Genomic DNA, 113,468 nt, shown 5'->3' on the forward strand with positions numbered 1-113,468 from the left:
GTCGCCTGAAATTGTTTATGCAAGACTCAAGATTTTTGAGTGAAAATTTAACCCTTTAAAATCAATAAGTTATTTTAAGCTTGATAAAGGCCCATCACTTATTCACCAAACCCGATAATCGCCTTGGTTTCCAGATACTCCTCGAACCCCTGCACACCATACTCCCGCCCATTCCCCGAGCGCTTGTAGCCCCCAAACGGCGCCATCGGATTCCACGCCGGATGGTTCAGGTGCACCTGGCCCGCGCGTATACGCGAAGCCACCGCCCGTGCAAGATCAAGGTCCTGCCCTTGAACGTGGGCGCCCAGCCCGTAGACCGTATCGTTGGCGATGGCGACGGCTTCATCCACCGTCTCATAGGCAATGATGCACAGCACCGGCCCAAATATTTCCTCCTGGGCAATGCGCATGGCGTTGTCCACTTCGGAGAAAACCGTCGGCCGCGTATAGAAGCCCTTGTCAAAACCCGCCGCCCGTCCCGGCCCGCCGCACAGCAGTTTGGCGCCCTCGTCGAGGCCGGCCTGGATCATGGCCTGGACGCGATGGAACTGGGCTTCGTTGGCAATGGGGCCCAACTGTGTCTCCTCCGATTGCGGGTCGCCAACGATCAGTGCATTCGCGGTGGCCGCCGCCAGGGCTTCGACTTCGGCCAGGCGGTTTCTCGGCACGATCATGCGGGTCGGCGCGCTGCACGACTGGCCGACGTTGCGAAACGCCGACATCACGCCCAGCGGCACAACCTTGGCGAAGTCGGCGTCGGGCAGCAGCACATTCGGCGACTTGCCCCCCAGCTCCTGGGTGACCCGCTTGACTGTCGGCGCGGCCGCCTGGGCAACCAACGCGCCTGCGCGGTTGGAGCCGGTGATGGAGATCATGTCGATATCCCCATGGGCCGCCATGGCCGCGCCGACTTCCGCACCGCTGCCGTTCACCAGGTTGAACACCCCAGGCGGCAGGCCGGCGTCATGCACCAGTTGGGCAAACAGCAGGGCGCTCAATGGCGACAGTTCGCTCGGTTTCAACACCACGGTGCAGCCGGCAGCGATGGCCGGGGCGACTTTCGCGGTGATTTGATACAGCGGCCAGTTCCACGGCGTGATCAGCCCGCACACGCCGATGGGCTCGCGCTCGATTGCGGTGCCGCCTTCCACCGTCTGGAAGCGATAGCTGGACAGCAGGTCACGGGCGACCCGAACGTGCTCGGCCGCCAGCGGCACTTGCATCGCCCGCGCGAAGCCGATGGCCGCGCCCATTTCCAGGGACAGCGCCTGTGCCAGTTGCTCTTTGCGCTCAAGGATCAGTTCGTGGATTTTCCCCAGCACCTGCGCTCGCGCTTCAGCCGGGGTCGCAGACCAACCGGCAAACGCCCCGCGTGCTGCCGCGACGGCCCGGTCGACATCCTCGGCAGTCCCGCGCGCCACTTGGGCAACCACGGCTTCAGTGGCCGGGTTGACCACCGGCAGCGTTGCCGGGATCGCCGGGGACGTCCAGCGACCGTTGATATAAAACTGGTGAGCCGTTTGCGCATCAACGCTGTAGCTATTTGAAGAGTGGGTGGTCATCCAACTGGCTCCCTGGAGCGGTAATAGGCGCTGCGAACCGCACGGCCCGGTGTCTGGATACGCTAGCAAAAGGCTCCCGCGCAAAGATGCCGTTATTCAGCGCTGCAAGGGATAATCTGCTGAATCTGGCAGGCTGGCGTGGCTCATATCAGTTTTCCCGTGGTGGGGGCGTTTGCCGGCACCGTCGAAGGTTGGGTGAACCGCCGAATATCGAACGGGCTGATCAAGGTGCTGGTACTGCCGGTGCTGATCAGTTCGGCCATCACATCCCCCACGCCAGGGCCGAGCTGGAAGCCGTGGCCGCAGAAGCCGAAGGCATAAAACAGCCCGTCCACGCTGCCGCTGGGGCCCATCACCGGCAGGGAGTCGGGGGTGTAGCTTTCGATGCCGCTCCACACGCGGATGATGTTCAGTTTCTCGGCGCCCGGTAATAGCCGTTTCATCTGGCGCATCTGGTTGAGCAGGCTCTCGGGCTTGAAAAACGCGCGTCGGTTGAGCATGTCCGGCGTGCAGCGGGCGCCGCCGCCGATGATGATGTTGCCGCGCGGGATCTGGCGGAAGTAGATCACCTCTTCCTTGATCTTGGTGAACACGCCGATCACGGTGGGCAAGGCGTAGGGCACCGGTTCCGTGACCGACATCTGTGGGCCGTTGGGCTCCAGCGGCACCGGCTCGCCGAAGCGCTCGGACAGGCGCGAGGCCCAGGCGCCGGCGGTAATCAACAGTTGCTCGGCGACGAACAACTGCCCATCGCGGGTGGTGACGTGGAACAGGCCATTGACCTTTTCCACATCGGCGACTTCGGTTCTTTCCTCGATTCGCGCACCGAGGCGCCGGGCTGCGCGGGCAAAGGCCGGTGCGGCCAGGCGGGGGTTGGCGTGGCCGTCGTGGGGCGCGTAAGAGCCGCCTTTCACCTCGGGGCCGAGGAAACCGAAACGCTGGTGCAACTCGGCGCCGCGATAGATTTTCAGGTCCAGTTGCGCGGCTTCCGGCGCGGCGGCGTAGGCCTCCAGTTCAGCGATTTCATCTTCGCGATAGCACACGCGCATGTGGCCGCTGGGGATAAATTCCAGGTCGTCGTCGATCAACTCCGGCAGGCGTTTCCACAGCGCCCACGAACGATTGGCCAGCTCCAGTTGCCCCAGGTAGCGGCCCTGGCGGCGCACATTGCCGAAGTTCACACCGCTGGCGTACTGACCGATCTGGTCGCGTTCCAGCAGCGTGACCGAGCAACCGCGGCGGCGCAGGAAAAACGCCGACGATGCGCCCATGATGCCGCCGCCGATGATCAGCACAGCGCTTTTTTGCGGGTTCATGCTGGCTGCTCCTGTGTGGCACGGGCTATGGCTTCGATTTCGATCAGGTAGCCATGGTGCAGCACCGGCACGGGCACCACGGCGCGGGCCGGTTTATGTTCACCCAGGTAGCGCGCGTAAATCTGATCAAAGGCGGGCCAGTGTTCTATGCCGACGACGTACACCGTCACTTTGAGCAGGTCACGGGGGCCCAGGCCCGCTTCACCCAGGATCGCCACCAGGTTATCCAGGGCAATCGAGGCTTGCACCGCGAACAGTTGCCCGGCGCTGTGCTCGCCATTGGCGCGTACCGGCAGTTGCCCCGACACATACAGCACGCCGCCGTGTGCCACTGCCTGGGAATAGTGCCCGCCCGGCGGTGCCGCCTGGGTGCTATGAATCGAGTGGATGCGATTACCAGCCATGCAGGCGACTCCAGGTGTGCACGCTGCCGTCGGCATCCACCGCGTGATAATCCGGGAACTGCGCGCCGGTGGCGCAGGCATGGTTGGGCAGGATGCGCAGCCGACTGCCGATGGGGAAACGCGTGACAAGCGCGTCACTGTGGGCAGCGCCCAGGCTGACGATGCCGTGTTCCTGGTTGGCAGCGGTGACCAGCGCGCCGTCGATCCAGTCGCCCGCTTCGCTGCACACTTGGCCATAACCGAAGTCCTGGCGCTGGCGCTGGGTGCCACGGTCACGACTCATGGCCATCCAACCGGCGTCGGTGATGATCCAGCCTTTGTCAGGCTGATGGCCGATCACGGTGGTCAGTACGCTCAGCGCCAACTCATCGGCCTGGCACACGCCGATGTTGCGCATGACCAGGTCGAAGAACACATACACACCTGCGCGTACTTCGGTGACGCCGTCCAGGTTCAGCGCCGAGAGGGCCGTGGGGGTGGAGCCGATGCTGACCTCGGGGCACGCCAGCCCGGCTGCGCGGAGGGTGTCTGCGGCGTGCACGCACAGTGCGCGTTCCTGTTCGGCCAGTGCTTGCAGGGGCTCAAGGCTGTCGAGCTCGTAACTGGAACCGGCGTGAGTCATCACCCCACGCAGGTGCAGGCCGCCGTCGCTGAGGATGCGTGCGACGTCGATCAGTACCGGGTCGTGGGCGGCCAGGCCGGAGCGATGGCCGTCGCAATCGATCTCGATCCACACGTCGAAGCGTGCGTCATGTTGCTGTGCGAAAGCGACGATGGCCTCGGCGCCTTGGACGCTGTCGGTGAGCACGCTGAGGTTGCAGCCTTTGCGCCGCAGGGCCAGGGCCTGAAGCAGCTTGCCCGGGGCGATGGCCACGGCGTAGAACACATCGCGGATGCCGGCGGCGAAACAATGCTCGGCTTCCTTGAGGGTCGAAACCGTGACACCGCTGGCGCCTGCGGCGATCTGGGCGTGGATCACCGGCAGGCACTTGCTGGTTTTGATATGCGGGCGTAAACGCACGCCCAGGCTGCTCATGCGTTGTTGCATACGCTGGATATTGCGCTGCATCTGCGGGATGTCGACGAGCGCGGCAGGCGTGTCGAGGGAAGCAATCGGCGTGGACATGGCGGAGCTCGCGTGGCTGGGTACAGGCTGCACTCTACTCAGCTGTTGTTAACGTGTGGTTCAATCAGCGCTCATCAATCATTAAGTAAAATTGAATGATTTCTATCGAAGACCTGCGGTTGGCCGTGGCCCTGGCCCGCTCCGAATCGCTGAGCGCTGCCGCCCGAACACTGAATGTCTCGCCGCCGGCGCTGTCCATGCGCCTGCGCAAGTTGGAGACGCTGCTGGGGCTGACCCTGGCCAATCGCGATGCGCGGCGCCTTAGCCTGACGGCGGATGGCGAGCGGTTCTCGCGGGAAAGCGCAGTGTTGCTGGAGCAGTTGGAGGCGCTGCCGGAGTCGTTCCGGCAACAGGACGAAACCCTGGTGGGCACCTTGAGGTTGGCGGCGCCGTTTGGCTACGGTCGACAGCGCATCGCACCGCTGCTGGCACGGTTTGCCAAACTGCACCCGCAGCTGCGCCTGCACCTGGATTTGCGCGAGACGCCCTGGCCCGATCGCCATGACAGCGATGCGGTGATTCACATCGGTCATCTCAATGACAGCCTGTGGACCGCGCGGCCACTGACGCCAAACGAGCGCTGGTTGTGCGCCAGCCCGGCCTATCTGCACGCCCACGGCGTGCCGTCTTCGCCGGACGAACTGGCGTCTCATCGCTGCATTTGCATTCGCGAAAATGATGAAGACGTCACCCTCTGGCACCTGCGCAAAGGCCAGGGCCGCAAGACGCTACGTGTGGAACCTGCGTTGTTGAGCAACGATGGCAGCGTTGCCCGGCGTTGGGCCGAGCAAGGCTTGGGGTTGGTGCTGCGCTCGCAGTGGGACGTGGGTGACGCCGTGGCCAGCGGCAGCCTGGTGCGCGTGTTGGCGGACTGGAGCTTTGACAGCGCGCCGATCCTCCTGCTGGTGCCGTCGCGCAAACTGCGTAGCCCGCGCGTACAGGCGTTGGTAACGTTTGTGGAAGAGGCGCTGAAGGCCTGAGTTATTTCACCGCGTAGACCTTGCGCACATACACCGTGCTGGTCCAGGCGCATGGTGCGCCCTTGGCCACGAACACCGTGTCCCCGGTTTTTACCGTGACCTCGCCACCCTCGTTGTCCTGCAGGGTGACGCTGCCTTCGAGCAGGTGCATCAACTCATGCAGTTTGTGCGGGCGGCCGTGGCGGGCGTAGGGCGTCGAGTCCCAGATGCCGACGCGCAGCTCGGTCACGGCATCGTCGAACAGGTTAAGCGCCCGGCACTGCGGGGTGGGGCCGATCAGGATCTGGGGTTCCGGCGCGGCGGAGGGGTTGAGCAGGGTGTGCGGGTCGAGCAGGGTCAGACCGGGGCACACGGGGGCACCGGCCTGGTCGACCGCGCAGAACGCCCACTCGCTGCCTGCGCTCGCCTGTACCGTGAGGCGTGTGCCGAGGCCGATCACGGCGCTGCTGCCGACTCCCAGTTCCAGTGTCTGTTCTGCGCTGCTAAGCACCACATGGCCGGCATGCACCACCAGGGTTTCGCTGTGGGGGAAATCTTCGATCACCGCTTTGCCGCTGAACGGTACAAGTCCTGCAGACACGCCATCGTCGCCCATCCAGGCGACTTGGCGGCTGTCGCCGAACGGGTCCAGCGCGCTCAGAGCGGCCGGGTTGAAGGACGTGGCAACGCGGCTGCCGTCGGCACGCGCCAACAGCAGGATACGGGGAGATGACATGGGGAGTGCTCCGGGAGAAAAGTCAGCCGATCGCCTGGGTGATCAGGGCAAAGGGGTGCACGCCTTGGCTGGCTTGGGGTGGGGTGCCCAGGGCCATCTGCGCGACGGTGTCGATGTTCTTCAGGCCGGCCTGTTCGAGCCAGTCGTTGAGGCCGCAGACGACGGGAATGTCGATACGCACAAAGGTGTCCGGCACCTGGGCCAGCAGGGTGGCGATCAGGTGCTTGGCCTGCTCGATATTTTCCGCCACCACCGGGCCGATGCAGCGTCCACGGCCGAACGGCCGCAGCAGGGCGAAGCCGCGTAACTGGCCATCGCGCTCGACACCCACGGCGTGCTCCACCTGCAGGTCTCGCAGCACCTCACGACGGTCCAGGCCGCTGGCGGCTTTGGCCAGCGCGAGCAGGCTGGTGTGGTCATCGGCGTTAAGCGCACGGCAGGTTTCGCCAGCGGCCAGCGCCGGCAGGGCAGGCACCAACGCCTGGCCCTGATGTTGCTGCACCCGCCCGAATTCGACGAACCCTTGGCTGGCGTACAGCGGCGCGCCGGCGAGGGTGGCATTGAGGACCGGCGTGCGCGTGCCGCAAGCGGCGAGGGCCTTTTCCATCAAGCGCCGGCCGATGCCCTGGCCCTGGTAGTCATTGCTGACGATCACCAGGCCGATGGTGGCGTAATCGCCCTGGGGGCAGGTGAAGGCGCTGCCGATCAGCCGCTCGCCATCCATGACCACGAAGCCGTCGCTGACCCGTTGCAGCATTGCCCAGTCTTCCAGGCGGTGGGGCCATTTGAGTTGCACCGACAAGGCGTGGGCGGCCGGCAGGTCGGCCACGGTCATGGGGCGGTAGATGTAAGCGGGGTGTGGCAGGGCGGACATGGCGAGCCTCCGTAGAACGTTGTTTTTTGTTGCGTCAGGGTGCTTGTATCCCACCTGGGTCAGGGGCTGGCAAGGGGGGCGGGAATATTCGGTAGATTCCTCGTGGAGTGTGGGGCGAGACCACAGTTACTACTTAATTGCGGTTGGGGGGCAGCAGCAAATGCCATGAGGTTGGCGTTGGAGCCAACTGGAGTAGGGCGGGTGTACACGGTTAAAAATGTGGGAGGGGCGGTGCGACGGTTCGACTTGCCGCGATGAAGTAGTGTCAGATGGATGCATCTGTAACTGAGCTGCTGCCATCGGCGCATAAGTATCTGCACAATTTTTTTCAGCGGTCTGTGGCGAGGGCGCTTGGTTCCGTGGCGGCCTTTGGGCCGACCATGTCGTTGGCTTTGACCGAGTACATATCCGTTGCTGCGGTAACGGCTGCCTATGGTTCCGCTCTTACAGCGGGTCACTTTTGGAAGAGCGCCAAAAGTAACCAAAAACGCTTCGCCCCAACACTCGGCACCTCGCTTAGGCTCGGTGTGCCCTCACTCCGGCTTTGGAGCGTGGGCCGCCGCAATGGGCCATCCTTGGCCCAGTGCGGCTAACCCGGCGTCCTGCCGGGTTACCCACGCTCCAAAGCCTGCGTTCGGCCAGCGTGTTTGACGGGGCGATTTGAGATCAAAAGCCAAAGCGAGGCGGCCTTAAAGCCGACCTGATTATTGAAGCGTGCGCGGTGTGGCTTCTACTTCCTTAACCGCTGACGAAGTCAGCAATCTTTTGATCTGCTCTGGCTCTGGCTCTGGCTCTGGCTCTGGCTCTGGCTCTGGCTCTGGCTCTGGCTCTGGCTCTGGCTCTGGCTTTTGATCTTGATCTCAGGCGCCCCGTTAACCACGCTGGCCGAACGCAGGCTTGAATCCGTGGGTAACCCGGCAGGACGCCGGGTTAGCCGTCCTGGGCCAAGGATGGCCCATGACGGCGGCCCACGGATTCAAGCCTTCGTTCGGGCATACCGAGCCTAGGCGAGGTACCGAGTGGTGGGGCAAGAGCCTTTTGGTTACTTTGGGGCTTTTCCAAAGTGACCCGCCGTAAGGGCGGAACCCATAGCCGCCGTGACCGCAGCAACGGATATGTACTCGGTCAAATCCAACGACATGGTCGGCCCAAAGGCCGCCACGGAAACAAGCTCCCTCACCACAAAGAGATTTTTCAGCCTGAAAGTTGTGTAGATACCCATGCCCCGATGGCGTCAGACCAGGCGCCGCTTACTTCGGTCCCATAATCTTCACCAACTTATCCGGCGACGGCGCGCCTTGCTGTTGCTGCAAGCCACCCTTGTCATCCAGGTAGAAGATCGCCGGCGTCGCCGACAGTTCGAGCTCATCCATCAACTTCATGTTGGCATCAAGCTTGGCTTCGATCTCGGCCGGGATCTTGGCCAGTGCCTGCAATTTGCTGCCTTTGCCGGCGGCTTCGTGGTCTTCCAGGGCTTTTTGCGGGTCTTTGGCGGCGAACAGGGCAGCCGACTTGGCGGCGCTGTCTTCGCGGATGATGCCGACCATGATGTGGCGCAACTGCACCTTGCCGGCTTTTACCCATGGCCGTGCCTGTTCCCAGAACATGTTGCAGTACGGGCAGTTAGGGTCGCTGAACAGGTAGACGATGCGCGGCGCGTTTTTGTCGCCGTCCTGGATCCAGCTGCTGTTTTCCATCTTGGCCCAGACTTCCTTGGCCATGGGGGCGTACACCAGTTTTTCCAGGGGCGCGCTGCTCAGGTCATTGCCCTGGGCGTCGTACAGGTTGCCGGCGATCACATTTTTGCCGTCGGCGGTCAGGTACAGCGCCATGCCGCGGTTCTGGTATTGCGCGGCGTAGCCGGTGAGGCCGCTGGGGGCGTCGAACTTGCCGAGGATCCTGGCACCCTTGGCTTCGATCTGTTTGATCGGAGCCGGCCAGTCTTCGGCCTGGGCCAGGGTGGCCGCGAGCGTCAGCGGCAGCAGGGTCAGCAGGTGGCGGAGGCGAGGCATGTGGGTTTCCTTGTGGCGGCAGGGGCGGTGTCGAAGGTTTCCATGGCACGGGCCAGGCTGGCCTGGGACAACTCGCCCAAGTGGCTGTTGATCAGGCGTCCGTCAGCTTGGTAGAACAGTGTGGTTGGCAGGGCCATGGAGCCTACGGCCTGGCCGAGGCGGCCGCTGGCGTCAAACAATACGTTGTCCAGGTTCAGGCCCTGGGTGGCCAGGTAGGTGCTGACGCTCTGCATGCTTTCGGCCTGGTTGACGAACAGGAAGGTCACGTCCGGGCGCATGCGTTGGGCGCTTTCCAGCACCGGCATCTCGCGGCGGCACGGCGGACACCAGGTGGCCCACAGGTTGATCACCAGTGGCCCGCCCTGATAGTCCGCCAGTTGCACCACTTCACCATTGGCGTTGCGCAAAGTGATGTCCGGCAGGCGTGTGCCTTTTTCATACACGCTCAAGGACAGGCTGGTCATGCCCCAGAACACCAGCCCGGTGATGACCCCGGCGCTCAGCGGCTTGCGCAGCGCCGGGCGACGCCAGCCATAGAGCAGTGCACCGAGTATCAGGGCGATGATACCGGGCCAGGCGAGAAAACCGCCGTCGCGCAGGTCGACCATCTGCAGCCAGTCGTGGCTGTAGTAGCTCCAGTACATCAGCACAAAGCTGACGCGCGCCGCCAGCATGCCCAGCAGGAACAGGCTGAACAGCACCGATTCCGGATTTTCACCGCCACGCTTTGCCACGCGCCACCCCACCAGGGTGGCGAGGATCAACGCGCTGATCAGAAGGATGTGATTCAGGGCGATGGCGAAGGTGCCGATGGTCAGGGTCAGCATCAGAGGGCGTCTCGGGTCTGATTCCAGCGTTGCAGGAATGCGTCGGCATTCACTTCGCCGGTGATGCGCTGGGCGCGTCGTTCTTCACCGTCAGGGCCGATCCACACGAAGCTCGGCGGCCCCGGTACCTTGTAGCGGCCCAGCAGCGCGCGACTGGCGGCGTTGTCGGCGGTGACGTCCAGGCGCAGCAGACGGACATCCTTCAGTGCGTCGAGTACTTCGGGCTTGCCGAACACCTGTTTCTCCATGATCTTGCACGACACACACCAGTCGGCGTAGTAGTCCACCAGCACCCATTGGCCCTGGGCCTTGGCGCTGTCGAGCTGGCTTTGCAGCACTGCCGGGTCGCTGATAGTCATGAAGGCCTCGTGGGCGCTTGGTGCGGTGGCGATCCGCGAACCGTTGTAGACCTTCAACGGTTGCCACAGGTCATCGCTGCCTCCCGCTGCACCAACCAGCAGCAGGCCGCCCCACAATCCCACGACCACGGAACCGGCGCCGAACAGCATGGCGACCCGCCCGAAATCCTGGGCCAGGCGCCAGCCGCAGTAGGCCATGGACATGGCCAACGCGCCCCATAGGCCGAGCCACAGGTTTTCGCCGACCACTGGCCGAATCATCAGCACGGCGGTGGCCAGGAACAGGAAGCCGAAGATGCCTTTGAGCACATTCATCCAAGTGCCCGGCTTGGGCAGGAAGCGATTGCCCACGGTGACCAGCAACAGCAGCGGCACACCAATGCCGATGCCCATGGCAAACAGGATCAGCCCGCCGTGCAGCGCATTGCCGCTCTGGGCGATATACAGCAGTGCACCGGCCAGGGGGGCAGTCATACAGGGGCCGACCAGCAGGCCGGAGAGGGCGCCGAGCACCCCGGCGCCGACCAGGCTGCCGCCGCTTTGGTTGCGGCTGACGTTATCCAGGCGGTCACGCAAGGCGACAGGCAGTTGCAGTTCAAAGAAGCCGAACATCGGCAGGGCGAGGATCACGAACAAGGCGGCGAAACTGCCGAGGATCCATGGGGTTTGCAGCAGGGCGGCGAGGTTGCTGCCAAGCAGCGCGGCCAATACACCCAGTGCGGCATACACCAGTGCCATGCACACCACGTAGCTGCCCGCCAGGGCAAAGCCGCGACGTGGGCTGGCGCCACTGCCCACCACCAGGCCGGCGAGAATCGGCAGCATCGGCAACGAGCACGGTGCAAATGCCAACAGCAGGCCAAGACCGAAGAACAACAGCAGGCTCCAACCCAGGCTGCGCTGCTGCAAGCCGCTGGCCAGGCTTTGGTCCTGGGCTTCGGCGGTCGCGGCGACGGCCGGGTTGCCACCCAGGTCCACGGTGATCGACTGCGGCGGATAACACAGCCCCGCATCGGCGCAGCCCTGCCAGCCCAGCTTGACCTGGCCGGTGGCTCCGGCCGGAATCTTCACTTCCAGGCCCTGGCGATACACCTCCTGATCGCCGAAGAACTCATCGCTATGGGCTTCGCCTTGTGGCAGCGCGGGCTTTTCGGCCAGGCCCTCGAACTTCATGCGCTGCTTGTACAGGTAATAACCGTCGGCAATCTGCCAATACAGCTGGGTCTCGCCACTTTCAAGACGCTCGGAGGTAAAGGTGAAAGCCTTGCCCACCGGGAGGAAATCAGGTTTGGTCTCAAACGGATTGCCCGGCGCGGCCTGGGCGAACCCCGCGAATAACACCAGCAGAAAGGTAAACAGATGCCGCATGGTCAAGCCTTAGTTCGATACAAGTGATGCACACAATGTGTGGCGTTGATTAACCGATGATTAAACGGGCGCTATTCTAAAGTGTAGGGATTATCTGAGCTTGCATCTTTTCACGGCATAATCTGCGCTTAATCCGCTGCACTTTTAATCCCCCCCATCTTTCATGAAGGGTTCACCATGCACGTACTGGTCTGTGAAGACGACGAACTGATCGCCAGCGGCATCGTGGCCGGCCTCGGCGCCCAGGGCTTTACAGTCGAGCGCGTGGCCACCGCAGCAGCTGCACGCGCGATGCTCAAGGCAGCAACCTTCGACATCATGGTGCTCGACCTCGGCCTGCCCGACGAAGACGGCCTCAAGCTGCTGCAACAGCTGCGCAGCCAGGGCCTGGAGATTCCGGTGCTGATCCTCACCGCGCGGGATTCGGTGACCAACCGCGTCGACGGCCTGCAAGCCGGTGCCGATGACTACCTGCTCAAACCCTTCGACCTGCGCGAATTGGCCGCGCGCCTGCAAACCCTGCTGCGCCGGATGGCGGGGCGCAGTGTCAACCTGATCGAGCACGGTCGGCTGACCTACGACCCGAGCAGTCGCGAAACCCTGTTGGGAGGCCAGCCGGTGGACCTGTCCCGGCGTGAACAGGCGCTGTTGCAGGCCCTGCTGCACAACAAAGGCCGCGTGCTCTCCAGCGAACAGCTCAAGGACAGCGTCTACGGCTTCAGCGATGAGCTGGAAAGCAACGCCCTCAACGTGCATATCCACCACCTGCGGCGCAAATTGGGCAATGGCATTGTCGAAACCGTGCGCGGCCTGGGCTATCGCCTGGGTCCGGCTGATGGTGGAGAGAACGTTTCGTGAAAAGCCTGCGCCTGCGCCTGACGTTCAAGCTGGGCGCCGCTTTTGTGCTGATCTGGGCCCTGGCAGCGGCCTGGATGCTCAACGATCTGCGCAACCAGATGATGTTCTCCCTCGACCAACGCCTGGTGGCCTCGGCGCGCATGGTGGCGGGCTTGACCGAGCAGATGCCGGGCCTGGCCAGTGTGAGTGGCGGCGCGCATTTCAGTGCCGAGCAACTGCATGTGCCAGGCGGCATGGCTTGCCAGGTCAGCTCCCTGCACGGCGAAATCCTGGCCCGCAGTCATACCACGCCGGATGAGGGCCTGGAGTCGCGCAAGAGCGGCTTTCGTGACCAGGTCATCAATGGTGTGGGCTGGCGCAGTTTTACCCTGTCCCGTGGTGACCTGCTGATCACCACCGCCGATCGCCAGGTAGAGCGCGAGGCGCTGAACCTGTCGATCCTGCTTGCCGCCTCGGTGCCGGTGGGTGTGGCGATGCTCGGTTGCCTGTGCCTGCTGTGGCTGGGCATCGGCCAGAGCCTGTTGCCGCTCAACCGCATGCGTGACGCGCTGATGCGTCGCAGTGCCGACTCCCTTGAACCGTTGCAGATTCACCCGTTGCCCAGCGAGCTAAAGCCGCTGCTCGACACCCAGAACCAACTGCTGCAACGCATCGCCAAGACCATCGAACGCGAGCGCCGCCTCACTGGCGACGCTGCCCACGAGCTGCGCAGCCCGCTGACGGCGATCAAGACCCACCTGCAAGTGGCGCGCATGACCGAGGGCGCGGCCCGCGACCAATCCCTGGCCCATGCCGAGGAGGGCGCCGACCGCTTGCATCGCACCTTGGAGCAATTGCTGTTGTTGGCGCGGGTGGAAGGTAGCCTGTCGTTCGACGATGGCTTGCAGTCCAGCGCCGAGGAAGTGGCGCGGTTGGCGATCCAGGACGCGAATGCCGGCGACAATGCGCGTATCGACCTGAATCTGGCGGCTAACCTCAGCGAAACCCCGGTGGAGATGCCGGTGGGCCTGGCGATCGCGGCCCTGCGCAACCTGCTGGACAACGCCCTGCGTCACACACCCGCAGACACCCGGGTAGAACTCAGTGTGTTCACCGCCGCCGATCAAGTGATCTTCCGCGTGCGCGACCACGGTAAGCAGATTTCCCCCGAAGACCTGCAGTACCTCACCCAACGCTTCTGGCGCAATGGCAACAGCGAGGGCTGCGGGCTGGGCCTGGCGATTGTGCAGGCGATCGTGCAGCGCTGTTCCTGCTCATTGAAGTTCGACAGCCAGGCGGATGGCCTGCGCGTCGACCTGGGCATGCCGTTGCGACGCTGACCGTCTTTTCGAGTGCCAAATAGTTACCGCCCGCTTGAAGTTCAAGCCTTCAGGATGGCGGTAATTTTTTGCGCTTGAACGGGCCGAAAGACTCGGCCTGTATTGAAAAGGACGGTTCTTATGTTGGTCATCGATACCAGTTTCCCAGCCAGGGATTTCAACGAACGTAACGGCGAACCTGTGCGTCAGGTGGTGCTGCATTACACAGCGGCGCCTTTCACATCCTCCTTGCGCACCCTGACGCAAAACGGCGTCAGCGCTCATTACCTGCTGCCTGATCCAGACGAGCCCGGCTACCGCGCCGCCGGGTATGACGAGTTACGCGTGTTTCGTCTGGTCCACGAAAACCAGCGCGCCTGGCATGCCGGAGCGAGTCATTGGGGCGGGCGCGACAACCTCAACAGTCGGGCGATCGGCATCGAGATCGTCAACCTGGCCCGGGACGACGGGGGCACATTCACCTTTCCCGCCTACGGCCAGGAGCAGGTGGCGGCGTTGATTGCGTTGCTGCGCGACATGCTTGGGCGCCACCCACAGATCGGCCCGACCGACATTCTCGGGCACTCGGACGTGGCGTACTGGCGCAAGAGCGATCCGGGACCACGCCTGCCGTGGCGCGGTTTGTTCGAGGCGGGAGTGGGGGCGTGGTTCGACGAGTCGACGCGGGCCATGTACCAGCGCCGGTTCTGTGTCGCGTTGCCGCCTGAAGTGGAGGTGGAGCGGGCATTCCAGCGCTATGGCTATAAGCCGGCGCAGAATCGCCAGGCGTTCGAGCAGAGGACCCGGGCGTTTCAGATGCACTTTCGGGCGCGGGATTATTGTGGCGTGTTGGATGCCGAGACCTGCGCGATCCTGTATGCCCTGAATGAAAAGTACCGTGGACTGTGAAGCTGCGCGCAATTCAAATGTGGAGGGGGCGGTGCGACGATTCGACTTGCCCCCTCGCACAGTTGGGTCTTCATAAATCAGTTACCGACAACAGCCCCTAAATCCGCTTGAAGCTGGTGCGTTTCCAGAACAGGAAATCCGTGCGCATGCCCTTGGGCCAGACGCCAACGGATCGGCAGTTTGGTCACCATCATCCGCGTATTGAGGGGTCGAGAGATGTCAGTCGCTACCAGCCGTATCGAAGATACCCAGGTGCATGAAACGCTTTATCAGTTTGATGAAACCCCATTGCTGGCGCGCCAGCGCCAGCAGGAATCCAACGCCCGCAGTTACCCACGGCGCATCCCCCTGGCGCTCAAGCGTGCCAAGGGGATCTATGTGGAAGACGTGGAAGGCCGCCGTTTCATCGACTGCCTGGCCGGCGCCGGCACCTTGGCGTTGGGGCACAACCACGCGGTCGTGATCGAAGCCATCCAGCAAGTGCTGAGCGACGAACTGCCACTGCACACCCTGGACCTGACCACGCCGGTCAAGGACCAGTTCGTGCAGGACCTGTTCGGCCTGCTGCCGGCGCAACTGGCGCGGGAAGCCAAGATCCAGTTCTGCGGCCCTACGGGTACCGATGCGGTGGAAGCCGCGTTGAAGTTGGTGCGCACCGCTACCGGACGTAGCACGGTGCTGTCGTTCCAGGGCGGTTATCACGGCATGAGCCAGGGCGCGCTGAGCCTGATGGGTAGCCTGGGGCCGAAAAAACCCTTGGGCGCCTTGCTCGGCAATGGCGTGCAATTCCTGCCATTCCCGTATGACTACCGTTGCCCGTTCGGACTGGGCGGCGCAGAAGGCGTGCGGGTCAATCTGCATTACCTGGAAAACCTGCTCAACGATCCCGAAGCCGGGGTGTTGCTGCCGGCGGCGGTGATTGTCGAGGTGGTGCAGGGCGAGGGCGGGGTGATCCCGGCCGATCTCGACTGGCTGCGCGGCCTGCGGCGCATCACCGAGCAGGCGGGGGTGGCGTTGATCGTCGATGAGATCCAGAGCGGCTTTGGCCGGACCGGCAAGATGTTTGCCTTCGAACACGCCGGCATCATCCCGGATGTGGTGGTGATGTCCAAGGCCATCGGCGGCAGCCTGCCGTTGGCGGTGGTGGTGTACCGCGACTGGCTCGACACCTGGCTGCCGGGCGCCCATGCCGGGACGTTCCGTGGCAATCAGATGGCCATGGCGGCGGGGTCGGCGGTGATGCGCTACCTCAAGGAGCACGACCTGGCCGGCCATGCGACGGCCATGGGCGAGCGCCTGGGCGAACACCTGCGCATCCTGCAGCGCGACTACCCGCACCTGGGGGATATTCGCGGGCGCGGGCTGATGCTCGGCGTGGAGTTGGTGGACCCGCACGGCACCCTGGACATCCAGGGCCATCCACCGGTCCATCGCCAGCTGGCACCGCTGGTACAGCGCGAGTGCCTCAAGCGTGGCCTGATCCTGGAACTCGGCGGGCGGCATGGCAGCGTGGTGCGCTTCTTGCCGCCGCTGGTGATCACTGCGGCTGAAGTCGACAGCGTCGCCGAGATCTTCGGACGCGCCCTGGCAGCTGCCGTCGCCAGCCTCTAATTTTTCGGCGCCTTGGTACGTTTCTACAGATATCAGCGCTGCGCGTGGTGCGCAGCCAGCCTTTGAGCGATGGAGAACAGCAATGACCTCAGTATTTGACCGCGACGACATCCTGTTTCAGGTAGTGGTCAACCATGAAGAACAGTATTCCATCTGGCCCGACTACAAGGCCGTGCCGGAAGGCTGGCGCACCGTGGGCAAGAGCGGCCTGAAGAAAGAGTGCCTGGCCTACATCGAAGAAACCTGGACCGATATGCGTCCGTTGAGCCTGCGCCAGAAGATGGACGGTGCAGCGCTGGCCTGACACAAAACCTGCAGTAGACCGGCCTGTTGTGGCAAGCCCGCTCGCCACAACAAGCTCATCACATTCGTCATGACCCTACGCGTTCTTGTCCTTCTCCAACCCACCCGAAGCCCCCGTCACCACCTGCACACTCAAGCGCGGCGTGGCCAGGTCCAGCCCGGCTTCGTCCAGGTGCCGTTTGAGCGACAAGTTGAACGCCCGCGACACTTCCCACTGTTTGATCGGTGCCGTCTTGAACCGCGCGCGCAGGATCGCGCTGCCAGACTCGAAACTTTCCACCCCCTGGATCTCCAGCGGCGACCAGATATTGCGGCGTTGCAGCGGGTCGTTGCGCATTTTCTGGCCGACGTCGCGCATCAGCTTGATCGCATCGTCGATTTCCATGTTGTAGGGAATCGCCACCCGGAAGATCGCGTAGCCGAACTCCCGTGAGTAGTTCTTGATGCTCTTGATCTCGCTGAACGGGATGGTGTGCACGATGCCGTCAATGTCGCGCAGGCGCACGGTGCGGATGGTCAGGCCTTCGACGGTACCGAGGTGGCCGCCGACGTCCACGTAGTCATCAATCGCCAGGGAGTCTTCGATGATGATGAACAGGCCGGTGATCAGGTCGGCCACCAGCGACTGTGCGCCAAAACCGATAGCCAGGCCGATCACACCGGCACCGGCCAGCAGCGGCGTGACGTTCATGCCCATGTTCGCCAGGGCGACGATGGCGGCGATGATGAAGATGGTCACGAACAGCACGTTGCGGATCAGCGGCATCATCGTCTGCGCGCGGGCATTGGCCAGGCCTTTGCGCGAGCGGGTCAGGGCGTGGTGGATCGCGGTGTCGCTGAGGATCCAGATCAGCCAGGCGAACAGCAGCGTGCCGCCCAGGCCGAACAGCTTGACGCTGATTTCATGGCCGTCGCCTTCGGTAAAGCGAATCAGCGACAGGCCCCAGACCCGCAGCCCCAGTTCGATAAACACCAGCCACACCACCAGATGGGCGAGGGTGTAGACGAAGCTCTTCAGGCGCTCGGAATACAGCGCATGACGCTTGTGCCCGCGTTGCGGCTTGAGCGCATGACGACGCACCAGGCCGTTGATCACCATGCACAACACCAGCAACACCGTGCACAACAGCGACTGGCGCAGGGCGGTGCTGGTGTCGCCGGCGGAGACGAAGGTGGCGAACAGCGAAATACCCACCAACAGCAAGGCGGGGATGTACCAGAAGGTACCGATGATCTCGATCGTATCGCTGAGGGCGCGGCGGGTCAGGCGGCGTGACAGCGGCTGGTTGCGGATCAGGTGGGCGATCGGGCGCCGGAAACGCAGGATAAACACACCGGTGGACAGTGCGGCCATCACATTGGCGACCGTGGCCGCCGTGTGGGCCAGGTGCTGGCCAAGCGCGACGACCAGTCGCGGGTCGCTCAAGGCTTCGCCAAAGGCGGCGAAGCTGCCGATCCACCACAGCGGGCGGAAGGCCTGGTGGCGCAGGATGTACAGCGCACGGTGGCGGTGCGGGCCGTCGAGTACCGAGAAGGCAATCACACAGATGGCCGAGAAACAGGTGCCGACCACCAACGCGTAAGCCAGCACCATCGCCAGGGATTTGCCCAGGGACGAGGGCAGGGCGTAGCTCAGGTAAACCGTGATTACCAGCGCGATCAGCCAGGGCCCCAGTTTGCGCAGGGCAAAGCGCAGCATGTCCCAGGTGCGGGGGTGTTGCGGCAGCTCCTCGGGCAGGCCGAAGCGCTCGCGTACCCGGTGGCTCAGCCAGATCAATATGGCAGCCAGCAAGCTCCACACTGCGAGGATCATGGCAAAGCCGAAAATGATCGGCAACCATTCGCTGGCCGGCAGCATCAGTGCGCTGAGTTCATCCTTGGCCAGGTCGATTTCATTCGACCAGCGCCCCAATGGGCTGTCGGCGCCGGAGAACTGCTGCTCCAGGCCCGACAGCGTGCTGCCGATCAGCCCGAGTACACCTTGCTCGGCGGCGGGCTGGGCTTTCTGGGTGGCGGCGCGCAGCTTCTTAAGGTCGCTCAGCAGTTGGGTGCGCTGCTGGTCGTTTTCCAGGGTCTTGATCACCTCGTCCAGCGACTGCCCCAACGGCACGTCGGCCTGGGGTTGGGCCTTGTTGGTGCTGAGCAGCCCGGGCAAGCCCACCGCTTGGGCGGGCGAGAGCGGCAGCAGCGTGAGCAGGGCGATCAGGAAGCAGCAGGGCAGGGCAAACAGACGGGAAAGCACGAGGCGGTCAACCTTGAAAACGACGGGTTGAGCGAGTGTACGAGTGCAAGCGTCATTCGGCCAGTTTGGCGAGGATCTTGTACACCACGGTGCCCAGGATCAGCAGCATGCCGATCCACATGCCGAACACGCCCAGGGGTTTGTCGCGGAAGTTGAAGCCGACGGCGAGCATGATCATGCCGATCAGAATAGGGATAAGCATGGCGTGGAAAGAAGACATGGAAATCATGGGGCGACGGCCTTGTCGAAGTGGGAATACTGACAAGTCTAGGTCGGATTACAGAAGGTGGGGTTGATATGTGTCAGGTTGGATTTCCTGTAGGCGCTGGCAAGCCAGCGCCTACAGGAGGTTTGATCAGGGCAGGTCGTGGCTGGCGTAGAACGCGCCCAACACCTTCACCAAATGCGCCAGGTCATGGCTGCCGCACAGCTCACGGATGGAGTGCATGGCAAACGTCGGCAAACCGATGTCCACCGTACGCACGCCCAGGTGGCTGGCAGTGATCGGGCCGATGGTCGAACCGCAGCCCATGTCGCTGCGCACCACAAAGCTTTGCACCGGCACTTCCTGGGCCATGCACAGGTGGCGGAAGAACCCGGCGGTCTCGCTGTTGGTGGCGTAGCGCTGGTTACTGTTGACCTTGATCACCGGGCCGGCGTTGAGCTTGGGGCCGTGGTTGGCGTCGTGCTTGTCGGCGTAGTTGGGGTGTACGCCGTGGGCGTTGTCAGCGGAAACCAGCAGGGATTTCTGAATGGTGCGTACGAATTCATCACCTTCCGGCAAGAGGCGACGCAGGGTCTGCTCCAGCATCGGGCCATCGGCGCCGCAGGCCGAGCAGGAACCGACTTCTTCGTGGTCGTTGCACACCAGCACGCACGTTTCGTCGGTCTCGCTGGTGAGCAGGGCTTGCAGGCCGGCGTAGCACGACAGCAGGTTATCGAGGCGCGCACCGGCGATAAAGTCGCCATTGAGGCCGATCACGGCGGCGCTCTGGGTGTCGTAGAAGCTCAACTCGTAGTCGAGCACCACGTCGGCGTTGAGCCCATGTTCGCGAGCCAGTTGCTCGGTGAGCACGGCCCGGAAGTCCACGCGTTCATCACCGGCAAATTGCGCGAGGATCGGCGGCAATTCGGTCTGGGCATTGATCGCCCAGCCCTGGTTGGCTTCACGGTTCAGGTGAATAGCCAGGTTGGGGATGATTGCGATGGGCAGCTTGAAGTCGATCAGTTGGCTTTCGACCTTGCCGTCACGACGGAAGGTGACGCGGCCGGCCAGGGACAGGTCGCGGTCGAACCACGGCGCCAGCAGCGCGCCGCCGTAGACTTCCACGCCAAGTTGCCAGAAGCCCTGGCGTTGCAGCTCTGGCTGGGGCTTGACCCGCAGGCACGGGCTGTCGGTATGGGCGCCGACCAGGCGAATCCCGCCTTGCAACGGCGAGTGGCGGCCGAGCTTGAAGGCAATGATCGAGGAATCGTTGCGGGTCACGTAGTAGCGACCGTTGGCTTCGGTGGCCCAGGTTTCGCGCTCATCGAGGCGCTGGAAACCGGCCGCTTCCAGGCGCTGGGCCAGGGCGGCAGTGGCATGAAAAGGAGTAGGGGAGGCCTTGAGGAAGTCGATCAGGCCTTGATTCAACGCTTCGCGCATAAATAGCTCCAGACAGCAATGCGCGGAGTTTACCGTTCGAGGGCGAGAAGTGCACAGAACAAATGTGGGAGGGGGCAAGTCGAATCCCCCTCCCAATTTGCAGCTTTAGAACGGTGCAGGGCACTCAAAGCGCAAGCGCTCACCGCTTTGCGGATGAGTGAAGCTCAGCATGCTGGCGTGCAGGCACAGGCGCGGCCACGCAGCCAGGGCCTGTTCGTGGGCATACAGGCCGTCACCGAGCAACGGATGCCCGATCGACAGCATATGCACACGCAACTGGTGCGAGCGGCCGGTGATTGGCGTCAGCTCGACGCGGCACCAGTCGCCACAACGTTCCAGGACTTTCCAGAAGGTCAGCGCGTGCTTGCCGAACTCGTGATCCACCACATGGCGTGGTTTGGTCGGCGGGTCGTAGCGCAAGGGCAGGTCGATGCTGCCGCTGTCCAGTTCCGGTTGGCCCCAGGCGAGGGCGGTGTAGGCCTTTTCGGTTTCGCGGTCGTGGAACTGGCGGGACAGTTCGCGATGGGTATCGGCGTCCCGGGCCAGCAGGATGATCCCCGAGGTTTCCCAGTCCAGGCGATGGACGATGCGGGCTTCGGGGTAGCCGTTTTCCTGCAGGCGGGTGATCAGGCAATCCTTGTTGTCATCGGCGCGGCCAGGCACCGAGAGCAGCAGGGTCGGCTTGTTCACCACCAGGACAGCGTCGTCCTGATGCAGGATATGAATAGTGGACAGCGGCATTAAACAGCCTCGTAACAAACGCCAACGGCGGCTCGACCACCCGGTGCCCGCAAAGGCATCAAGGTGACCGAGCCGCCGTGGCGGCCGCCTGTTCGATCAACGATCAGGCAGGGTGATATTGAGTTCCAGAATCGAGCAGCTGCCGTCGTTTTCAAGGGCGACATGCACGTCATCGTTGCCGATATTGACGTACTTGCGGATCACCTCGACCAGTTCCTTCTGCAAGGCGGGCAGGTAATCCGGGGTACTGCGTTGGCCGCGTTCGTGCGCCACGATGATCTGTAGACGCTCTTTCGCGACCGACGCGGTGCTTGGCTTTTTGTTGGCGCGAAAGAAGTCGAGAAATTTCATTGTTTAGTTGCCTCCAAAGATACGCTCGAAGAATCCCTTCTTCTTAACATCGAGGAAGCGATGTTCCACGGTCTTGCCCAGCAAGCGATCAACTGCATCGCTGTACGCCTGGCCGGCGTCGCTTTGGTCGTCAAGAATCACCGGGACGCCCTGGTTGGAAGCCTTCAGTACCGCCTGGGATTCCGGGATCACGCCCAGCAGGGTCACTGCGAGGATGTCCTTGACGTCTTCAACACCGAGCATTTCGCCGTTGCTGACGCGCTCAGGGTTGTAGCGGGTGAGCAGCAGGTGTTCCTTGATCGGGTCTTCACCTTTCTCGGCGCGCTGGGACTTGCTGGCCAACAGGCCGAGCATGCGGTCCGAGTCGCGTACCGACGAGACTTCCGGGTTGGTCACGACGATGGCTTCATCGGCGAAGTACATCGCCAGGTGAGCACCGGTTTCGATCCCGGCCGGAGAGTCGCACACCACGAATTCGAAGGTTTCCTTCAGCTCGGCGAGGACTTTGCCTACGCCTTCTTTGGTCAGCGCGTCTTTGTCTCGGGTCTGGCTGGCGGCCAGTACGTACAGGTTTTCAAGGCGCTTGTCCTTGATCAGGGCCTGTTGCAGGTTGGCTTCGCCGTTCACCACGTTGACGAAGTCGTACACCACGCGGCGTTCGCAGCCCATGATCAGGTCGAGGTTACGCAAACCGACGTCGAAGTCGACGATGACTGTCTTGTGGCCGCGCAGAGCGAGGCCGGTACCGATAGCGGCGCTGGTGGTGGTCTTACCCACACCACCCTTGCCGGATGTAACCACGAGAATCTTGGCCAAGGTGTTTCACCCCTAAGGAAAAAGGACCTTTATAGTCCCTGAAAAACATCTCTTGGAACTCGCCGCAGGCGGACAGCCCTTGTAGGAAAAAGATGGGGTCTCCCTAAGGAAAACGCTAACTTCCAACTTTTCCTACGCAAGTCTTGCCAGTTTCGCTTTGCTATCAGAGTCTAGAGATGCTTGGAAAATGCGGCAGTATCCGTTAAAGACGGATGATGTTCAACACATCGCCCGACAGGCTGACCTGCACCCCGGCTCCCCACAGCGGATCCCGGCGCAAATCTTCTGAAACCTTGTACTGGCCTGCGATGGACACTAGTTCAGCGGTCAACTGCTGGCAAAAAATACGCGCCTTGGTATCACCCTTGATGCCGGCGAGGGCGCGTCCGCGCATCGGGCCGTATACATGGATATTGCCATCAGCAAGAAGTTCCGCGCCGGGACTGACCGAGGAGATCACCACAAGGTCGCCGCCCTGGGCGTAAATCTGCTGTCCGCCGCGTACGGGCGTGGTGATGATCTTTGTAGGCTTGATCGTCGGTTCCGCGGGTTTTTCCGGTTTTTTCTTCACTTCGCCGACCAAAGGTTCCAATGGGCGCTCACGCGCGCCGGACGGCGGCAGTACTGGCAGTTCAATGGCGATGGCGGCGGCGATGTCTTCGATACGGCTGGCACGAATCGCCAGGGTACGCAGTCCGTGGGAGCGGCATACGCGCATCAGCCCGGGCAGGTCGATGCTGCCCTGGCCGGCCGGCAGTTTGTCCAGGGCCAGCACCAGCGGGGCGTTGTTGAAGAAGTTCGGCGCCAGGGCGACCTTGGCAGCGAGCTGGCGATCCAGGGCGTCGAGGTCGTTGCGGGCCAGTTCCAGCACGGTAATGGCGAGCATGCTGCCTTTCAGCTGGAACACGGGATCTTGGTCTAGCGGTTCGGTTTGGCTCATGGTCGGCAAAAAGCGGCTTGTCACGAAAAGTGTCGAGACTTATAACGAGAACACTCACTGGCCGCAAGCCGAGTCGAACCGTTGTAGAATGCGCGGCCCTGTCTTTCCCGGAATCTGTAATGGATCGCCCGCGTTTTCGAGCTGTATTTTTTCACCCGCGCTTTTGGCTGTTATGGCTGGGACTCGGCCTGCTGTGGCTGGTCACCCAACTGCCGTACCGCGCGCTGCTGACCATTGGTCGGCTGCTGGGCGCCGGCATGTACCGTGTGGCCGGCGAACGTCGCCGCATCGCCGCACGCAACCTGGAACTGTGCTTCCCGGAAAAATCCGCCAAAGAGCGCAAACAGCTGCTCAAGGAGAACTTCGCGTCCACTGGCATCGCCTTCTTTGAAATGGCCATGAGCTGGTGGTGGTCGCGCCAGCGCCTGGCGCGCCTGGCCCATGTCGAAGGCCTGCAGCACCTCAAACAGGCCCAGTTGGATGGCAAGGGCGTGATCCTCATGGCCCTGCACTTCACCACCCTGGAAATCGGCGCGGCGCTGCTGGGCCAGAAGCACACCATTGATGGCATGTACCGCGAGCACGGCAACCCGCTGTTTGATTTTATCCAGCGCCGTGGCCGCGAGCGGCACAACCTCGATTCCCTGGCGGTCGAGCGCGAGGACGTGCGCGGCATGCTCAAGCTGCTGCGTGCCGGCCGCGCGATCTGGTACGCGCCGGACCAGGACTACGGCGCCAAGCAAAGCATCTTCGTGCCGCTGTTCGGCATCCAGGCCGCCACCGTGCCCGCCACCAGCAAGTTCGCCAAGCTGGGCAAGGCGCTGGTGGTGCCGTTCACCCAGGAGCGCCTGGCGGACGGCAGCGGTTACCGCCTGGTGATCCACCCGCCGTTGACCGACTTCCCCGGCGAAAGCGATGAGGTGGACTGCCTGCGCATCAACCAATGGGTCGAAGCCTCGGTGCGTGAGTGCCCCGAGCAATACCTATGGACCCACCGCCGCTTCAAGAGCCGGCCACCGGGTGAGCCCAAACTGTACGAAAAACGCCGTCGCTAAAACCGACTTTTCCCCACACGGAGTGATGCAATGCGCCCAGCTGAACCGGTTACAGGCTTGATTCTTTCCGGCGGCGGGGCGCGAGCGGCGTATCAGGTGGGCGTATTGGCGGCGATTGCCGAGCTGTTGCCGCCGGGGGCGCCGAATCCTTTTCCGGTGATCGTCGGCACCTCGGCCGGCGCGATCAATGCCGTGAGCCTGGCCAGTGGTGCGATGGATTTCACGGCGGCCATCCAGCGCCTGACCGCATTCTGGCAGGGCTTTCGCAGTCACCTGGTATTGCGCAGCGATTGGCCGGGGGTGGTGCGCCAGGCGAGTCGCTTCTTCACCCATAGCTTGTTGGGCCTGGGCAGGCAGTTGCCGGTGGCGCTGCTCAACAGTTCGCCGCTGCGTGAGTTGTTGCAGGACAAGCTGCATTTAGCGGGGATCGACGACGCCATCCGCCAAAAGCATCTGCATGCGGTGGCCGTCACGGCCTTCGGCTATGAGTCCGGGCAAGCGGTGACCTTCTATCAAGGTGGCGGCACCATCGATGCATGGTTGCGCCATCGGCGTATCGGCGTGCCGACGCAACTGACGGTTGAGCACCTGTTGGCCAGTTCGGCGATCCCCTTGCTGTTCGCCCCGGTGAAGCTCGACCAGGAATATTTCGGCGACGGCGCGGTGCGCCAATCCGCTCCCATCAGCCCGGCGCTGCACCTGGGGGCGACCCGCGTGCTGGTGGTCGGCGTCAGCGGCAACCCACGGGGCAATGAGCCGTCGGCGCAACGCACCTACACCGGCCAGGAACCGACGCTGGCACAGATCGGTGGGCATATGCTCAACAGCACGTTCATTGACAGCCTGGAAAGTGATATCGAGCTGTTGGAGCGCTTGAATCAGTTCAGTCATGTCGCGCCTGGGCTGGCGTCGGTGGACGTGCTGGTGATTGCGCCCAGCCAGCCGATCGACGAAATCGCGGCGCGCCATCGGCAGGAATTACCGGCGGCGTTGCGCTTGTTCTTGCGTGGGCCGGGGGCGACCAAGACGAGCGGGGCGGGGGTGCTGAGTTACTTGCTGTTCGAGGCGGGGTATTGCAGCGAGTTGATTGAGTTGGGCCGCAAGGATGCGCTGGCCAAGCGTGAAGAGATCATGCGGTTCCTGTGCCTGCCGCCTATCTGAATGTGGGAGGGGGCTTGCTCCCGATAGCAGTGTGTCAGTCAACAAATAGAGTGACTGACACTTCGCTATCGGGAGCAAGCCCCCTCCCACATTTGTCTTGCAGTGGCTTTTAGAAGTGATACTTGACCAGGAAGCTCGCCGTGTCCTGGGTCGTCTTGAACGCGCCGGAGTCTTCGATCCCGTACTTGTTCTTCCAGTAGTCGTATTCAAAACCCACATACAGCTGCTTGTCGCCCCAATGCAGCGCCTTGCCCAAGTCGTATTTGACCTGCGGGTTGAAGTGCAGGTTGGCGTGGTAAGTGCCACGGGCGTTCTTGTCGTTGTCCACTACCCAATCCATAAAGCCGTCGATCAGGATGTCGGAGTTGCCCACGGGAAGGGTGTACGCCCACACCGGAGTGATCTGCCAGACGCCATCACCCGGGCGATTGCCTTCGGTCTGGCGCTGGTAGAAGTTCAGCTGGAAGTAGTCAAAGCCAGGGACGTTCAGGTCAAAGCCCGGGCCCAGCAGGTACGACTCGTTATCGCCTTCGCCAAACTCATACGTGAAGGCCAGCAATACGTCCTTGATCGGGCCGAAGGACAGGTCCTGGTCGAAAATCTTACCGAACGACAGTCGCGGGCTGATCTCACCGTAATACGTGTTTGGGCCGACGTTGCCGTCTTCCTTGCCGTTGTAAAAGATGCGGTCGACGAAGACGAAGTTGTCGCCGTACTTCCAGGCATCGGCATGTTCGAACGTGACGGTTTGCTGGATCTGTGGGTTGACGGTAAAGCTCTTGCCCCACAGATACGTCAGGCTGTTGTTCTGCCACTGCAACAAGTCACCCGCCACGGCCTGGCCGCCAGCCAGCAGGGATCCCGCCAGCATCAGGCCTTTGAACATAGGTTTCATTCGGTTGCTCCCGAGTTAAAGTTTTATGGTTTTTCTAAGTAGGCGCTCTGGTATGGCGCCTTTGGGTTATTGCAAAAGTGGTCTAAATGGTCAGCTTTATTGCTACAGCAAGAGCCGCGCCAAGGCGGTAAAGAACCGTCGATTCAAGCGGGCGCGGAGAATACTGGCTCCCACGTCAGGGCTCAAGTGCGCCGTTACAGCGCGCACAGGGCGACAATGGGGCATGCGTCAGGTGTGGGCGGGGTCGACTGCGGGGCGTTCAGCGCCGCCAAGAATGTTGAACAGGATATTCAGCGACAGCGCACTGAGGGTGGCCATGGCGATGCCGCTGTGGGTGATCGGGCTCATCCACAGTGGCAACTGTGCGAAGAACTCCGGGCGCACCACGGGAATCAGGCCCATGCCGATGCTCACCGCCACCAGCAACTGGTTGCGACGATCAGCGATGTCGGCCTCCTGGAGGATCTTGATGCCGGTGGCCGCCACCATGCCGAACATGGCAATCGCCGCTCCGCCGAGCACCGCCGGGGGAATCGACGCCACCAGATACGCGGCCTTGGGCAACAGGCTGAGCACAATCAGAAAGGCGCCCGCCATGATCGTCACCGAGCGGCAACGCACGCCGGTCATTTGCACCAGGCCGATATTCTGCGCGAAGGAAGAGTGGGTGAAGGTGTTGAAGAAGCCGGCGAAGAACGACGCGCCGGCATCACACAGCAGGCCACGGCGCAGCATCTTCGGCGTGACCTCCTGATCAGTGATCTTGCCCAGCGCAAGGAACATCCCGGTGGATTCGACAAAGATGATCACCACCACCAGGCACATCGACAGGATCGGCGCCAACTCGAATTTGGGCATGCCGAAATGCAGTGGCGTCACCACTTGCACCCACGGCGCCTGCGCCAGGCCGCTGAGGTCGACCATGCCGAGGATGCCGCACAAGGCGTAACCCAGGCCCATGCCGATCAGCACCGAGATATTCACCCAGAAACCGCGCATGAAGCGGTTGATCAGCAGGATGGTGGCCAGTACCAGGGCGGCAATTGCCAGGTAAATCGGTGAGCCGAAGGTGGCCGCCGCGCTGCCGCCACCGGCCCAATTCACGGCCACCGGAAACAGCGACAGGCCAATCGCGGTGATCACCGTGCCGGTTACCAGCGGCGGAAAGAAACGCACGACCTTGGACATGAACGGCGCGATCAGCATGCCGAAGAACCCCGCGGCAATGGTGGCGCCGAAGATCCCCTGCAGGCCGATACCGGGCATGCCGGCCATGGCGACCATGCTGCCGACGGCGGCGAAACTGGCGCCCATCATCACCGGCATACGGATGCCCACCGGGCCGATGCCGAACGACTGCACCAGGGTGGCGATGCCGGCTACCAGCAGGTCGGCGTTGATCAGAAAGGCGATTTCTTCACGGCTCAGGCCGGCGGCCTGGCCAATGATCAGAGGTACGGCGACGGCGCCGCCGTACATCAGCAAGACGTGTTGCAGGCCTACCAGAATCAGTTGCAAGAGGGGCAGCCGCACCATGGCGGGCGCGGCAGGAATCTGCGGTTCGACTAACTCGGTCATGCAACACCTCGGATCTTTTTTATTGTTGTGTTGTGTGGAACGCAATCTCTAAATCACTGCAGTCCCCTGTGGGAGGGGGGCTTGCCCTCCCACATTGGAACTATGTGAATCTGTTAGTTGGTACGCGCCCCCTGGTTGATCCAAGTGCCAATCAAATCCCGCTCCTGCTGGGTCATCTGGGTGATGTTGCCCAGCGGCATGATCTGGCTCGCCACCGCCTGCGCCTGGATACGCGCCGCCTGTTGCTGGATCTGCGCCGGGGTATCGAACATCACCCCGGCCGGCGCGGTGCTGAACAACGGGCTGGTGGGCTTGGCCGAATGGCACACGGCGCAGCGTTCCTGGATCACCCCGTGGACCTTGTCGAAATCAATCGTCGCCTGGGCGGGCGCAGGTGCGGCAGCAGGTTCGGTCGCCGCAGGCGCGGCAGGTTTCAAGCCACCGCCCAATGCGGTTTCCGGCAACGGTTGGTACTCGATGGCCGCAGGTGCCTTGGCAATCGGTTCGGCCGGCTTGGGCCCGGTCACATACGCCAGGCAAATCATGGCCAACGCACCCACCGGCAAGGTCCACGCATACTTCTGGCTGTTATGCCGAGTGTTGAAGTAGTGCCGTACCAACACCGCCGCCACCGCGATCCCGGCCAGGATCAGCCAGTTGTATTGGCTGCCGTAGGTGCTCGGGAAGTGGTTGCTGATCATGATGAACAGCACGGGCAGGGTGAAGTAGTTGTTGTGCCGTGAACGCAGCAGCCCCTTGGCCGGCAGTGCCGGGTCAGGCGTGCGGTTCTCTGCGATCGCCGCCACCAGCGCGCGCTGCGCCGGCATGATGATGCGGAACACGTTACCGACCATGATGGTGCCAATCACTGCGCCTACATGCAGGTACGCACCCCGGCCGCTGAACACTTTGCTGAAGCCGTACGCGGCGGCAATCAACAGCACGAACAGGATCAAGCCGAGCAGGGCAGGGCGTTTGCCCAGGGCCGAGTCGCAGAGGAAGGAGTAGATGAACCAACCGGCGAACAGTGAGCCGATGCCCAGCAATACGCCTTCGCTGCCGCTGAGGCTGCTGCCAGGGGCGAGCAGGTACAGCGTCGGGTTGAGGTAGAACACCACGCACAGCAGCGCGACGCCCGACATCCAGGTGAAGTAGGCTTCCCATTTGAACCAGTGCAGGTTGTCCGGCATGGTCGGCGGGGCCAGTTTGTATTTTTCCAGGTGGTAGATACCGCCACCGTGGATCGCCCACAAGTCACCGGACAGGCCGTCCTTGGGGTTGACGCGGTTGAGGTTGTTTTCCAGCCAGACGAAGTAGAACGAAGCGCCGATCCAGGCGACGCCAGTGATCATGTGAACCCAGCGCACGCTGAGGTTCAGCCATTCCAACAGATGTGCTTCCACAGTCTTTACCTCTCGCCTGTCACCCTTGTTGTCGGGTGATCCGGCCTTCTCTTATTGGTGGGGGGCGAGGATCAACCGCTCATCCTCTTTGAAAAAATGCTCATCGCAGTTATTGCCTGTGCCACTGCGATCAACCACCAGGAAGTCATCCCGCTTTTCGATCGTCAGCACCGGGTGGTGCCAGACGCCGCGATGGTAATTAATGCCCTGCCTGCCGTTGGTGACGAAGGCGCGGACCAAGCCTGATACAGGTGCATCGCCAAGTGGCGCGACCACGATCAGAAAGGGGTTGCCGAGCAGCGGAATGAAGGCCTGGCTGCCCAGCGGGTGTCTCTCCAGCATGCACACGGTCAGCGGCATATCCAGCGCGTCGGCGCGGAAGATGCTGATGATCGCGTTGTCTTCAGGCTGTGCGGTTTCTACCGTTGCCAGCTTGTGAAAGCGCATGGTCGACCCGTTGTTGATCATGAAGTGATCGCTGCCATCGGTTTCGATAACGTCTCCGAAAGGGGCGAAGGCTTCTTTGGTCAGGGGTTCGATCATCAGTGTGCGCATGGCTGTCTCTTATCCGAATTCTGTGTTGTGTCATTCAGTTCCTGTGGCGAGCGGGGCAAGCCCACTCGCCACAGGGGTTCACTGCTTACTTCGAAACTTTACCCAGTACGCGCAGGCGGCTCACACCGCCATCCGGGAACACGTTCAGGCGGATGTGGGTGATCGGGCCCAGTGCCTTGATCTGCTCGGCGAAGGTGTGTTCGGCGTGCATTTCCAGTTTCTGCGCCGGCAGCAGCTCGCGCCAGAACAGCGACTGGGTTTCGATCTGGCTGTCGGTGCCGCCCTTCACGAAGGCGCCCTGGATCGAGCAGGTGTCCGGGTAGTTGCCCTTGAAGTGCAGGGTGTCGACGATGATTTTCTCGATTTCGCCGGGGTGGCCCAGGGCGACGATCACCCAGTCATTGCCTGGCGTGCGACGGCGGGCGGTTTCCCAGCCATCGCCCATGTTGACGCCACGGCCTGGGTTGAGAATGTTGCTCATGCGGCCGAAGTGCTCGTCGGAACACGCCAGTGCGCGACCGCCGTTCAAGGCTGCGGCGAGGTCGATCTGTTCGTTGTCGCCCACCGAAGACCAATCGCGGAACGGCACGCCGTACACACGCAGACGCGCCACGCCGCCATCCGGGTAGATGTTGAAACGCAGGTGGCTGAACGCCTGGTCGTTGCTGATCTCGTGGTAGTGGTGGCTGTTGCCTTGCAACTCGACGGCCGACAGGACTTCTACCCACTGGGTGTTGTCGTCAGGCTCGCCCGAGGCCAGGAAGCAGGCTTCCAGGGACGCCGACGGCGGGTAGTTGCCGGTGAAGAATGAGGTGTCGATGTCCACGCCCTTGATCGAACCCGGTACGCCCAGGCGGATCACGGCGCTGTCGTAGCCTTCGAAGCGCTTGCGGCGTGACTCCCAGCCGTCCATCCACTTGCCGTTGTCATCGAAAACGCCCTCCTTCCACACGGCCGGGGTCGGCTGGAACAGGCGGTTGGCGTCTGCGAACCAGTCATCCGTCACGGAGATGATCTTGGTGCCCAGGCGAGCGTCGGCCAGGTTGACGAACTTCTCGAAAGGTACGGCGTAAGCTTTCATTCTTCTTGTCTGCCTTAAATAGAGTGGCTGGGGATGGTCGTTTAGAGGGTCAGTAAACGGAACAACGCGATCTTGTTGATCTCGGCCAGTGCGCATTTGAACTCAGCGTCTACCGAGTTGTGAATGCGCGTTTCGAACGCGGCCAGGATCTGATGCCGGTTGCTGCCTTTTACCGCCATGATGAAGGGAAACTTGAACTTGGCCTTGTAGGCATCGTTCAGCTCGGTGAAGCGTGAGAACTCTTCGGCCGTGCATTGGTGAATCCCCGCGCCAGCTTGCTCATCGGTGCTGGCTTGGGTGAGTTGGCCCTGGACGGCCGCTTTGCCGGCCAGGTCCGGGTGAGCGTTGATCAGGGCCAGTTGGCTTTGATGATCAGCACTCAACAGGATGTCGCTCATGCGCTGGTGCAGGGTTTCGATCTGGTCGATCGAGGCGTCCTGGCCCAGGTCGAAGGCCTTTTCGGCCACCCATGGCGAGTGTTCGTAGATGTCGGCGAAGGCGTGGACGAAAGCGTCACGGCTCAAGGTCGAGGGTTTCAGCGTCTGGAAGGTGCTCATTTGGCCGCTCCCGGGAACGGGTGGGTGGCGTGCCAGTGGCGGGCAATGTCGACGCGGCGGGTGAACCAGACCTGTTCGTGACCCTTGGCGTATTCGATAAAGCGCTTCAGCGCGGCCAGGCGCGCCGGACGGCCGATCAGGCGGCAGTGCAGGCCGATGGACAACATCTTCGGAGCCTCGGCGCCTTCGGCATACAGCACGTCGAACGCGTCCTTGAGGTACTCGAAAAAGTCATCGCCCTTGTTGAAGCCCTGCACCTGGGTGAAGCGCATGTCGTTGGTGTCCAGGGTGTAGGGGATCACCAGGTGCGGCTTGCCGTTGGGGGTGTTGGGTTCCCAGTAGGGCAGGTCGTCGTCGTAGGTGTCGCAGTCGTAGAGGAAGCCGCCTTCCTCCATCACCAGCCGCCGCGTGTTCGGGCCGGTGCGCCCGGTGTACCAGCCCAACGGGCGTTCGCCGGTCAGTTCGGTGAGGATGCGGATAGCTTCGAGCATGTGCTCGCGCTCCTGAGCCTCTTCCATGTATTGGTAGTCGATCCAGCGGTAGCCGTGGCTGCAGATCTCGTGGCCGGCTTCGACCATGGCGCGGATCACATCCGGGTGGCGCTGGGCTGCCATGGCCACGGCGAAGATGGTCAGCGGAATGTCGAATTGCTTGAACAGCTTGAGGATGCGCCACACGCCGGCACGGCTGCCGTATTCGTACAGCGACTCCATGCTCATGTTGCGCTCGCCTTGCAGTGGCTGGGCCGAGACCATTTCCGAGAGGAAGGCCTCGGACTCTTTGTCGCCGTGCAAAATGTTGCGCTCGCCGCCTTCTTCGTAGTTGAGTACGAACGACAGCGCGATGCGCGCCTTGCCCGGCCAATGGGGGTGAGGAGGGTTACTGCCGTAACCGATCAGGTCGCGTGGGTAGTCAGCGCTCACTGCAGTCTTCCTTCTTGTTCGTGGTAGCAAGTGTGTGGCGGCCAGCGGAAAGACTGGGTGGCGTCACAGCGATGGGCTGATTGTATACAACTTGATGGTCGCTTTGTAAGCCTGTATTTCCGCATTTTTTCTACGCGGATGCCGTTGCTTAGCATTGCAAGAAACTTGCCCAGTTGGTCAGTAAACGGACAAAAGGTCTTTTAAAAGCAAGGCTTGCTGAGAAATCGCGCTGAGGATCGAGGTACGCTAGGGTGTGCAAAACTTTGTGATTTTTATTGTGTACAATTTTTATTAAAAGTGTCTTAATCGTTGCGTCCACGGCTTTTTCGCGCCCCGTAAAGGTGCAGCCTATTTCACTTCATGCAAGGGAGCCCCGCCCCATGGGACGACTGACCACACACGTACTGGACGCCGCCCACGGCTGCCCCGGCAGCGCCATCCAGGTTGAGCTGTACCGCGTCGAAGGCGCACAGCTTGAGCTTGTGAGCACCGCCGTGACCAACAGCGACGGCCGCTGTGACGCTCCGCTGTTGCAAGGCGATGACTACCGCAGCGGCGTGTACCAGTTGCAATTCAGCGCCGGCGACTACTACCGCGCCCGTGGCGTGCAATTGCCGGAGCCGGCCTTCCTCGACGTCGTGGTGCTGCGCTTTGGCATCAGTGCCGAACAGGATCACTACCACGTGCCTCTGCTGATTTCGCCTTACAGCTACTCCACTTATCGCGGTAGCTGAGTCGTCACCTCGCTTCACACCCCCAAAGCTCTTCGTTGGTTTTTTGCCCGCCCACACTGCGGGCTTTTTTTTGCCCGGGGCGCGTTCAATTATCTAGCGCCTTGTGAGGGCATGTGCTGCATAGGCTAGGTGTTTTCCTCGACGCAGATACCGCCGTGACCTTACCTGACGATTCCGATGTGCCTGACGACGATGTATGGCAGGCGATGCGCACTGAACTGACGCGGCGGATCAACGCCAGCCCCTATCCCAGTCTGTTGATCAACCGGCTCGCGGCCGCTGATGTGCGCAGTGCAGAGTCTGCCAAATTACGCTCGCGCCTGATCCTGGGAGCGCCCAGGGTCTTGCGGGTAATCCGCGCCGAGTTGCGCAAGGCCTTTGATCTGGACCCGGACAACCTGCTGCTCACCGAACCCAAACCGCCTGCGGCCGCGCAAAAAGTCGAAAGCCTGACCGACCGCACACTGCGCCTGTTGGTGCTGCCTTCGGTGCCGATCAATCTCAACCACTACACCACCCTCAGCCTCAAGGACGATCCCGCGCGCGTTTTACCTTTTACGCCGCTGGAGGCGTGTCAGCGTGTGATTGCGCTGAACCTGTTTGGTCGGCTTGCCCAGGCGTACAGCGACTATTGGCAGGCGCTGGTGCCGGGATCGTGGCTGACGCGCCAGGAGCGCTGGGGCGAGTTGCACCAGCAGGCGTTCGCCGACCAGGCTTTTGTGGCATGGCAACTGGACGAGTTATCGGCTGCCGGGAGGGCCATGGTCCAGGCGCTGGTGGATGCGCCGACGGCGCAGGCGCGGCAACGCGCGGGCGAGCCGTGGGCCAGCCTCCAGGTAAGGCAGTTGATGTGGCCCGGTGTGGGCCCGCGGCTGATGCCAATCCCCGGTGCGTTACATATCTATCGCGCGGATGACCCTGCACAGTCACCGCACGTGATGTACCTGCCAGGTTTGACGCGCAACTATTACGAGTACCCGTCACTCAGCCAACTGCAGTGCGGCCTGGTGGCGCTGGTCAATAGTGCGTTGTTGGATGACCTGTGGCAGTGCCTGCCTTTGCGGCGACGGCATGAGGTGTGTCCGGCGCAAATGACCGCCGCAGCGCAGTGGCAAGGTTCAGCGTTGAGGGGTGATGTGTTTGTGCTCAGCGCCCAAGCGGTGCTGGAGAGCCAATGGGAAAACGAGTTGGCCTGTGCGGTATCGATCAACCTGGCGCAGGTTTTTTCCGCTGCGCGACAGCCTTTAGGGACGGACGCCGGCCGTTTTCTCGCCTACATCGAGCGTGGCCGAAAACACTGGGTGGGCAGACCACGGCTGGGGAGTATTTGCCAGCCATTGCAGGCCTGGGATCAGCATCGGCGGCGCCACGAGATCATTTTCGCCAGTACGGCGCCGTGGCTGGCGATGGACACTGCGCTGTATCAGGTCAAACGCTATGAAAAAGGTCTGATGAGGCTGCTGAACCCGCAGGATCCTTTGGACGATACCCAAGCCATGCGTGATTTCGTGACGCTGGAAGCGCAACTCAAGGCCACGGCGGACACCCTGTACGCGCTGTTACAGGGTGCGCAACTGCAGCTGTTCGACGTCGCGTTCTGGAAGGCCAAACCCAGCGGTGAACGCCATCGCCTGGCCTCTGTCATCCAGCTCTGGACCGACTGGTTGCGTGGCGAAATCGAGTTGCAACACCGACTCAAGTTGGTCCGTACGGCCCACCGCGACCTGCTGCTCGAAGTGCTGGGTACGCCGCTGGGCAGCAAGCGGGTGGGCAGCGAGGCCTGTGTGCTGTCAGTGCTGGTGGGGGCCGAAGCCGATGCCGATTATCCGTTGCATAGCCTGTTTGCGGTGACCCGCAACGCGGCGCTCAGCGATCCCGAGCGACGAGAGCCGGTGGTTTTGTGTGCTTTCGGGCGAGAGGGCGGTGTGACGGTATTTGACAGCCTTGGCGCGTTATCCGTGGGGATCAAAACCAGCCTTGGCAGCCGAGATGAATCGATACTGCGACGCTATGTCGAGCGACAAAAACGCCAGGGCGTGCGTGAGCACACCGCCAACCAAACCCTGGCGGTGCGTTACCAAACCATTGAGGGCAACCCTGTGCTGCTGGCGTTCAAGCGGCTGCTCAAGAGTTACGGCAGCCTGTACAAGGGCCTTGATGGCGGCGCCCGTGTATTCAGTGAAACCGAGGATGTTCCATTGAGCCGCCTGCTGCTGGCGGTCGAACTGGAGCAGCATCTGAATGCACCGGTCAGCGATGCCTTGATCCAGGCACGGGTGAATTTGGATCTGGTGCGCAAAGCCGCGAGCGCGAAGAAAAAACTGCCAACCTGGCTGACCGAGTCCAGCGTGGCCCAGCGCAAACGCTTCAAGCACCTGCTGCGTCACTCCCTGGGCAGCGTGCTGGCGTTTGAGGAACACCTTAAACAGCGGTTACCGGCTCTGCACACCTATGCCCGTGAGTTGTTGATTGCGCGGTTACGCGAGGACGATCTGTACCCGCAACTGGACATCGACACACCGTTTATCGAAATGCCCGACCACGTCGACAGCCAGGTTTGTGGTTGGGAAAGCAGCTGTACGGTGGGTGATCGCAAGGAAGTCCTGACGCCAAGCGCTGAGCGTTCGCGGTTCAGCCTGCTGCAATTGGCGCTGCATAACCTCGACCCGCAGATGATGCCCACGTGGTGGCGTTTCCGGTATGCCCAGTACCTGAAACCGGCGTGGAAGCAGCAACTCAGCGCGGACTACTTGATTAATATGGTGTTCTCGCTGGATATCGGCGGGCGTTATGCGGCATTGATCGACCGTGTGTTTTATTCCCCAGGTACCGACACGCGTGTGCCTCAACTTTTGAGGCGCGTCTTGCTGGCAGGTGCCGACGCCGATCTGTATTCGGCGGTTCGACGCGGATTTACGCTGGATGCGCAGCGCTTTTTCAATACCGCCATGAAGGCACGCGTTCCTCAGGACTTGCTGGCGCACGGCGATCAATTGCAACTGTGCATCGTGCATCTGGTGGGCCATACCCTGCAGCATGACCGTTACTTCGCCGGCATCCTGGTGATTCATGACCGGCTTTCCGAACGCTGCGTGGTTTACTGGCCCGCCGCGCCGGATGCCATGAGCCTCAGTGAGCATGCCAATCTGCAAGCGGCCCAGGAACACCTGAACCGTCACTGGGCATCGCCCGATAACGTCACCGCACTGGCGCGGCACATCGCACCCGGCTGGGCGTTTGAAGCCATCAACCCACATCCGGGGCAAACACACGGGGCGTTGTTCGATCCGGCCGATTTGCGCCCTGATCGCGCCCTGTTGAAGGGGCTCTGGCACAGTGCCGAGTTTGTTCGATCGTTCTCTGTCAAACACCTGGTGCCCACTGCGCTTGTCGAGGACATTGAAAAACAGATCCTCGAGCAGATAGCCAGTGACCCGCTGCATTGGTTGGTGTTGGTACCTACCTCACACAGTGATGCCAGGGCGTTGTTATACCGGGCACGGGCGACTGATCTGCACCGTCAGGCACAGGCCGGCAGTCGGTCGAGCAAGAGTCTGGAGAAGTACCGCGAGCAGCGCCTGGAGGCCGAGGCGGATAGCCGGGCGCGAGCCTTGCTGTCGATTGTCTCGCCGTTTTTTGGCTTGGGTAACCAACTGTATGAGCTGCTGCTGACCGCGCGGCACTATCACCGCACGCGTGATCCTCTGGTCGCGGTGGACGTGGCATTTGGCACGGTGCTTTTGGCGATAGACCTGTTGCTGTTTTTTTTGCCGGGCCCAAAGGCGAAGCCGGGGGCTATGGTCCGCCCTAAGGTGCCGTCGATAGGTGCAGGCCTGGGTCGCATCCATCGCTCAACCCTCGCGCAGTTTGGTTGGCCTCTCAACGTGCCCCAGTCGTCTTCTGCGGTCACGCGGCTCAAGCCCCTGGAACGGTTTCGTACCCCGGGCAGGCCGCAAAACGCTGTTGGGTTGCAGGGGCCTGGAGAAAAAGGCCTGTACGTTCGGCGCGGCGAGCACTTCTTAGGGGACGAAACGCATCATTACCCGATTTACCGCCGTGAGGGCGAAGACTTTTTCCGCCTGAAAAACCACGACGCGCCGGGAGCGGATGAGCTGATCCTGACGATTTACTCGCCCAAGGAATGGCTGCTGGGGGCGGATGCGCCCGTGGCCGGTCCGAGTTCCGGGGTACTCAGCCCGTGGCGAGCACCGGACCAGTCGCCGAGCTGGCGGCCTCCCAGTGTGCGCATCGCCACGCACAACCGGATTCGCCAGTCATCCGCACCGGCCAATCACTGGTTCAGCTGGCGTACACCGGCTCCCGACGCGCAGTCGTTGAACGCTTCGGCTTCAGGCGTATTCCATGTGCCGGTGGAACCTCCAGGATTTGCCTATGACGTCATTTACGTGGGCCGCCGGTATGACACGCCCACGCAATCGGGGGCGGGTTATTACAGGGTGCTCCACCAGGGTGAGCACGCGCCGCTGAGCGAAATCGTGTTTATCGGCAAGCATGAGCCACTGGTTTCAAAGGTCAGCGTGGATATTGAACGATGGACAACCACGGCACTGGGTGAACAACCGCTTCCGGCGACGCGTACCGCGACGGGTGAGTGGCAACTTCATTCCCCTTTGTTCACGGGGCCGCCGGAGTCCGAGGTCGGCAGGGCGTTTCCAGGGCTGACGAGTAAAAGCCGCAAGTTTGCAGTGGCCCGGGTGCTTGAGCTGTCGGACTCCTCGCGCTCTGCAACGGCCAGCCATTTGCTCAACCTGCGTGCGACGCTGGACGATTGGTTGACGCTAAATCCCCTGAGGCCAGGTCAGACGGATGATTTGCTGAGGATGCTACGGCCGTTGCAAAGGAAGCCGACGTCAGTGTTCATTGGTTACGAAGGCAAGACCCCAGGTTTCACGCGTGTCGACTTCAGGCCCTCCGTAGCGTTGGATGCGCGGCTCCGGTCCGGTGGTATGTCGTTGGCAGTTGAGCGAAAAACCGCGCAACGCGCGGCCGTCAGGTCAGTGCTTGAGCAGCAGGGGTTCAGTCTTCACGAGTGGCAGATAAGGCGAGGCCATGTTCAGATGCATGAACTGGTGGCGACTCATCCACGTTCAAACCAGGTGTATTACATGACCTATCAGTGGCTTGAGCGAGGTAGCGTTCAATTGAATATGAGGCTGACTGATTCCTGGCTGAATACGGCTATCAACGCCTACCGGGACTCAGTCTTGGCCGCCACGGTCCGAAGCGCCATGGTCGAACAGCGCCTCGTTCCGATCGTCACAGGCATTCAATGGCCTAGCTTGGGGAATCTGCCTCCAACGGTTTATTTCGTCAGAGTGACGCCACTCTAGCCTTGACCAGCGAGGCCACACCGGCGCTGCCGAACAGGGCAGCGCTGACGCGGTTGAACCAGCTTTGACCGCTGCCACTGCGCAGGTACCGCGCAGCGCCATGGGCGCCCAGGCCGTAGGCCAGCTTGCAGAGCAGGTCGAGCAGGGTCCAGGTGGCGATCATGATCAGCAATTGCGGCAGGAAGGGTTGCTGGCTGCTCAGAAACTGCGGCAAAAAGGCGGCGAAAAACAGGATGTCCTTGGGGTTGCTGGCCCCCAGCACAAAAGCGCGCCCGAACAGCGCGCGAAAGCGCGGCACCGGCGCAGCCTGCGGCACTGTCGCCCCCTGGGATGGCTGGCGTGACTGCTGCCAGCTCTGCCAGGCGAGGTAGAACAGGTACAGCGCGCCGACAATCTTCAGGGCGCTGAAGAGTTTTTCCGACGCGAGCAGCAATGCGCCCAGGCCCAGGGCCGACGCGCTCAACAGGCAGATCGAGGCAATCACCCCACCGAGAAATGCCGGGTACGAGCGGCGCAGGCCGTAGTTCAGGCTGTTGCTGATCATCAGCAACGACAGCGGCCCCGGGATCAGGATCACCACCAGCGCAGCGCCGCTGAACAGCAGCCAGGTTTCCAGACTCATTGCATGCTCCTTTTTTACAGAAAGACGAACTTAGCGATAAAAATTGCGCACAGCACCCACAGGCTTACGGAAATCTCGCGGTACTTGCCGGTGCCCGCCTTGAGCGCCACATACGTGATAAAGCCCAGGGCGATGCCGTCGGCGACCGAGAAGGTCAGGGGCATCATGATTGCGGTCACGATGGCCGGAATGCTGTCGGTGGCCTCATCCCAATTGATATGGGCCATGCTTGCCATCATCAGCATCGCCACATAGATCAGCGCGCCTGCGGTGGCATAGGCCGGGATCATGCCCGCCAGCGGCGCGAAAAACATGGCTGCCACAAACAACACGCCGACCGTTACCGCCGTCAACCCGGTACGGCCACCTGCGGCAACACCGGCCGCGCTTTCCACGTAGCTGGTCACCGGCGGCACGCCGACCATGGCACCGAACACACTCGACGCGCTGTCGGCCTTCAGGGCGCGGGACAGGTTATCGATCTTGCCGTCGGCATTCACGAGCCCGGCGCGCTGCGCAACGCCCATCAGTGTACCGGCGGTATCGAACATGTGCACAAAAAGAAAGGCAAATACCACGCTGATCATGCTGACATTGAATACACCTTTTATGTCCATGGCCATCCAGGTCGGTGCCAGGCTCGGAGGTGTGGAGAGAATACCGTTGTAGTGCACCAGGTCGAGGGACCAGCCGGCCAGCGTCACGGCGATGATGCTGATGAGGATCGCGCCGAACACCCGGTGGTAGCTGAGGATCGCGATCAGCAGGAAACACACTGCCGCCAGCAGCGGCGCCGGCTCGTGCAGCGAGCCGAGCTTGATCAGCGTGGCGGGGCTGTCGACGATGATGCCGGCGGTCTTCAGGCCGATCACCCCGAGGAACAACCCGACGCCGGCGCCCATGGCGTGGCGCAGGCTTACCGGAATGCTGTTGAGCAGCCATTCGCGCACCCGGGAGAGTGTCAGGCCCATGAACAGCACGCCGGAAATAAACACCGCACCCAGCGCGGTTTCCCAGTGGTAGCCCATGGTGCCGACCACGGTGTAGGTGAAAAACGCATTCAGGCCCATGCCCGGTGCGAGGCCCACCGGCCAGTTGGCGTACAGGCCCATCAACAGGCACCCCAGCGCAGCGGCGATGCAGGTGGCGACGAACGCCGCACCGTGATCGATGCCGGCGTCCGCCATGATGTTGGGGTTGACGAAGATGATGTAGGCCATGGTGATGAAGGTGGTGAGCCCGGCGATCAGCTCGGTCTTCACTGTGGTGCCATGCAAGCGCAGTTTGAACAGGCGTTCGAGCCAGCCGTTCTGTGAGGGGGCAAGGTCCAGCGTCGGGGCTTCGGATTTGCGGCTATCCACAGCGAGTACTCCTCAAGCATTTTATTGTTATGTCCAGCGCGGTGCGCTGTGAGGTACCGGCGGGGTTTGTTGACCAATAGGTCAGAAACTCGCACGAAGCGAATTATGCTTTTGTATACAAAGAAAGCAAATAATGTTTTCTATTTTCTGTGTGAAAAGGATGAAAGGCAGCGCTCACTCGCCACCGGGGGATCAAGGCTGGCCGGCAAGTGCCTGATTCACCGCGAGCCAGCCCGTCACCGCTTCTTCCCCTGCTTCGGCGAAGGCGCGCTGCAACAACTTCACCTGTTCACGGCGCAGCGACTGCTCGAAACGCAGGCCTTCCTCGGTCAACTCCAGCAGGCGTTTGCGCTTGTCGGTCTCCGACGCAACGCTGTCCACCAGGTGCATTTCCTGTAATTGGCGCAGCGGCATGTTCAGCGCCTGCTTGCTCACACCGAGCAATTCCAGCAGTTCCTTGACGCTCAACGCCGGGTAGCGCGCGATAAAAAACACGATGCGCTGGTGCACCCGGCTCAGGCCACGGCGTTCAAGCATTTCATCGGCTTTGGCAGTGAACGCCTGGTAGCCGAAGAAGAACGCTTCCATGGCTTGTTGCTGGCTGCTTTGGTTTTTAAGGTCAAGCATGTTGACGTATCCGCTCAAGCTGTCGTAATTTCGGTCAACCAGTTTGACGTATTTCCCACAGGCTTCGCTAGCGGTGACCTTATGGCCTTCTCTGAACGTGTTACGCGCCTCAAAAGCTCCTTGATCCGTGAAATCCTCGCCGCAGCCCAGCGCCCGGAAGTGATGTCGTTCGCCGGTGGCCTGCCGGCCGAGGCCATGCTGCCCGCGCTGGACTGGGATGACATGCCGCTCAACATCGGCCAATACGGCATGAGCGAAGGCGAGCCGCAGTTGCGCGAACTGCTGGCCGCCGAAGCGCGTGCGTTGGGTGTGCCGTGCCAGGCCAGCCAGGTGCTGGTGGTCAGCGGTTCCCAGCAAACCCTGGACCTGGCGGCCAAGCTGTATATCGACAAGGGCACCAAGATCCTGCTGGAAGGCCCGACCTACCTGGCCGCGCTGCAGATCTTCCAGTTGTTCGGCGCCGATTGCCTCACGGTGCAATTGGAGGCAGACGGCCCCAATCTCGCCAGCCTGCGCGCCAATCTCGAGCGCCATCGCCCGGCATTCATCTACCTGATCCCGACGTTCCAGAACCCTTCGGCCGTGCGCTACAGCGAGGCCAAGCGCGAGGCTGTCGCGGCGTTGCTCGATGAGTTCGGCGTGACCCTGATCGAAGACGAACCCTACCGTGAGCTGACCTTCGACGGCGGCAGTGCGCAGCCCATCGTCGGCCGCTTGAAAAAAGCCAGCTGGATCTACACCGGCACGGTCTCCAAGACCCTGCTGCCCGGCCTGCGCGTGGGTTACCTGATTGCCAGCCCCGACCTGTTCCCGCACTTGCTCAAGCTCAAGCAATCGGCGGACCTGCACACCAATCGCGTCGGCCAGTGGCAGGCCATGCAGTGGATCGGCACGCAGAAATACCAGCAGCACCTGGTGGAACTGCGCAGTTTCTACCGCGAGCGCCGTGACGCGTTCCAGGCTGCATTACAACGCCACTTCAGCGAACTGGCCGACTGGCAAGTGCCCCAGGGCGGATTATTCTTCTGGCTGACCTTGAAACAGCCGCTCGATACCCGCACCTTGTTGGCTCCTGCGCTCGATCAGGACGTCGCGTTCATGCCCGGTGAACCGTTCTTTTCCGAGCCGGACCAGCACTTAGGCTCACTGCGGCTCAATTTCAGCCATATCGACCCGGCCCGCCTGGACGAAGGGCTCAAACGCCTGGCCGCGGTGGTCCGTCAAGCACAGCACGCGCAAGCGGCATAAGGGGAGCCCCATGTACAAGGTTTATGGCGATTACAAGTCGGGCAACTGCTACAAGGTCAAATTGATGCTCAACCTGCTGGGCATCCCGTATCAATGGGTGGATATCGACATCCTCAACGGCGATACCGAGACCCCTGAATTCCTGGCCAAGAACCCCAACGGCAAGATCCCGGTGCTGGAGCTGGAAGACGGCACCTGCCTGTGGGAGTCCAACGCGATCCTCAACTTCCTTGCCGATGGCAGCGAGTTTCTGCCCACCGAGCCGCGCCTGCGCACCCAAGTGCTGCAGTGGCAGTTCTTCGAACAGTACAGCCATGAGCCGTATATTGCGGTGGCGCGGTTTATCCAGTTTTACCTGGGGCTGCCGCAAGAGCGCCTGGAGGAATACAAGAAGCTGCACAAGGGCGGTTACAAGGCATTGAAGGTCATGGAACGCCAACTGCAGCTGACGCCGTACCTGGTGGGCGACCAGTTCTCCATCGCGGATGTGGCGCTGTATGCCTACACCCATGTGGCCGGCGAAGGCGGTTTTGACCTGGATGCCTATCCGGGGGTGCAGGCGTGGTTGGCACGGGTGGCCAGCCATCCCAAGCATGTCGCCATGCTGGACTGATCTGCGGGCGCCTGGGGACCGATGATTGCGCTACCCAGGCTGCGGTCGTCGGCACGTTCGTGAGTTATTTAAAATTCCATTTGTGGGACCTGCAAATGGGAAATTAATGCCTTTTCAGCAATTGGAGGCAAAAAGCACACTCCGTTTCTGGGACGATGTGGGTAATTTCTATATGCACTAAAAATTACTCCATGTGGGAACGTATGCTGCCAATTAATTATTTATGTTGGTTGCCGGATCGTATTTCATTAGTCCACTTGAACAGGCTTGAACAGTCCCATGATTTAAAGCCGGGGGCTTGTAAGGTACTTCAACGGTATTACTCTTTATGCTCAGTCGGAATGTCTACCAGAACCCATGCGCACATGCTGCTGGAAACACTCGGCGCGCTACTGGTGGCGAACCCTGATATAAAAAAAGTCAAAGGCTGCCTGGTGTATGCCAAGACACAAACGCATAACACGTTCTTTGATAATCATTGGCTGGAAGAGATTGCACAGGCCTGTGGAATAGGTCATTGGGAAGTATTGAGCGTCAGCTTGAACCATTGTGCGTCTGCCTTATCGGCGATTCATTTATTAAAGAACCGCTTGGTCAAACGCGCTGAGCCCATGCTCCTTCTTACCGGAGAAAAGGCTTTTCACAGTGCTATCAGCCGACTCGACAATGGTGTCATGGCCGAAGTGCCTGCGGCGATGCTGCTCAATGCAGGGCCCGCCCCGTGGGCGGTGACGCATACGGCCGTCCGGCACTTGGCGTCCTTTTATGATAATTACCGGCAGGAACCTGCGGTGCGCCGGCGCGAGTTATATGCGTCGTTGGAGCAGCACTATCAGGATTTTTATCTCCATGCGCTGGATACCTTCAATGTCTCGGCAGACAGTATCGACGCCATCGTTCCAGGCAACCTGGATCTGCCCATGCTGCAACGGGTGGCGGCCAAGCTGAACTTCAAGGGTGTTTTATTCACTCAGCATATTGGCAACTATGGGCATGCTTATTGTTCGGATGTCTTATTTAATTTGTCGGTCTTGTTGGAAACGTTCGCGGGTAAAAGAATTCTCTGCCTTACCATGGGCATGGGCGTCACGCTCTCCTGTGCTTTAATCGAAAAAACACCACACTAACGAGGTTTTACATGTCACATCTTCTCTTGGCGGTTAATGAAGCGCTCAACGATGTTATGGCTGCGGCCGTGTCGGTCAATAGCGACACGGACTTTAACGAAGATCTGGATTTGGATTCGGTATTGTTTGTACAGTTCTTGTTGACGCTCGAAGAAAAAGTCCCAGGCCTGATGTTTGAACCCGATCAAATCAATCAGGATGCCTTTACCACCGTGGGTAAGTTGATCAGTTGGATTGAGCAGCACCTGCAAGTGGAGAGCTCATATGCCTGATGGCCCGTTCAACTCTATCTATCAGCTGTTTGCGGGCCATGAGCCCGCAGAAGCGGTGCGGCTGTTACGCCTTGAACTGACCCCTCAGGCCCGCCGCGCATTCAGCCAGGGCTATCAACTTGTGCCTGGCGACCGAACGCCAGCGCATGTCCAGTCACCGCAGGCGGACAGAGTACTTGCCTCCCTCGGCCTGGATCTTCAGTTCCTGGGCGGGGAGCCGGCGGTCGTCGACGAGGGTACCCGCTTGACGGTCTCTATCGCTGCCCGTCTGGGGTTGCTCACGCGCATGCTGGGCATGAGCTGGACGCATTTGTCCGAGCGGCGCAGCTTTGGTACGAAAACCACTCGCCATCAGTTGATCAAGGCTGAATTCGCGGACCTGAGCAACCAGTGCAGCCTGCTGGTACTGCAGTGGGAAATGCGCATCGCCGCCCAGGACTTCCAGGATGCCGAAGAAGACCATTGGCAGATCACCCAGATGACCAATCGCGCGGAAAAACTCATGGGCGGACATGGCTATCTGCTTGGTGCGACGCACACATTGTCTTACCTCTCGATGATGTTCTACAGCCTGTATGGCAAAACGAATGGCCGTGACGGCCTGCCACGGCGCGAGAGCCTGGGGGAGGCCGTGTGACGACATCACCGGGTATTGCCCTGTCGCAAAGCCAGGGGATGGGACGGGATATCGCGGATCTGCTCAAGCTGGCCTGGCCCATGATTATCGTGGCCGTCGCGGTGTCGTTTTCGCAGAATATCCAGACCGCCATTTTGGGGCACGGCGCCGAGACCACCTCGATTTACTGGCTGTCAATGATCCAGCCGTTCAGCTTCTTGTTCCTGGCGATCCTCGAATGCCTGGCGATCAGTAACCAGGTATTCAGCGCCCGGTCCTTGAACCTCTGGTCAAAACAGAAAGTCTTGACGGCAACGTCGATTCTGGCCGTGCTGGGCATCGTGATTGTCGCCTTGCTCAGCGGCACGATTGCGCTCTCAGCGCCTTGGCTGGAGACGCTGCTGCCCGTGTCCGGCGGCGGCTTTTACCGCGAGGCGCTGCCCCTCTACTTCCTGTCGATGTTGCCGTTCATTCAGTTGGAAATGTGCAACAGCGCGCTGCGAGGGCAGGGCAAGAGTGCCGTGAGCATGCTGCTGGTGATTGCCTATATCGTCCTCAATGCCGGTATTTGCTACACCGGCTACCATGTCTACGGCTTGGGGTTCTATTCCATTATCGTGGCCAATGCCTTGGCGTCCGGCCTGTTGATCCCGGTGGCGATATGGCTGGTATGGCGGGTCGGTCACCAGCAACAGGATGACCGACCGCAGGCGTTCGTACCGCGATTGAAGGGTTTGCTTCAACAGGTTGGCTTGCCGATTTTCGCGTCTTTTATCGTGGTGTTCTTCAGCTCCCTTCTGGTGTTTCCACTGATAGGCACCTTGGGTGAGCAGTATGTCGCCGCGTTCCTGATCATTACCAAGATCAGGATGTTCATTGTTATTCCCGCCGTGGCCTGCGGTTCGGCGCTGGCGATATTGATCAACCAGCGGTTGACCATCAGCAGCGGTGAGGGACTCAAGCGGTTGTTGCACCGCGGGCTGATGTTTATCGGCGGCCTCTATCTTGTGCTCACGGTTGGCGTCTATTTCAGTGAAAAGACACTGATAGGCGTTCTTTCCGGGGATGGGCCGATCCGGGAAGCCAGCAGCCAGATGATGCTGATCTTACTGCCGACATTTTTTCTCACGGCATTCGTGGCGTCTCTGCAGGCATTGCTCGAACAACTGGACCAGGCGCGTCGTGTGCTGATCTTAACGGTGATCATAGAGTTGCTCATGGTGATCGTGCTGTTGGTGGGTTGGGACCGTTTCACAAACCTGAATGCGATCTTGAGCATCATCATCGGGTTCAGTACCCTTTACTTCCTGGCCTTTGCCAATGAGTACTGGCGGCTCGCGAATAAAATCGGGAGCGAGCATGTTCTTTAGTGTTATCTATCCGCTGCTGTTGGTCGTTTCGTTGATCCACCAGAATTACCTTCGCGTGCTGGTGGTGATGCGGCTTCGGCCGACATTGCTGATGAAGGCCAGGGTCCGGCCCACCACGCACTATGTACGCGTCTGCCGTTACATCAGGCTGTTCGACCTGTATTCGTTGGACATGATGTCTTCCTACCTGTCAGCGCTGTATGCCCTGCATCTGTTTGAAAAGACCCGACCGTTGCCCTACAAACCCGCGGAAATGATGTTGCTCAGCCAGTGTCGGCAGGAGAACTTCAGCTGGCGGCATACGTTCGTGAAAATGTTCATTTACCCGCAACCCGAGCAGCACGCCGAGAAAGTCTTACTGCTGCATGGCTGGGACGGGCGAAGCATCATGCTCCGACACCTTGCCCAGCGTTTGCAGGCCAAAGGGTACACCGTCTTCGCGCCAGACCTGCCGGCGCATGGGGTGTCTCCCGGCAAGGGCGTGTCTTTCTACGATCTGTCCAAGGCGGTGCTCGATATCGAGCGGCAATACGGTCCTTTTTCAGTGGTCGTCGGTCATTCGTCCGGCGGCTTGGTGGGCTGCATGGCTGCCTTGCAAGGGCTGCCCCTCAAGCGAATGATCCTGATCAGCAGTCCATGCAGCTTCGGCGAGATGCTCGACAGTTTTGTGCTCAACAACAAAATGCCCAAGCATATTGCGACATCGATGAAACAACTCTACCGACTGCGTTACGGCGTCAACCCCGATAAGATCGGGCCGGAGTTAATCGCAAAGATAAAACAGCCTGTGCTGATAGTGCATGACAAGGGTGACGTGAGTATCGATCTGGCGGATGCCATGGTCCTTAGCCATGTACTGGGCAAAAGCAAACTGATCGTCACCGAAGGCAAAGGGCACAACGGTGCATTGCGCGATGCTGCAGTGTTCGGCCGCATTGCAGCGTTTCTGGACGCGACAGCACAGGAGGATTATGCCGCGATACCTGATCCCGTATTACGCCTGCGCGCCACGTTAAACCTGGGAGCCCAGGCTTCGAAGGGTTAGTGGGTATGCGCCACTCGGCGATACCCACTGTCACATCCTGGCTGTTTCCACCTCCCCTCAAGTACTGATTCCGCGCCTGGCTGATTGATGGGTTATATCGAATTGATATTATTGATCAGCATATTGCGCGAGAAACCAATCCGTTGCATGCCAAAGATAAAGTCATATTCGGACGATTCTTTCTTGGCTTCCTGCCTGACCGACTTCATGACGTACTGTTTGAACTTCAACGGCGTTTCGTTATAGGTCTTACTGAAGCTCCGGGAAAAGTGCGGCAATGAGGAAAAACCACAAGCATAGCTAATGTCGGTCAATGACCAGTCCGGGGCCAGGTGAATAAACTCCTTCGCCAGGGCAAGTCGGACTTTCCACATCCACTTTATGGCCGTTACGTTGTAAAACAGATTGAACATTCGACAAATATCGAATCGGGTTTTGCCACAGATTTTTTCCAGGTCTTCCAACGTGATCTCCTCGGAAATATTTTCCAGGATGTAGTTGATCGCGTTGACCATGCACAGCGCTTTTTCAGTGTGTGCGTGTTTGCCGTAGATCTCAAAATGACGTTTATACAAGTCGTCCATTATTTTTTGAGTGAAGCCGTTTTTTTCAGCATTCGAGATTTTAATTTCCCACATACAGACTCCGTTCTGCAGCGCTCAATGGCGAAGGTTTTTATTATTGGGATCACGTGTTGACTCCTTCATGAATAGGCAATTGCTATGCCAGATTTTCGGCGCTTTCAAGTAGCTGTTTGCTAAGTATTTTTTTTGCCTTTTTCGATTTCGGGAATAGGCAATCCCATTTTCGCAAAGGTTTTATTGTTGTGCTTATTTTGCGTCCCACTATTGGGACAGGCGCGTACGTGGGGTTTCGCTATTGAAATCAGCTAATAAAAGGTATCGGTGTGACTGGCGTTCCGAAAATGAGACGGCCCGCAGCTGAAAGCGGGTAGAGCATTTCATGGATTGGATTTTATTTGTTTTATATCAGTGACTTATGTGATTTTGTTGTTCTGGCATGGAAAGTGCTTTGGCGTATTCAAGTGTTTAATATTGGTAGAGCCATGGATATCTCGATCCCGCAGCCGGGAAATAAACGCATATTGAAGAAGCACAGTAAGGCCATCGCCGGCGGGGTCTTTTTGCTGGTGCTGTTGCTGGTGATCTACAACTACCAGTTCTCCCCTTATCAGGTGGCGCGTAGCAGCGTGACGATTGCCGAAGTCAAGTATGGTGACTTCGCCGTCGAAGTACGTGGCAATGGTGTGCTGTTACCCTTGGATATCAACTGGGTGGCGGCAAACGTCGACGCCAGGGTGGAGCAGGTGGTTTATAAAGCCGGGACGAAAGTCAGCAAGGGAGAGTTGCTGGTTGTCATGAGCAACCCGACGCTTGAACAGCGACTTCAGGAGAACCAATTGGAACTGAATGCGCGCCGCGCGGAAACCGAGGCAAAAAATGCTGAACTGCAAAATAAAGTACTGAATCAAGAGGCGTTGATGTTGGAGGCGAAGAGTCGGCTGCTCAGCTCTACCTTGCGCCTGGCCGCCCAGAAAAAATATATAGCGGCCGTGCCCCGGCTCGAATATGAAACCACGCGCATCCTGACGCAACAGTACACTCAGCAGGTCGGTTTTGAAGAGCGGCGATTAAAGACACTTAAGCTCAGTGTCGAGGCGGATAAAAAGGCCAACTTCATGCGCCTGAATAAAATGGAGTCGCAAGTTGCATTGAGCCAGCAGGAGGTGGATTCACTCAAGGTTAAATCACCGATAGATGGCATCTTGCAGGATGTAAAAGTCCAGGCTGGTCAGCGGGTAACAGTCGGCAGTGATATTGCCCGCCTGGCCAAAGAGAAAGAATTGTATGCCGAACTCAAGGTGCCTGAGTTGCAATCGCGCGATCTCGCGGTCGGGCAGGCCGTCACCATCAACACGGGCCGCAGCCGTTTCGCCGGTGTGCTTTCCAGGGTGGATCCAGCGGTAACCAACGGTACGGTCAAGGTGGATGTAACGTTCAATGAGCCGTTGCCACAGGAGGCGCGGCCCGACCTGAGTGTCGATGGGTTGATCGCCGTGACCAAAATCAATAATTCGCTTTATGTCGAGCGCCCACCGTTCGCGCAGAGTAACTTGCCCTCTATGCTCTACCTGTTGGATGAAAAGAGCCGTTCAGCGACCAAAATGAAAGTCGTGTTCGGGCAAGGTTCTGCGGACTACATCCAGATCACCAGTGGGCTCAAGGCTGGCGACAAAATAATTCTCAGTGATAGCACTGCGTGGCAGGGGGCCGATCAGATTGCAATCGCCAAATGATGCAGCGCGCGCCTGCCAACGGAACAATGCCCAGGAGACAACGATGATGGAACCTTTGGTTGAACTGACGGATGTCAATAAAGTTTTCCTTACTGACGAAATCGAAACCCATGCGCTCAGCAAGATCACGCTCACCATTGCAAAGGGCGAGTACGTGGCGATATCCGGGCCTTCGGGGTGTGGGAAGTCGACCCTGCTCTCTGTCCTGGGGTTGCTGGACACGGCTTCCAGCGGCACCTATCAACTGGCGGGTCACAACGTCGAAAACATTTCCAAGAAACAGCGTGCACAGGTACGCAACCGCGACATCGGGTTTATCTTCCAGTCGTTCAATCTCATCAGTGACCTGACGATCGAAGAAAATGTCGCACTGCCACTGACCTACCGCAGTGATATTTCCAAGACAGAGCGCCAGGCACGCGTGTCCGAGGCGCTGGCCAAGGTCAACATGTCCCACCGCAGCCGTCACTATCCTTCACAACTCTCTGGCGGGCAGCAGCAGCGTGTCGCAGTGGCCCGGGCCATTGTGGGCAATCCCACCATCCTGCTGGCGGACGAACCCACCGGTAACCTGGATTCGCATAACGCAGAAGCGGTACTGGACATCCTCGACAAACTGCATCAGGAGGGTGCCACGATCTGCATCGTGACCCACGATCCTCGTTCGGCGGAGCGGGCCCAGCGCAGTATTGTCCTGTCTGACGGCAAGGTGGTCGGCGATGGAGAACTGGCGCGGCAACTGACCCTGGTGAAGGAAGCATAAGATGCTTTTTGACATTCGTTATGCCCTGCGGTTACTGCTCAAAAGCCCCGGCTTCACTTTTGTCACCGTGCTGATCATGTCCTGCGGGCTGGCACTGACCCTCTATATGTTTTCGGTGATCAACACCATCATGTTCACCGCGCTGCCCTATCCCGACGGCAAGAGCATGGTGTTGGTCAATCCGACCGTGAACAGCGTCAGCCTGAGTGATTCCGGGCTGAACTACCTGGATTACAGCGACATCAAGGCGCGCACCACCCAGCTCGACGATGTGGGGTATTTCTACGCGGAGCGTGCGGATATCAGCGATGGCAGCAAGGCCGTTTCCTATATGGCCATCAGAAATACGCCTGAGATGTTCTCCTACGCCGGGGTCCAGCCGTTCATGGGCCGGGTGCTGAATAACGAAGACGTGCAGTCCGGAGCCGCGCCCGTGGCGGTCATCAGCTACACGATGTGGCAGAACTATTTTGCTTCCGATGCGCAACTCATTGGCCGCGATATCACCATCAACGGCGTTCACACGCGCATCGTCGGCATCATGCCGCAGAATTTTGCCTTTCCCTTTTTCCATGACCTCTGGCTGCCGTCACAGCTTGAGCCTTCGCAATACCTGGTGCGTAAAGGCGCGCCGGAAGTGTCTGTCTATGCGCGCTTGAAGGAGGGCGTGACCCTTGGGGACGCCAATCGCGACCTCAATCGCGTGATGCAGTCACTGGCGCAGGAGCATCCGGAAAGCAATAAGGGGCTTTCAGCGCAGGTGCTGACGTTCCAGGAAAACTTCATGGGGGAGGAGACCACACCGATCTTCATCGTCATGCTGATCGCCGTCAGTTTTGTGCTGCTGCTGGCGTGCTGCAATGTCGGCAACCTCTTGCTGGCACGAACGACTGAGCGTTCCAAGGAAATAGCGATCCGAGTGGCGTTGGGCTCGCCTGCTGGCCGCCTGGTGCTGCAAATGATGTGGGAAAGCCTGTTTATCTGTTTCTTGTCCGGCGTGGTGGCGGTGTTGCTGGCGGCATGGGGCCTGGAGATCACCAATCAGATACTGCCGGGTTTCGTTCCCAACAAAATTCCGTTCTGGTGGCAGCTGTCACTCGATCACCTGTTGGTGGTCAACGCACTTGTCCTGGTGATCCTCACGGCGGTGCTCACCAGCGCACTGCCTGCATGGAAAATTGTCCGTGGCAATTTCAACGATGTGTTGCGCGATGGCACCCGTGGCGCGCAGAGCCGTGGCGCTGGCCGGGTCTCGCGGATTCTGGTGATTTTTGAAGTGGGCTTGTCCTGCTCCATCTTGTGCATCAGTGCGCTGTTTGCGCTGCTGGTCTATCAGGCGACCCGGGCTGACTACGGTGTAGACACCCGCAACTACCTGACCGGGCAGATCCACCTCAACGTCAACAGCTACCCGGATGATGCAAGCCGTATCCTGTTTTATCAGCGCTTGCGGGACGCAGCAGCGGCGATTCCGGGCGTTGAAAGTGCGGCACTGACGACCAGTGCTGTAGGACAGTTCACTGTTCCGCGTCAGGTAGATGTCGACTCGTCGAACAACAACACTAACGAGCGCTGGTCGTACCCGATGGTCAATGATGTGCAGGTCATGCCCGGCAGCTTATCGGCAATGGGGATCACGCCCATTGCGGGCAGGGAACTGGCCCACAATGACACCCAGGATTCACAGCCGGTGGTGGTGGTCAGCCAGTCTTTTGCCGAGCAGTCCTGGCCTGGCGAACGCGATGTCATCGGCAAGCGCCTGCGGTTCCGCGAGGGTGATGATCAACGCTGGTATAACGTCGTGGGCGTAGTGCCCAACGTGATTCATGGGCGTCCGTTCAGCGCCTTCCGGCATCGCACTACGGTCTACCGCTCCCTGGAGCAGCAATCGGCGTCCTCGTTGATGCTGGTACTGCGCGCTCAACACCCGGAAACGCTTGGGCCAGCATTGATCAGTGCGGTCCACCAACTGGACAGCAATCTGTCCGTCAATCAGATCCAGACCTTGAGTCAACGCCTGGCACGTAATACCGCCGGCTTGCATTTTATTGCCAATCTTTTCATGTTGTTTGGCTTCGTGGCGATGATACTGGCGGCAACAGGCATTTACGCGGTGATGTGCAACCTGATCAACCAGCGCACGCAGGAAATTGGCGTACGCATGGCCATGGGGGCCACGGAGAATAATTTGTTACGTATGCTGATGCTCCAGGGCGGCAAGCAATTATTGACCGGTCTTATCATCGGCTTGCCGCTGGCCTTCTTCGTGGCACCTAAACTGACGCACGTCCTGGGTAATGGAAACACGCCCTTTGCGCTTCTGTTCTGCATGGTGGCACTGATGATTTCGCTGGTCGTGGCGCTGGCGGTCTGGCTGCCGTCCCGACGGGCCACCAATATGTCGCCCGCTGACGCGATTCGTTATGAATAAACGATCGCCGTGCTCACAGGCACGGCGGTGCAAGTTGGAAGCTTGGAATGAACGATAAAAAACACATCCTGGTTATAGATGATGACGCCGGAATCCTGACCAGCCTCGATATCCTCTTGCGTATGCAGGGATATGACGTGACGGTGGAAACCCAGGCCGATCGCCTGCTTGCCCATTTATCGGCCAAGCCTTTCGATCTTGTACTGATGGACATGAACTTCCAGAAGGACACCACCTCGGGCATGGAAGGCCTGCAGTTGCTCGCCGAAATGAAGAAGTTCGACGATTACCTGCCGGCGGTGGCGATGACGGGATGGGGCAGCGTCGACATTATCGTCAACGCCATGCGCGCGGGGGCGGCCGATTTTATTCAGAAGCCTTGGGACAACGAGCGTTTGCTGAGCATCGTTCAGCAGCAGATAACCCTGAGCCAGGCGCGTCGTTCCGGCGAGTGCCTGCGCGAAGAAAACAAGCTGCTCAAATTGGCGCTCGAAGACGATATGGACGGTGAGTGGGTGGTTCGCTCGCCGGCGATGAAACGCCTGGTCAGCCTGGTGGAACAGGTTGCAGTGACCGATACCAGCGTGTTGATCCTGGGCGAAAATGGCACCGGTAAAAGCCTGCTCGCGCGCTACATCCACCAGATTTCCGCGCGTGCCGAGCACAGCATTGTCGAAGTGAACATGGGCTGCATCAACGAGCAGCTGTTTGAAAGCGAGATGTTCGGCCATGTCAAAGGTGCCTTTACCGATGCGCGCGAGAACCGTATCGGCCGATTTGAACTGGCGGACAAGGGCACCCTGTTCCTGGATGAAATCGGCAATCTGCCATTGACCCAGCAGGTCAAGTTGCTGCGAGTGTTGGAGGAACGGCAGTTTGAGCGTGTCGGTTCCTCGCGAACCCAGACCACTCAATGCCGGATCATCGCCGCGACCAACTCGGACCTGGAAAAAGCCGTGGCAGAAGGGCGGTTCCGCCAGGACCTGCTGTACCGGATGAACCTGATCCAGATCCAACTGCCGCCCCTGCGCGAGCGTCTGGAAGATATCGAGCCGCTGACCGAACGCTTCCTCAAGCGTTTTGCGCGCAAGTACAACAAACCCCGGCCGATCTTATTGCCCCAGGCCCGCCAGGGGTTGCTTGATTACTCATGGCCCGGAAACATCCGCGAGTTGAGCCACCTGTTGGAGCGCGCCGTGTTGCTGTGCCGCGCCAATGTGATCGACCTGGAAGACCTCTGCCTGCCGTTTTCGGGCGCCTCCCCGAATACCCAGGGCGCGGCCAGTATCCTGCCGGCAGACTTGACAGACGCCTGCACCCTGGCCGAAGCCGAGGAAACCCTGCTGTTACAGCGCCTGCGTCAATACGATGGCAATGCGGTCAAGGCGGCCGAATCGCTGGGGCTCAGCCGCAGCGCTTTTTACCGCCGGCTTGAGAAATTAAAAATTTGCCATGAGTAAATTTTACGACTCGTTTGAAGTACGCCATCTGCTGCTGTGCAGCCTGGCGCCGGTAGGTGGAATTATTGCTTACCTGCTGCTGTGGCTTTTCCCGCACCAGTCCATTTACCTCAAGTGCTTCACCCTGTTTATTTTGTGCGTGACGCTGGTGTATTTCTCGTATCACTTTTTCCAGCAGTTGCTCTACAAGATAAACGTCATCTCCAATTTGCTCGAAGCGGTCGAACAGGAAGACTTCAGCCTGCGCGGGGTGACTAACCGGGCAGGGGCCTTCGAGGGGGTCATCGAGCAGATCAATGATATTTCCAGCCAGTTGTCGCGCCACCGCCAGCAGCAACGAGAGATGGATTTCCTGCTGCAAAAAGTCATTTCCAATATCACCGTTGCCATCTTTGCCCTGGACGCCGGCCATCGGTTGATCTGGTGCAACAGCGCCGCGTCGCGGATGTTGGGCACATCCCTGGAAAAGCTGATCGGCAGTACTGCCAGCACCTGGCAGTTGGATAGCCTTTTGCACAACGCCAACACTGAGCATCCGGTCGTTTCCGATCACGAAGGACGGCCGGGTCGCTACAAAGTCAGCAGTGACACCTACATGGTCGACGGCCTGCAGAACGTGCTGCTGTTTGTCAGTGACGTTGACGACATGCTGCGCCAGGAAGAGCAAAAAGCCTGGCAAGACTTGTTGCGCGTCATCAGCCATGAAATCAACAATTCCCTCAGCCCCATCGCGTCGATCAGTCAAATGCTGCAGCAACACTACCGGCATCATTCCGACAACTTGCCACCCGGCTTTACCGAGGGCATCGACCTGATCAACCGGCGCGCGCGCGAACTGATCGCGTTTATCAGTAGCTATCGGCAACTGAGCAAACTGCCGCCGCCCTTGAGGGAACAGGTGGATCTGGCGGTCCTGGTTGCCGAGTTGCCGCTGCTGTTTTCCCACCGGGTGATTACCCTGAGCGGACCGCGTCCGTTGATGGCCAGCCTCGACCGGGTGCAGATCCATCAGCTGTTGATCAACCTGATCAAAAACGCCGATGAGTCCATGGGCAGCAGCACCGACAGTATCGATATCGAGTGGGCCGAGGAGAAAGGCCGCCTGCTGATCATCATCCTGGACCGCGGCCTAGGACTGACCAATCCAAAGAATCTTTTCGTTCCCTTCTATACCACCAAGCCCAACGGCACCGGCATTGGCCTGATCCTGTGTCGGCAAATTGCTGAAAGTCACGGCGGTTATTTGTCCTTGGAAAATCGCCATGACCAGACCGGGTGCAAAGTCATCATCAATTTACCCCTGCAATCCCCTGCCTGAACTGCACGCCGGCCGGGGGGTGTGCCTGCTTCGGCATTTTGACCAGGCGGGGCCGGACATGACGGTTCGCCAGCAGGCGCAACGCTGGTTGCACCAAGTGCTGGCGGCCTGCCTGGCGATCCCGGTCGATCACTTGCGTATTGCCAGGACCCCGGCCGGTAAGCCTTGGTTGCCTGACCACCCGTGGTTGCGTTTTAACTTGAGCCACAGCGGTCATTCGGCCGCGATCGCGCTGTGTCGGGAACTGGAAGTCGGGGTTGACCTGGAGCAGGTCAGCGGCAAAGTCGCAGTAAAAAGAGCCGTCGCCCAGCGTTTCTTCCACCCGGATGAGCAACGTTGGCTGGCGCTTGACGAAGACGACTACCTGGTGCGCTTTACCCGGCTCTGGAGCCTCAAGGAAACGTGGCTGAAGGCCCGTGGGACAGGGCTGAGCCAGTCGCTGGCAAGCTTTTGTATCATTCCCCCGGCGGGCGCGAGCGGGTTGGCGCCGGTCGTGGTGGAGCCTGCCGTCGACGTGGGGCAGATTCATTATTGCGAGGTCCGAGGTCAAGAGCGGTTTTGCCTCGCGTACACGGCGATCGGTGCGCCGCAGCACTCGCCCGTTCAATGGCAACTTGCCGGCCATTGAACGAGCGAGGCTGTTTACACCCCTCGCTTACGTGCAGTCAGAGGTGGAAATTTCGCTGGCAAAAGAGCCCGTGGCGCCGGTATCGACTTGAGCGGATGGGCTGACAGACAGGCGTGCGCCGGCAGACAGGCTGCCGTTGATCCGTGGAATGTGGCACAGGGAGGATTGCGCGCCCATGCTCATGCGCACAGTCGCCACATCGGCGGTGAAGGGCAGCGGTTTCTTGTTGAAGGTACCGCCCATTGCCAGATCAAGCACCAGTTCTGCGGTCTTGCCTTCGATCTGGATGTCGGCGCCCATGCTGCCGGCGACCGTCAGTTTGCTCGAGTCGACGGCGCACGCAGGCGCCACGATGTTTACCCCGGCCTTGCCTACCAACCCGGTCAACGGCTTGCTGGTGTACAGGGTGATATCCAGCGTGTGGGAGACAAAACGATCATTCTCACCCGCCTCATTGACCAGTAACAACGCCTTGTCTTTGCTGCTGACCTTGAGCTTTTCCAGGGCGGCGGTTGAGCCTGAAACCACCATTGAAGGCGCGGCAGCGCACTTGATCGACAGGTTGATGCCCTGGCGGACTTCAACGCTGTCGAAGGCGTCCAGAGGCAAAGTTTTTTCGGCGGCCAGTGCTGCATTGCCGGCCGTGCCCGCCAGCAATGCCAGCATCAGTTTCAGCGTTCTCAGATTGTTCATATGACCTCTTATCAAACTTAAAATAACTTAATGATTTCAAAGGGTTAAAATTTCACCCTGGAGTCTTGGGTGGTGCATAAACAATTTCAGGCGACTGCATTCCTGTGGCGAGCCGCTCACCACACGGGTCCCAGTTTGTTGCGCGACAACGCTACGTCGAAGAGGTAGTGGGACCTCCCTCTTTCACAGTAATGTCGCCAATGTGCGCAGTGTTGTTTCAACACTGTCCTGGGGCATGCCAAAGTCCACCAGTCCAGCCACTTCGTCGATGCCTTCGCGCTTGAGCTGCGTGAGCTGCTCCAGGCACTCGGCGGCAGAGCCAAACAAACCGTAATGGTTGAGGTACTTCTCCACGCCCCACTTGAGCTCGTAGGCCTGCTTTTTATCGGTCTTTTCCTGATCAAGCATAGAAGGGGCATTGAGGTTTTCCGACAGCTGCATAAACGCACGCAGATAGCCCGTCAGGGCCGGGCGCAGGCGTGGCAACAGCGATGCCCGGTCTTCTCCGGCCTGGGTATGCATCATCAACGTGACCGTGCCGCCTGCCGGGTCCAAGCCGGCTTCCTGGCGCGCCAGGCGATAGCTGGCGCAGTTTTCCTGCAACTGTTCACGGCTTTGTGCAACCAGGTGCGTCAGCACATTCAAGCCACGTTTTCCTGCCTCGCTGAACAACAGGGGATTGCTTCCCGTGGTGACCCACGCCCCGATGGTGCGCTGAAAGGGTGGCGGCCAGGTTTGCAACGCGACCGGTTCCGGCCGCGCCGGCAGGGACAGTTCATGGCGCGTCACGGACTCACCGCGCCACAGCGCCTGGACTTGCTCCAGAGACGAGAACAGCACCGCATGGCGCTCACGGTAGTTCTGCGCATTGAGGACGAAATCATTACGTTGCCAACCCGCGGAAAACGCTACGCCGACCCGGCCGCGCGAGAGGTTATCCACCAGCGCCCACTCTTCAGCGACGCGCAGCGGATCATGCAAGGGCAGCACCACGCTGCCGGCGCGGATTGCGATACGTTGTGTACAGACCGACAACGCGGCGCTGATGACAGACGGATTGGGAAACATCCCACCGAAGGTGTGGAAGTGCCGTTCAGGCGTCCAGATAGCATGAAAGTTCAGCGCATCCGCCAGCCTGGCGGTGCTCAGCAATTGCTCATACTTCTCTGCAAAACTGTCCCGGGCGACATCGGAAAAGCAAAACACGCTGAGCTTCGGGATTGCAGCTCCCGCCGGGCTAGGCGATGCATTCATGCGCGGTGGCCTTGTCTACGGATTCGATGGTGAAACAGATAGCGCCCCTGGGCATCACATTGAGCGCATACGTCGGCGTCAGGGCCGCAGGGGCAGTCGAGGGCGCGAGCGAAAGGCGTACATGGCAGCACAGCGTTTCAATCGCCGAGGTGAGTTGGTCGAGTGCCAGCGCCATGCCTACACAGTTGCGCTTGCCCACGCTGAAAGGGATGAAGTGCTCCCGCGCGATCTTCCGGCCCTCAAGAAAACGCTCTGGCCGAAAGCTCAGGGGCTCGGGCCAGTAAGAGGCGTTGCGATGCACCAGCCAGGGTGAAAACAGCACTTTGGTGCCCGGCGCAATCACCGCACCGTCGATCACGAGTGGGCCTTGGGTGCAGCGTTCGACAAAAGCTGTGACGGGCGTAATGCGCAGTGTTTCCTTGACGATGGCACTGGCCATGTCGCGCTTGCCGCGCTGATGTTCTTCACGGATCCGGTCCTGGTAGTGGGGGTGCCGTGACACGTGGGCCAGGCACCACAGCAATGCGATCCCGGTGTTGTCCACGCTGGCCGCCAGGTTACCCAGCAACAGGCTGACCGCCCGCTCCCGTTCCTGGGGCTGGGCATTGACATCCAGGGACTGGCAGAAGCGTTGCAACATGGCGACGTTCTGGGTGGCGTCAGCCTGGGCAGCTATCAATGGCCCGACCATGGACTCCAGTGCCTCACGGAACGTGGCCAGGGCGGGGTGTTGGCACAACTGGGCATGATCCACGCTCGACTCGGCGACGATCAGTTCAAGGTAGATCCGGCGAAAGTGGACCATCAGGATGTCAAGCTGCGCGGTGCTGGCCGTGGTGCCGACGAAGCCCTGCGCAACGCACCTCAAGGCCCACTGCAGGCAGATTTCCTGCATGGAGTCTGTCTGCGGTTCATGGAACCGGTCCACCAGCCATTGGGCGGCATCGTGGGTGCCCTTTTTCAGCAACGCCAATTTGGGATTGACCGTCGCCAAGGTCAACTTTCGCGCCAGGCTCCACTCTTCACCCTCCCTTGCAGTGATCAGCGATTGGCCCAGCAGTATCCGCCTGGCTGACGTGCTGTTTGCCAGCTCCTTGGGAAAGCTGCTTTCGTTATCGAGGAAAAACCGGATATGTCGAGCGCCCGCGAGCAACAGTGCTTGATCATCGTCGTCGGCGATCCACACCTTATCTCCATGCTGGCGACAGGCACTTTCAGCAATTTTCAGGAAGCCCAGTTGTGCATACTGAGCTGCGGACGGCCTGAAAGTCGGGATTTCATTCGGGTTACTGGGCATGAACGGGCTCCGGTGAGGCGTCTGAGGTCACAGCGGCGCAACCGACCCAGCCACCCAGGCCGACCGACAGCAGCAGGGCAGGGCGGCCGGTGTCCTGGGGCGCATAGCGCTCAAGCAGCAACAGCGGGTCCGCGCTGAAGCAGTGCCCGCAATCGCTGATCAGGTCCGTGGCGACAGCCTGGTGATGGTTGTCAGGGTGGCGCAGCCAGGTTTGCCAGCTGAGGCGGTTGATGTTGTGCGGCAGCAGCCAGGCACGCTTGCGCAGGTCTTGCGGGTAGGTGGCCAACGCGTGTGCGACCAGGTCGTTGTGGGACTGATAAAAACGCTTGATGTCTTCGCGGCTGCCATCCAGGCCCTGCCAGAACCCGGGATGATAAAAACACTGGATGCCCGAAACCTGCCGCTGGCCGCCACCGGGCTTGAGCAGGGCGGCTGCGAACGCGTCGCCGATCATTGTGCAGCCGGGTACATAGCGTTCGGCCAGGTCGAAGTCGGCCAAGGTGTCGCCCACCAGCAGCGCGATACAGCGATGCTTGCCGCCCGCCAGCAAGCGTTCGGCCAGGCGCAACCCCCAGAACACGGTGGCGCAGTTCTGTTGGTTGAGGTACAGCAATGGCGCATCGGCGGCGATAACGTTCGACTGCTGCCGCAGGGCGGCGAGGTTGACGCTTTGGCGCCAGGAGCCGGCCGGCAGGCCCTGGATCAAAATGACCGCGTCGATCTGCTCCCCGTCATCCAGGCTCGCTGCCAGTTGTTGCAGCAGGGCCTGGAAACACCCTTCGGCGCTTTCTTCATTGGCCAGGGTAGAGGCCTGTCGCAGGCCGAACAATTGGCCAAAGGTCCGGGCTTCCGCAGGGTTGCCGCCGCGATGAGCAATGACCTGATCGATCGACACCCTGGCGGGTGGAATATACGTGGCCAGCGCAGCGATATTCATCGTGGGCCTTCTGCGGCGGCGAGCCCGCAGACGCTGATGCCATTGTCGTTTTCGCTGATCAGCAGGTAGTCACGCTGCGGTTCCCAAAGCGTGCGCAAGGCAACGAAAGGCGCCGCGCACACCAGGTGCGGGTTGATCGCAAACGCGTGAGCATCGGCGGGCGCGACCTCCAGCAGCCGGGTAGGACCGATCAGGGTCACGCGGCCCTTGGCCAGGCCCAGTTGCTCGATCGCCTGCGACAGCCATCCAGCGGACCATTGTGCAAGGGACGCACGCTTGAATCCCCGGTAGCGCAACCCGCGTTGCTGTTTGTTCACCAGGCACACACAGGCATTATTTTGCGGTTGCAGGGCCTCCATCAGAGGCGAGGCATACATCAGGGTCTTCTGCTCGGCAATCAGTAGCAGACCGTCCTCGTCTTTGCCGGCCAGGCAGTCATTGAGACCGTCCAGGGCAAACAGGGCAGCGTCCGGTCCGCGGTCGCTGATCGCCATCGCCAGGCAAGCGGAAAGCCCCATTTGATGGATGGCGGCATTCACCACTGACGTGCCCATGTGCAGGTCCGGCGTCCAGTGCGCCATCAGCACGGTTTTGACCCGTGCAGGCTCGATGACCTCGGCCAAACGCGGCAGCAGCACGGCGATCATATCGCAGAAGGCCGCGCGCTCCGGGCTGTTGATCCAGGCGGGCACCCGCTCGTCCTGCGGGCTGAGCGCCTGGCCGTTGGCCGCGAAGAAGTGCTGTACATAGGAGCGCCAATGCGGGATCTCGGTTTCCCATTCCGGCTGCGGCGTTTCGGTGTGATGAAACGACTGGAACACGATATCGGCAGGATCGAGGCAGAGCGTCACAGGCTTACCCCCTGGGCGACGGGCGGGCGGAAGCTATTGAGCCGGTGGATATTGCTGGTGCCCTCCATGTATTCGAACGAAAAGCTGTCGCGATAGCGCTTGCGCAGCAACCGGTCTTCCAGCCAGTCGTCAGGGTTCAGCCAATGGGGCAGGCGGCACGCCGTTTGCTCAACCAGGCGGCTGGCATTGAGCTTGAGCTGGCTGGTGAGGGCATGCTGGTGCTGGCCGTTGCTGTAGCCCTCGGCCAGGGTGAGCATCTGCTGATAGACGGCATGATAGTTGCGCCATTGCCCGGCGACCCAGCGTCGCACCGTGGCCGGCCGGGGGCGGCTGTCCAACGCGCTGAGCAGGCCGAACGTGGTGCCCAGGGCCATGGCCGCCACCATGGGGCGATGACGTTCGAACACCAGGCTCAGGGAGTTGAGCCCCTGCAGCAGTTCGCGGCGCTCGTGCCCGAGGATATTTTCCTGTTTTACCGCGTAATCCTTGAAGGTCAGGCGCGTTAATCCGGCACCGGCCAAACCGACGGTACCCAGCGGCTCACGCAGCAGGGTGGGCAGGGTGTCATCGGGAAACACCATCACCAGTCGCTGGCTCTGCTGATAACGCGCAAACACCAGCCCAGCGCTCGCCAGCAGGGCGCCGCCGATCAGCATCTTGGTGCCATTGAGGCGCCAGCCCTGTTCACCGTGGGTCAGCTCAGTGCCGATGGCGCCGGCATCCGAGCCGATCTGGGGCTCCGTAACAGCAAAAAAGGTCCACGCCGGGCGTTCGGCAAAGCAGGCAAAAAACCGCGCCTGTTGCTGTTCATCACCCAGGGTCAGGATCGCGCGGGTACTGAGAGACGCTCCCGGCAACAGCATCATGGCACTGGCATCGGTGCGGCTCAGGTACTCGATGATCTGCAGGTGCCGGGCGTAGCTGACATTGGAAAATGCCGCGGTTTCCCAGGGATTGAAGCGCGAAGGTATGCCGATGCAGGCAACGCTCCTGAGCTCCGGGTGATCCAGATAGGCAATCGCTTGCTGGAGGTCACTTTCCGCGAGCTGGCCTGCGGCAAGCAGTCGCTCTGACAGCGCGTGAAGTTGTGGATAGCAGCGGGTGATATCGCTCATAGGTGGCTACGTTCGAGTTGAGGAAGAACTAAGCGTTAACTTAATTCGGCCTCACATCCGGGTATTGCTTGAGGTTGCAAAAGACCGGGATTTCGTTGCCGGCGGGCACCTCAACCAACAGCGAGGAAAACGTCGCCCCCATGCCGACGCTGACCAGCATCACGCGGTCGCCGGGAGACAGCTGCCGGCCACGGATGAGCGCGGCCAGGTTCAGGTAAGGATCCGCACCGAAGCAATGGCCGTAGCGGGGAATATTCTGGAGAAAAATCCGGCTGCGCGGGATCGCGAGTTCGTCGGCCACTTTCTGCCAGGAAGACAGGTTGACGTTGTGCGGAGCGATCCAGTCCATTGCATCGAGGGCGCAATCGAAATGCTGTGCGGCGCTGCGCATGCCCGCGCTGATAAACGCAAAATAGGCCTCGGCGAATCCTGGGTCATTGCTGGGTTCATTGCCCTCGTGTCGGTTGAACTCACCGGCCTGCGCGCTATAGCGGGCAGTCACCCTGGCGCGGTCGCCCGACCGACTGAGCAGCACGGCACAGGTGGCCTCGCCCATGATCGTGGTGTCGTCGATCAGTTCAACCCTGGGATGAAAGGCTTTCTCGCCAATCAGCAGCAGGGCATATTCCCCTTCGGCGAGACGGCTGCAGGCATATTCCACCGCCGGTAACGAGGTCGCGCAGTGGCCCATCGTCAGGCTGCAATACTCGGTGTCGGCGCTGAACCCGCACGTATCGAGCAAGGCCCTGCCCGACTGGTCAAAAGGGCGCAGGGCCGGCACGGTATGGGCATGCACCACATGCCGGATACGCGGGATAAGGTCAGCATGAGCGGCGACGAATTGCTCCAGGAGCGCGCGCATCAGGTCATCCACTGAGCCGGGCTGGCGCGGGAAGCTCTCTAGCCCATAGAAGCGTGCGAACATCCTGACATCCAGCGCTGACAGTCCAAGGGCGCTGGCGCACTCGGCCAGTGACTTACGCTGTTCGGGAACGTAGACGGTAATGGATTCAATATGCCCCAACATGGAGGTTCCCTTTTTCATGGTCGGCGTTTTTCGCACAGAGAAACCTGGTCAGCGCCTGTCGGGTACGCTGATGCGAGAGAATGCCCAGGTGGCCTGTATCTTCAATCATATGCAGTTGGCTATCCGCTGACTGCGCGTGGATGTGCCCGGCATCGGTGTGGCTGATCCTGCGGTCCTGCTTGCCGTGCATGATCAGCACGCGCGGGCCGCTGAACGTGTAGGGCTGTGCCGCGCGCACGTCGGCGGGCAGGCCATAGCGGCTTTGGAAATAGCCGCTCAACGGCGCCAGGTAATGCCCCGGCGCCCGGTGCTGTCGCAGGGAATGCAGCAGCAGGCTGGGCACTGAGGCCGGGGCTGCCAGCAAGGCCACGCGGTTGAAGCTGAACCCCAGCCAGTGCGCCATTGCGGTGATCAGCCCGCCGGCCGAATGGGCCACCACGCTGTCGAACGGGCCGTATCGTGCCTGCATCGCCAGCAGCAGTGCGCTTTGGCCGGGCAGGTCACAGCTGGCCGGAGTGCGTGGGTCATGACCCAGCAGGAAGGGCGCGTAGACCCGATAGCCCTGGGCTTGCAGCAACGTTTGTGCCTCGGCCAGCATCAGCGGATGGCCCCCCCAGCCGTGCAGCAACAGTGCGTTTTTGGCCCGTGGGTCATGGTTTTCCCGGATAAGCACCCTGCTGCGGTAGGGGCCGCAGTCGATCACTTCGGTGGGCATGGCCGCCAGCTGTCGCGACTCGGTCGGCCGCATCGGCAACACCGTAGGGTTTGCCAGGCGTTCAATCAGTGACGCGAGCTGGGAATCCATGGCGCCCCCGAGGGTTGTGCGGAAAAAAGCAGATAGTGCAGCGTCGTCTGTTGAGGCGCGGGGGTGTTATTCAGACGCTGCAGCGGGTCATGCAGATAGAGCAGGCGTTGCCCGGGTTGAAGCAGCGTGCCCGCCAGCGCAGCCGCGTAGTGCGGATCGAAGTGTCTGCTGCTGACGCCCCAGGTTTCGATGAACCCTGGGCATTGCGATAGCAGGCTTTGCAACAGGGGCGTGGCCCCGCGCGCGGCCGGGTGAAGGCTGTCGTAGACCAACTGTGTCGGGTAAGGCTCGCTGGCCACGCTGCGGCACAGTTCCACCACGGCCCTGGCGTGCAAGCGCTCGCCACAGTCGGGGTGGGGCCAGTGCTCATACCAGAGCGCCTGGGGCGGCTGGCGCCAGTTGACAATAAAGTGTCGGCTGTCGGGCGTAATGGCCTCGCAGGTACTGACAATATCCAGTTGACCCTGCAGCAAGGGAGCGATGGTCATTGGCACTCCTGGCGAATGGGGTGAGGGGAAAAACTCTGGCTCAACCGGTGGATCTGTCGCGTGCCCTCGGTGTATTCAAAGGCTTTCACATCGCAAAATGACTGCCATAACGCCTTCGGAAGTGGCCATCGGTCTGCCGGGAATGCGTGGATCAGTTGGTTGACAATGTCTTCGGCAAGCACCACGCAGGTGGTTTTCACCATGCCGGGGCTTTTTCTCGGTGCCTGTCGCGCGTCAAAGGCTTCACAGACCGCCAGTGCCTCACGGTACGCGGCGTGCCAGCGCCGTTTCAGGCGTGACAGCTGTTGCGATTGCGCCGGGGTGGGCGTGACGCACGCTTGCCACTCATGCATCGCACGCCGCGCCACGCCCAGCGCCAGCGCGCCCACACAGGGGCGCAGCGCATCGAAGGTGCTGATCGCCGATTGTGCGAAACGTTGGGTCGGCTTGAGGTGCTGCCCGAGCACATTCGCACTCGGGATAAACAGGTCATGGAACTGCATCTGCGCCAGGGTTACGCCATCCAGCCCGCTCAGTGCCAGTGGGCGCAGGGTGATGGCGGGGTGCTGCGGGGTAAACACAAAGGCGTTGATCCCCAGGGGGCCGGGCGCGGCACGCGCGAACAACACCCCAGTGTCGGCGATCGTCGCATTGCCGATGAACATCTTCTGCCCGCGGATCAGGAACCCACCGTCCACCGCTGTCGCCGTGGTCTGCATGGCACTTGCATCACTGCCCTGGGTGGGTTCGGTCATCGCAAAGCATGACCAGCAGAGTGCCTGTTGAAACTGGCCAAAAAAGGCGTCCTGTTGCTGTTCGTTGCCCAACCCGGCAACCACGTAGGCGGCCATGCTCGGTCCAGGCGCACAGAACATCAGTACCGGCGAGACGAACCCCATCTTTTCATACAGTTCGTAGCGCGCCGCCAGGTTGGGCACCTGCGTACCTGACGATGGCTGGTATCGCGCCGGCAACCCGAGGTGGTTGAACGTCTGGGCGAGCGGCCATCGGCTCATGACCTGGCGTATGTCGTCGAAGTTGCGCAGTTGGTCGGCAAACTGCTGGGCGTCCGCGCCCAGCGGGCAGGACTGCCCGGCGAAGAGGTCATCGTACAGTTGACTCATAGCGGGCCCGACATGATTTCGATAACCCCTGCATCGGGGTGATAGAGGTGGCTGGCGCGGTGATTGCTGTCAAAGGCGCTGAAGGGGCGCGTCAATACGATCCAGCCTGCCATCTTCATGATTTTGAATTGCTCGTCGAAGTCGTTCACTTCGAAGCAGATATGGTAAGGCAGCGACGATTTGCCCGATTTAACCAATAACTCACGCAGGGGCAGATTGTTTTCCAGCGGTTCGACCAGCTCGATCTGGCTGTTCCCGTCGGTGGTGGCCAGCAGGGTGATGAAGACTTTTTGCGCGGCAACGTATTCCTTGTAGCGAACGATCACCGGGAAAAACGGTTTAACCGCAACAGTGGTTGCATCGCTGTCGTACACCACATAACCGATATGATTAAAACGCATCGCGCTGGCCTTTATCGTTGAAAGAACCTGTTATGCCCGCCATCCGTCCGGCGCTGCTGCACAGAATGGCGGGCATTTTCGCAGCCGCGACGGCGGGTTTTTTATATGTGCTTGCAGATGGCGCTCAGGCGATTTCAGGCTGGGCCGTATGCCGTTTCACCAGGAGCTGGCGATCGATCTTGCCGTGCAGCGTGATAGGGAACTCCTGACAAAAGAACATGGATTTCGGGATCATGTAGCCGGGTAATTGTTCGGCCAGGAAGCGACGCAATGCGTCACGGTGGTGGGCGCTGTCATCGCTCAACTGGATGAAGAGTTGCAGGTCGACGGCCTTGCCTTCTTCCATGACCGGTATCACGCAACACTGGGTGACCTCGATGTAGCGGCAGACCGTGCTTTCGATTTCAGCCAGTTCGATCCGGTTACCGTGCAGCTTGAGTTGGCCATCGTCGCGACCGCAGATGAACAGGGCCTGATCGTCGTCCAGGAACCCCCGGTCGCCGGTGGCGTAATAGCGGCCGAACTCGTCCAGGTTGAAGGCGTCGTTACGCGGGTGGTCTTCGGGCAGGTAACCCAGGGCGACTTGCGGACCGTACAAGCGCACCTGGCCCATCTCTCCGGCGGGCAGTCCGCGGCCGTCGGCATCCACCACCCTGACCCCATTGGTGCCACAGACTTTGCCGAGGGACAGCAGGCCATCGCTCTGTTCGGGCGGGCAGCCCAACTTGAACACGTGGGTCATGCAGGTGGCCTCGGTGGGGCCGTAGCCGTGCATGACCTCCAGCCCGGGAAAGCGTGTCTGCAGTTGGGTCACCAGGCCCAGCGAAATACGCTCGCCAGCCATGAAGAACCGCTTCAACTGCCCAAGCTGTTGTTGGCAGAACAACGGGTCTTTCAACATCAGGTCGACAAAGCTGGGGGTCGAAAACCAACTGGTGACCGGGTGTTGTGCCTGGCTCGACATCAGATGGATATTTTGCCGTGGCAGCATATTGTGGCGATGGTCCAGCATCAGCAGGGCGCGGCCCTGGCACAGCACCGGGAAGAGATCGAGAATGCCCATGTCGAAAGAGAAGCAGGCGTGGTTCACATGGCAGCCGTGGGCTATATCGTCGATGACCAGCGGGCTGTACCACGCCGAAAACGCGGCGAAGTTTTCGTAGCTGACGACGACACCCTTCGGCTCGCCGGTGCTGCCTGAAGTGGGGAGGATATAAAACAGCGGCTGGATCAGTTCCGGTTCGAGCGGCAGTGACGCCGGGTCGCCGTTTTCCAGGCTGGGCAAGACCCATTGCGGCCAGCGCTCCAGCCCTTCCAGCGGCTGTGATGTCGCCGTGAGGATCAGTTCGGCAGCGGTCAGGCTGGCAATCTTTTCAATCCGCGAAACCGGGTTGGCCTGGTCGACGAACGTGAAGCAGCATCCCTGGCTGACACACGCCAGCATGGCCGCCACCGCATCCACTTGCTTATGGCCGTGGATCAACACGTTGCGGCCGGCCCATGGTGCGAGCACCTGGGCAATCGCTGCGGTGCGCCGGCCCAGTTCGGCAAAGCTGCAGGTGCCTTGCTGGGTGATCAGCGCGGTAGTCGTGTGCTGGTTCTTGAGCCGCTCAAACAGCGGTTTGATTTGCGATAAAAACATATTTATCTCCGTTGTCCAAAGCCAGTTGGCGGGCTGCTGAACGATCCAGCTTGCCGTTGTGATTGAGTACGGTGTGTGGGGTGCTGTACCAGTAACGTGGGATAGCCCACGGGGGGAAATGGGCTTGCATGGCGCTGCCAAGCTGTGACAACTCACAGGCGCCGTTGAGAATCACACAGGCCTGGATCGCCTCGGCGTTGCCCTTGCGCCAGTACGGCTCGACCACCACATCGGCGACCAGGCTGTGGTCGCGCAGGAAGCGTTCGATTTCATGCAGGTCAATACGGTGGCCCTGGATCTTGACCTCGCCGTCTTCCCGCCCGAGGAAGTAGTACCAGGAGCCATCGAACAGGCCGATATCGCCGGTGGCATAAGTGGCCCGGCCTGCGCGCTGGCTGAAATTGGCCTGGCGCGCGGGTGCGGCGTTGAGGTAGCCAGGGCCGACACATTCGCCACTGATCAACAGTTGGCCGCGGCCCGAGGCGTCCAGGGGCGGCGCCAGGTGCAGCATCGCGCCCGGCCTGGCCCGACCAATCGGCAGGGGCAGTGACGAGGCCACCATGTCTGCGGTGATCAGTACCTGGGAAACGGCCACGGTGCATTCGGTCGGGCCGTAGGTATTGATCACCTCGCTGCCGGGGAAGCGTGCCCATAGCTGGGTGACGATTTCCTTGGGCAGCGTTTCCCCGCAGAAAATAAAGCGGCGCAATTGCGTAAGTGCCTGGGCGTTGAACGTCGGGTCGAGCAGGTAGAGACGCATCATCGACGGCGTGGACACCCAGCAGGTCAGCGCCATTTGCGCATGCTGGGCAATCATCTTGCGGGTGTTGATCAGCTCGCGATGATCGAGCACCGACAGCGGTTGCAGAAACTGCCAGGCAAGCCAGATCTCAAACAGGCAGACATCGAAGCAGTAGCGCACATTCCCGCTGATCGCGCCGTGCAGCGCAAAGTCGCGACCGATCCACGCCACGAAGTCCACCAGGTTGCCCAGGCTGATTTGAATGCCCTTGGGCTCCCCGGTGGTGCCCGAGGAAAACATGATGTAAGCCAGTGCGGTGTCGGTGCCGTTGTCGAACCGCTGGCGGGTACCGTCCAGTAAATGCCGGAGCGCCGTCTCATCATGGTGTTGCCAGGGCACGTCGGTGAGAGCGACCACCTGGGCGTCTGTGGCGCACAGCGGGAGGGCGTCGGTGTTGAGAATCAGGCGTGCTCCGACCGTGTGGGCGATCCGCTCCAGACGCTCGGGTGTGTTGTCTGACTCCACCGGCACGATCGGGCAGCCGCAGAGCAGGCAGGCCTACCAGGCGGCGAGAAAGTCGAAGGACTTGTGGCCATACACCAGGACCGGCGCAAGCGGCGTGTGACTGTTCGGCTGCCGGCTCACGATTTCAACGGCGATGTCCTGCGCACGCTGACTGAGCGCCTCATAACTGTAGGTCAGTGAATGGAGGCGCCAGGCGGTATGCGATTGGCCTCCAAAGCGCATGAACACCGCAATGAGTTCAGACCAGGCGTCCATTTACGCCGCCCGGCTGGAGAGCTGGAGCTCAATGAAGTTCGACAGGCTGCCCACCGTTTCGAAGTGCTGGAACTCCAGGGTGGCAGGGTCGAGCACCAAGTCCTCGATGCGCTCTTCGAGGTACATGATCAGTTCGATATACAGGCCACTCTCAAATCCCAGATCGCGTTCCAGGTGGGTCTTGGCACTCAGTTCCGAGAGGTCGGAACTCTCCAGGACCAGCCCGATGGCTTCAATGATGGTTGGCGTATGCATGGTGACTCCCTGTGGTTTGTGTGCACCCGACGTTGAGGTTTTTCTGCTGGCGCGGCAGGAGGACGGCCAGTTGGCCTCGATCGACTTTTCCGTTGTGGTTTTTCGGCAAGGCTTCGCTGAAGTAATAGCGATGTGGCCGTTTATAGGCTTCAAGATGGACCTGGCAAAAGGCTTTGAGCGTCGCGATGTCCAAGGGCTCGACGCATTCGATACAGGCCACGATTTCATCACCGTGGATCGGGTGGGCGACGCCGATCACTGCGACCTGCAGCACACCCGGTACGCGCCTGAGTACGGCCTCGACTTCCCGAGGGGCGACTTTTTCGCCATTGGTTTTCAGGATGTCGTCCTTGCGCGAGAGGAAATACAGCAGGCCCTGCTCATCCAGCCGGCACAGGTCACCGGTGTACAGGACCGACTCGCCGGGCAATGGACCTGGGCGCAGTTTCTTTGCCGTCTGCTCCGGGTTGCGCCAGTAGCCGCGCATCACGGTCGCGCCACGGATCACCAGTTCGCCGCTGGCATTGTTGCGGTGGGCAACGCCGGCATCATCCACCACCCACAGTTCGGTGTTCGGGATGGCATAGCCGACGCTGTCTTTGTGCTCGGACAACAAGGCAGGAGGCAGCCAGGTACAGCGATGGCATTCGGTCAGCCCATACATGGAGAAAATCCGGGCTTGCGGGAACAGCGAGAGCAACAGGTCGATATCGCTGGGATGCAAGGCCGCTGCGGTGTTGGTGATGGTGCGCAGGGAGGAGAAGTCATAGCGTTTGGCCAACGGGGCAATGATCGCCAGCAGCGTGGGCACGATCGGCAGCACGGTCGCTTTGTGCTTGACCAGCTGTTTGAGGGCAAACAGCGGACGGCTGAAATCCTTTTCGATAATCAGCGTCGCGCCCATCCTGGCGGTCATGATCGCTTGATACAGGCCGTAGTCGAAGCTCATGGGGATGGTGCAGAAAATCCGGTCGCTGGCCTCCAATTGCAGATAGCTGGCGACAGAGTCCGCGGCGCTGAGCATGTTGCGCTGGGTCAACATGACGCCCTTCGGGTCGCCCGTGGAACCCGAGGTGTAGATCAGGCAGGCCAGATCGATATCCAGTGCACCCTGGACCGCCAGCGGCGGCGGCGGTGCCAGTGCCGCAATCTGCGCCAGGGACAACAGCGGCGAACCGCTTGGCTGCGTGTCCGGCAGTTGATCAAACAGCATGCGCAACGCCGGGGTTGCGGGTGCCGCTGCCAGCGCGGTGGCTTGGCCGGCCTGGGCAATCAACAGGCGTGACTCAGCGTTATCGAGCAGCCAGCCGACCCGTGCCAGCGGTGTGTCCGGGTTTACCGGGACAAACACCGCCTGCAGAAACTGCACAGCCCAGAAGCAGACGACGAAATCCACCCCATTGGGGAGCCACACCAAGACCCTGTCACCGCGTTCAACCTGCTGCTTGCGCAAGTAGGCAGCGGTATTGATCACGCGTTGATGCAGTGCGGCCCAGGTGACTTCATTCTCGCCTTCCACCAGCGCCGTTTTATCCGGGAACTGCTGTGCGGCCTGCACCAGCCACTGGCTCAAATGGTTTGTGCTCATGTCTCATCCTCACTATTGAATTCAAGAACGACGGCGGCAAAAGTGCCCGCGATACCGGAAGCCAGGGCCAGGATGGGGTTTACGGCGCCCGCGTTCTCGCCGTGTGCCCGCAGGCTTTTCAGGTTGATGAATGCATCGCTGCAAAAGCAGTGGCCCAGGCGGTGCAGATGGCGCCGGTAAATGATGTCCCGGGCAAAGCCGGCGCGGTCGGCGATCCGGTCGAAGGTGGGCGGGCTGATGTGGTATGGGATCAGCGTACGCAGCTCTTCAGGACGCCGTCCGGCGTGCTGCAGTGCGCCCTGTACGGTCTCGACCATGGTGGGGATAAAGGCGTGGTCGTAGGCGTTTTCGCTGTCGCGATCCGTCGCGCGCAGACGTGTGCCATAGGCGGCCAGTTGGCGGATATGCACGGCACTCACGCGCAAGGCGCCGGGCGAGGGTTCCGGGCTGAGCAGGGTCGCGCACAGGGCTTCGCCGAAGTAGCCATTCTGATCGACGTATTGCACGGTGTCGTGGAAGCACTTTTCCCCGGTGATCAGTAAGCCGCAGAGCTTGTCTTGCCTGGCATGTGCCGCCGTCAGTTTGGCGTCGAGAAACTTCAGCCCGACCAGCGCCGATGCACACGATGCCTGGGTGATAGAAAAAAACTCAGCCTGCGGGCGACCCAACAAACTGCGCAGGTCGTTGGCCAGGCCGGGGACAACGTCAAAAGGGCTGGGGCAATTGAGGGAGTGGGCCCAGGCGACATAGCCAATGTTCCCGAACAATACCGGGTCGCACTCGGCCTGGAACTGCCGCAGCAATTGCATGATCAGGTCCGGCAACGCCTCGTGTTCGAACAGGCTGGCCGATTCCATTCGATGGAAGCGGCTGAATATTTTCGTGTTGCGTTCTCCCCAGGCATATTTTTGCGCCAGGGCTGGCAGCGGGGTGAGGTTCGCCGCGACCAGGCTGGTGATGGTGTGGATGTACATCTCAGTCCCCCACCACAAGGCCTGCACAGCTCAGCGCGTTATCCTGGGGCTGCATCATCAGGATACGGTGGCTGTTCGGTGCCAATTGTTGTAAACGCGCCCACGGGGCGCTGCAGAGCAGTGCGTCGTCCCAGCTCTCGATGCGGTGGCTCGTCCACTGTGCGTGCGTGCGCAGCTGTGCGGCGAAACACGCTGTGGTCAGGATCAACAGGGGCAGGTGTTCTTCCATCGACGTGAACATATCCAGCCTGTTGAGCAGCGTCTCCAGTGCGTGTTGCGTCGCCGGGAAAGGCACGGTTCGATACTGTTTGAACACGATGCCGGTCGCTCGGCCGTCGGCGGGTTCGTCTGCGCGCTTTTGCAGCATCACGACGCAGGCGCTGGCCACCGGATTGAAACGTTCCAGGCTCGGGCTGGGGTACATGATGGCGTCCTGGTCGGCGATCAGCAGCAGGGCTTTTTTCCCAGGGCGGCCAGCGTTGGTGTCGTCGAGGTAGTCCTCGATGGCTTGCAGCGCCAGGAACGGGCTGCTCAGGCCGTGATCGCTGATGGCGATGCCAAAGGCGTCATGGGCGCCGGTCTGGTGAATGATGGCGTTGGTCACCGAGCAGCCGACCTCCACGTCTGGTGTCCAGTGAGCCAGCACCACCAGTTCCACGTCATTGAGCGGGATCTGGGTGGCCAGTTCACCGACCAATTGCGTCAGCATTGCCCTGAACGTGAGGTGCTGGGCGGCGTACCAGCGCGAGGCATGCCGGTCCTGGGCTTGAGCGGTATGGCCATGGGCGTGGAAAAAGGCCTCGACGAAGTCCTTGACCTGTTTGAGCTGGGCGTCGTCTACGGCAGGCGCAGCGCTGTGCCTTTCGAACTGGCGCCACAGGATGTGAGTAGCCGCAAACTGCAGAGACATAACGATTCCTTCAGGCGCTGGCCAAAGACAGGTGTTGGTACACCTGGGGGGCGAGCAGGGCGTCTATGCCATCGGCCGTGCGGATCAGAAAGGCTTGATCGTTTTCCACGAGAACTTCCGCCGGATGACCGAAACTCAAGAAACCCACCGGCGATGCGCTGGCGCCATAGGCACCGGAGTGCCCGATGCCGATCAGGTCCCCTGAGCGCAGTTCGGCGAGCATGATGTTTTCACCCAGCAAGTCGGTCGGCGTGCACAGCGGGCCGGTTACTTGATAGCGATGCAGCTCGCCCGGCGTGGCGGGGCCGAGGCGTGCCATCGGGAAGTTTCGACGGATCAGGGAGTTGATGCCGGCGGCACTGCCGTGGCAGTTGGCCCCGCCATCGCACACGGCAAACCACTCGTCCCGGGACGGCTTGAGGTAGTTGACCCGCGTGACGAAAATGCCGGCCCGCGCAATCAGGAACCGGCCCAGTTCGATCACGATTTTGCAGCGTGGGAATGCCCCGCGGTAATCGTTCACGATGGGCTGCAGGGCTTGTCCCAAGGCGGCCAGGTCGAGTGCTTTCTCTTTGTCGAAATAGCGCACCCCGAAGCCTCCGCCCACATCGACGAAATCCAGCGCTGTTTCATAGGTCTGTTGCAGCGTGGCGGCCAGTGCCAGGATGTTTTGCGTGTTGTTGGCAAGGGCCTGCCAGTCGAGAATGCGAGTGCCGAGGTAAATATGCAGGCCTGCCAGGCGCAGGTGCGAGAGCTGATCGAGCGTGGCAAATGCCTGTGGCAGCAGTTGTTCATCGATACCGAACTGCCGGGGCTTGCCGCTCATGACCAACTTGGCTTTTTCCCCGGTAAAGTCGGGGTTGATACGCAGCGCGATGGCCTGGGTCACCCCCAGGCTGGACGCGATGTCGTTGAGTAAATGCATTTCCTCGATGGATTCGACCACCACGGCTTTAATACCCGCGAGGCAACACTGGGTCAGCTCATTAATATGTTTGCCGGGACCGACAAAAATGATCTCGGCCGGCGCTACACCTTGGCGTAGTGCAATTTTCAATTCAACCAGCGAACAGACTTCGCAGCCGGCGCCGGCTTTATGTAATAGGGCGACCAGGGATTTATTCGGGTTAGCCTTGAGCGAATAAAAATAATCGATGCCCTCGGGCAATGCGCATTTAAGTTCGGCAAAGTCAGTTTTTATTTGCGTGGCACTGTAGGCATAAAAGGGCGTGGGCACTTTATCGGCCAGGAGTTTATAAGGGATGTCTTCGATTTTATCGGCGTTTATATAATGACTATCAGGAGGAAAAGCTGACATGACTGAATTTTCCATTTAATAACGACTCAATCCAATTGATATCCTTGAAGTTTTCGAACAGATCCTCATCCAGGATATCGAAGAAACTCTTAGTGTTACCGGCGCGGCTGTCGACCCATTCGCCAATCTCCGAGATCAGCCCGACTATATGGATGGAGTCCAATAACCCCTCGGGTCCGTAGATCTGCGCACCGTCATCGATGGCCTGCAACTTATCTGGGGTAACGCCTATGTTTTGCAGCGCTGAAAGAATGAAGGCCCGTGTCGTTTTTGGTGAAGCGCTCATGAATTTGACACCCTTTAAACGTCATGTGAGCGTGATCATATCCATGGCGAATAGTGAGATTTGCTTGAAATTGCAACGGCGCTTTCCCGGCTCTTTATATTGATTAATTCGATCTTCTAGAGGGTGAACTTCGGGCGCATGCAGTCATGCGCTCCGGTCGGCTGGCTATCTCAGCGGGGTGCGCGGCCGTCAGCGCAGTTCGTCTTTCAACAACTCAAAGCAGCGTTGCGCTGCCGGGCTTAAATTCATGGCGCTGCGGGTGATCAAGCCGATCTCGCGGTTGACCCCCGGATGATCAATGCTGATGCGCCGCAGTCCCTCCAGGCTGTCCGCCGCTGACTCGGGCAGCACGCTGATCCCCAGCCCCTGGCGCACCAACGCCAGGACTGTCGACATGTAGTTGGCCTCCATGCCGGCGTTCATCGTCAGCCGCGTCGCATCGAACAGCGCATCGACTTGCTCGCGCACGCTGCTGTCGCGGCCGGTGAGGATGATCGGGTGTTGCGCCAGTTGTTCCAGTGTCAACTGCTTATGCCGCGTCAGCGGATGATCCAGCGGTACGAACGCACAGAGTCGATCATTCAGCACCGGGACAAATGCCAGCCCATGGCTCAATCGCGCCCGCACACCGATACCGAAATCCACCTCGCCTGCGCGCACCTGGGCATGAATGCGGTGGGCCACCAGGTCCTGCAGGCGGACTTCTATTCCGCCAAAACGCTCGCGAAACAGACGGAGCACCGGCGGCAGGCTGCCGGCGCAGACCGAGGGCAGGGCGGCGATGGTCACCACGCCCCGGCGCAAGGCGGCGAGGTCGCGGGAGCCGGTGACGATGTTGTCCAGGTCCAGCAGCAGTTTTTCCATCGGGCCGCGCGCTTCCTGGCCGGCGGCGGTGATGCTCACATGCCGGGGGCTGCGGTCGAGCAGGACGACGCCGAGCCAGTCTTCCAGTTGTTGTACCTGCACGGTCAGCGCCGAAGGGGACAGATGCAGCTCGTTGGCAGCCTTGGTAAAGCTGCCGGTGCGCGCCACTGCAAGGAACGCTTGTATGTGTTGGATGCTGTTTTTCATAAGCATGGCTTCATTTTGTTTTTCCGAACACTGATGGGTGAATATTCCAATTTACAAAGACTAGCGCGCTTCCAATACTCCAGGGAAAACAATAACCGGCCACCAAGGCCGCTCTGGAGTAACCCATGCTCGCTACCCTGGGTGTCATTACCATCCTGTGCCTGCTCGCTGCCGTCATGAGCAAACGCCTTTCGCCACTGGTGGCCCTGATCGCCTTGCCGATCATCGCCGCGCTGCTCGGCGGGTTTGGCCTGCAAACCAGTGCCTTCATCATTAGCGGCATCAAGAACGTCGCCCCCGTAGTGGGCATGTTTGTGTTCGCGATCCTGTTTTTCGGGATCATGACCGACGCCGGCATGCTCGACCCCATCATTGATCGCATCCTGCGCACGGTCGGGACACGTCCTACACGCATTGTGGTCGGCACCGCGACCCTGGCCCTGCTGGTGCACCTGGACGGTTCCGGGGCGGTCACTTTTCTGGTGACGGTGCCGGCGATGTTGCCCTTGTATACGCGGCTGGGTATCGATAAACGCATCCTCGCCTGTGTCTGTGCGATGGCGGCCGGGGTCAACTTCCTGCCGTGGACCGGCCCGGTGCTGCGCTCCTCAGCGGCCTTGCATGTACCGGTGGCGGACCTGTTCCAGCCGCTGATCCCGGTGCAGATCGTCGGCCTGATCTTCGTCTTTGCCTGCGCATGGTGGCTCGGCCGGCGTGAAGAAAAACGCCTCGGCCTGGGGGCCGGCTCCACGGTGGATGCCGTGCCGCAACGGGTGCTCAGCGACGACGACATCAAGCTGCGCCGCCCACGCCTGTTCTGGGTCAACCTGGTCCTGACCGTGCTGGTCATGGTGGTGATGATCGCCGGCTGGGTCGACCCGGTGGTGATGTTCATGCTCGGCACGGTGGTGGCGCTGTGCATCAACTACCCGAACGTCGACGCCCAGCGCGCCCGCATCGATGCCCATGCTAAAACCGCCCTGACCATGGCCAGTATCCTGCTCGCCGCCGGGGTGTTCACCGGCATCATGCAAGGCACGGGCATGCTCAAGGCCATCGCTGAAGTGGCGGTGGCGCAGATTCCCGCTGGCCACGGCAAGCTGATCCCGGCGGTGGTGGGCTTTATTTCCATGCCGCTGAGCATGCTGTTCGACCCCGACTCCTACTATTTCGGCGTGATGCCGGTGATTGCCGAAGTCGGCAAAGCCTTGGGCGTCGACCCACTGCAAGTGGCCCAGGCGTCGTTGCTGGGCGTGCACACCACCGGTTTTCCGGTCAGCCCGCTGACCCCGGCGACCTTTCTGTTGGTGGGCCTGTGCAAGATCGAATTGGCCGATCACCAGCGCTTCACCATCCCTTTTCTGTTTGCCGCGTCGGTGTTGATGACCCTGACCGCGTTGCTCCTGGGAGTGATTTGAGATGAAAACCTTGCGCATCGGTTCCGGTGCCGGCTATTCCGGCGACCGCATCGAACCTGCCGTGGAACTGGCCGAACTGGGCGATCTGGATTACCTGGTGTTCGAGTGTCTGGCCGAACGCACCATCGCCCTGGCGCAACAGGCACGCATCAGCGACCCGCAGGGTGGTTATGACCCGCTGCTCAGTGAGCGCATGCAGCGTGTGTTGCCTTACGTCGGCCGCCATGAAGGGCGGCGCCGCCTGCGGGTGATCACCAATATGGGCGCGGCCAACCCGGTGTCGGCGGCGGTCGAAGTGCGGCGGATTGCCGATGCGCTGGGCTTGAGCCTCAAGGTCGTGGCCGTGGTGGGCGATGACGTGCTGGACGTCTTGCGCCCCGAGCAGGTACTGGATAACGGCCAGACCGTGGGCTCACTGGGCGCGCGGGTGATTTCCGCGAATGCTTACCTGGGCGTCGACGGCATTCTTGATGCCTTGCGCGCCGACGCCGATGTGGTGATCACCGGGCGTGTGGCCGACCCGTCGCTGTTCCTTGCCCCGCAGGTATTTGAATTCGGCTGGGCGGTGGACGACTGGCAGCGCCTGGGGCGCGGCACGTTGGTCGGGCATTTGCTGGAGTGTGCCGGGCAGGTCAGCGGTGGTTATTTTGCCGATCCTGGCTTTAAGGATGTGGACGACCTTGCGCGCCTGGGTTTCCCGTTGGCCGAGATCGATGCCGACGGTGAGGCCGTGATTACCAAGGTTGCAGGTTCCGGTGGGCGGGTCAGCCGTGCCACCTGCACAGAACAACTGATCTACGAAGTGCATGACCCTGCGGCGTATTTGACGCCTGACGTGACGGCCGACTTCTCCCACGTGGGGTTTGTCGAAGAGGCCGTGAATCGCGTTCGCGCCCAAGGGGCGGGTGGTCGCGCACGGCCCGAGCAGTTGAAGGTGAGCGTTGGCTACCTGGATGGCTGGATTGGCGAAGGGCAGATGTCCTACGGCGGCCCCGGCGCGGTCGCACGGGCGCAGCTGGCGCGGGATGTCGTACTCAAGCGTTTGGAACTGATGGGCGTGAAGATGCAGGATGTACGCGCCGAACTGATCGGCATGGACTCGCTGCACGGTCCACGCAGCAGCGTGGAGCCCTGGGAAGTACGCCTGCGAGTGGCTGCCCGCTGTGAAGAACGCAGCGAAGCGGTGCGGGTCGGCAATGAAGTGGAAACCCTCTACACCAACGGCCCGTCCGGCGGCGGTGGTGCAAGCAAGAGCGTGCGGCAGGTAGTGGCGGTGGCGTCGTTACTGCTGCCCCGTGACGCGGTCAACCCGAGGATCGAAGCATGAAACTGCACACGCTGGCCCATTCCCGTACCGGCGACAAGGGCGATACCTCGAACATTTCGATCATCGCCTATCGCGCCGAGGATTATCCGTTGCTGCGTGAGCAGCTCACGGCCGAACGCGTGGCCGAGTTTTTTGCGGGCTTGCTGGAACCTGGCGCTGCGCCGGTACGGCGTTATGAGTTGCCCAACGTGCAAGCGCTGAACTTCGTACTGCCGGGGATATTGCGCGGCGGCGTGACCCGCTCGCTGGCGCTGGATGCCCATGGCAAGTGCCTCGGGTCAGCGCTGCTGGAACTGGACCTGGATTTGCCAACATCCAACTGAATGTGGGAAGGGCCAAGCTCCCTCCCACATTGGATCTCAGCAGGTCTGTCAGATCGCCGCGAAACGCTTGTCCAGGTAATCGATGATCACTTTGGAGTCATACATCCAGGTGGTCTGGCCATTCTCTTCGATGCGCAGGCACGGCACCTTGATCTTGCCGCCTTGCTCCAGCAGGGTCTGGCGGTCCTGCTCGTTGTTCTTCGCGTCCTTCAATGCCACCGGCACATTCAGGCGGTGCAGGGTGCGGCGGGTCTTCACGCAGAACGGGCAGGCGTGGAATTGATACAGGGTCAGGTCCTTGGCCGCGGCGTTCACCTGGGCCTGTTGTTCGGCAGGGCGCTGCTTTTTACGCGGGCGGGTAAGGAAGTCGCCGGCGATGATGACGTGGCCGAGGCCCACTCGAAGTGCTTTGACGAACATGGCTGAAACCTCTTGCCCATGAAGAAGGGGCCGCAGCTTACCTTAATTCTGCGGGCGAAAAAAAACCGGCGATGAACGCCGGTCTTTTCCTACGCAGCCTGTTACTTGATCAGGCTGAGGAATTCGCTGCGGGTGGCCGCGTTTTCGCGGAACTCACCCAGCATCACCGAAGTGATCATCGACGAATTCTGTTTCTCCACACCGCGCATCATCATGCACATGTGCTTGGCTTCGATCACCACGGCCACGCCCAGGGCGCCGGTCACTTGCATTACGGCATCGGCGATCTGGCGGCTGAGGTTTTCCTGGATCTGCAGGCGGCGCGCATACATGTCGACAATCCGCGCGACCTTCGACAGGCCCAGCACTTTGCCGCTCGGGATATACGCCACATGCGCCTTGCCGATAAACGGCAGCAGGTGGTGTTCGCACAACGAGTACAACTCGATGTCCTTGACCAGCACCATTTCGCTGTTGTCGGAACTGAACAAGGCACCGTTGGTGACTTCTTCGAGTGTCTGTTCATAGCCGCGGCAAAGGTACTGCATCGCCTTGGCGGCACGCTTAGGCGTGTCGAGCAGGCCCTCGCGGGAGACGTCCTCGCCGAGTTGGCCGAGGATCGCGGTGTAATTCTGTTCCAGGGACATGAAACTACCTGTGGGATTTTCGCAAAGCGCAAGGTTACGGTGGCCGACACATCGCTGCAAGCCTGACGATGGCACTTGTTACTCGTCGCGCCCTTCCATCATCGTGCGCTTGAGCATCACATACACCGCACCCGCCCCACCGTGGCGTGCCTGGCACGAGGTAAAGCCGAGCACCTGGGCATGCTGGCGCAGCCAGGTGTTGACGTGGCTCTTGATCATGGGCTTCTTGCCGTCCAACCGCACAGCCTTGCCGTGGGTGACGCGCACGCAGCGGATTTCGAACTTGGTGGCTTCGGCAAGGAAGGCCCACAGGGTTTCCCGGGCTTTTTCCACGTTCATGCCATGCAGGTCCAGGCTGCCTTCGAACGGGATCTGGCCGACCTTGAGCTTGCGCATCTGGCTTTCCTGCACGCCGTCGCGGGCCCACATCAGCTCGTCTTCGGGGCCTACGTCGATGACGAACTGGTCCGACAGGCCATCCACGGTGGTGGCGTCGGTGCGCACGGTCGCGGCTTGGCGCAGTTTGGCAATCTGCGCACGGTCGGCCTTGGGTTTGCCGGTGTCAGCGCGATCATGCTTGATCGGCTTGACGCCGCGCAGCTCGTTTTTGAACAGGGAAAAATCGTCGTCTTGCATGTCAGCCTCCGCGAAGGGCGGGCAGTTTACCTAAATCGCGGCGGCCAGGGCGCTGGAAACGCTATCTATGCGCCATCAGTCGTGCTTTTTCATCAGGTGCGAGGCGATGTTCAGCGACAACGGCTGACGCATCTTCCGGCGGCTGCGACGCCACAGCCACACGCCCAGCCACAGCACCAGCAAGCCAATGCCCAGCAGGAGGGCAGAGCCACCGGGGCTGGCATTCAGTTCGCCAAGGGCCGGTGAGTGACCAAACAAACCGGCGCCACCGGCACCTGCCAGCAGCACACCTACAATCGCCAGCAGCGCGGCAATGCCGGCCACCAGGCGCAGACGCCAGTTGCTCGGGCCCTTGGGGCGCAAGCGACGAGCGTCAAAACCATCGGATATCTTCATTCCGACCTTTCCTCCAGGGTATCGGCCCTTCGACCGGAAGATACACAGGTTGTTCCTGTACCAGAGGCAATTGCAGCAAATGACAGGCATTTGCGGATGAGCGGAGCCATAAACACGTCGCGCCGCTCATCAGAAGGACGATCAGATCAGATCTTTGGTCAGCGCGAGGGTCGCGAAGTTGTCAGCCATGATGGCCATTTCGGTCTGCTGTACGTGCTCGGCACTCAGGACGCCGCCTTTGCAAGGCAGGTCGCGGGTGGCGCAGGCGTCTTCCACCAGGGTGCAGCGAAAGCCCAGGTTCTTGGCGGCGCGCACGGTGGTGCTGACGCTGGAGTGGCTCATGAAACCGCAGACGATCAGGTCCAGGGAGCCTAGGTCCTGCAGGTGTTTTTCCAGGCCGGTGCCGTGGAAGGCGCTGGGCAGCAGCTTGTCAACGATGGTTTCGTCACCTGCGGGTTCCAGGCCGTGGATGAATTCGCCGCGCTCGCCCTGGGGGTCAAACAGGCCGCCCACGGTGCCAAGGTGGCGCACATGCACGATCGGACGCCCGGCATTGCGTGCTGCGGCGACCAGTTGCTTGATGTTGCCGACCGCCGCGTCCATGCCTGAGAGCGCGAGCGGGCCACTGAGGTATTCCTTTTGGGCATCGATGATCACGAGGGTCGCATGGCCAAGGTTGGCTGCTGCGTAACCACGACCGCTGAGTTGAAACATCGTCTTTGGAACGGACATTCTGGGGCTCCTGTGAGGGGGGCTTTTGCGCCATTGTCCACTGGCTGAGCGGTTCTGTGAATCGCTACTATCGTAAGGTACGCCGTTGCTGGCGTGCAGCCATGTCAAGGGGGGCAGATGTTTAACGGAATGATGGCGATTTGGATGAAATCCGACGTACGGCGGCAGGTTTTCGTACATCGTCGGTACAGGCGAAGGCTGTTAGAATTGCCAGTCGTTTTTTCCAGGAGTCTGCCCCCGTGATCACTTCCCGCCTGCGCACCTTGCGCGACCACATCCGTTGGGCTGTCAGCCGTTTCCATGGGGAAGACCTGTTTTTTGGCCATGGCACCGACAATGCCTGGGACGAAGCCCGGCAATTGGTGCTCGGCGCCTTGCACCTGCCATGGGAAATTGCCGACAGCTATCTCGATTGCAACCTGGAAGAAGAGGAAATCTCTCACGTACAGCGTTTGCTGCATCGCCGTATTCATGAACGGGTGCCCACTGCCTACCTGCTTAAAGAGGCGTGGTTCTGCGGCATGTCGTTTATCGTTGACGAGCGCGTTCTGATTCCGCGTTCCCCCATCGGTGAGCTGATCGAAAACCGCTTCGAGCCTTGGCTGGCCCAGCCGCCGGCGCGCATCCTCGACTTGTGCACCGGCTCCGGCTGCATCGGCATTGCCTGCGCCTACGAGTTCCAGGACGCTGAAGTGGTGCTCGGCGACTTGTCCTTTGAAGCCCTGGAAGTGGCCAACCAGAATATCGAGCGCCACGGTGTCGACGAGCGCGTGTACACCGTGCAGGGCGATGGCTTCGACGGCCTGCCGGGCCAGCGCTTCGACCTGATTGTGTCCAACCCGCCGTATGTGGATGCCGAAGACTTCGCCGACATGCCGGACGAATACCAGCACGAGCCGGAGTTGGGCCTGGCCTGTGGCGACGATGGCTTGAACCTGGTGCGGCGCATGCTGGCCGAGGCGGCGGACCACCTGAACGAGAAGGGTTTGCTGATTGTCGAGGTGGGCAACAGCCAGGTGCATGTCGAGGCGTTGTACCCGGAAGTGGACTTCGCCTGGCTGGAATTCCAGCGGGGTGGGCATGGGGTGTTCATGCTCACGGCCGAACAGTGCCGTGAACATCAGGCAATCTTCGCCGCTCGGGTTTAACCAGCCTTACAGAACAAACAATGTGGGAGGTGGCTTGCCCCCTCCCACATTTTGATTGCATTCCAGCCGGCTACCGGTGCGTGGCAATCCAGATCAACAACCCTGCCTGAAACACGGTAAACGCCACCAGGCAGGTGATGGTAAACCGCAACCCGCTGTCCTCACGCTTGAACTTGGTGACCTTTTCTTCTTCCTTGCGCAGCTTCACTTCCTGCTCCAACAGGTTGTGCTCGGCCTGTTGCAGCATCTGCGCAGCTTCAAGGATCTCCACAAACTGCACCTTCTCGGTGTTCCAGCTGTCCAGCACATCGCTGACCTTGCCGGGCTGTACGTTGCCCTTGAGGTGTTGCACATCGGCGTAGGCCACATCGAAACCCTGGACGCGCAGGAAGTGATCGCGGCGCAGGCGTGTGGCTTCGTTGAGTGCGTCCTTGTTGGCCAGGTCGACGCCGTCGACGCGGTAGTGTGACCAGTTCTTCTTCGCCCATGCCGCGGCTTGGGCCACCAGGAAGCGACCGATGCCACGGTTGGCCGGTTCGATTTCCAGGCTGTTGCCCGGGCCGAAATGCACGCGATGTTTATCGTGATCCACCCAGATATCCAGGTGGTTCTGCTCGCGGCGAACCCGCTGCCCCGGCAACTGGATGACCATGCGCAACAGGCTGTGGTGTTTGTCATTGCGCTCGGCATAGCCGAACTGCACGAACCGCAACGGTCGCACACCGGTGGCGCGGTCGGTAGCCAGTGGGGCCAGGCGCAGCATCTTGAAATGCTCGGCCTGAACCTCCGCCCACGGCAGGGGAGCCGCGTCGACGGCCTCGGTTTTTTCAGCCGGGGTGTCGGCGGTCGGTTCCGGTGTTGCTTCAGTGGTTGTCATGCGGTGTGATCCTGTCCAAGCCCTGCCAGTCGACAGTCTTTTTGCTGTCGACCCTGGGCTTATCGGCCGCTTTCTGCAGGACTGGAGGCAAATTGTCGCTTAACGGGGTTGAAGTCCGTCGATAAAGCGCACCAACCGGCTGCCCAACTCAGCGGCGAGAGGCAATTGTGGGTCATTGTAGGAGGCCAATTGTTGCTTTACATCGTTGGGCACGATGCGCATGACGTGGTTCATGCCTTCGATCACGGTCAGTTCGGCATCGGGCTTGGCCCTTTTCAGTTGCTGAGCGTCGCCGACACCTACCTGAATATCGTTGGTGCCTTGGATGATCAATGCGGGCATGCGCAGTTTCGCAAAGGCTGCTGAAGGGTCGGCGCGAAACAGGCTGATCAGATAAGGCTGCACGCTGGGTCGGAAAATGCCCTCCAGCGGGCCTGGCACATCAGCATCCACCTGGCCGGCCTTGAGGTGATCGAGGATTTCATTGCTGCGCAGCAGCAGGGCAGGTGGCAGGTGATCGGCCAGTTGCTGGCGGATCACCTGATCCACCGGGCGGGCGCTGCCGGACAGGGAAATGACTCCAGCCGGGTCGAGTTGGGGGGCGGCGAGGGCGGCAACCAGCGCGCCTTCGCTGTGGCCCAGCACAATCAGCGGGCCCATGCGTTTATCGGCCTTGAGCAATTTGCCCCAGGCCACCGCGTCGGCCACGTAGGCGTCGAGGGTCAGGTTGCGTTCGTCGGGTGTGGCGGCCAGGCTGGCGGCTACACCGCGCTTGTCGTAGCGCACGCTGGCGATGTTGTGCCGGGCCAGCACCCAGGCAAGACGCTTGAGACTGTCATTGCGTGCGCCGTCGGCGCTGTTGCCGTTGCGGTCGGTGGGGCCGGAGCCGGCGATGATCAACACCACCGGCACCGGCTTGTCGGACTGCGGCAACAACAGCGAGCCAAACAGCTCACCGCTACCGGTGTCCAGGCTGATCGGGCGTTGCAGTACGACGGGGGAGGCGGCGTGAGCCACGGCGGTAAACAGGGTGAGGGTAAACAGTAAAACTCGTAGCATCATCGCGCCATTATTCGGGAGGTGCCGGTTGGACCCATGTCGACCGGTAAGGTTTCGAGGATGAACTAGTCGATTAGCCTGCGTATACTGGCCGCCTTAAGTTATTACGGTTGACTTGATTCAACTGATTTCACGGAGCGCTCTGCATGTCCGGCAATACCTTCGGCAAGCTGTTCACTGTCACCACCGCGGGCGAAAGCCATGGTCCGGCGTTGGTCGCCATTGTCGACGGCTGCCCGCCCGGCCTTGAGCTGTCCCTGGAAGACCTGCAGCGTGACCTCGACCGTCGCAAGCCCGGCACCAGCCGCCACACCACCCAACGCCAGGAGCCCGACGAAGTCGAGATCCTCTCCGGCGTGTTCGAAGGCCGCACCACCGGTTGCGCCATTGGCCTGTTGATTCGCAACACCGACCAGAAGTCCAAGGACTACTCGGCGATCAAGGATCTGTTCCGCCCGGCCCACGCCGACTACACCTACCACCACAAATACGGCGAGCGTGACTACCGTGGCGGTGGCCGCAGCTCGGCCCGTGAAACCGCGATGCGCGTGGCCGCCGGTGCCATCGCCAAGAAATACCTGGCGACCCAGGGCATCGTCATCCGTGGCTACATGAGCCAGCTGGGCCCGATTGAAATCCCGTTCAAGACCTGGGACAGCGTGCAAGACAACGCCTTTTTCTGCCCCGACCCGGACAAAGTGCCGGAGCTGGAAGCCTATATGGACCAGTTGCGCCGCGATCAGGATTCGGTCGGCGCCAAAATCACCGTGGTCGCCGAAGGCGTCAAGCCAGGCCTGGGCGAGCCGATCTTCGACCGCCTTGACGCCGAATTGGCCCACGCGCTGATGAGCATCAATGCGGTGAAAGGCGTGGAAATCGGCGCCGGTTTCGCCTGCGTCTCCCAGCGCGGCACTGAGCATCGCGATGAGCTGACCCCGCAAGGTTTCCTCAGCAACAACGCGGGTGGCATCCTCGGCGGCATTTCCTCCGGCCAGCCGATTGTTGCGCACCTGGCACTCAAGGCCACGTCGAGCATCACCACCCCAGGTCGTTCGATCGATGTGCACGGCAACCCGGTGGACGTGATCACCAAGGGCCGCCACGACCCGTGCGTGGGCATCCGTGCCACGCCGATTGCCGAGGCGATGATGGCCATCGTGCTGATGGACCACCTGCTGCGCAATCGCGGGCAAAACGCCGATGTGCGCGTGAGTACTCCGGTGCTGGGCCAGCTGTGACGGCGCGGCGGTGACAGCCCTCCCATACTGGCGCCTTTCCAGCTTCTACCTGTTCTACTTCGCCCTGCTTGGGGCGACGGCGCCGTTCCTGGCGCTGTACTTCGATCACCTGGGGTTCTCCAGCGCGCGTATCGGCGAGCTGGTGGCCATCCCCATGCTGATGCGCTGCGTGGCCCCCAACCTGTGGGGCTGGCTGGGGGATTACACCGGCCGGCGCCTGGCCATCGTGCGCTTCGGTGCGGTGTGCACCTTGCTGAGTTTTTCGCTGATCTTCATCAGCCATACCTACGCCTGGCTGGCCCTGGTGATGGCCCTGCATGCGTTCTTCTGGCACGCGGTGCTGCCACAGTTCGAAGTGATCACCCTGGCCCACCTGCACAAACAGACCTCACGCTATAGCCAGGTGCGCCTGTGGGGCTCCATCGGTTTTATCCTCACCGTGGTGATCATGGGGCGCCTGTTCGACTGGCTGAGCCTGGATATCTACCCGGTGGTGGTCGTGGTGATCATGGCCGGCATCATCGGTGCCAGCCTGTGGGTGCCGAATGCGCAGCCTGTGACCCAGGGCAATCGCCTGGGGGCAGACGGTTTTCTCAAGCAACTGCGCAGCCCTGGGGTACTGGCGTTTTACGCATGCGTGGCGCTGATGCAAATGAGCCATGGTCCGTACTACACCTTTCTGACCCTGCACCTGGAACACCTGGGCTATAGCCGTGGCGTGATCGGCATGCTGTGGGCGCTGGGCGTGGTGGCGGAAGTGCTGATGTTCCTGGGCATGAGCCGCATCCTCACGCGGTTTTCGGTACGCCGGGTGCTGCTGGCGAGCTTTCTGCTGGCGGCGCTGCGCTGGTTGCTGCTGGGTTCTTTTGCCGAACTCCTGTGGGTGCTGTTGCTGGCGCAGGTGATGCACGCCGCCACGTTCGGCAGCTTCCACGCGGCGGCGATTGCCTTTGTGCAACGCAGCTTTGGCGCCAAACAACAAGGCCAGGGGCAGGCGCTGTACGCCGCCTTGGCCGGCACCGGTGGTGCGCTGGGGGCGTTGTATTCCGGCTACAGCTGGAACCTGCTGGGACCGACCTTCACCTTTAGTATTGCCAGCGTCGCAGCCCTGGCCGCTGCCGTTATCATCGGTTTTCGATTGCAAGAGCAGAACCAAGGAATCCTTCAATGAGCTATGTCGCCGTCTACCCCGTTGCTTCACCGGATACCCCGAACAAGGTCCTGACCCATGTCGACGACATCGTCGCCACCCTGGCCGAGCACGGTGTGCGGTTTGACCGCTGGCAACCTGGCCTGATCGAAAGGGGTGCCAGCGATGCTGACATGATTGCCGCCTATCAGCCGCAGATCGACGCGCTCGGCTACGCTGCGGTGGCAGTGTCCCGTGTCACGAGCGACCACCCGCAAAAAGCCGAATTGCGCGCCGAGTTCCTGGATGAGCGCCGCTACGGCGAAGACGAAGTGCGTTTTTTCATCGCCGGCCAGGGTTTGTTCAACCTGCATGTTGGCGACTACGTATATGCCGTGCGGTGTGAGAAAAACGACCTGCTGGTGGTGCCGGCCGGTATGGCGCACTGGTTTGATATGGGTGAGAACCCGCACTGTATAACGCTGCGATTTTTCAATAAGGCGCAAAGCCCAGTGCCGACGTTGACGGGCGACGCTATCGCCCGACGCTTTCCTGGGCTGGATGACTAAGAGCGACGTATCAAAAACTTCAACCCCCGCATGGTGGAAGTTGTTGTGGGAATAAACTCAAATTCCTGTAAGGCCTGGCTGTTTATCGCGGGCCCTACGCCTTAGTTCCATTGGTTATGTAACTCTTTGCGGCCTCAACGTTTATATCACCTGTCAATAGGAGAAATCCGAAGGGTGATAGGCCGATAGCCAATAAAAGGGAGCGAAACTAATGAGAGGCCCAAAGGAATCATTTCCAACACACTATTCCGTACCCAACGCCGTTAGAAGGCGTTTGAGTTTGGCTGGAAAAGCATTGACCCCTGCGGAACTGGAAATCTTGCGTTGGGCCTCCGCAGGCAAGACCGTCTGGGAAATCAGCCAGATTCGCGCCACCTCCGAAGCCACGGTGAAATTCCATCTGCGCAATATCTACGGCAAATTCGGCGTGAACAACCGGGTGCAGGCGATGAATGAGGCGGTACGCCAAGGTTTATGCTGACCCCAGCGAGCCTTGGTGAGGGGCTTTCGGCCATCGAAGCCATCGGTTTGAAGCGTCATAGTCCAGCCATAACGAAACCGTGCCTACGTGGATACCCTTTTCAAGCAGCACAATCGCGGCGCGCTGTACGAATGGGCGTAGTGGGTGGTTTCTCAAGCGCAAACAGCGGCAGAAGTTTCCCGCGTACCGCTGTGTGCGCAGTCTGGATTGGACTGGTTCGTCCCTAAGTGCTGGGGCCGGCGTTCAGTACCTGATTAACTCAGCCCGGGCGATGTGGCATTCGCGTAATTCTTGAGCTGCGCGCTTAGCCATTCAGCAGGCGGCCGCCGTCAAGGACGATTTCGGAGCCGACCGTCCAGCGCGACTCGTCGGATGCCAGATACAGCACTGCCTTGGCCACCTCGTCGGAGGTACCGAAGCGCCCAAGCGGAATGGTTGCCGCGATCTCTTTGTTAAGCTGCTCGCGATAAGCTTGTGGAATACCCAGCTTGTCGTAAAGCGGCGTCTCGACGGGGCCAGGGCTCACTGCATTGACACGGATGCCACGGCCCAGCAATTCGGTCGAGAGCGTCTTCGACATGTTCAGTAATGCGGCCTTCGTTGCGGCATACACGGACGAGCGATCTGCGCCTGCATGGGCGCTTACGGAAGTCGTCAACACGACCGAAGCAGGATTGGCGAAGACCGGCAACAGCGCCTGCATCAGGAAGTACGGCCCTTTGACGTTGATGTCGAAAGAGCGGTCGAACATATCTTCCGTCCATTCTTCGATGGGCTGCCAGACGGATACGCCGGCATTGAGGAAGGCAACGTCGAGTTGGCCGTAGTGTTCCTTGATGACGTGTGCCAGCTCCTTTTGTGCCGCAACGCTGGCCGAGTCGGCGCGCAGTACCGGCACTTCCGGGCCCAATTCGGCCTGGGCCTTTGCAATCGAATCGGGGTTGACACCCGTTACGATCACGCGAGCACCCTCCGCCAGGAACTGCTTTGCCGTTTCCAGCCCGATGCCACTGGTGCCGCCAGTGATGAGCGTACGTTTACCTTGCAAGCGCGACATTTGAATTCTCCGGTGAATGACGACCACCGCGGTCGACAGGGAGAAATATGCGCTCATGCTCCATAGTATATAAGACTGCTTATTCGCATATAATTCATGCAAATTGAGCATGAATTGAGGTGGAGAAGTGGACCGATTTCTTTTGATGACATGCTTCGCGCGTGCTGTAGAAACCGGGAGCTTTTCGGCGGCAGGGCGGGATCTAGGGCTGGGGCAACCCAATGTAAGCCGCTATGTAGCGGCTCTGGAGGATCATTTGCAGACGCGTTTGCTCCACCGGTCTACGCGCAAGCTGTCGTTGACACCGGAGGGCGAACGCTACTATGCGGACATCCGGCGCATCCTGGATGCGGTGGATGAATCCGAATCGTCCTTCAGAAACAACGTCGATCCATCGGGACTCTTGCGCGTAGCCTGTCCGACAGCTCTCGCACACGCGTTTGTGCTGCCGCATGTGCCGGCCTTTCTGGAGCGCTACCCTCAATTGATCTTGGATCTCCAACTCAACGATCGATACGTAGACCTGGTCAATGAAGGCACCGAACTCGCCATTCGCATAGGACAGCTGGAGGACAGCACCTTGCGTGCCCGGCCTCTTGGATGGTACGACCGGGTCTTCGTCGCCAGCACGGACTACTTGGCTAAACGCGGCGTTCCGCAGACCCCGGAGGATCTACGCGACCACGATTGCATCATCTACACCTTACTGTCGTCCGGGGCGACCTGGCGATTCCGGGGCGCGGAGATTCCGATTACCGGCAGGCTCAGGGTCAACTCGCCCGACGCTGTGAGTGCGGCGGTCGTGGCGGGCCTGGGTGTGGCGCATGGACCTGCGTGGCTGTTTGAGGGCGGGCTGAACAGCGGGAAATTACAGTTCATTCTCACCAACCATGGGGCTCCCCCTGTCCCCGTGCAGATGGTTTATGTCGCCAACAGACTGCTCCCCACGCGGGCTATCGTGTTCATGGATTTTATGGCAGAGGTGTTTTCAAAGATTCCAGCCTTGAACGGCGGCACCCCTGTGCCGACTCTATAGATAGGACGAGACGGCCCCGGCATCTGTTGAACTCGCCTGAGTGTTTGATAAACCCGCTGTATCGGGCTTGGGTACAGTCCAGCGAAGTGCCGGGCTGGAGTCATCGTCAAACAAAAAAGGCCGCGACGCTCAAGAGCGTCGCGGCCTTGTTATGACTGCGGTATTTACGCCGAGTGGTAGGTCGGCAGGGCAAAGCGGTTCTGGCTCTGCAACATCGAGATTTGCGGCAGTTCACTGGCTTGTTCGGCCAGGTCGCGACGAATCGCGCTGATCACCCAGGTCAATTGATCGGCGGTGTGCAGCTGCTGGTAAGAGATCGAACGCTTGACCTGCTTGCCGTCACTGTTGCGCAGGGTCAACAGAATGCCGCCGTCGGGACGTGGCTGGGTGGTGACGTCGTAGTTGGAGAATACTGAAGCGAATTTATCTTGGATCAGGCTCATGTCTATCAGCTCCGTTGGCTCAAGTTGGCAAGCATGGAGTGATAGGTGCAGTGATTGTGCCAGCTCATGATTTATTAAAATATCGTTATAAATCAATCACTTAAAAAAATTGCCAATTTTCAGTTTCGTGCAAATTGCATGAATGGCCATCATGCATCCTGCATTTTGCGTTACTCAACGGGGTGGGATGGACGCGCCGGTACTGATAAAGACTGCCTGCGGGCAGCTAAATTCCTTTTTTGTGGGGGCATCGCTCGGGATACAAAACTTTTCAAATCCCGCGTGTACAGCTGAAGAAGGGCTGACGTATTTTCCTGCAATGCATTGGACCTTCCGCCTACGGAGGGATCTGTGCTTCTGGATCATACGAAGAATAAGAAAAAGGACGTTCCTCCATGAGCCACCCGCACAACGACATGATCACCTGGGGCAAGCTGCTGCGTAAGGTGCCGGCCATTGTCCGCGCCCTGCCGCGCGTAGTGCGTGGCATGCGTGCCGCGAATGTCACCGACCCCGCGCAGCCGTGCGGGTTGGGCTGGCACTTTGAGCAAGCGACCCTGCGCAACCCCGACGGCAACGCTCTGCTGTACGGCGACCGTGTGCTCAGCTACACCGACGCCAACCAATGCGCCAACCGTATCGCCCATCACCTGCAAGCCCAGGGCATCGGCAAGGGTGACGTGGTGGCGCTGTTTATCGAAAACCGCCCCGAACTGCTCTTGAACGTGTTGGCCGTGGCCAAGCTGGGCGGCATCTGCGCGATGCTCAACACCGCGCAAACCCAGGCGGCGCTGGTGCACAGCCTGAACCTGGTGAGTCCGGTCGCCATTATTGTCGGCGCGGAGTTGGTGGCTGCCCATGACGCGGTGCGCGATCAGGTGGGCATCGCATCTGATCGAACCTGGTTCGTCGCCGATCAGCCATCCAGCGCAGTGCCGCAGGGTTATATCGACCTGTTGGCTGCGAGCGCCGAGTGCCCGGTGGACAACCCGGCCAGCACCGCGCAGATCTTCTTCAACGACCCGTGCTTCTATATCTACACCTCCGGCACCACCGGCCTGCCCAAGGCCGGCATCATGAAACATGGTCGCTGGACCAAAACCGCTGTCAGCTTCGGCAGCATCGCGCTGGACATGGGGCCGGACGACGTCTTGTATTGCACCTTGCCGCTGTACCACGCCACCGGGCTGTGTGTGTGCTGGGGCTCGGCGATTGTCGGGGCGTCGGGCTTCGCCATTCGCCGCAAGTTCAGCGCCAGTCAGTTCTGGGACGATGCGCGCAGATTCAACGCAACCACCCTCGGCTATGTCGGTGAATTGTGTCGTTACCTGCTCGACCAGCCACCCGGCGAACACGACCTTGATAACCGCGTGACCAAGATGGTCGGCAATGGCTTGCGCCCCGGCGTGTGGGCGCAGTTCAAGGCACGTTATGGTGTGGAGCATATCTGCGAGCTGTACGCGGCCAGTGACGGCAATATCGGTTTTACCAACGTGTTGAATTTCGATAACACCATCGGTTTTTGCCTGCAGCATTGGGCACTGGTGGACTACGCCCATGACAGCGGCGAGCCACTGCGCGGCAGTGATGGCTTTATGCGCAAGGTGCCAACGGGCGGGCAGGGCTTGCTGCTGGCCCGGATCGATGAAAAATCGCCCTTTGATGGCTACACCGACCCGGAAAAGAATCGCAAGGTGATCCTCACCGACGTATTCGAAAAGGGCGACCGTTACTTCAATACCGGCGATCTGTTGCGCAGCATCGGCTTCGGCCATGCGCAATTTGTGGATCGCCTGGGGGATACCTATCGCTGGAAAGGTGAAAACGTGTCCACCACCGAGGTCGAGAACGTGCTGCTGCAACACCCGCAGATCGCCGAAGTAGTGGCCTATGGCGTCGAGATCGAAAACACCAATGGCCGCGCAGGCATGGTTGCCATCACTCCGAGTGAATCCCTGGCCTCGCTGGACATGCGCGAGTTGCTGCAATTTGCCCACGGACAATTGCCGCCCTATGCAGTGCCGCTCTTCCTGCGCATCAAGGTCAAGATGGAAACCACCGGTACCTTTAAGTACCAGAAGGTCAGGCTCAAGGAAGAGGCCTTTGATCCGGACAAGGCCGGCAATGACCCGGTGTATGCCTGGTTGCCGGGGTCGGACTGCTATGTACCGGTCACCGGGCAACTGTTGGCGCAGATCCAGGGTGGTCAGTTCCGCTATTGATTGTGCCTATGGGGGCTTTTGACAAAAAAGCCATGACAGTGGGGAACTCCATCGCGACACTGGCGCCTATTCAGTACCAGACAAGGAGCCCCCCACATGTCAGATCAAGCCAAACAAATGACCGAAGACGAAGCCGCCGAATTTGCCGAGCAGGTCTTCGACGTGGCGCGCAAAGGTGACGCCGCCATGCTCGCCGCGCTGCTGGCCAAAGGCTTGCCGGCCAACTTCCGTAACCACAACGGCGACACCTTGCTGATGCTGTCTGCCTACCACGGCCATGCCGAAGCGGTAAAAGTGCTGCTGGAGTTCAAGGCCGACCCGTTGATCGCCAATGACAAGAACCAACTGCCCATCGCCGGCGCGGCGTTCAAGGGGCACTTGCCGGTGGTCAAGGCGCTGATTGAAGGGGGCACGCCAATCGAGGCCGCCTCGTCCGACGGTCGTACCGCGCTGATGATGGCCGCCATGTTCAACCGCGTCGAGATGGTCGATTACCTGCTCAGCCAAGGCGCCAATCCCAAGGCCACCGATGCCCAGGGCGCGACGGCGCTGGCGGCGGCGCAGACCATGGGCGCGAAGGACACGGCGGCGCAGCTGGAGAAACTGGTGTAGGCTGTGCGCCCTCAAAAACCAGCCCGTTACAGGATCGCCCCATGAAAACCGCCCTCGTCGAACTTATCAGCAAAATCAGCGCCGGGGTCATGGGCGAGGACGAGGTCACGCGCATCGCCGAGGAGGCCGCCCAGGCCTACGCCGACCCGGCGGCCTTCCTGGCGGCCAACCCGGATATCAACTACGACGACAGCTTCCCGATTCCGCTGGGGGAGTGGGTGGTGGTCGGTAGCCTGCCGGACACCGTGCTGTTCCAGGCCGATACCTATGGCGACTTGTTTGCGCAGATCGTCGCGTCGTTTGGTCCGGGCGTGGCGTTCAACCTCAAGCCCAAGCAACTGGCCAAGACTGAAGACCTCACTGCGTTGAACCGTATCCAGATCCAGATGAGCGCCCTGAGCCCGGAAGATGGCGGTTATGTGCTGCTCAACTTCAGCCAATTGCTGGACGACGAAATCCAGGCGGTGCTGGTGTTCGGCAACGACCTGCCGCGTGTACTGGCGCTGTGTGCCGAAGTCGGCATCAAGGCCGAGCCGTCCCTGGAAGCGCTGAAGGTTGCCGTACACGTCTGAAATAAAACGGAACCCCTGCCAGGGCTGACTATCCTACAAGGGCATGCCCTCACTTAGGAGCGACACCATGGGTTCCACTTTTAATGGCTTGATCGGGCTGATCATCCTGGCGCTGGATATCTGGGCGATCATCAACGTGTTCAAAAGCGGCGCGAGTACCGGCGCCAAGGTCTTGTGGATCCTGTTGATCCTGCTCTTGCCGGTACTGGGCCTGATCATCTGGGCCATTGCAGGACCGCGCGGTAACGTGCGGATCTGACCCCCGCACTCGATTTGAAGCGAGCACAGTAAATGTGGGAGGGGCGTCGCACCGCCCCTCCCACATTGGTCTTCAGCGCACTCCAGAGATTTGTGTGTCGAAATATTCGCTGCACACAATTTTCACATCTTATCCAAGACAATCCGCCGGCTTTATCGACCCTGCCAATGCCCTGCTTCAGGTGCTTTTAAAGGCGGGGGCAGTCGTGCTCGTTCAGTAATTAATAGCCTTGATGGCATTGATCGGGCACCATTCGCGCCACTGCACTACTTCGTCACTTAAACTTCCAATGGGTCCTGAAACGACATGGCAAACCCGGACGCCCTGAGTCAGCAGCGAGCTTCTAATCGCCTGCTGCAACCGACCGTCAAATCCCATCTGGCGTACACGCTGCTCTGCGCACTGGTCATGATGGTGATGTTCTCCCTGCTGCGCCTGGCGCTGCTGGCTTACAACCGCGAGATGATCCTCGACACGCCGGCCTCGACCTTCCTTGAAGCATTCGCCAACGGCCTGCGTTTTGACCTACGCCTGGTGGTATACCTGCTGATCCCGCTGCTGCTGGCACTGTTCAGCGTACGGGCCATGGCCGCGCGTGGGTTCTTCCGCTTCTGGCTGACCATTGCGTCCAGCATCGCCCTGTTCCTGGGCTTGATGGAGATGGACTTCTACCGTGAGTTCCACCAGCGCCTCAACGGCCTGGTCTTCCAGTATGTGAAGGAAGACCCGAAAACCGTGATGAGCATGCTCTGGTACGGTTTCCCGGTGGTGCGCTACCTGCTGGCGTGGGCCGTGGGCACGTTGATCCTGAGCATGGCATTCAAGGGTGCCGACCGCGCCACGCGCCCTCGTGGCCCGTTCAGCGGTGGCAGCATCGGTACCCGCCAAGTCGCGCCGTGGTACAGCCGCATCGCGGTGTTCGTGGTGTGCCTGCTGATCGCCGTGGTCGCCGCCCGTGGCACCCTGCGCCAGGGCCCGCCGCTGCGTTGGGGCGATGTGTACACCACCGATTCGAACTTCGCCAACCAGTTGGGCCTCAATGGCACCTTGTCGCTGATCGCGGCGGCCAAGGCGCGGTTCGGTGAAGACCGCTCCAACATCTGGAAGGCGACCCTGGACCAGCCGCTGGCCACCCAGACCGTGCGTGACATGCTGGTGCTGCCACAAGAGAAACTGGTCGATACCGACATCGCCGCGGTGCGCCGTGACTACACGCCACCGGCCGAGAAGACCCTGCCGATCAAGAACGTCGTCGTGATCCTGATGGAAAGCTTCGCCGGTCATTCGGTAGGCGCCTTGGGGCGTCCCGGCAACATCACGCCATCCTTCGACAAACTGTCCAAGGAAGGCCTGCTGTTTGATCGCTTCTTCTCCAACGGCACCCACACCCACCAGGGCATGTTCGCCACCATGGCCTGCTTCCCGAACCTGCCAGGTTTTGAATACCTGATGCAGACCCCGGAAGGCAGCCACAAGCTGTCGGGCCTGCCGCAGTTGCTCAGCGCGCGCAAGTTTGACGACGTGTATGTCTACAACGGCGACTTCGCCTGGGACAACCAGTCGGGCTTCTTCAGCAACCAGGGCATGACCAACTTCATCGGCCGCAACGACTTCGTCGACCCGGTGTTCTCCGACCCGACGTGGGGCGTGTCCGACCAGGACATGTTCAACCGTGGCCTGGAAGAATTGAAGGCCCGTGAGGGCGGCAAGCCGTTCTACGCACTGCTGCAAACCCTGTCCAACCACACGCCGTACGCGTTGCCGACGCCATTGCCGGTGGAGAAAGTCACCGACCGTGGCAGCCTCAACGAGCATTTGACGGCCATGCGTTACTCCGACTGGGCCCTGGGCCAGTTCTTTGAAAAGGCCCGCAAGGAGCCGTACTTCAAGGAAACCCTGTTCGTGATCGTGGGCGACCACGGCTTCGGCAACGAACAGCAGATCACCGAGATGGACCTGGGCCGCTTCAACGTGCCGATGCTGATGATTGCACCGGGCATGCAGGAGAAGTTCGGCGAGCGTGACCACACCGTGGGCACCCAGATCGACATCGTGCCGACCATCATGGGCCGCCTGGGTGGCGACACCCTGCACCAATGCTGGGGCCGCGACCTGCTGAACCTGCCGGAAGGCGACAAGGGCTTTGGCGTGATCAAGCCATCCGGCAGCGACCAGACCGTGGCGTTGGTGACTGCAGACCGCATTCTGGTACTGCCCAAGGAAATGCCACCGAAGCTGTGGCAATACGAACTGGGTGCCAACCCGACCGGTAAAGTGATTGCTGAATCGCCGGACGAGGCTGCACTCAAGCAGAAACTCGAATCGTTCCTGCAAACCGCGACCAAGAGTTTGTTGGATAACACCGCAGGCGTTGTAAACGGTAAGCCGGACTGATTAACCGGCAATAAAAAAGAGGCCTTTTTCAAGGCCTCTTTTTTTTGCTTGGTTATTACCGCGTAGCGGTTATATGCGGCCCAGCAACAACAGGACCAGCAGCACAACCAGCACTACACCGAGGATACCCGACGGGCCATAACCCCAGTTACGCGAGTGAGGGAACACTGGCAGACCACCAACCAGCAAGAGGATCAGGATGATGATTAGAATGAGGCTCATGTTTTGTTTTCCTTATAGGCCTTGTGCAAGACCGGTTATTTAACGAGAGGCCCGTGTGTTTTATTTCGGACGCCTTAACAACTCCGACTGTGCGGCTTCACAGAAAATTCCGTGTTTTTTTAAAGCATTTCGCAAACACCCTTATTTCGTTTAATCCGTTCACAACCCTGCTGGGTTAATTGAAAAAGATTGAACTTAGGCTATAGGCGGGCATCCGACCCGGCCTGTGGTTTGCCTGGGGCATTCATCAATCTGATGGTGCGTGGGTGTAGGAAAAACCTTCGCTACACTGCCGATCACTTCCTCTGTGAACCACAAGGCTACTTCCTATGCAAAACCGCATGATGATCACTGGCGCCGGGTCCGGCCTGGGTCGTGAAATCGCTCTGCGCTGGGCCCGTGAGGGTTGGCAGTTAGCCTTGTCGGACGTCAGCGAGCCAGGCCTGCAGGAAACCCTGAAGCTGGTGCGCGAAGCCGGTGGCGATGGGTTTGTCCAGCGCTGCGACGTGCGCGACTACAGCCAGCTCACCGCGTTTGCCCAGGCCTGCGAAGTGAAGCTGGGGGGCATCGATGTGATCGTCAACAATGCCGGCGTGGCCTCGGGCGGTTTCTTTGCCGAACTGTCCCTGGAGGACTGGGATTGGCAGATCGCAATCAACCTGATGGGCGTGGTCAAGGGCTGCAAGGCGTTCCTGCCACTGCTGGAAAAGAGCAAGGGTCGCATTATCAACATCGCCTCGATGGCGGCACTGATGCAGGGGCCGGCCATGAGCAACTACAACGTGGCCAAGGCCGGAGTAGTGGCGCTGTCGGAGAGTTTGCTGGTGGAGCTCAAGCAGCAGGAAGTCGGGGTGCACGTGGTGTGCCCGTCGTTCTTCCAGACCAATTTGTTGGACTCGTTCCGTGGTCCTACTCCGGCGATGAAAGCTCAGGTGGGCAAGTTGTTGGAGAGTTCGCCGATCTCGGCGGCGGACATTGCCGACTACATCTATCAACGCGTGGCGCAGGGCGAGTTCATGATCCTGCCCCATGAGCAAGGGCGGATGGCGTGGGCTTTGAAGCAGAAGAACCCGCAGTTGCTCTACGACGAAATGACCACCATGGCCGACAAGATGCGCGCCAAGGCCCAGGCTGTTAAGGGCTGATTGGGAGTTAGTCTGTCAGGCAATTTACCTTCATTTGTAGGTGTTGCCTGATTTTGCCGCGAGGCATTGCTGCACCCACACCCAGCGCGCATGGTCGGGGTCCTGTTATTCAATAAGGACAACCGCCATGCTGGTCTTAAGCCGTGCCGTAGGCGAAATCATCTCCATCGGCGATGACATCACCGTGCACATCCTCGAGTTGAACGGTAACCAGGTGAAATTCGGGATTGCTGCGCCGGTCGGGGTGCATGTCCACCGCGCCGAGGTCTACCAGAAGATCCTTGAGCGTCAAGCCACGCAACCCCAGCCCTCCATCAACCCCTGAGTCAGTCGAACAGATGCTTGGGCACATCGTGCTTGAGCATCAACTGGCACTGCTCGCTGTCCGGGTCGAACACGATCAGCGCCTGGCCCTTGGTCAGCGCCTGGCGCACCCGCAGCACGCGGGTTTCCAGGGGCGTGTCGTCGCCATTGTCGGTGCCGTCACGGGTCACGAAGTCTTCGATAAGGCGGGTCAGGGTGTCGACTTCAAGTGCGTCGTAGGGAATCAGCATACAAGCCTCGGGTGATGGGTCCCGGCGATGCTACTGCGCCGGGACCGCAGTTGCCAGCGTCAGGACTTCTGACCGACCAGGCTGTCCACCGACGGCACGCGGGTGTCGCTCTCCATCTGCGTTTCGTGCTCGATCTGATGGCTGAACCGATCCAATGAACCCTGGGCCGGTTGCGCATCACTGGCGAACACCGGCGGGCTGAGGATATACGCGCCCAACAGCCGACTCAGTGCAGCCAGGCTGTCGATATGGGTGCGCTCATAGCCATGGGTCGCGTCGCAACCGAACGCGAGCAGGGCGGTGCGGATATCGTGACCGGCAGTCACCGCCGAGTGGGCGTCGCTGAAGTAATAGCGGAACAGGTCGCGACGCACGGGCAAGTCGTTATCTGCTGCCAGGCGCAGCAAATGGCGGGACAGGTGATAGTCATACGGCCCGCCGGAATCCTGCATCGCCACACTGACCGCATGCTCGCTGGAGTGCTGGCCGGGGGCGACCGGGGCAATGTCGATGCCGACAAACTCACTCACATCCCAGGGCAGGGCCGCCGCTGCGCCACTGCCGGTTTCTTCGGTGATGGTGAACAGCGGGTGGCAGTCGATCAGCAGTGGTTCGCCGCTGTCGACAATAGCCTTGAGCGCGGCGAGCAGGGCGGCGACACCGGCTTTGTCATCCAGGTGGCGTGCACTGATATGCCCGCTTTCGGTGAACTCGGGCAACGGGTCGAACGCCACGTAGTCACCGATGCCGATCCCCAGGGAATCGCAATCGGCGCGGGTGGCGCAATAGGCGTCCAGGCGCAATTCCACGTGGTCCCAGCTCACCGGCATTTCATCCACGGCGGTATTGAACGCGTGCCCGGAGGCCATCAACGGCAACACGCTGCCACGGATCACGCCGTTATCGGTAAACAGGCTGACGCGGCTGCCTTCGGCAAAGCGGCTTGACCAGCAGCCCACCGGGGCGAGGGTCAGCCGGCCATTGTCCTTGATCGCGCGCACGGCGGCGCCAATGGTGTCCAGGTGCGCAGACACCGCGCGGTCGGGGCTGTTTTTCTGGCCCTTGAGGGTGGCGCGAATCGTGCCGCGCCGGGTCATTTCAAACGGGATACCGAGTTCTTCCAGGCGCTCGGCGACGTAGCGCACGATGGTGTCGGTAAACCCGGTGGGGCTGGGAATGGCGAGCATTTCCAGCAAGACTTTTTGCAGGTAGTTGAGATCCGGTTCGGGAATGGTTCGGGTCATAAAGACTCCTGATGAAATAAGGCAAATGCTCTGGCCAGTGGGGCTGTTGTGGCTAAGGGGCTTGTTGTGGCAAGCCCGCTCGCCACAGGGTTATTGAGCCGTCGGCTGGCTATGGGGGAATAACAGGTCCACAAACTTCTCCGCTGTCGGTTGCGGGTCATGATTGGCCAGGCCGGCACGTTCGTTGGCTTCGATAAATACGTACTCGGGCTGATCGGCAGCGGGCACCATCAGGTCCAGGCCCACCATTGGGATGTCCAGGGCGCGGGCAGCACGCACGGCGGCGTCGACCAGCGTGGGGTGGAGGATCGCGGTGACGTCTTCCAGGCAACCTCCCGTGTGCAGGTTGGCGGTGCGGCGCACGGCCAGGGTCTGGCCACGGGGCAGGATGCTGCTGTAGTCGTAGCCGGCGGCGTGCAGAGTGCGTTCGGTTTCTGCATCCACGGGGATTTTGCTTTCGCCATCGGTGGCCGCCTGACGGCGTCGGCTCTGGGCTTCGATCAGCGCGCCGATGGAATGCTGGCCGTCACCGGTCACTTCGGCGGGGCGGCGGATCGCGGCGGCGACTACCTCAAAGCCAATCACCAAAATGCGCAGGTCCAGGCCTTCGTGGAAGCTTTCGAGCAACACCCGGCTGTCGAACTGCCGCGCCGCTTCGATCGCCTGCTGCACCTCTTCGATGCTCTGCAGATCCACCGCCACGCCCTGGCCTTGTTCGCCATCGAGCGGCTTGACCACGATGCGCTGGTGTTCGTCGAGGAACTCCAGGTTGTCGTCGGCACTGCCCGCCAGTTGCTGCGAAGGCAGTTTCAAACCCGCCGCTTTCAACACCTTGTGGGTGAGGCTCTTGTCCTGGCAGAGGGTCATGCTGATCGCGCTGGTCAGGTCGCTCAGCGACTCGCGGCAGCGCACGCGGCGCCCGCCATGGCTGAGGGTGAACAAGCCGGCGTCGGCGTCATCCACCTGCACATCAATACCGCGGCGATGGGCCTCTTCGACGATGATCCGCGCATACGGGTTGAACCCCGCCTGCGGGCCGGGGCCGAGGAACAGCGGCTGGTTGATACCGTTCTTGCGCTTGATCGCAAAGGTGGTCAGCGCACGGAAACCCAGCTTGGCGTAGAGGCTCTTGGCCTGGCGGTTATCGTGCAGCACCGACAGGTCCAGATAGCTCAGGCCACGGCTCATAAAGTGTTCCACCAGGTGGCGCACCAGCACTTCACCGACACCGGGGCGTGTGCATTGCGGGTCAACCGCCAGGCACCACAAGCTGCAACCGTTTTCCGGGTCGTGGAAGGCTTTTTGATGGTTCAGCCCCATCACGCTGCCGATTATCGTGCCACTGTCTTCGTCTTCCGCCAGCCAATACACCGGGCCACCTTCATGGCGCGGTGTGAGGCGTGCGGCGTCGACCGGCAACATGCCGCGCCCCTGGTACAGCTGGTTCACCGCCAGCCAATCGGCTTCGGTCTGCACCCGGCGAATCCGAAAGCCGCGAAACACACGGGTGGCCGGGCGGTAGTCGCTGAACCACAGACGCAGGGTGTCCGAAGGATCGAGGAACAGCTGCTGCGGATCGATTCCGAGGATCTGCTGGGGGGCCGCTACGTAGAGTGCGATGTCGCGCTCGCCGGGCTGTTCGTTGAGCAGCTCCTGGGCCAGGCTGGCCGGGTCCGGGAAGGTATGGCCGATCAACAACCGGCCCCAGCCGCAATGCACGGCGATCGGCTCGGCGGCCAATGGGCTGCCATCTTCGGCCAGACGCGCTTGCAGGCGCTCGTACGTCGGCGCCTGGCCCTTCAACAAGCGTTGGCTGTAAGCCGCTGCATGGGGTTTCATCAATCAGATTCCTTGTTCGCTGAGCCACAGGTTCAGCGCCGCCAGTTGCCACAATTTCGAGCCGCGCAGCGGGGTCAATTGGCCCTGCGGGTCGGTGAGCAGGCGGTCGAGCATGGCCGGGTTGAACAGGCCGCGATCCTGGCTCGGGTCCAGCAGCAATTCGCGCACCCAGTTCAGGGTGTCGCCTTGCAAATGCTTGAGGCCCGGTACCGGGAAGTAGCCTTTCTTGCGGTCGATGACTTCGCTCGGGATGACCCGGCGTGCGGCTTCTTTCAACACTTGCTTGCCACCGTCGGGCAATTTGAATTTGCCCGGCACGCGTGCCGACAACTCCACCAGACGGTAGTCGAGGAACGGTGTGCGGGCTTCCAGGCCCCAGGCCATGGTCATGTTGTCGACACGTTTGACCGGGTCATCCACCAGCATCACCGTGCTGTCCAGGCGCAGCGCCTTGTCCACGGCGGCGTCCGCGCCGGGCATCGCAAAATGCTCGCGAACGAAGTCGCCTGCGGCGTCGTTGGCGGTCAGCCATTTCGGCGCGACAGTGGCGGCGTAGTCGTCGTAGCTGCGGTCAAAGAACGCTTCGCGATAAGCCGCATACGGGTCGCTCGCGCCATCCACCTGCGGGTACCAGTGGTAACCGGCGAACAACTCGTCTGCGCCCTGGCCGCTCTGCACCACCTTGCAATGCTTGGCGACTTCCCGCGACAGCAGGTAGAAGGCGATGCAGTCATGGCTGACCATCGGCTCGCTCATGGCGCGGAACGCCGCCGGCAGTTGTTCGATGATCTCGCGTTCGGCAATGCGCAGTTGGTGGTGACGGGTGCCGTAGTGCTTGGCGATCAGGTCCGAATACTGGAACTCGTCGCCACGCTCGCCACCGGCGTCTTCAAAACCGATGGAGAAGGTCGACAGGTCCTGCACGCCGACTTCACGCAGCAGGCCGACGAGCATGCTCGAGTCGACGCCGCCGGAGAGCAGCACACCGACATCCACGGCAGCCCGTTGACGGATGGCCACGGCTTCGCGGGTGCTGTCGAGCACGCGGTCGGTCCAGTCTTCGAGGGTGAGATTGCGCTCGTCCTCATGGGGGCCGTAGGGCAGGGTCCACCAGGTTTTCTGCTCGGTGTTGCCCTGCGCATCAATGCGCATCCAACTGGCCGGCGGCAGTTTTTCAATACCCGCCAGCAGGGTGCGTGGTGCAGGCACTACGGCGTGGAAATTCAAGTAGTGATTGAGCGCCACCGGATCGAGGATCGGGTTGATATCACCGCCCTTGAGCAACGCTGGCAGCGCCGAGGCAAAGCGCAGGCGCTGGCCGGTGCGCGACAGGTACAGCGGCTTGACGCCAAGACGGTCACGGGCGATGAACAGGCGCTGGGCATCGCGCTCCCAGATGGCAAAGGCAAACATGCCGTTGAGCTTGGGCAGCAGCGCTTCGCCCCAGGCGTGATAGCCCTTGAGCAACACTTCGGTGTCGCCACCGGAATAGAACGCATAGCCGAGGGCTTCAAGCTCCTGGCGCAATTCCGGGAAGTTATAGATCGCACCGTTGAACGCCAGGGACAGGCCCAGTTGGGCGTCGACCATCGGTTGGGCGGAGCCGTCCGACAGGTCCATGATTTTCAGGCGTCGATGGCCCAGGGCAATCGGCCCTTGGGCGTGGAAGCCCCACGCGTCAGGGCCGCGTGGTGCCAAGTGATGGGTGATTCGCTCCACCGCTGCGAGGTCCGCAGGTTGAAGATCGAAACGTAACTCGCCAGCTAATCCGCACATAGGTTCCTTACCGGTTTTTCCGTTGGGGAGGGATAGAAAGACCCGCGCCAAAAAGGCGGGTACCTAGGGACTGACCCGAGGCTATACGCGGAGTTTTAGAACAATAAGTTATATGGCAAAAAGCCGTACCCCTCGGCCAGTGGCCCTGCGGCCCGTATGGCGTGGGTCGAAGTGGGGGTAATTAGGTCGCGTTCAGATGCAAATAGTCGTGGGGTGCGCAGGGCAAATGCGCAGTTATTTGAACCCTTTTGCGGCAAAGGTGCGCCTATCGTCTGGCGTCATTGTTCAACGCAATGAAGGAACGTTGTTAATGACGCAAACAGGTAATTTGAGTGAGGTGGTCGTGCCGGTGACTCGGGACGAACTGATGAGCGCATTGCTGGATGTCACCGGTGACTTGGATACCGCGCAGGTCTTGTACGAGCGGTTGCCGGCCTGGTGGGTCAAGGCCGATTCCCAAGTGCTCCAGGCCATTGAGCAGCTACACGCCGACAGTGAACGGCCACGGGAAAAACTGCACCGGCTGCTGGGCCGCCTCAAGCCCCTCGATCAGTTTTGCCGCGAACGCCTCACGGCCTTGCTGGCGACCAAAGGGCTGGCTGGGCTGGACATCGACCATGACACCCTGGATCTGCCCAGACGCTCATTCAGTGGCGTGGGTGCGGACCTTGGCGGCAGGCTGATCGAGACCATCAACCTGGAGAGGCACAGCCTGCTGCAGGCGGCGATGCAGAACTTTTCCGACGCCGCTGCCGAGGTCGGGGGCATACCGTTCAACGCGGTCGTGCGTGTCGGGCCGGGGCGCGCCATTGCGCAGAATCTAACCGCGCATACCTTTGTCGGTTACTGCCGGGAGCTGAACCTGGGCGAGGCGTATCAGGCCCATATCCGCGAGGTGTTCAACCTGCCCGTCCCAGCCGAGGGCAGCGTGGACACCGGGCGCGGGCATAACCCGGCGGTGCGGGAGGTTGGTCACCCCCGTTGCCTGGATATGCAGATCGACCTGCAGGTGGCCTATGGCAAGGGGGATATCGACGCACCCACCCGTGCGCTGTTGCTCGGCGTGGTCAGGGTCGACCTGCCGGCCAGCGACATTTCAAACGTGTGGTTCAACGGCCAGCCGCTGACCTGGCAGGGCCTGAATATCAACGGGACTTGCCTGTGGGGTGTGCTGGTGTTTTCCAGCAGTGCTGCCGAGGGTTTCTCCAGTGGCCCGATTGTGGTGTACATGCCCAATGAGCCGGTGCGGCCGTGGTATCGCTACGAGTCCCTGGAGCAGTTCAAGGTCTACCTGGCGCTCAAGCTCCAGGTCAGCGCTTATCGAGGTTTTTTCACCTGCTATCTGGATGAGTCCGAGCGCTTCGATTTTTTTCAACGCTTTGACCAGAACAAAACCCTGGTGCGGGTGGAGCCGCTGGCGGTAACGAGCAACCTGTCGACGTTTTTTTTCAACGCCTGTGTCGGCAAACTCCGGCTCGATGCCTTGGTATTGGCAGTGCCCAACGCCCAGGCCGATGACGATGCGCGTCGCCTGCGCATTCAGAACTACCTGGACATTGGCCTGACGGTGCTGAATGTCGCGGGGCTGATGGTGCCGGTCATCGGCCAGTTGATGATGGGCGTGGCAGTGGGGCAAATTCTGGGGGAGGTCTTCGAAGGGGTGGATGATTGGGTCCACCAAGACAAGCACGAAGCACTCCGGCACCTGACCAACGTTGCTGAAAACCTTGCCGCCATGGCGTTGTTCGCGGCGGGTACGAAAGTGGTGGGCCGGTTGTGGCGATCCACACCCTCCACATCGAGGCTGTATGACAAGGTCGAAGGCGTGCGGATGCCGGATCAGACCACGCGACTATGGCGGACCCGTACCGAGCCTTACCGCCGGTCCATCTCGCTGCAAGGACGCGTGGCCGGCCCTCGCGGGGTGTATCAGGTCGATGGCCAGTCGTACGTCAATATCGACGGCGGGGTGTATTCGATCACCTTCGATGCCCGCAGCGGTCGCTGGAGAGCCGTGCATCCGCGGCGTGCATCGGCGTACCAGCCGCCCGTGAGCCACAACTTTCAGGGCGGCTGGCAGTTCTCGTTCGAACGCCCTTATGAGTGGGAAAATGTCGAATACATTCTGGGGCGCCTGGACCCGACCCTGAAATCCTTTACTCCCGAGCAATTGCGCGACATCGCTGCGATCACCGACATGAACCTGTCGCGCCTGAAGCAACTGGCCAGGGACAACCTGCCGCTGCCGGAGCGGCTGCGCGACTGTGCGCAGCGCTTCAGGCAGAACCAGGGTGTTCGCGACCTGGTCTGGCAAATGGAAAATGAAGCCCCCCTCGATGCCACCACCTCTCATGTGCAGATGCAGGCTCTGCCGCTGATGGACGGCTGGCCCCAAGGGCGTTTTTTCGAACTGCTGGACGATGAGGGGTATGTGCTTGAGCGTCACCCTGACACCGCGCCATTTGACTACGAAGACTTGAGCATCCACCTCACTGCGCAGCAACTGAAAAGCGGGCAGATCATTCCCACGTTGCTGGCCGCCCTGGACGATGAGGAGAAGCTGAAACTGCTGGAAGGCACCTTTCAGCCTGGGGAGGAGCCAGCCATATTGACGCAACGCCTGACGGCATCGATCAAGCAGAATCATCGAGCGCTGTATGAACGCCTGCGGGCGCATGCCGACGTCGGCGACCGCACGGACCATGGGTTGCTCAAGGATCGTCATCCACGGTTGCCCATTCGGCTCGCCTGGGAGGTCATGAGCAAAGCCTCCAGCGCCGAGCGCTTGCGCTTGCGTCATACCCGGCACGTGCCGTTGCGCCTCAGTCAATGGGCGCGGGAGACCCAGGAGGTGCAGGAAGAAGACGAGGCCCTGACGGGCCTGTATGTACCGGAATTGGCCAACGATGCTACTCGCCGCATCGCTACCGGCTTGCTGCGGCGGCTACCCGGCTGGCCCGAGGATATGTCGCTGAACGTGCGCCGTGAGCGCGTGGGGGGCGAGGTCCTGGCCCAGGTCGGCGATTCAGACGTCGCTGTGACGCGCGTGGTGGTTCAGTCGGCCAAGGGGTTTCGTGCCCACGATGGGCAAGGGGCGCCGTTGGGGGCGCTGGCCGGCGGCTCGGAAGGTTTCTACACGGCGCTGCTCGATTGTTTGACCAGCGAGCAACTCGACGCAATGCACCTTACCGGAAACGGCAGGGCCAGCCACTTGCGGCACGCCATCATCAGCAAATCCCAGGATGAGCGAAGCCGGATTGCCCGTTACCTGTGGCCGGAACGTGCGCTACCGCAGGAGCGTGCACCCGTGTGTATCCAGGCGATTCCGGCGCAGCCGCAGCGATTCCCGCGAGGATTGGAATATAAGGTCAGGAAACTCTACCCCTGGTTCGACAGCGTGCGCGTTTCGAGCTTCTTGCAGGGCCTGGGCAGCGATGACCTGGCCCGTGCCAATGCCGTGCGCGCGCGTGAGGAGCAGTACGAGAAGCTGCAACGAACCCTGAAACTGTGGGCCAAGGAAAAGGTGGTGCAAGCGCGCTCGGACCAGGCCCTGCGGGACGTCCGCCAGGCGCGGCACCAAGCCGCAGAGGCGATCAAGAACAGCTGGCGATATGCGTTGGTGGCGTCCGATGCAGAAGGCCGGAAAGTCCCGAGCCTGTCCCTTGACGGCATGACCCTGGCAGGCTTGCCGACCCTGCCGCCGGACGTCCAATTCGATCATGTGCAACAACTGTCGCTCAAGCGGATGGGGCTTAACGATGATGTGTCGTACTTTATCCGGCACTTCAAGGGGGTGCGCGCTCTGGAGCTGACGGACAACCAGCTCACGCGATTACCTGAAGTGCTTCAGCAGATGAAGCAGCTCAGTTATTTGTACCTGGACCATAACCGGCTGCAACTGACGGAGTACACCCGCACCAAACTCGCGGACCTCAGGGCGTTGAAGGTGCTGAACCTGAGCAACAACCCGCTGCTGGATCCGCCCATCGTCCACAAGATGCTTGATTTGCAGACGTTGGCGTTGCGCAATTGCCGTCTTACAAGCCTGCCGGCGGGCATCAGGAACATTCCGGGCCTCAAACGCCTGGACCTGCGGGGCAATGATATTGCCAGCCTGCCGGCCTGGTTGTTCGATTCGACACTCAACAGACCCGAGAACATCCATCTGGATCAAAATCCACTGGATGACACCAGCCGTCAGTTACTGAGCACCCACAAGGCAGCGACGGGCGAGGGCATGGGCTTTCTCGAGGATCACATTGGCCGGCTCAACGAGCAGCGGGCCAAGGCGTTGTGGCTGGGGGATGAGCGCTTGCCGGCCTATGCCGAAAAGGCGGCGACGTGGAAAGGGCTTTGGGATGAGCCGGTTTCCGATGGGCTGTTCAATCTGCTGGCCGGCCTGGAAGGTACGGCAGACAGCATGTATGTGCGTGAGGACATGGAGACGCGGGTCTGGGAAGTGCTGGACGCGATAGCGGCCGATGATGAATTGCGCACGACAGTCTTCGACCTGGCGGCCACGCCATTGAACTGTGATGATTCCGCAGCGGTGACGTTCAGTGACGTGCAGACCATGGTCCTGGTCCGTGAGGCGGTGCGAAAGGTCGAGAGTGGTGAGGCCACGGCCAAACCGTTGCTGAGCCTGGGCAAGGGCTTGTTTCGCCTGGATCAGTTGGCGTCCATCGCCCGCCGGTACAGCTCCGAGCATCCGGCCCTCGATCCGCTGGAGGTGCACCTGGCCTTTCGCACGGGCTTGGTCGAGCGCCTGCATTTGCCCGGGCAACCTCGCCATATGCGTTACGCCAGCCTGGCCGGGGTAACCCAGCATATGCTCAGGCGCGCTGAGGCACAGGTGAAAGAGGCTGAGCTGTCGCCGCAGCTGTTGAAGTATCTGGCCAAGCAGCCGTGGTGGGTCAAGTATCTGAAAATCACTGACCCCGACGCGTTCGAAGCCTTGAGCCAGCCCTTTCGTGCGCGCTCCGAAGAGCTGTTCGATAAGCGGGAAACCCTGGATGACGCCACCTATAAAACTGAAATCGACAGGATCGGCGGCGAGCAGGACCGGGCAGAGTCCGCCGAGCTCGAACGCCAGACTGAGGCGGCGTTGAGAGCCGATGACCTGGACGCCTGCGCCTTGCCGCCGTCGCGTTGAGCCTGCACTTACCGAGGGGTTTTTACCGTGTTGCTGCGAATCAACGCGCGTACCGCGAACCGGTTCGGATGGCAGGCTTCGGCCACACTGCGCGGTAGCGGCAGCGGTTCGTTGTCCAGCCATGCTGCCAGCAACTCGCCGGACAGTGGCGCGGTGATCAGGCCCCGTGAGCCGTGACCGCTGTTGATGTACAGGCCGTCCAGCCAGGGGCAGGCGGCCTGCGGCGTGTGGCGCGCGTCTTTGCGTAGCGAGGCGTAGGCTTGGTCGAACGCCAGGGTGTCGGCCAGTGGCCCGACTATCGGCAAGTAGTCCGGGCTGGTGCAGCGAAACGCGGCGCGGCCTTCCAGGGTGTGCGCGGCAAGGTCGGCGGCGTGCAGGCGCTCGGCCAGGTCCGGAGAGATCTCTTGCAGCAGCTCAAGGTTACCGGCGTGCTCGGCAGCGGTAGGGGTGAGGTCGTCGCTGTTGAAATCAAAGCTGGCGCCCAGGGTGTGTTCGCCCTGGCGGGCCGGCGCCACATAGCCTTCGGCACACACCACCGTGGCCAGGGCCCGGCTGGCGGCAGTCTGCGGCAGTCGGGTGATTTGCCCGCGGATACGCTTGAGGGGCAGCTCGGCGCTGGCGGCAAAACGTTTGACTTCAGCGGCCCCGGCCAACACCACCACGGGGGCGCTGGCGAGCAGCTGATCGGCGTCCCAGGCTTGCCAGTGGTCGTCGACTTTGCGCAACTCCAGCACATCATGATGGGCCAGCACTTCGATGCCTGGCTGGCGGGCCTGCCATTGGCACAGCGCGGGCGGATGCACCCAGCCGCCCTCGGGGAAAAACAACCCGCCATGCTCCAGGCCCACACCGGCTCGGGCCTGGGCTTGAGCCTTATCCAGCAGATGCAGCAGCTGCGGGGCGAATGCCTGGGCCAACTGCGCCTGGCGTTCGGCCTCCTTGGCATTGAAGGCCAGTTGCAGTACGCCGCAACCGTCCCAATCCACCCCCCGTTGCAGGTGCTCCAGCAGGCGCCGGGTATGCCCGAAACCGCTGACAATCATCTGCGACAACGCCGTGCCATGTGCCGACAGCTTCAGATACAGCACCCCTTGTGGATTGCCGGATGCCTCCTGAGCGAGGCCGTCATGCCGTTCCAGCAGGCTGACCTGCCAACCCCGTGCCGCCAGGCTGGCGGCGCTGGCGCAACCGGCCAGGCCGCCGCCGATCACCAGGGCGCGGCGCTCGCCGTTGGGCATGGGAGGGCGCGCGAACCAGGGTTTGGGGCTGGCAGGTTGCGGCGTGTCGGTCGGCCAGCCGAGAAACTCACCGCGCAGAATCTCCCACTTGTGGCCGATGCCTGGGGTGCGTTTCATCTTGAAGCCGGCGGCATTGATCAGCCGCCGCACCCAGCCGGTACTGGTGAAGGTGCTGATGGTCGAGCCCGGCGCGGCCAGGCGTGCCAGTTCGGCGAACAGTTCGGCGCTCCACATCTCGGGATTTTTCGCCGGGGCGAAACCGTCGAGAAACCACGCGTCGATCTGCGCGTCCAGTTGCGGCAGTTGCTCCAGGGCATCGCCGATCAGCAGCGTGAGGGTGACGCGACCGTTATCCAGCACCAGGCGCTGGAAGCCTTGGTGGATGGCGATGTAGTGCGCTAGCAGTTGTTCGGCGAACGGCGCCAGCTCCGGCCAGAGGGCGAGGGCGCGTTGCAGGTCGGCGTGACTCAGCGGGTACTTCTCCACGCTGACAAAGTGCAGGCGCGCACCGGCCACCGCGTGTTGTTCGAACAACTGCCAGGCGCAGAGAAAATTCAGCCCGGTGCCGAAGCCGGTCTCGCCAATCACCAACCGCCCGTCCGCCGGCAGTGCGGCGAAACGCTCCTGCAAACGGTTCTGTTGGAGGAACACATAGCGGGTTTCATCCAGGCCCGACTGGTCGGAGAAATACACGTCATCGAACACTCGCGAGTGCGGGCGACCTTGGTCATCCCAGTCGAGCTGGGCGTGGGTGATCGGATTCATGGGCGGCTCGGTAAAGGCAAGGCGGCCATTCTAGCCGATCAACAGGCGCGTCATTGATCCATGGCAAGCGGCGGTGGAATTTCCTGGCACGCCGCGTTGCCCAATCCGCTAGTCTTGCTGAATTCTGGAACGGAGCCGCCCATGTTCGAATCTGCCGAAATCGGTCACGCCATCGACAAAGACACCTTTGAGGCCGAAGTCCCGGCCCTGCGCGAAGCCTTGCTGGAGGTGCAGTACGAGCTGCAACAGCAAAAGCGCTTCCCGGTGATCATCCTGATCAACGGCATTGAAGGCGCCGGCAAAGGTGAGACGGTCAAACTGCTGAATGAATGGATGGACCCGCGCCTGATCGAGGTGCGCACCTTCGACCAGCAGACCGACGAAGAACTGGCCCGTCCACCGGCCTGGCGTTATTGGCGCCAACTGCCTGCCAAAGGCCGCATGGGCATCTTTTTCGGCAACTGGTACAGCCAGATGCTGCAAAGCCGGGTGCACGGCGAGATCAAGGATGCGCGGCTCGATCAGGGGATTGCCGGTGCCGAGCGCCTGGAGAAAATGCTCTGCGATGAAGGCGCAGTGATCTTCAAGTTCTGGTTCCACCTGTCCAAGAAGCAAATGAAGGCGCGGCTCAAGGCCCTGGCCGATGACCCGTTGCACAGCTGGCGCATCAGCCCGCTGGACTGGCAGCAGTCCAAGACCTACGACAAGTTCGTGCATTTCGGCGAGCGCATCCTGCGCCGTACCAGCCGCGACTATGCGCCCTGGCATGTGATCGAAGGCGTCGATGCCCATTACCGCAGCCTCACCGTGGGCAAGATCCTGCTCGAAGGCCTGCAGAACGCCCTCAAGCAACCCAAGGGCAAGGCCAGCGGCATGAACCCGGCGCCGTTGCCGTCGGCCGTGGACCAGATGAGCCTGCTCAACAGCCTCGACATGACCCTGAGCCTGGACAAGGACGATTACGAAGAACAACTGATTACCGAGCAGGCGCGCTTCTCCGGCCTGATGCGCGACAAACGCATGCGCAAGCACGCACTGGTGACGGTCTTTGAAGGCAACGACGCGGCGGGCAAGGGCGGGGCGATCCGTCGGGTGGCGGCCGCGCTCGACCCGCGCCAGTACCACATCGTGCCGATTGCCGCGCCCACCGAGGATGAGCGCGCCCAGCCTTATCTGTGGCGGTTCTGGCAGAAGATCCCGGCGCGGGGCAAATTCACCGTGTTCGACCGCTCGTGGTACGGCCGCGTGCTGGTGGAGCGTATCGAGGGTTTCTGTACCCCGGCAGACTGGATGCGTGCCTATGGCGAGATCAATGATTTTGAGGAACAACTGCGCGACGCGGGCGTGATCGTGGTCAAGTTCTGGCTGGCCATCGACAAGCAGACCCAACTGGAACGCTTCCAGGCCCGCGAGGAAATCCCCTTCAAGCGCTTCAAGATCACCGAAGACGACTGGCGCAACCGCGAAAAGTGGGATGACTACCGCGCGGCAGTGGGCGATATGGTCGACCGCACGAGCACCGAAGTCTCGCCATGGACGCTGGTGGAGGCCAATGACAAACGCTGGGCGCGGGTCAAGGTGTTGCGCACCATCAACCTGGCCTTGGAGGAGGCGTTCGCCAAGTCCGACAAGCACGACAAGAAGAAACAGAAGTAACCACTGGCCTGGTGTTGTTCAGGCTGCAGCCCTCTGTGGCAAGCGGGCCTGTTGTGGCGAGCGGGCTTGCCCCGCGTTGGGCTGCGAAGCGGCCCCCAAACCAGCTAATAAGGTCTGCCTGAAAGAACGCGGCGCCTGGATCAGGGCCGCTTCGCGCCCCAACGCAGGGCAAGCCTGCTCGCCACAACAAGCCCGCTCGCCACACAAGCCCACTTGCCACAACAAGCCTGCTCGCCACAGGTTTATGGTTGTCACCATGCTTTTGTATATGCCGGGTGAATGATCGTCGCGGTGGGGCAGGCCTGGATCTATCCTCGATCCATCTCCCCACAACGACAAGATCGAGGTAGCCCATGCGTGAAGTAGTGATCGTCGACAGCGTGCGAACCGGCCTGGCCAAATCCTTTCGCGGCAAATTCAACCAGACCCGCCCGGATGACATGGCGGCCCATTGCGTCAACGCGCTGCTGGCCCGCAACGGTATCGATCCGGCGTCGGTCGAGGATTGCATCGTCGGCGCCGGTTCCAACGAGGGCGCCCAGGGCTACAACATCGGTCGCAACGTGGCCGTGCTGTCGCAATTGGGCACCGGCACGGCGGGCATGACCCTCAACCGGTTCTGCTCGTCGGGTTTGCAGGCGATTGCGATTGCGGCCAATCAGATCGCTTCGGGCTGCAGCGACATCATCGTCGCCGGCGGCGTCGAGTCCATCAGCCTGACCATGAAAAGCGTCAACACCGATAACCTGATCAACCCGCTGCTCAAGGAGCAGGTGCCGGGCATCTACTTTCCCATGGGCCAGACCGCCGAAATCGTCGCCCGCCGCTACAACGTCAGCCGCGAAGAGCAGGACCTCTACGCCCAGCAAAGCCAGCAGCGCACGGCCCAGGCCCAGGCGGATGGCTTGTTCGACGATGAAATCGTGGCGATGGCGGTCAAGTACAAGGTCGAGGAC

At 60.9% G+C, this 113,468-nt stretch carries 105 protein-coding genes (1 of these 105 running past the window's edge); 42 read left to right on the top strand and 63 right to left on the bottom strand.

What is annotated here, in order from left to right:
- Nucleotides 1-98 precede the first annotated feature (98 nt).
- The 4 genes from AD670_RS05885 to AD670_RS05900 all read right to left on the bottom strand — a co-directional run bounded on the left by AD670_RS05885 (nt 99) and on the right by AD670_RS05900 (nt 4,408).
- Nucleotides 99-1,562, bottom strand: a complete 1,464-nt coding sequence (locus AD670_RS05885; RefSeq protein ID WP_053129178.1) for an aldehyde dehydrogenase family protein — start codon at nt 1,560-1,562, stop codon at nt 99-101.
- Nucleotides 1,563-1,705: 143 nt separating this feature from the next.
- Entirely contained in the window at nt 1,706-2,878 is a 1,173-nt protein-coding gene (locus AD670_RS05890) for an FAD-binding oxidoreductase (RefSeq protein WP_053129181.1), read from the bottom strand.
- Entirely contained in the window at nt 2,875-3,282 is a 408-nt protein-coding gene (locus tag AD670_RS05895; protein ID WP_053129183.1) for a RidA family protein, read from the bottom strand. Before AD670_RS05895 ends, AD670_RS05890 begins: the two co-directional genes overlap by 4 nt.
- Nucleotides 3,272-4,408 (bottom strand): DSD1 family PLP-dependent enzyme, encoded by a 1,137-nt coding sequence (locus tag AD670_RS05900; protein ID WP_053129185.1) that lies wholly within the window; start codon nt 4,406-4,408, stop codon nt 3,272-3,274. The genes AD670_RS05895 and AD670_RS05900 overlap by 11 nt, the downstream gene beginning before the upstream one ends.
- Nucleotides 4,409-4,503: 95 nt before the next feature.
- Here AD670_RS05900 and AD670_RS05905 point away from each other — a divergent pair, with 95 nt between their 5' ends.
- On the top strand, nt 4,504-5,388 hold the full coding sequence (locus tag AD670_RS05905) for a LysR family transcriptional regulator (RefSeq protein WP_053129188.1): 885 nt from the start codon (nt 4,504-4,506) through the stop codon (nt 5,386-5,388).
- 1 nt (nt 5,389) lies between these two features.
- Here AD670_RS05905 and AD670_RS05910 read toward each other — a convergent pair whose 3' ends face one another.
- From AD670_RS05910 to dsbD, 5 genes are all read right to left on the bottom strand, one after another.
- Entirely contained in the window at nt 5,390-6,103 is a 714-nt protein-coding gene (locus AD670_RS05910; RefSeq protein ID WP_053129190.1) for a cupin domain-containing protein, read from the bottom strand.
- Nucleotides 6,104-6,125: 22 nt separating this feature from the next.
- On the bottom strand, nt 6,126-6,977 hold the full coding sequence (locus AD670_RS05915; RefSeq protein WP_053129192.1) for a GNAT family N-acetyltransferase: 852 nt from the start codon (nt 6,975-6,977) through the stop codon (nt 6,126-6,128).
- Nucleotides 6,978-8,227: 1,250 nt separating this feature from the next.
- The gene (gene dsbG / locus AD670_RS05925) at nt 8,228-8,989 is read right to left on the bottom strand and encodes a thiol:disulfide interchange protein DsbG (RefSeq protein ID WP_053129198.1); all 762 of its coding nucleotides are present in this window, start codon (nt 8,987-8,989) and stop codon (nt 8,228-8,230) included.
- Nucleotides 8,965-9,816 carry a TlpA disulfide reductase family protein gene (locus AD670_RS05930; protein ID WP_053129201.1) on the bottom strand — a complete coding sequence of 284 codons (852 nt, stop codon included), beginning with the start codon at nt 9,814-9,816 and terminating at the stop codon, nt 8,965-8,967. The genes dsbG and AD670_RS05930 overlap by 25 nt, the downstream gene beginning before the upstream one ends.
- Nucleotides 9,816-11,543: a protein-disulfide reductase DsbD gene (gene dsbD, locus AD670_RS05935; RefSeq protein ID WP_053129205.1), complete on the bottom strand. Its 1,728-nt coding sequence runs from the start codon at nt 11,541-11,543 to the stop codon at nt 9,816-9,818. The genes AD670_RS05930 and dsbD overlap by 1 nt, the downstream gene beginning before the upstream one ends.
- A gap of 177 nt (nt 11,544-11,720) precedes the next feature.
- Between dsbD and AD670_RS05940 the strand changes: the two genes are divergently transcribed.
- The 5 genes from AD670_RS05940 to AD670_RS05960 all read left to right on the top strand — a co-directional run bounded on the left by AD670_RS05940 (nt 11,721) and on the right by AD670_RS05960 (nt 16,523).
- A complete protein-coding gene (locus AD670_RS05940; RefSeq protein ID WP_053129209.1) occupies nt 11,721-12,401 on the top strand; it encodes a response regulator in 681 nt (226 codons plus the stop codon).
- Complete coding sequence (locus tag AD670_RS05945) at nt 12,398-13,720, top strand: ATP-binding protein (protein WP_053129212.1); 1,323 nt, start codon at nt 12,398-12,400, stop codon at nt 13,718-13,720. The genes AD670_RS05940 and AD670_RS05945 overlap by 4 nt, the downstream gene beginning before the upstream one ends.
- Nucleotides 13,721-13,840: 120 nt before the next feature.
- The gene (locus AD670_RS05950) at nt 13,841-14,608 is read left to right on the top strand and encodes an N-acetylmuramoyl-L-alanine amidase (RefSeq protein WP_053129214.1); all 768 of its coding nucleotides are present in this window, start codon (nt 13,841-13,843) and stop codon (nt 14,606-14,608) included.
- Between the two features lie 216 nt (nt 14,609-14,824).
- Complete coding sequence (locus tag AD670_RS05955; RefSeq protein ID WP_053129216.1) at nt 14,825-16,219, top strand: aspartate aminotransferase family protein; 1,395 nt, start codon at nt 14,825-14,827, stop codon at nt 16,217-16,219.
- 82 nt (nt 16,220-16,301) lie between these two features.
- A complete protein-coding gene (locus AD670_RS05960) occupies nt 16,302-16,523 on the top strand; it encodes an MbtH family protein (RefSeq protein WP_017527671.1) in 222 nt (73 codons plus the stop codon).
- A gap of 75 nt (nt 16,524-16,598) precedes the next feature.
- Here AD670_RS05960 and AD670_RS05965 read toward each other — a convergent pair whose 3' ends face one another.
- From AD670_RS05965 to minC, 7 genes are all read right to left on the bottom strand, one after another.
- The gene (locus AD670_RS05965; RefSeq protein WP_053129218.1) at nt 16,599-18,764 is read right to left on the bottom strand and encodes a mechanosensitive ion channel family protein; all 2,166 of its coding nucleotides are present in this window, start codon (nt 18,762-18,764) and stop codon (nt 16,599-16,601) included.
- A gap of 52 nt (nt 18,765-18,816) precedes the next feature.
- The gene (locus AD670_RS31615) at nt 18,817-18,984 is read right to left on the bottom strand and encodes a hypothetical protein (RefSeq protein WP_162492707.1); all 168 of its coding nucleotides are present in this window, start codon (nt 18,982-18,984) and stop codon (nt 18,817-18,819) included.
- A gap of 135 nt (nt 18,985-19,119) precedes the next feature.
- Nucleotides 19,120-20,409, bottom strand: a complete 1,290-nt coding sequence (locus AD670_RS05970) for a M18 family aminopeptidase (protein WP_053129220.1) — start codon at nt 20,407-20,409, stop codon at nt 19,120-19,122.
- A 105-nt stretch (nt 20,410-20,514) separates the two neighbouring features.
- Entirely contained in the window at nt 20,515-21,150 is a 636-nt protein-coding gene (locus tag AD670_RS05975) for an RluA family pseudouridine synthase (RefSeq protein ID WP_027603908.1), read from the bottom strand.
- A gap of 96 nt (nt 21,151-21,246) precedes the next feature.
- Nucleotides 21,247-21,501, bottom strand: a complete 255-nt coding sequence (minE, locus tag AD670_RS05980; protein WP_003175252.1) for a cell division topological specificity factor MinE — start codon at nt 21,499-21,501, stop codon at nt 21,247-21,249.
- Nucleotides 21,502-21,504: 3 nt separating this feature from the next.
- Nucleotides 21,505-22,317, bottom strand: coding sequence for a septum site-determining protein MinD (gene minD / locus AD670_RS05985; RefSeq protein ID WP_053129223.1), 813 nt, complete (start codon nt 22,315-22,317; stop codon nt 21,505-21,507).
- 202 nt (nt 22,318-22,519) lie between these two features.
- Nucleotides 22,520-23,257, bottom strand: coding sequence for a septum site-determining protein MinC (gene minC / locus AD670_RS05990; protein WP_053129226.1), 738 nt, complete (start codon nt 23,255-23,257; stop codon nt 22,520-22,522).
- Nucleotides 23,258-23,376: 119 nt separating this feature from the next.
- Here minC and AD670_RS05995 point away from each other — a divergent pair, with 119 nt between their 5' ends.
- Nucleotides 23,377-24,312, top strand: a complete 936-nt coding sequence (locus AD670_RS05995; protein WP_053129229.1) for a lipid A biosynthesis lauroyl acyltransferase — start codon at nt 23,377-23,379, stop codon at nt 24,310-24,312.
- Nucleotides 24,313-24,342: 30 nt separating this feature from the next.
- Complete coding sequence (locus AD670_RS06000) at nt 24,343-25,473, top strand: patatin-like phospholipase family protein (protein ID WP_053129232.1); 1,131 nt, start codon at nt 24,343-24,345, stop codon at nt 25,471-25,473.
- Between the two features lie 109 nt (nt 25,474-25,582).
- Here AD670_RS06000 and AD670_RS06005 read toward each other — a convergent pair whose 3' ends face one another.
- The 7 genes from AD670_RS06005 to puuE form a co-directional block, all read right to left on the bottom strand.
- The gene (locus AD670_RS06005; RefSeq protein ID WP_053129235.1) at nt 25,583-26,368 is read right to left on the bottom strand and encodes an outer membrane protein OmpK; all 786 of its coding nucleotides are present in this window, start codon (nt 26,366-26,368) and stop codon (nt 25,583-25,585) included.
- Between the two features lie 228 nt (nt 26,369-26,596).
- On the bottom strand, nt 26,597-27,946 hold the full coding sequence (locus AD670_RS06010; protein ID WP_053129238.1) for a nucleobase:cation symporter-2 family protein: 1,350 nt from the start codon (nt 27,944-27,946) through the stop codon (nt 26,597-26,599).
- A gap of 113 nt (nt 27,947-28,059) precedes the next feature.
- Complete coding sequence (locus AD670_RS06015) at nt 28,060-29,349, bottom strand: urate hydroxylase PuuD (protein WP_053129242.1); 1,290 nt, start codon at nt 29,347-29,349, stop codon at nt 28,060-28,062.
- A gap of 51 nt (nt 29,350-29,400) precedes the next feature.
- Nucleotides 29,401-29,904: an ureidoglycolate lyase gene (locus tag AD670_RS06020; RefSeq protein ID WP_027603915.1), complete on the bottom strand. Its 504-nt coding sequence runs from the start codon at nt 29,902-29,904 to the stop codon at nt 29,401-29,403.
- Between the two features lie 85 nt (nt 29,905-29,989).
- Nucleotides 29,990-30,985, bottom strand: a complete 996-nt coding sequence (gene alc, locus AD670_RS06025; RefSeq protein ID WP_053129245.1) for an allantoicase — start codon at nt 30,983-30,985, stop codon at nt 29,990-29,992.
- A gap of 41 nt (nt 30,986-31,026) precedes the next feature.
- Nucleotides 31,027-31,542, bottom strand: coding sequence for a 2-oxo-4-hydroxy-4-carboxy-5-ureidoimidazoline decarboxylase (gene uraD, locus AD670_RS06030; RefSeq protein ID WP_053129249.1), 516 nt, complete (start codon nt 31,540-31,542; stop codon nt 31,027-31,029).
- Nucleotides 31,539-32,465 (bottom strand): allantoinase PuuE, encoded by a 927-nt coding sequence (puuE, locus tag AD670_RS06035; protein WP_053129251.1) that lies wholly within the window; start codon nt 32,463-32,465, stop codon nt 31,539-31,541. Before puuE ends, uraD begins: the two co-directional genes overlap by 4 nt.
- 380 nt (nt 32,466-32,845) lie before the next feature.
- Here puuE and uraH point away from each other — a divergent pair, with 380 nt between their 5' ends.
- Entirely contained in the window at nt 32,846-33,199 is a 354-nt protein-coding gene (uraH, locus tag AD670_RS06040; protein WP_053129253.1) for a hydroxyisourate hydrolase, read from the top strand.
- Nucleotides 33,200-33,354: 155 nt separating this feature from the next.
- The gene (locus AD670_RS06045) at nt 33,355-38,550 is read left to right on the top strand and encodes a dermonecrotic toxin domain-containing protein (RefSeq protein WP_082340916.1); all 5,196 of its coding nucleotides are present in this window, start codon (nt 33,355-33,357) and stop codon (nt 38,548-38,550) included.
- Here AD670_RS06045 and AD670_RS06050 read toward each other — a convergent pair.
- The 3 genes from AD670_RS06050 to AD670_RS06060 all read right to left on the bottom strand — a co-directional run bounded on the left by AD670_RS06050 (nt 38,531) and on the right by AD670_RS06060 (nt 41,160).
- Entirely contained in the window at nt 38,531-39,172 is a 642-nt protein-coding gene (locus tag AD670_RS06050) for a LysE family translocator (RefSeq protein ID WP_053129259.1), read from the bottom strand. The two genes, AD670_RS06045 and AD670_RS06050, sit on opposite strands and share 20 nt — an antisense overlap.
- A 14-nt stretch (nt 39,173-39,186) precedes the next feature.
- Entirely contained in the window at nt 39,187-40,533 is a 1,347-nt protein-coding gene (locus AD670_RS06055) for an NCS2 family permease (RefSeq protein ID WP_053129263.1), read from the bottom strand.
- Between the two features lie 192 nt (nt 40,534-40,725).
- Nucleotides 40,726-41,160, bottom strand: a complete 435-nt coding sequence (locus AD670_RS06060; protein ID WP_053129265.1) for a MarR family winged helix-turn-helix transcriptional regulator — start codon at nt 41,158-41,160, stop codon at nt 40,726-40,728.
- A gap of 81 nt (nt 41,161-41,241) precedes the next feature.
- Between AD670_RS06060 and AD670_RS06065 the strand changes: the two genes are divergently transcribed.
- The 7 genes from AD670_RS06065 (at nt 41,242) to AD670_RS06095 (ending at nt 47,451) form a co-directional block, all read left to right on the top strand.
- Nucleotides 41,242-42,408, top strand: coding sequence for a PLP-dependent aminotransferase family protein (locus AD670_RS06065; RefSeq protein ID WP_053129267.1), 1,167 nt, complete (start codon nt 41,242-41,244; stop codon nt 42,406-42,408).
- A 10-nt stretch (nt 42,409-42,418) separates the two neighbouring features.
- Complete coding sequence (locus tag AD670_RS06070; protein ID WP_053129269.1) at nt 42,419-43,021, top strand: glutathione S-transferase family protein; 603 nt, start codon at nt 42,419-42,421, stop codon at nt 43,019-43,021.
- Nucleotides 43,022-43,386: 365 nt separating this feature from the next.
- Entirely contained in the window at nt 43,387-44,148 is a 762-nt protein-coding gene (locus AD670_RS06075) for a 3-oxoacyl-[acyl-carrier-protein] synthase III C-terminal domain-containing protein (RefSeq protein ID WP_256243871.1), read from the top strand.
- Between the two features lie 11 nt (nt 44,149-44,159).
- The gene (locus AD670_RS06080) at nt 44,160-44,420 is read left to right on the top strand and encodes an acyl carrier protein (protein WP_053129275.1); all 261 of its coding nucleotides are present in this window, start codon (nt 44,160-44,162) and stop codon (nt 44,418-44,420) included.
- Complete coding sequence (locus AD670_RS06085; protein ID WP_053129278.1) at nt 44,413-45,057, top strand: hypothetical protein; 645 nt, start codon at nt 44,413-44,415, stop codon at nt 45,055-45,057. The genes AD670_RS06080 and AD670_RS06085 overlap by 8 nt, the downstream gene beginning before the upstream one ends.
- Complete coding sequence (locus tag AD670_RS06090; RefSeq protein WP_053129280.1) at nt 45,054-46,406, top strand: MATE family efflux transporter; 1,353 nt, start codon at nt 45,054-45,056, stop codon at nt 46,404-46,406. The genes AD670_RS06085 and AD670_RS06090 overlap by 4 nt, the downstream gene beginning before the upstream one ends.
- Nucleotides 46,396-47,451, top strand: coding sequence for an alpha/beta fold hydrolase (locus AD670_RS06095; protein ID WP_053129282.1), 1,056 nt, complete (start codon nt 46,396-46,398; stop codon nt 47,449-47,451). Before AD670_RS06090 ends, AD670_RS06095 begins: the two co-directional genes overlap by 11 nt.
- Before the next feature lie 92 nt (nt 47,452-47,543).
- On the opposite strand, the gene AD670_RS06100 is transcribed toward AD670_RS06095, so the two are convergent.
- The gene (locus tag AD670_RS06100; protein WP_053129284.1) at nt 47,544-48,089 is read right to left on the bottom strand and encodes a helix-turn-helix transcriptional regulator; all 546 of its coding nucleotides are present in this window, start codon (nt 48,087-48,089) and stop codon (nt 47,544-47,546) included.
- Between the two features lie 428 nt (nt 48,090-48,517).
- Between AD670_RS06100 and AD670_RS06105 the strand changes: the two genes are divergently transcribed.
- The 6 genes from AD670_RS06105 to AD670_RS06130 are packed head-to-tail and all read left to right on the top strand — an operon-like array spanning nt 48,518 to nt 56,368.
- A complete protein-coding gene (locus AD670_RS06105; protein WP_053129287.1) occupies nt 48,518-49,768 on the top strand; it encodes an efflux RND transporter periplasmic adaptor subunit in 1,251 nt (416 codons plus the stop codon).
- A gap of 43 nt (nt 49,769-49,811) precedes the next feature.
- Nucleotides 49,812-50,531: an ABC transporter ATP-binding protein gene (locus AD670_RS06110; RefSeq protein ID WP_218187623.1), complete on the top strand. Its 720-nt coding sequence runs from the start codon at nt 49,812-49,814 to the stop codon at nt 50,529-50,531.
- Nucleotide 50,532: 1 nt separating this feature from the next.
- Entirely contained in the window at nt 50,533-52,962 is a 2,430-nt protein-coding gene (locus AD670_RS06115; RefSeq protein WP_053129290.1) for an ABC transporter permease, read from the top strand.
- A 47-nt stretch (nt 52,963-53,009) separates the two neighbouring features.
- Nucleotides 53,010-54,422 carry a sigma-54 dependent transcriptional regulator gene (locus tag AD670_RS06120; RefSeq protein WP_053129293.1) on the top strand — a complete coding sequence of 471 codons (1,413 nt, stop codon included), beginning with the start codon at nt 53,010-53,012 and terminating at the stop codon, nt 54,420-54,422.
- The gene (locus AD670_RS06125) at nt 54,415-55,740 is read left to right on the top strand and encodes a PAS domain-containing sensor histidine kinase (protein ID WP_053129295.1); all 1,326 of its coding nucleotides are present in this window, start codon (nt 54,415-54,417) and stop codon (nt 55,738-55,740) included. The genes AD670_RS06120 and AD670_RS06125 overlap by 8 nt, the downstream gene beginning before the upstream one ends.
- A 58-nt stretch (nt 55,741-55,798) precedes the next feature.
- Nucleotides 55,799-56,368 (top strand): 4'-phosphopantetheinyl transferase superfamily protein, encoded by a 570-nt coding sequence (locus AD670_RS06130; RefSeq protein ID WP_256243872.1) that lies wholly within the window; start codon nt 55,799-55,801, stop codon nt 56,366-56,368.
- A 27-nt stretch (nt 56,369-56,395) separates the two neighbouring features.
- Here AD670_RS06130 and AD670_RS06135 read toward each other — a convergent pair whose 3' ends face one another.
- The 21 genes from AD670_RS06135 to AD670_RS06230 form a co-directional block, all read right to left on the bottom strand.
- On the bottom strand, nt 56,396-57,061 hold the full coding sequence (locus tag AD670_RS06135; protein WP_053129302.1) for a GIN domain-containing protein: 666 nt from the start codon (nt 57,059-57,061) through the stop codon (nt 56,396-56,398).
- Between the two features lie 183 nt (nt 57,062-57,244).
- Nucleotides 57,245-58,315 carry a MupA/Atu3671 family FMN-dependent luciferase-like monooxygenase gene (locus AD670_RS06140; protein ID WP_053129306.1) on the bottom strand — a complete coding sequence of 357 codons (1,071 nt, stop codon included), beginning with the start codon at nt 58,313-58,315 and terminating at the stop codon, nt 57,245-57,247.
- Nucleotides 58,299-59,612: a cytochrome P450 gene (locus tag AD670_RS06145; RefSeq protein WP_053129308.1), complete on the bottom strand. Its 1,314-nt coding sequence runs from the start codon at nt 59,610-59,612 to the stop codon at nt 58,299-58,301. The genes AD670_RS06140 and AD670_RS06145 overlap by 17 nt, the downstream gene beginning before the upstream one ends.
- Complete coding sequence (locus tag AD670_RS06150; protein ID WP_053129310.1) at nt 59,602-60,549, bottom strand: 3-oxoacyl-ACP synthase; 948 nt, start codon at nt 60,547-60,549, stop codon at nt 59,602-59,604. Before AD670_RS06150 ends, AD670_RS06145 begins: the two co-directional genes overlap by 11 nt.
- Nucleotides 60,546-61,400: a hypothetical protein gene (locus AD670_RS06155; protein ID WP_053129312.1), complete on the bottom strand. Its 855-nt coding sequence runs from the start codon at nt 61,398-61,400 to the stop codon at nt 60,546-60,548. Before AD670_RS06155 ends, AD670_RS06150 begins: the two co-directional genes overlap by 4 nt.
- Entirely contained in the window at nt 61,397-62,515 is a 1,119-nt protein-coding gene (locus AD670_RS06160; RefSeq protein ID WP_053129314.1) for an acyl-CoA dehydrogenase family protein, read from the bottom strand. The genes AD670_RS06155 and AD670_RS06160 overlap by 4 nt, the downstream gene beginning before the upstream one ends.
- Nucleotides 62,516-62,555: 40 nt before the next feature.
- Entirely contained in the window at nt 62,556-63,542 is a 987-nt protein-coding gene (locus AD670_RS06165; protein ID WP_053129317.1) for a 3-oxoacyl-[acyl-carrier-protein] synthase III C-terminal domain-containing protein, read from the bottom strand.
- Nucleotides 63,526-64,347 (bottom strand): alpha/beta fold hydrolase, encoded by an 822-nt coding sequence (locus tag AD670_RS06170; protein WP_053129320.1) that lies wholly within the window; start codon nt 64,345-64,347, stop codon nt 63,526-63,528. The genes AD670_RS06165 and AD670_RS06170 overlap by 17 nt, the downstream gene beginning before the upstream one ends.
- Nucleotides 64,323-64,835, bottom strand: a complete 513-nt coding sequence (locus tag AD670_RS06175; RefSeq protein ID WP_053129323.1) for a hypothetical protein — start codon at nt 64,833-64,835, stop codon at nt 64,323-64,325. The genes AD670_RS06170 and AD670_RS06175 overlap by 25 nt, the downstream gene beginning before the upstream one ends.
- Entirely contained in the window at nt 64,832-65,959 is a 1,128-nt protein-coding gene (locus tag AD670_RS06180; RefSeq protein ID WP_053129324.1) for an acyl-CoA dehydrogenase family protein, read from the bottom strand. The genes AD670_RS06175 and AD670_RS06180 overlap by 4 nt, the downstream gene beginning before the upstream one ends.
- Nucleotides 65,956-66,360 (bottom strand): VOC family protein, encoded by a 405-nt coding sequence (locus AD670_RS06185; RefSeq protein WP_053129326.1) that lies wholly within the window; start codon nt 66,358-66,360, stop codon nt 65,956-65,958. Before AD670_RS06185 ends, AD670_RS06180 begins: the two co-directional genes overlap by 4 nt.
- A 124-nt stretch (nt 66,361-66,484) precedes the next feature.
- Complete coding sequence (locus AD670_RS06190; RefSeq protein WP_053129328.1) at nt 66,485-68,002, bottom strand: AMP-binding protein; 1,518 nt, start codon at nt 68,000-68,002, stop codon at nt 66,485-66,487.
- Nucleotides 67,971-69,296: an AMP-binding protein gene (locus tag AD670_RS06195; RefSeq protein WP_256243874.1), complete on the bottom strand. Its 1,326-nt coding sequence runs from the start codon at nt 69,294-69,296 to the stop codon at nt 67,971-67,973. The genes AD670_RS06190 and AD670_RS06195 overlap by 32 nt, the downstream gene beginning before the upstream one ends.
- A 6-nt stretch (nt 69,297-69,302) precedes the next feature.
- Entirely contained in the window at nt 69,303-69,524 is a 222-nt protein-coding gene (locus tag AD670_RS31885) for a hypothetical protein (RefSeq protein WP_256243873.1), read from the bottom strand.
- Nucleotides 69,525-69,779 (bottom strand): phosphopantetheine-binding protein, encoded by a 255-nt coding sequence (locus AD670_RS06200; RefSeq protein WP_053129331.1) that lies wholly within the window; start codon nt 69,777-69,779, stop codon nt 69,525-69,527.
- A complete protein-coding gene (locus tag AD670_RS06205; protein WP_053129334.1) occupies nt 69,757-71,367 on the bottom strand; it encodes a class I adenylate-forming enzyme family protein in 1,611 nt (536 codons plus the stop codon). The genes AD670_RS06200 and AD670_RS06205 overlap by 23 nt, the downstream gene beginning before the upstream one ends.
- Nucleotides 71,364-72,341 carry a 3-oxoacyl-ACP synthase gene (locus tag AD670_RS06210; protein ID WP_053129337.1) on the bottom strand — a complete coding sequence of 326 codons (978 nt, stop codon included), beginning with the start codon at nt 72,339-72,341 and terminating at the stop codon, nt 71,364-71,366. The genes AD670_RS06205 and AD670_RS06210 overlap by 4 nt, the downstream gene beginning before the upstream one ends.
- 1 nt (nt 72,342) lies before the next feature.
- Entirely contained in the window at nt 72,343-73,251 is a 909-nt protein-coding gene (locus AD670_RS06215) for a hypothetical protein (protein WP_053129340.1), read from the bottom strand.
- Nucleotides 73,252-73,261: 10 nt separating this feature from the next.
- On the bottom strand, nt 73,262-74,569 hold the full coding sequence (locus tag AD670_RS06220) for a diaminopimelate decarboxylase (protein ID WP_053129343.1): 1,308 nt from the start codon (nt 74,567-74,569) through the stop codon (nt 73,262-73,264).
- The gene (locus tag AD670_RS06225; protein ID WP_053129346.1) at nt 74,550-74,855 is read right to left on the bottom strand and encodes a hypothetical protein; all 306 of its coding nucleotides are present in this window, start codon (nt 74,853-74,855) and stop codon (nt 74,550-74,552) included. The genes AD670_RS06220 and AD670_RS06225 overlap by 20 nt, the downstream gene beginning before the upstream one ends.
- Nucleotides 74,856-75,044: 189 nt before the next feature.
- On the bottom strand, nt 75,045-75,926 hold the full coding sequence (locus AD670_RS06230) for a LysR family transcriptional regulator (protein ID WP_053129348.1): 882 nt from the start codon (nt 75,924-75,926) through the stop codon (nt 75,045-75,047).
- A gap of 125 nt (nt 75,927-76,051) precedes the next feature.
- On the opposite strand from AD670_RS06230, the gene AD670_RS06235 reads away from it, so the two are divergent.
- The 3 genes from AD670_RS06235 to AD670_RS06245 are packed head-to-tail and all read left to right on the top strand — an operon-like array spanning nt 76,052 to nt 78,994.
- Nucleotides 76,052-77,344, top strand: coding sequence for a CitMHS family transporter (locus AD670_RS06235; RefSeq protein WP_053129349.1), 1,293 nt, complete (start codon nt 76,052-76,054; stop codon nt 77,342-77,344).
- 1 nt (nt 77,345) lies between these two features.
- Entirely contained in the window at nt 77,346-78,671 is a 1,326-nt protein-coding gene (locus AD670_RS06240; RefSeq protein WP_053129351.1) for an acyclic terpene utilization AtuA family protein, read from the top strand.
- Nucleotides 78,668-78,994 carry a hypothetical protein gene (locus tag AD670_RS06245; RefSeq protein WP_053129352.1) on the top strand — a complete coding sequence of 109 codons (327 nt, stop codon included), beginning with the start codon at nt 78,668-78,670 and terminating at the stop codon, nt 78,992-78,994. The genes AD670_RS06240 and AD670_RS06245 overlap by 4 nt, the downstream gene beginning before the upstream one ends.
- 48 nt (nt 78,995-79,042) lie before the next feature.
- Here the strand turns inward: AD670_RS06245 and AD670_RS06250 are convergent, their stop codons facing one another.
- The 5 genes from AD670_RS06250 to AD670_RS06270 all read right to left on the bottom strand — a co-directional run bounded on the left by AD670_RS06250 (nt 79,043) and on the right by AD670_RS06270 (nt 81,825).
- Entirely contained in the window at nt 79,043-79,414 is a 372-nt protein-coding gene (locus AD670_RS06250) for a glutathione S-transferase N-terminal domain-containing protein (protein ID WP_027603930.1), read from the bottom strand.
- Between the two features lie 101 nt (nt 79,415-79,515).
- On the bottom strand, nt 79,516-80,061 hold the full coding sequence (gene folE / locus AD670_RS06255) for a GTP cyclohydrolase I FolE (protein WP_003442011.1): 546 nt from the start codon (nt 80,059-80,061) through the stop codon (nt 79,516-79,518).
- Between the two features lie 78 nt (nt 80,062-80,139).
- Entirely contained in the window at nt 80,140-80,697 is a 558-nt protein-coding gene (locus tag AD670_RS06260) for a Smr/MutS family protein (protein ID WP_053129354.1), read from the bottom strand.
- A gap of 75 nt (nt 80,698-80,772) precedes the next feature.
- On the bottom strand, nt 80,773-81,093 hold the full coding sequence (locus tag AD670_RS06265; RefSeq protein ID WP_053129356.1) for a hypothetical protein: 321 nt from the start codon (nt 81,091-81,093) through the stop codon (nt 80,773-80,775).
- Between the two features lie 141 nt (nt 81,094-81,234).
- Entirely contained in the window at nt 81,235-81,825 is a 591-nt protein-coding gene (locus AD670_RS06270; protein ID WP_053129358.1) for a cysteine hydrolase family protein, read from the bottom strand.
- A 239-nt stretch (nt 81,826-82,064) separates the two neighbouring features.
- Between AD670_RS06270 and prmB the strand changes: the two genes are divergently transcribed.
- Nucleotides 82,065-82,973: a 50S ribosomal protein L3 N(5)-glutamine methyltransferase gene (prmB, locus tag AD670_RS06275; RefSeq protein WP_053129360.1), complete on the top strand. Its 909-nt coding sequence runs from the start codon at nt 82,065-82,067 to the stop codon at nt 82,971-82,973.
- A gap of 70 nt (nt 82,974-83,043) precedes the next feature.
- Here the strand turns inward: prmB and AD670_RS06280 are convergent, their stop codons facing one another.
- Both AD670_RS06280 and AD670_RS06285 read right to left on the bottom strand, forming a co-directional pair.
- On the bottom strand, nt 83,044-83,850 hold the full coding sequence (locus AD670_RS06280; RefSeq protein WP_053129361.1) for a hypothetical protein: 807 nt from the start codon (nt 83,848-83,850) through the stop codon (nt 83,044-83,046).
- 99 nt (nt 83,851-83,949) lie between these two features.
- Complete coding sequence (locus AD670_RS06285; RefSeq protein ID WP_053129364.1) at nt 83,950-84,912, bottom strand: alpha/beta hydrolase; 963 nt, start codon at nt 84,910-84,912, stop codon at nt 83,950-83,952.
- Between the two features lie 143 nt (nt 84,913-85,055).
- On the opposite strand from AD670_RS06285, the gene aroC reads away from it, so the two are divergent.
- From aroC to AD670_RS06305, 4 genes are all read left to right on the top strand, one after another.
- Nucleotides 85,056-86,147 (top strand): chorismate synthase, encoded by a 1,092-nt coding sequence (aroC, locus tag AD670_RS06290; protein ID WP_053129368.1) that lies wholly within the window; start codon nt 85,056-85,058, stop codon nt 86,145-86,147.
- A 10-nt stretch (nt 86,148-86,157) separates the two neighbouring features.
- Nucleotides 86,158-87,318: an MFS transporter gene (locus AD670_RS06295; RefSeq protein WP_053129369.1), complete on the top strand. Its 1,161-nt coding sequence runs from the start codon at nt 86,158-86,160 to the stop codon at nt 87,316-87,318.
- Nucleotides 87,315-87,845, top strand: a complete 531-nt coding sequence (locus AD670_RS06300; protein ID WP_053129371.1) for an acireductone dioxygenase — start codon at nt 87,315-87,317, stop codon at nt 87,843-87,845. Before AD670_RS06295 ends, AD670_RS06300 begins: the two co-directional genes overlap by 4 nt.
- A gap of 211 nt (nt 87,846-88,056) precedes the next feature.
- Nucleotides 88,057-88,326, top strand: coding sequence for a response regulator transcription factor (locus AD670_RS06305; RefSeq protein ID WP_053129373.1), 270 nt, complete (start codon nt 88,057-88,059; stop codon nt 88,324-88,326).
- Between the two features lie 304 nt (nt 88,327-88,630).
- On the opposite strand, the gene AD670_RS06310 is transcribed toward AD670_RS06305, so the two are convergent.
- Nucleotides 88,631-89,383, bottom strand: coding sequence for an SDR family oxidoreductase (locus AD670_RS06310; protein ID WP_053129375.1), 753 nt, complete (start codon nt 89,381-89,383; stop codon nt 88,631-88,633).
- Between the two features lie 127 nt (nt 89,384-89,510).
- On the opposite strand from AD670_RS06310, the gene AD670_RS06315 reads away from it, so the two are divergent.
- The gene (locus AD670_RS06315) at nt 89,511-90,419 is read left to right on the top strand and encodes a LysR family transcriptional regulator (protein ID WP_053129377.1); all 909 of its coding nucleotides are present in this window, start codon (nt 89,511-89,513) and stop codon (nt 90,417-90,419) included.
- Between the two features lie 164 nt (nt 90,420-90,583).
- Here AD670_RS06315 and AD670_RS06320 read toward each other — a convergent pair whose 3' ends face one another.
- Nucleotides 90,584-90,862, bottom strand: coding sequence for a DUF3509 domain-containing protein (locus AD670_RS06320; protein WP_027603943.1), 279 nt, complete (start codon nt 90,860-90,862; stop codon nt 90,584-90,586).
- Nucleotides 90,863-91,257: 395 nt separating this feature from the next.
- On the opposite strand from AD670_RS06320, the gene AD670_RS06325 reads away from it, so the two are divergent.
- The 5 genes from AD670_RS06325 (at nt 91,258) to AD670_RS06345 (ending at nt 96,921) form a co-directional block, all read left to right on the top strand.
- Nucleotides 91,258-93,084, top strand: a complete 1,827-nt coding sequence (locus AD670_RS06325; protein WP_053129380.1) for a long-chain-acyl-CoA synthetase — start codon at nt 91,258-91,260, stop codon at nt 93,082-93,084.
- 96 nt (nt 93,085-93,180) lie between these two features.
- Nucleotides 93,181-93,696 (top strand): ankyrin repeat domain-containing protein, encoded by a 516-nt coding sequence (locus AD670_RS06330; RefSeq protein ID WP_053129385.1) that lies wholly within the window; start codon nt 93,181-93,183, stop codon nt 93,694-93,696.
- 41 nt (nt 93,697-93,737) lie between these two features.
- Nucleotides 93,738-94,268: a hypothetical protein gene (locus AD670_RS06335; RefSeq protein WP_053129388.1), complete on the top strand. Its 531-nt coding sequence runs from the start codon at nt 93,738-93,740 to the stop codon at nt 94,266-94,268.
- 67 nt (nt 94,269-94,335) lie between these two features.
- Nucleotides 94,336-94,527 (top strand): PLDc N-terminal domain-containing protein, encoded by a 192-nt coding sequence (locus AD670_RS06340; RefSeq protein ID WP_003172956.1) that lies wholly within the window; start codon nt 94,336-94,338, stop codon nt 94,525-94,527.
- A gap of 306 nt (nt 94,528-94,833) precedes the next feature.
- Nucleotides 94,834-96,921, top strand: a complete 2,088-nt coding sequence (locus tag AD670_RS06345) for an LTA synthase family protein (RefSeq protein ID WP_053129391.1) — start codon at nt 94,834-94,836, stop codon at nt 96,919-96,921.
- A gap of 69 nt (nt 96,922-96,990) precedes the next feature.
- Here the strand turns inward: AD670_RS06345 and AD670_RS30610 are convergent, their stop codons facing one another.
- Nucleotides 96,991-97,143 (bottom strand): DUF3309 family protein, encoded by a 153-nt coding sequence (locus AD670_RS30610; protein WP_015885095.1) that lies wholly within the window; start codon nt 97,141-97,143, stop codon nt 96,991-96,993.
- A gap of 329 nt (nt 97,144-97,472) precedes the next feature.
- On the opposite strand from AD670_RS30610, the gene AD670_RS06350 reads away from it, so the two are divergent.
- On the top strand, nt 97,473-98,288 hold the full coding sequence (locus tag AD670_RS06350; protein ID WP_053129394.1) for an SDR family oxidoreductase: 816 nt from the start codon (nt 97,473-97,475) through the stop codon (nt 98,286-98,288).
- 127 nt (nt 98,289-98,415) lie between these two features.
- Nucleotides 98,416-98,613 (top strand): carbon storage regulator CsrA, encoded by a 198-nt coding sequence (gene csrA, locus AD670_RS06355; RefSeq protein WP_053129397.1) that lies wholly within the window; start codon nt 98,416-98,418, stop codon nt 98,611-98,613.
- Nucleotide 98,614: 1 nt separating this feature from the next.
- Here csrA and AD670_RS06360 read toward each other — a convergent pair whose 3' ends face one another.
- The 4 genes from AD670_RS06360 to AD670_RS06375 form a co-directional block, all read right to left on the bottom strand.
- Nucleotides 98,615-98,842: a YheU family protein gene (locus AD670_RS06360; protein WP_003236706.1), complete on the bottom strand. Its 228-nt coding sequence runs from the start codon at nt 98,840-98,842 to the stop codon at nt 98,615-98,617.
- A gap of 59 nt (nt 98,843-98,901) precedes the next feature.
- Entirely contained in the window at nt 98,902-100,086 is a 1,185-nt protein-coding gene (locus AD670_RS06365; protein ID WP_053129400.1) for an osmoprotectant NAGGN system M42 family peptidase, read from the bottom strand.
- A gap of 90 nt (nt 100,087-100,176) precedes the next feature.
- Entirely contained in the window at nt 100,177-101,925 is a 1,749-nt protein-coding gene (ngg, locus tag AD670_RS06370; RefSeq protein ID WP_053129403.1) for an N-acetylglutaminylglutamine synthetase, read from the bottom strand.
- Between the two features lie 3 nt (nt 101,926-101,928).
- A complete protein-coding gene (locus AD670_RS06375) occupies nt 101,929-103,701 on the bottom strand; it encodes an N-acetylglutaminylglutamine amidotransferase (protein WP_053129407.1) in 1,773 nt (590 codons plus the stop codon).
- Between the two features lie 310 nt (nt 103,702-104,011).
- Here AD670_RS06375 and AD670_RS06380 point away from each other — a divergent pair, with 310 nt between their 5' ends.
- Entirely contained in the window at nt 104,012-108,853 is a 4,842-nt protein-coding gene (locus AD670_RS06380; protein WP_053129410.1) for an NEL-type E3 ubiquitin ligase domain-containing protein, read from the top strand.
- 8 nt (nt 108,854-108,861) lie between these two features.
- Here AD670_RS06380 and mnmC read toward each other — a convergent pair whose 3' ends face one another.
- Nucleotides 108,862-110,856, bottom strand: coding sequence for a bifunctional tRNA (5-methylaminomethyl-2-thiouridine)(34)-methyltransferase MnmD/FAD-dependent 5-carboxymethylaminomethyl-2-thiouridine(34) oxidoreductase MnmC (mnmC, locus tag AD670_RS06385; RefSeq protein ID WP_053129413.1), 1,995 nt, complete (start codon nt 110,854-110,856; stop codon nt 108,862-108,864).
- A gap of 141 nt (nt 110,857-110,997) precedes the next feature.
- On the opposite strand from mnmC, the gene pap reads away from it, so the two are divergent.
- Nucleotides 110,998-112,512 (top strand): polyphosphate:AMP phosphotransferase, encoded by a 1,515-nt coding sequence (gene pap / locus AD670_RS06390; protein ID WP_053129417.1) that lies wholly within the window; start codon nt 110,998-111,000, stop codon nt 112,510-112,512.
- A 353-nt stretch (nt 112,513-112,865) separates the two neighbouring features.
- On the top strand, nt 112,866-113,468 hold the 5' portion of the coding sequence (locus tag AD670_RS06395) for a thiolase family protein (RefSeq protein WP_053129420.1). It continues 582 nt past the right edge of the window; only the first 603 of its 1,185 coding nucleotides appear in the window; it begins with the start codon at nt 112,866-112,868; its stop codon lies off the right edge, out of view.

The organism is Pseudomonas sp. MIACH, assembly GCF_001269925.1.
Taxonomy (GTDB): domain Bacteria; phylum Pseudomonadota; class Gammaproteobacteria; order Pseudomonadales; family Pseudomonadaceae; genus Aquipseudomonas.

Excerpts from the sequence above, each read along its gene's own strand:
- AD670_RS05885 (WP_053129178.1), bottom strand. The coding sequence starts at position 1,562 with ATGACCACCCACTCTTCAAATAGCTACAGCGTTGATGCGCAAACGGCT.
- AD670_RS05890 (WP_053129181.1), bottom strand. The coding sequence starts at position 2,878 with ATGAACCCGCAAAAAAGCGCTGTGCTGATCATCGGCGGCGGCATCATG.
- AD670_RS05895 (WP_053129183.1), bottom strand. The coding sequence starts at position 3,282 with ATGGCTGGTAATCGCATCCACTCGATTCATAGCACCCAGGCGGCACCG.
- AD670_RS05900 (WP_053129185.1), bottom strand. The coding sequence starts at position 4,408 with ATGTCCACGCCGATTGCTTCCCTCGACACGCCTGCCGCGCTCGTCGAC.
- AD670_RS05905 (WP_053129188.1), top strand. The coding sequence starts at position 4,504 with ATGATTTCTATCGAAGACCTGCGGTTGGCCGTGGCCCTGGCCCGCTCC.
- AD670_RS05910 (WP_053129190.1), bottom strand. The coding sequence starts at position 6,103 with ATGTCATCTCCCCGTATCCTGCTGTTGGCGCGTGCCGACGGCAGCCGC.
- AD670_RS05915 (WP_053129192.1), bottom strand. The coding sequence starts at position 6,977 with ATGTCCGCCCTGCCACACCCCGCTTACATCTACCGCCCCATGACCGTG.
- dsbG (WP_053129198.1), bottom strand. The coding sequence starts at position 8,989 with ATGCCTCGCCTCCGCCACCTGCTGACCCTGCTGCCGCTGACGCTCGCG.
- AD670_RS05930 (WP_053129201.1), bottom strand. The coding sequence starts at position 9,816 with ATGCTGACCCTGACCATCGGCACCTTCGCCATCGCCCTGAATCACATC.
- dsbD (WP_053129205.1), bottom strand. The coding sequence starts at position 11,543 with ATGCGGCATCTGTTTACCTTTCTGCTGGTGTTATTCGCGGGGTTCGCC.
- AD670_RS05940 (WP_053129209.1), top strand. The coding sequence starts at position 11,721 with ATGCACGTACTGGTCTGTGAAGACGACGAACTGATCGCCAGCGGCATC.
- AD670_RS05950 (WP_053129214.1), top strand. The coding sequence starts at position 13,841 with ATGTTGGTCATCGATACCAGTTTCCCAGCCAGGGATTTCAACGAACGT.
- AD670_RS05955 (WP_053129216.1), top strand. The coding sequence starts at position 14,825 with ATGTCAGTCGCTACCAGCCGTATCGAAGATACCCAGGTGCATGAAACG.
- AD670_RS05960 (WP_017527671.1), top strand. The coding sequence starts at position 16,302 with ATGACCTCAGTATTTGACCGCGACGACATCCTGTTTCAGGTAGTGGTC.
- AD670_RS31615 (WP_162492707.1), bottom strand. The coding sequence starts at position 18,984 with ATGTCTTCTTTCCACGCCATGCTTATCCCTATTCTGATCGGCATGATC.
- AD670_RS05970 (WP_053129220.1), bottom strand. The coding sequence starts at position 20,409 with ATGCGCGAAGCGTTGAATCAAGGCCTGATCGACTTCCTCAAGGCCTCC.
- AD670_RS05975 (WP_027603908.1), bottom strand. The coding sequence starts at position 21,150 with ATGCCGCTGTCCACTATTCATATCCTGCATCAGGACGACGCTGTCCTG.
- minE (WP_003175252.1), bottom strand. The coding sequence starts at position 21,501 with ATGAAATTTCTCGACTTCTTTCGCGCCAACAAAAAGCCAAGCACCGCG.
- minC (WP_053129226.1), bottom strand. The coding sequence starts at position 23,257 with ATGAGCCAAACCGAACCGCTAGACCAAGATCCCGTGTTCCAGCTGAAA.
- AD670_RS05995 (WP_053129229.1), top strand. The coding sequence starts at position 23,377 with ATGGATCGCCCGCGTTTTCGAGCTGTATTTTTTCACCCGCGCTTTTGG.
- AD670_RS06000 (WP_053129232.1), top strand. The coding sequence starts at position 24,343 with ATGCGCCCAGCTGAACCGGTTACAGGCTTGATTCTTTCCGGCGGCGGG.
- AD670_RS06005 (WP_053129235.1), bottom strand. The coding sequence starts at position 26,368 with ATGAAACCTATGTTCAAAGGCCTGATGCTGGCGGGATCCCTGCTGGCT.
- AD670_RS06010 (WP_053129238.1), bottom strand. The coding sequence starts at position 27,946 with ATGACCGAGTTAGTCGAACCGCAGATTCCTGCCGCGCCCGCCATGGTG.
- AD670_RS06020 (WP_027603915.1), bottom strand. The coding sequence starts at position 29,904 with ATGCGCACACTGATGATCGAACCCCTGACCAAAGAAGCCTTCGCCCCT.
- alc (WP_053129245.1), bottom strand. The coding sequence starts at position 30,985 with ATGAAAGCTTACGCCGTACCTTTCGAGAAGTTCGTCAACCTGGCCGAC.
- uraD (WP_053129249.1), bottom strand. The coding sequence starts at position 31,542 with ATGAGCACCTTCCAGACGCTGAAACCCTCGACCTTGAGCCGTGACGCT.
- uraH (WP_053129253.1), top strand. The coding sequence starts at position 32,846 with ATGGGACGACTGACCACACACGTACTGGACGCCGCCCACGGCTGCCCC.
- AD670_RS06050 (WP_053129259.1), bottom strand. The coding sequence starts at position 39,172 with ATGAGTCTGGAAACCTGGCTGCTGTTCAGCGGCGCTGCGCTGGTGGTG.
- AD670_RS06060 (WP_053129265.1), bottom strand. The coding sequence starts at position 41,160 with ATGCTTGACCTTAAAAACCAAAGCAGCCAGCAACAAGCCATGGAAGCG.
- AD670_RS06065 (WP_053129267.1), top strand. The coding sequence starts at position 41,242 with ATGGCCTTCTCTGAACGTGTTACGCGCCTCAAAAGCTCCTTGATCCGT.
- AD670_RS06070 (WP_053129269.1), top strand. The coding sequence starts at position 42,419 with ATGTACAAGGTTTATGGCGATTACAAGTCGGGCAACTGCTACAAGGTC.
- AD670_RS06075 (WP_256243871.1), top strand. The coding sequence starts at position 43,387 with ATGCTGCTGGAAACACTCGGCGCGCTACTGGTGGCGAACCCTGATATA.
- AD670_RS06080 (WP_053129275.1), top strand. The coding sequence starts at position 44,160 with ATGTCACATCTTCTCTTGGCGGTTAATGAAGCGCTCAACGATGTTATG.
- AD670_RS06085 (WP_053129278.1), top strand. The coding sequence starts at position 44,413 with ATGCCTGATGGCCCGTTCAACTCTATCTATCAGCTGTTTGCGGGCCAT.
- AD670_RS06095 (WP_053129282.1), top strand. The coding sequence starts at position 46,396 with ATGTTCTTTAGTGTTATCTATCCGCTGCTGTTGGTCGTTTCGTTGATC.
- AD670_RS06100 (WP_053129284.1), bottom strand. The coding sequence starts at position 48,089 with ATGTGGGAAATTAAAATCTCGAATGCTGAAAAAAACGGCTTCACTCAA.
- AD670_RS06105 (WP_053129287.1), top strand. The coding sequence starts at position 48,518 with ATGGATATCTCGATCCCGCAGCCGGGAAATAAACGCATATTGAAGAAG.
- AD670_RS06110 (WP_218187623.1), top strand. The coding sequence starts at position 49,812 with ATGATGGAACCTTTGGTTGAACTGACGGATGTCAATAAAGTTTTCCTT.
- AD670_RS06115 (WP_053129290.1), top strand. The coding sequence starts at position 50,533 with ATGCTTTTTGACATTCGTTATGCCCTGCGGTTACTGCTCAAAAGCCCC.
- AD670_RS06120 (WP_053129293.1), top strand. The coding sequence starts at position 53,010 with ATGAACGATAAAAAACACATCCTGGTTATAGATGATGACGCCGGAATC.
- AD670_RS06125 (WP_053129295.1), top strand. The coding sequence starts at position 54,415 with ATGAGTAAATTTTACGACTCGTTTGAAGTACGCCATCTGCTGCTGTGC.
- AD670_RS06130 (WP_256243872.1), top strand. The coding sequence starts at position 55,799 with ATGACGGTTCGCCAGCAGGCGCAACGCTGGTTGCACCAAGTGCTGGCG.
- AD670_RS06135 (WP_053129302.1), bottom strand. The coding sequence starts at position 57,061 with ATGAACAATCTGAGAACGCTGAAACTGATGCTGGCATTGCTGGCGGGC.
- AD670_RS06140 (WP_053129306.1), bottom strand. The coding sequence starts at position 58,315 with ATGAATGCATCGCCTAGCCCGGCGGGAGCTGCAATCCCGAAGCTCAGC.
- AD670_RS06145 (WP_053129308.1), bottom strand. The coding sequence starts at position 59,612 with ATGCCCAGTAACCCGAATGAAATCCCGACTTTCAGGCCGTCCGCAGCT.
- AD670_RS06150 (WP_053129310.1), bottom strand. The coding sequence starts at position 60,549 with ATGAATATCGCTGCGCTGGCCACGTATATTCCACCCGCCAGGGTGTCG.
- AD670_RS06160 (WP_053129314.1), bottom strand. The coding sequence starts at position 62,515 with ATGAGCGATATCACCCGCTGCTATCCACAACTTCACGCGCTGTCAGAG.
- AD670_RS06165 (WP_053129317.1), bottom strand. The coding sequence starts at position 63,542 with ATGTTGGGGCATATTGAATCCATTACCGTCTACGTTCCCGAACAGCGT.
- AD670_RS06170 (WP_053129320.1), bottom strand. The coding sequence starts at position 64,347 with ATGGATTCCCAGCTCGCGTCACTGATTGAACGCCTGGCAAACCCTACG.
- AD670_RS06175 (WP_053129323.1), bottom strand. The coding sequence starts at position 64,835 with ATGACCATCGCTCCCTTGCTGCAGGGTCAACTGGATATTGTCAGTACC.
- AD670_RS06180 (WP_053129324.1), bottom strand. The coding sequence starts at position 65,959 with ATGAGTCAACTGTACGATGACCTCTTCGCCGGGCAGTCCTGCCCGCTG.
- AD670_RS06185 (WP_053129326.1), bottom strand. The coding sequence starts at position 66,360 with ATGCGTTTTAATCATATCGGTTATGTGGTGTACGACAGCGATGCAACC.
- AD670_RS06190 (WP_053129328.1), bottom strand. The coding sequence starts at position 68,002 with ATGTTTTTATCGCAAATCAAACCGCTGTTTGAGCGGCTCAAGAACCAG.
- AD670_RS31885 (WP_256243873.1), bottom strand. The coding sequence starts at position 69,524 with ATGGACGCCTGGTCTGAACTCATTGCGGTGTTCATGCGCTTTGGAGGC.
- AD670_RS06200 (WP_053129331.1), bottom strand. The coding sequence starts at position 69,779 with ATGCATACGCCAACCATCATTGAAGCCATCGGGCTGGTCCTGGAGAGT.
- AD670_RS06205 (WP_053129334.1), bottom strand. The coding sequence starts at position 71,367 with ATGAGCACAAACCATTTGAGCCAGTGGCTGGTGCAGGCCGCACAGCAG.
- AD670_RS06210 (WP_053129337.1), bottom strand. The coding sequence starts at position 72,341 with ATGTACATCCACACCATCACCAGCCTGGTCGCGGCGAACCTCACCCCG.
- AD670_RS06215 (WP_053129340.1), bottom strand. The coding sequence starts at position 73,251 with ATGTCTCTGCAGTTTGCGGCTACTCACATCCTGTGGCGCCAGTTCGAA.
- AD670_RS06220 (WP_053129343.1), bottom strand. The coding sequence starts at position 74,569 with ATGTCAGCTTTTCCTCCTGATAGTCATTATATAAACGCCGATAAAATC.
- AD670_RS06225 (WP_053129346.1), bottom strand. The coding sequence starts at position 74,855 with ATGAGCGCTTCACCAAAAACGACACGGGCCTTCATTCTTTCAGCGCTG.
- AD670_RS06230 (WP_053129348.1), bottom strand. The coding sequence starts at position 75,926 with ATGAAAAACAGCATCCAACACATACAAGCGTTCCTTGCAGTGGCGCGC.
- AD670_RS06235 (WP_053129349.1), top strand. The coding sequence starts at position 76,052 with ATGCTCGCTACCCTGGGTGTCATTACCATCCTGTGCCTGCTCGCTGCC.
- AD670_RS06240 (WP_053129351.1), top strand. The coding sequence starts at position 77,346 with ATGAAAACCTTGCGCATCGGTTCCGGTGCCGGCTATTCCGGCGACCGC.
- AD670_RS06245 (WP_053129352.1), top strand. The coding sequence starts at position 78,668 with ATGAAACTGCACACGCTGGCCCATTCCCGTACCGGCGACAAGGGCGAT.
- AD670_RS06250 (WP_027603930.1), bottom strand. The coding sequence starts at position 79,414 with ATGTTCGTCAAAGCACTTCGAGTGGGCCTCGGCCACGTCATCATCGCC.
- folE (WP_003442011.1), bottom strand. The coding sequence starts at position 80,061 with ATGTCCCTGGAACAGAATTACACCGCGATCCTCGGCCAACTCGGCGAG.
- AD670_RS06260 (WP_053129354.1), bottom strand. The coding sequence starts at position 80,697 with ATGCAAGACGACGATTTTTCCCTGTTCAAAAACGAGCTGCGCGGCGTC.
- AD670_RS06265 (WP_053129356.1), bottom strand. The coding sequence starts at position 81,093 with ATGAAGATATCCGATGGTTTTGACGCTCGTCGCTTGCGCCCCAAGGGC.
- AD670_RS06270 (WP_053129358.1), bottom strand. The coding sequence starts at position 81,825 with ATGTCCGTTCCAAAGACGATGTTTCAACTCAGCGGTCGTGGTTACGCA.
- AD670_RS06280 (WP_053129361.1), bottom strand. The coding sequence starts at position 83,850 with ATGACAACCACTGAAGCAACACCGGAACCGACCGCCGACACCCCGGCT.
- AD670_RS06285 (WP_053129364.1), bottom strand. The coding sequence starts at position 84,912 with ATGATGCTACGAGTTTTACTGTTTACCCTCACCCTGTTTACCGCCGTG.
- aroC (WP_053129368.1), top strand. The coding sequence starts at position 85,056 with ATGTCCGGCAATACCTTCGGCAAGCTGTTCACTGTCACCACCGCGGGC.
- AD670_RS06300 (WP_053129371.1), top strand. The coding sequence starts at position 87,315 with ATGAGCTATGTCGCCGTCTACCCCGTTGCTTCACCGGATACCCCGAAC.
- AD670_RS06305 (WP_053129373.1), top strand. The coding sequence starts at position 88,057 with ATGAGAGGCCCAAAGGAATCATTTCCAACACACTATTCCGTACCCAAC.
- AD670_RS06310 (WP_053129375.1), bottom strand. The coding sequence starts at position 89,383 with ATGTCGCGCTTGCAAGGTAAACGTACGCTCATCACTGGCGGCACCAGT.
- AD670_RS06320 (WP_027603943.1), bottom strand. The coding sequence starts at position 90,862 with ATGAGCCTGATCCAAGATAAATTCGCTTCAGTATTCTCCAACTACGAC.
- AD670_RS06325 (WP_053129380.1), top strand. The coding sequence starts at position 91,258 with ATGAGCCACCCGCACAACGACATGATCACCTGGGGCAAGCTGCTGCGT.
- AD670_RS06330 (WP_053129385.1), top strand. The coding sequence starts at position 93,181 with ATGTCAGATCAAGCCAAACAAATGACCGAAGACGAAGCCGCCGAATTT.
- AD670_RS06335 (WP_053129388.1), top strand. The coding sequence starts at position 93,738 with ATGAAAACCGCCCTCGTCGAACTTATCAGCAAAATCAGCGCCGGGGTC.
- AD670_RS06340 (WP_003172956.1), top strand. The coding sequence starts at position 94,336 with ATGGGTTCCACTTTTAATGGCTTGATCGGGCTGATCATCCTGGCGCTG.
- AD670_RS06345 (WP_053129391.1), top strand. The coding sequence starts at position 94,834 with ATGGCAAACCCGGACGCCCTGAGTCAGCAGCGAGCTTCTAATCGCCTG.
- AD670_RS30610 (WP_015885095.1), bottom strand. The coding sequence starts at position 97,143 with ATGAGCCTCATTCTAATCATCATCCTGATCCTCTTGCTGGTTGGTGGT.
- AD670_RS06350 (WP_053129394.1), top strand. The coding sequence starts at position 97,473 with ATGCAAAACCGCATGATGATCACTGGCGCCGGGTCCGGCCTGGGTCGT.
- csrA (WP_053129397.1), top strand. The coding sequence starts at position 98,416 with ATGCTGGTCTTAAGCCGTGCCGTAGGCGAAATCATCTCCATCGGCGAT.
- AD670_RS06360 (WP_003236706.1), bottom strand. The coding sequence starts at position 98,842 with ATGCTGATTCCCTACGACGCACTTGAAGTCGACACCCTGACCCGCCTT.
- AD670_RS06365 (WP_053129400.1), bottom strand. The coding sequence starts at position 100,086 with ATGACCCGAACCATTCCCGAACCGGATCTCAACTACCTGCAAAAAGTC.
- ngg (WP_053129403.1), bottom strand. The coding sequence starts at position 101,925 with ATGAAACCCCATGCAGCGGCTTACAGCCAACGCTTGTTGAAGGGCCAG.
- AD670_RS06375 (WP_053129407.1), bottom strand. The coding sequence starts at position 103,701 with ATGTGCGGATTAGCTGGCGAGTTACGTTTCGATCTTCAACCTGCGGAC.
- AD670_RS06380 (WP_053129410.1), top strand. The coding sequence starts at position 104,012 with ATGACGCAAACAGGTAATTTGAGTGAGGTGGTCGTGCCGGTGACTCGG.
- mnmC (WP_053129413.1), bottom strand. The coding sequence starts at position 110,856 with ATGAATCCGATCACCCACGCCCAGCTCGACTGGGATGACCAAGGTCGC.
- pap (WP_053129417.1), top strand. The coding sequence starts at position 110,998 with ATGTTCGAATCTGCCGAAATCGGTCACGCCATCGACAAAGACACCTTT.